Source organism: Pedobacter sp. Hv1, from assembly GCF_001412215.1.
In the GTDB taxonomy this organism is placed as follows: domain Bacteria; phylum Bacteroidota; class Bacteroidia; order Sphingobacteriales; family Sphingobacteriaceae; genus Pedobacter.
Window position 1 is genome coordinate 230,687 of sequence record NZ_LLWP01000005.1, and the last position, 115,343, is coordinate 346,029.

At 37.2% G+C, this 115,343-nt stretch carries 89 protein-coding genes, 1 tRNA gene and 1 riboswitch (2 of these 91 running past the window's edge); of the genes, 46 read left to right on the forward strand and 44 right to left on the reverse strand.

The window, feature by feature from the left end; all coding sequences use genetic code 11:
- Together AQF98_RS12625 and AQF98_RS12630 are read left to right on the forward strand one after the other, a co-directional pair.
- Positions 1-235, forward strand: the 3' end of a protein-coding gene (locus AQF98_RS12625; protein WP_055132316.1) for a cell wall metabolism sensor histidine kinase WalK. It extends 1,268 nt beyond the left edge of the window; 235 of the gene's 1,503 nt are visible here — the last part of the coding sequence; its start codon lies off the left edge, out of view; its stop codon occupies positions 233-235.
- Complete coding sequence (locus tag AQF98_RS12630) at positions 232-924, forward strand: response regulator transcription factor (protein WP_055132317.1); 693 nt, start codon at positions 232-234, stop codon at positions 922-924. Before AQF98_RS12625 ends, AQF98_RS12630 begins: the two co-directional genes overlap by 4 nt.
- A 91-nt stretch (positions 925-1,015) precedes the next feature.
- Here the strand turns inward: AQF98_RS12630 and AQF98_RS12635 are convergent, their stop codons facing one another.
- Positions 1,016-3,235 carry an NADP-dependent isocitrate dehydrogenase gene (locus AQF98_RS12635; RefSeq protein WP_055132318.1) on the reverse strand — a complete coding sequence of 740 codons (2,220 nt, stop codon included), beginning with the start codon at positions 3,233-3,235 and terminating at the stop codon, positions 1,016-1,018.
- Positions 3,236-3,525: 290 nt separating this feature from the next.
- On the opposite strand from AQF98_RS12635, the gene AQF98_RS12640 reads away from it, so the two are divergent.
- The 6 genes from AQF98_RS12640 to AQF98_RS12665 all read left to right on the forward strand — a co-directional run bounded on the left by AQF98_RS12640 (position 3,526) and on the right by AQF98_RS12665 (position 11,447).
- Positions 3,526-5,286 carry a S41 family peptidase gene (locus AQF98_RS12640; RefSeq protein ID WP_055132319.1) on the forward strand — a complete coding sequence of 587 codons (1,761 nt, stop codon included), beginning with the start codon at positions 3,526-3,528 and terminating at the stop codon, positions 5,284-5,286.
- Between the two features lie 7 nt (positions 5,287-5,293).
- Complete coding sequence (gene map, locus AQF98_RS12645) at positions 5,294-6,058, forward strand: type I methionyl aminopeptidase (protein WP_055132320.1); 765 nt, start codon at positions 5,294-5,296, stop codon at positions 6,056-6,058.
- A gap of 9 nt (positions 6,059-6,067) precedes the next feature.
- On the forward strand, positions 6,068-6,574 hold the full coding sequence (locus tag AQF98_RS12650; RefSeq protein ID WP_055132321.1) for a GNAT family N-acetyltransferase: 507 nt from the start codon (positions 6,068-6,070) through the stop codon (positions 6,572-6,574).
- Between the two features lie 281 nt (positions 6,575-6,855).
- On the forward strand, positions 6,856-7,719 hold the full coding sequence (locus AQF98_RS12655) for a DUF5829 family protein (protein ID WP_055132322.1): 864 nt from the start codon (positions 6,856-6,858) through the stop codon (positions 7,717-7,719).
- Between the two features lie 359 nt (positions 7,720-8,078).
- Positions 8,079-9,386, forward strand: coding sequence for a sorbosone dehydrogenase family protein (locus tag AQF98_RS12660; RefSeq protein WP_055132323.1), 1,308 nt, complete (start codon positions 8,079-8,081; stop codon positions 9,384-9,386).
- A 15-nt stretch (positions 9,387-9,401) separates the two neighbouring features.
- On the forward strand, positions 9,402-11,447 hold the full coding sequence (locus AQF98_RS12665) for a TonB-dependent receptor (RefSeq protein WP_055132324.1): 2,046 nt from the start codon (positions 9,402-9,404) through the stop codon (positions 11,445-11,447).
- Between the two features lie 363 nt (positions 11,448-11,810).
- Here the strand turns inward: AQF98_RS12665 and AQF98_RS12670 are convergent, their stop codons facing one another.
- A complete protein-coding gene (locus tag AQF98_RS12670; RefSeq protein WP_055132325.1) occupies positions 11,811-12,155 on the reverse strand; it encodes a single-stranded DNA-binding protein in 345 nt (114 codons plus the stop codon).
- A gap of 235 nt (positions 12,156-12,390) precedes the next feature.
- On the opposite strand from AQF98_RS12670, the gene AQF98_RS12675 reads away from it, so the two are divergent.
- The 9 genes from AQF98_RS12675 to AQF98_RS12715 all read left to right on the forward strand — a co-directional run bounded on the left by AQF98_RS12675 (position 12,391) and on the right by AQF98_RS12715 (position 18,321).
- Positions 12,391-12,744, forward strand: a complete 354-nt coding sequence (locus AQF98_RS12675; RefSeq protein ID WP_055132326.1) for a hypothetical protein — start codon at positions 12,391-12,393, stop codon at positions 12,742-12,744.
- Between the two features lie 187 nt (positions 12,745-12,931).
- On the forward strand, positions 12,932-13,438 hold the full coding sequence (locus tag AQF98_RS12680; protein WP_200911875.1) for a hypothetical protein: 507 nt from the start codon (positions 12,932-12,934) through the stop codon (positions 13,436-13,438).
- Positions 13,439-13,510: 72 nt separating this feature from the next.
- On the forward strand, positions 13,511-13,963 hold the full coding sequence (locus AQF98_RS12685) for a GNAT family N-acetyltransferase (RefSeq protein ID WP_055132328.1): 453 nt from the start codon (positions 13,511-13,513) through the stop codon (positions 13,961-13,963).
- A 27-nt stretch (positions 13,964-13,990) separates the two neighbouring features.
- Complete coding sequence (locus AQF98_RS12690) at positions 13,991-14,746, forward strand: HEAT repeat domain-containing protein (RefSeq protein ID WP_055132329.1); 756 nt, start codon at positions 13,991-13,993, stop codon at positions 14,744-14,746.
- A 1-nt stretch (position 14,747) separates the two neighbouring features.
- Positions 14,748-15,485, forward strand: coding sequence for an SDR family NAD(P)-dependent oxidoreductase (locus AQF98_RS12695; RefSeq protein ID WP_055132330.1), 738 nt, complete (start codon positions 14,748-14,750; stop codon positions 15,483-15,485).
- Between the two features lie 4 nt (positions 15,486-15,489).
- Entirely contained in the window at positions 15,490-16,311 is an 822-nt protein-coding gene (locus AQF98_RS12700) for a helix-turn-helix domain-containing protein (protein WP_055132331.1), read from the forward strand.
- A 531-nt stretch (positions 16,312-16,842) separates the two neighbouring features.
- Positions 16,843-17,298, forward strand: coding sequence for a VOC family protein (locus AQF98_RS12705; RefSeq protein WP_055132332.1), 456 nt, complete (start codon positions 16,843-16,845; stop codon positions 17,296-17,298).
- Between the two features lie 10 nt (positions 17,299-17,308).
- Positions 17,309-17,677 (forward strand): nuclear transport factor 2 family protein, encoded by a 369-nt coding sequence (locus AQF98_RS12710; protein ID WP_055132333.1) that lies wholly within the window; start codon positions 17,309-17,311, stop codon positions 17,675-17,677.
- 89 nt (positions 17,678-17,766) lie between these two features.
- Complete coding sequence (locus AQF98_RS12715) at positions 17,767-18,321, forward strand: dihydrofolate reductase family protein (RefSeq protein ID WP_055132334.1); 555 nt, start codon at positions 17,767-17,769, stop codon at positions 18,319-18,321.
- A 32-nt stretch (positions 18,322-18,353) separates the two neighbouring features.
- On the opposite strand, the gene AQF98_RS12720 is transcribed toward AQF98_RS12715, so the two are convergent.
- Positions 18,354-19,244: an FkbM family methyltransferase gene (locus AQF98_RS12720; protein ID WP_082435039.1), complete on the reverse strand. Its 891-nt coding sequence runs from the start codon at positions 19,242-19,244 to the stop codon at positions 18,354-18,356.
- A gap of 147 nt (positions 19,245-19,391) precedes the next feature.
- Here AQF98_RS12720 and AQF98_RS12725 point away from each other — a divergent pair, with 147 nt between their 5' ends.
- The 3 genes from AQF98_RS12725 (at position 19,392) to AQF98_RS12735 (ending at position 20,939) form a co-directional block, all read left to right on the forward strand.
- Positions 19,392-19,919: a DUF1572 domain-containing protein gene (locus AQF98_RS12725; protein WP_055132336.1), complete on the forward strand. Its 528-nt coding sequence runs from the start codon at positions 19,392-19,394 to the stop codon at positions 19,917-19,919.
- 260 nt (positions 19,920-20,179) lie between these two features.
- Positions 20,180-20,512 (forward strand): cupin domain-containing protein, encoded by a 333-nt coding sequence (locus AQF98_RS12730; protein ID WP_055132337.1) that lies wholly within the window; start codon positions 20,180-20,182, stop codon positions 20,510-20,512.
- Between the two features lie 4 nt (positions 20,513-20,516).
- Positions 20,517-20,939 carry a secondary thiamine-phosphate synthase enzyme YjbQ gene (locus AQF98_RS12735; protein ID WP_055132338.1) on the forward strand — a complete coding sequence of 141 codons (423 nt, stop codon included), beginning with the start codon at positions 20,517-20,519 and terminating at the stop codon, positions 20,937-20,939.
- A gap of 251 nt (positions 20,940-21,190) precedes the next feature.
- On the opposite strand, the gene ispG is transcribed toward AQF98_RS12735, so the two are convergent.
- From ispG to AQF98_RS12760, 5 genes are all read right to left on the reverse strand, one after another.
- On the reverse strand, positions 21,191-23,173 hold the full coding sequence (ispG, locus tag AQF98_RS12740) for a (E)-4-hydroxy-3-methylbut-2-enyl-diphosphate synthase (protein WP_055132339.1): 1,983 nt from the start codon (positions 23,171-23,173) through the stop codon (positions 21,191-21,193).
- Positions 23,174-23,253: 80 nt separating this feature from the next.
- Positions 23,254-23,856, reverse strand: coding sequence for an RDD family protein (locus AQF98_RS12745; RefSeq protein ID WP_055132340.1), 603 nt, complete (start codon positions 23,854-23,856; stop codon positions 23,254-23,256).
- 106 nt (positions 23,857-23,962) lie between these two features.
- A complete protein-coding gene (locus AQF98_RS12750; protein WP_055132341.1) occupies positions 23,963-24,925 on the reverse strand; it encodes a LiaI-LiaF-like domain-containing protein in 963 nt (320 codons plus the stop codon).
- A 93-nt stretch (positions 24,926-25,018) separates the two neighbouring features.
- Positions 25,019-25,684 (reverse strand): PspC domain-containing protein, encoded by a 666-nt coding sequence (locus AQF98_RS12755; protein ID WP_055132342.1) that lies wholly within the window; start codon positions 25,682-25,684, stop codon positions 25,019-25,021.
- Between the two features lie 18 nt (positions 25,685-25,702).
- A complete protein-coding gene (locus tag AQF98_RS12760) occupies positions 25,703-26,398 on the reverse strand; it encodes an SDR family oxidoreductase (RefSeq protein WP_055132343.1) in 696 nt (231 codons plus the stop codon).
- A gap of 143 nt (positions 26,399-26,541) precedes the next feature.
- Between AQF98_RS12760 and AQF98_RS12765 the strand changes: the two genes are divergently transcribed.
- The 3 genes from AQF98_RS12765 to AQF98_RS12775 all read left to right on the forward strand — a co-directional run bounded on the left by AQF98_RS12765 (position 26,542) and on the right by AQF98_RS12775 (position 29,006).
- Positions 26,542-27,276 (forward strand): ABC transporter permease, encoded by a 735-nt coding sequence (locus AQF98_RS12765; protein ID WP_055132344.1) that lies wholly within the window; start codon positions 26,542-26,544, stop codon positions 27,274-27,276.
- Positions 27,273-28,025, forward strand: coding sequence for an ABC transporter ATP-binding protein (locus tag AQF98_RS12770; protein WP_055132345.1), 753 nt, complete (start codon positions 27,273-27,275; stop codon positions 28,023-28,025). The genes AQF98_RS12765 and AQF98_RS12770 overlap by 4 nt, the downstream gene beginning before the upstream one ends.
- A 96-nt stretch (positions 28,026-28,121) precedes the next feature.
- Positions 28,122-29,006: a class I SAM-dependent methyltransferase gene (locus tag AQF98_RS12775; protein ID WP_055132346.1), complete on the forward strand. Its 885-nt coding sequence runs from the start codon at positions 28,122-28,124 to the stop codon at positions 29,004-29,006.
- A gap of 444 nt (positions 29,007-29,450) precedes the next feature.
- Here the strand turns inward: AQF98_RS12775 and AQF98_RS12780 are convergent, their stop codons facing one another.
- Positions 29,451-30,548, reverse strand: a complete 1,098-nt coding sequence (locus tag AQF98_RS12780; protein WP_055132347.1) for an HmuY family protein — start codon at positions 30,546-30,548, stop codon at positions 29,451-29,453.
- A gap of 28 nt (positions 30,549-30,576) precedes the next feature.
- Complete coding sequence (locus AQF98_RS12785; RefSeq protein ID WP_082435041.1) at positions 30,577-32,880, reverse strand: TonB-dependent receptor; 2,304 nt, start codon at positions 32,878-32,880, stop codon at positions 30,577-30,579.
- Between the two features lie 322 nt (positions 32,881-33,202).
- Between AQF98_RS12785 and AQF98_RS12790 the strand changes: the two genes are divergently transcribed.
- Positions 33,203-34,207, forward strand: coding sequence for a hypothetical protein (locus tag AQF98_RS12790; RefSeq protein ID WP_055132554.1), 1,005 nt, complete (start codon positions 33,203-33,205; stop codon positions 34,205-34,207).
- Positions 34,208-34,282: 75 nt separating this feature from the next.
- Here AQF98_RS12790 and AQF98_RS12795 read toward each other — a convergent pair whose 3' ends face one another.
- Together AQF98_RS12795 and pnuC are read right to left on the reverse strand one after the other, a co-directional pair.
- Positions 34,283-35,371 carry an acyl-CoA dehydrogenase family protein gene (locus AQF98_RS12795; protein WP_055132348.1) on the reverse strand — a complete coding sequence of 363 codons (1,089 nt, stop codon included), beginning with the start codon at positions 35,369-35,371 and terminating at the stop codon, positions 34,283-34,285.
- 2 nt (positions 35,372-35,373) lie between these two features.
- Positions 35,374-35,997, reverse strand: coding sequence for a nicotinamide riboside transporter PnuC (pnuC, locus tag AQF98_RS12800; RefSeq protein ID WP_055132349.1), 624 nt, complete (start codon positions 35,995-35,997; stop codon positions 35,374-35,376).
- A 65-nt stretch (positions 35,998-36,062) separates the two neighbouring features.
- A riboswitch (TPP riboswitch) is annotated at positions 36,063-36,268 on the reverse strand.
- A gap of 130 nt (positions 36,269-36,398) precedes the next feature.
- Here pnuC and AQF98_RS12805 point away from each other — a divergent pair.
- A complete protein-coding gene (locus tag AQF98_RS12805) occupies positions 36,399-37,799 on the forward strand; it encodes a hypothetical protein (RefSeq protein ID WP_055132350.1) in 1,401 nt (466 codons plus the stop codon).
- A 65-nt stretch (positions 37,800-37,864) separates the two neighbouring features.
- Here the strand turns inward: AQF98_RS12805 and AQF98_RS12810 are convergent, their stop codons facing one another.
- Positions 37,865-40,822, reverse strand: coding sequence for a DNA gyrase/topoisomerase IV subunit A (locus AQF98_RS12810; protein WP_055132351.1), 2,958 nt, complete (start codon positions 40,820-40,822; stop codon positions 37,865-37,867).
- 292 nt (positions 40,823-41,114) lie between these two features.
- Here AQF98_RS12810 and AQF98_RS12815 point away from each other — a divergent pair, with 292 nt between their 5' ends.
- The 3 genes from AQF98_RS12815 to AQF98_RS12825 all read left to right on the forward strand — a co-directional run bounded on the left by AQF98_RS12815 (position 41,115) and on the right by AQF98_RS12825 (position 44,124).
- A complete protein-coding gene (locus AQF98_RS12815) occupies positions 41,115-42,089 on the forward strand; it encodes a WD40 repeat domain-containing protein (RefSeq protein ID WP_082435043.1) in 975 nt (324 codons plus the stop codon).
- A gap of 3 nt (positions 42,090-42,092) precedes the next feature.
- Entirely contained in the window at positions 42,093-42,593 is a 501-nt protein-coding gene (locus AQF98_RS12820) for a 2'-5' RNA ligase family protein (protein WP_055132353.1), read from the forward strand.
- Between the two features lie 499 nt (positions 42,594-43,092).
- Entirely contained in the window at positions 43,093-44,124 is a 1,032-nt protein-coding gene (locus AQF98_RS12825; protein ID WP_055132354.1) for an Atu2307/SP_0267 family LLM class monooxygenase, read from the forward strand.
- 377 nt (positions 44,125-44,501) lie between these two features.
- On the opposite strand, the gene AQF98_RS12830 is transcribed toward AQF98_RS12825, so the two are convergent.
- Positions 44,502-44,990 carry a cytidine deaminase gene (locus AQF98_RS12830; protein WP_055132355.1) on the reverse strand — a complete coding sequence of 163 codons (489 nt, stop codon included), beginning with the start codon at positions 44,988-44,990 and terminating at the stop codon, positions 44,502-44,504.
- Between the two features lie 154 nt (positions 44,991-45,144).
- On the opposite strand from AQF98_RS12830, the gene AQF98_RS12835 reads away from it, so the two are divergent.
- From AQF98_RS12835 to AQF98_RS12845, 3 genes are read left to right on the forward strand one after another with little or no spacing between them, the layout of a single operon-like run.
- Entirely contained in the window at positions 45,145-50,136 is a 4,992-nt protein-coding gene (locus tag AQF98_RS12835) for a translocation/assembly module TamB domain-containing protein (protein WP_055132555.1), read from the forward strand.
- Positions 50,120-52,438 carry a BamA/TamA family outer membrane protein gene (locus AQF98_RS12840; RefSeq protein ID WP_055132356.1) on the forward strand — a complete coding sequence of 773 codons (2,319 nt, stop codon included), beginning with the start codon at positions 50,120-50,122 and terminating at the stop codon, positions 52,436-52,438. The genes AQF98_RS12835 and AQF98_RS12840 overlap by 17 nt, the downstream gene beginning before the upstream one ends.
- Before the next feature lie 3 nt (positions 52,439-52,441).
- Positions 52,442-53,431 carry a YihY/virulence factor BrkB family protein gene (locus AQF98_RS12845; RefSeq protein ID WP_235524227.1) on the forward strand — a complete coding sequence of 330 codons (990 nt, stop codon included), beginning with the start codon at positions 52,442-52,444 and terminating at the stop codon, positions 53,429-53,431.
- On the opposite strand, the gene AQF98_RS12850 is transcribed toward AQF98_RS12845, so the two are convergent.
- Together AQF98_RS12850 and AQF98_RS12855 are read right to left on the reverse strand one after the other, a co-directional pair.
- Entirely contained in the window at positions 53,428-55,587 is a 2,160-nt protein-coding gene (locus AQF98_RS12850; protein WP_055132358.1) for an ATP-binding protein, read from the reverse strand. The genes AQF98_RS12845 and AQF98_RS12850 overlap by 4 nt on opposite strands.
- Positions 55,588-55,740: 153 nt before the next feature.
- Positions 55,741-57,630 carry a DNA topoisomerase IV subunit B gene (locus AQF98_RS12855; RefSeq protein ID WP_055132359.1) on the reverse strand — a complete coding sequence of 630 codons (1,890 nt, stop codon included), beginning with the start codon at positions 57,628-57,630 and terminating at the stop codon, positions 55,741-55,743.
- Positions 57,631-57,874: 244 nt separating this feature from the next.
- Here AQF98_RS12855 and AQF98_RS12860 point away from each other — a divergent pair, with 244 nt between their 5' ends.
- The 4 genes from AQF98_RS12860 (at position 57,875) to AQF98_RS12875 (ending at position 63,671) form a co-directional block, all read left to right on the forward strand.
- Positions 57,875-59,230 carry an APC family permease gene (locus AQF98_RS12860; RefSeq protein ID WP_055132360.1) on the forward strand — a complete coding sequence of 452 codons (1,356 nt, stop codon included), beginning with the start codon at positions 57,875-57,877 and terminating at the stop codon, positions 59,228-59,230.
- On the forward strand, positions 59,230-60,390 hold the full coding sequence (locus AQF98_RS12865; RefSeq protein ID WP_055132361.1) for a PLP-dependent aspartate aminotransferase family protein: 1,161 nt from the start codon (positions 59,230-59,232) through the stop codon (positions 60,388-60,390). The genes AQF98_RS12860 and AQF98_RS12865 overlap by 1 nt, the downstream gene beginning before the upstream one ends.
- Complete coding sequence (locus AQF98_RS12870) at positions 60,391-61,728, forward strand: MFS transporter (protein ID WP_055132362.1); 1,338 nt, start codon at positions 60,391-60,393, stop codon at positions 61,726-61,728.
- 587 nt (positions 61,729-62,315) lie between these two features.
- A complete protein-coding gene (locus AQF98_RS12875) occupies positions 62,316-63,671 on the forward strand; it encodes a DEAD/DEAH box helicase (protein WP_055132363.1) in 1,356 nt (451 codons plus the stop codon).
- A gap of 299 nt (positions 63,672-63,970) precedes the next feature.
- Here AQF98_RS12875 and AQF98_RS12880 read toward each other — a convergent pair whose 3' ends face one another.
- The 11 genes from AQF98_RS12880 to AQF98_RS12930 form a co-directional block, all read right to left on the reverse strand.
- Positions 63,971-64,798, reverse strand: coding sequence for a class I SAM-dependent methyltransferase (locus AQF98_RS12880; RefSeq protein ID WP_369816921.1), 828 nt, complete (start codon positions 64,796-64,798; stop codon positions 63,971-63,973).
- Between the two features lie 419 nt (positions 64,799-65,217).
- Entirely contained in the window at positions 65,218-66,024 is an 807-nt protein-coding gene (locus AQF98_RS12885; protein ID WP_055132365.1) for a DUF1365 domain-containing protein, read from the reverse strand.
- A 95-nt stretch (positions 66,025-66,119) separates the two neighbouring features.
- Positions 66,120-67,376, reverse strand: a complete 1,257-nt coding sequence (locus tag AQF98_RS12890) for an NAD(P)/FAD-dependent oxidoreductase (protein ID WP_055132366.1) — start codon at positions 67,374-67,376, stop codon at positions 66,120-66,122.
- 105 nt (positions 67,377-67,481) lie between these two features.
- Positions 67,482-68,516, reverse strand: coding sequence for a class I SAM-dependent methyltransferase (locus AQF98_RS12895; protein WP_055132367.1), 1,035 nt, complete (start codon positions 68,514-68,516; stop codon positions 67,482-67,484).
- Positions 68,517-68,629: 113 nt separating this feature from the next.
- A complete protein-coding gene (locus AQF98_RS12900) occupies positions 68,630-69,427 on the reverse strand; it encodes a DUF1295 domain-containing protein (protein ID WP_082435045.1) in 798 nt (265 codons plus the stop codon).
- Positions 69,428-69,496: 69 nt separating this feature from the next.
- On the reverse strand, positions 69,497-69,826 hold the full coding sequence (locus AQF98_RS12905) for a DUF1475 family protein (protein WP_055132369.1): 330 nt from the start codon (positions 69,824-69,826) through the stop codon (positions 69,497-69,499).
- 11 nt (positions 69,827-69,837) lie between these two features.
- Positions 69,838-70,566, reverse strand: a complete 729-nt coding sequence (locus tag AQF98_RS12910; RefSeq protein ID WP_055132370.1) for an acyl-CoA desaturase — start codon at positions 70,564-70,566, stop codon at positions 69,838-69,840.
- A gap of 52 nt (positions 70,567-70,618) precedes the next feature.
- A complete protein-coding gene (locus tag AQF98_RS12915; RefSeq protein WP_055132371.1) occupies positions 70,619-71,386 on the reverse strand; it encodes a DUF3667 domain-containing protein in 768 nt (255 codons plus the stop codon).
- Positions 71,387-71,410: 24 nt separating this feature from the next.
- Positions 71,411-71,908 (reverse strand): phosphoheptose isomerase, encoded by a 498-nt coding sequence (locus tag AQF98_RS12920; protein ID WP_055132372.1) that lies wholly within the window; start codon positions 71,906-71,908, stop codon positions 71,411-71,413.
- Between the two features lie 158 nt (positions 71,909-72,066).
- A complete protein-coding gene (locus AQF98_RS12925; protein WP_152969705.1) occupies positions 72,067-72,375 on the reverse strand; it encodes a hypothetical protein in 309 nt (102 codons plus the stop codon).
- Between the two features lie 166 nt (positions 72,376-72,541).
- Positions 72,542-73,429, reverse strand: a complete 888-nt coding sequence (locus tag AQF98_RS12930; protein WP_055132556.1) for a S9 family peptidase — start codon at positions 73,427-73,429, stop codon at positions 72,542-72,544.
- A gap of 283 nt (positions 73,430-73,712) precedes the next feature.
- Between AQF98_RS12930 and AQF98_RS12935 the strand changes: the two genes are divergently transcribed.
- Positions 73,713-74,057 (forward strand): hypothetical protein, encoded by a 345-nt coding sequence (locus AQF98_RS12935; protein WP_152969707.1) that lies wholly within the window; start codon positions 73,713-73,715, stop codon positions 74,055-74,057.
- A 100-nt stretch (positions 74,058-74,157) separates the two neighbouring features.
- On the opposite strand, the gene AQF98_RS12940 is transcribed toward AQF98_RS12935, so the two are convergent.
- The 4 genes from AQF98_RS12940 to AQF98_RS12950 form a co-directional block, all read right to left on the reverse strand.
- Positions 74,158-74,568, reverse strand: a complete 411-nt coding sequence (locus AQF98_RS12940; RefSeq protein WP_055132375.1) for a hypothetical protein — start codon at positions 74,566-74,568, stop codon at positions 74,158-74,160.
- The gene (locus AQF98_RS12945) at positions 74,555-75,124 is read right to left on the reverse strand and encodes an RNA polymerase sigma factor (RefSeq protein WP_055132376.1); all 570 of its coding nucleotides are present in this window, start codon (positions 75,122-75,124) and stop codon (positions 74,555-74,557) included. Before AQF98_RS12945 ends, AQF98_RS12940 begins: the two co-directional genes overlap by 14 nt.
- A gap of 153 nt (positions 75,125-75,277) precedes the next feature.
- Entirely contained in the window at positions 75,278-75,445 is a 168-nt protein-coding gene (locus AQF98_RS22165) for a hypothetical protein (RefSeq protein ID WP_161805870.1), read from the reverse strand.
- A 358-nt stretch (positions 75,446-75,803) separates the two neighbouring features.
- Positions 75,804-80,150: a caspase family protein gene (locus tag AQF98_RS12950; RefSeq protein WP_055132377.1), complete on the reverse strand. Its 4,347-nt coding sequence runs from the start codon at positions 80,148-80,150 to the stop codon at positions 75,804-75,806.
- A 138-nt stretch (positions 80,151-80,288) separates the two neighbouring features.
- Between AQF98_RS12950 and AQF98_RS12955 the strand changes: the two genes are divergently transcribed.
- From AQF98_RS12955 to AQF98_RS12980, 6 genes are all read left to right on the forward strand, one after another.
- Complete coding sequence (locus tag AQF98_RS12955) at positions 80,289-80,633, forward strand: hypothetical protein (RefSeq protein ID WP_055132378.1); 345 nt, start codon at positions 80,289-80,291, stop codon at positions 80,631-80,633.
- Between the two features lie 2 nt (positions 80,634-80,635).
- Positions 80,636-81,547 (forward strand): hypothetical protein, encoded by a 912-nt coding sequence (locus AQF98_RS12960; protein WP_055132379.1) that lies wholly within the window; start codon positions 80,636-80,638, stop codon positions 81,545-81,547.
- Between the two features lies 1 nt (position 81,548).
- On the forward strand, positions 81,549-82,316 hold the full coding sequence (locus AQF98_RS12965) for a hypothetical protein (RefSeq protein ID WP_055132380.1): 768 nt from the start codon (positions 81,549-81,551) through the stop codon (positions 82,314-82,316).
- A 50-nt stretch (positions 82,317-82,366) separates the two neighbouring features.
- Positions 82,367-83,554 (forward strand): hypothetical protein, encoded by a 1,188-nt coding sequence (locus tag AQF98_RS12970; protein ID WP_055132381.1) that lies wholly within the window; start codon positions 82,367-82,369, stop codon positions 83,552-83,554.
- A gap of 86 nt (positions 83,555-83,640) precedes the next feature.
- Positions 83,641-84,324: a hypothetical protein gene (locus AQF98_RS12975; protein ID WP_055132382.1), complete on the forward strand. Its 684-nt coding sequence runs from the start codon at positions 83,641-83,643 to the stop codon at positions 84,322-84,324.
- A gap of 12 nt (positions 84,325-84,336) precedes the next feature.
- Entirely contained in the window at positions 84,337-85,350 is a 1,014-nt protein-coding gene (locus tag AQF98_RS12980; RefSeq protein WP_055132383.1) for a hypothetical protein, read from the forward strand.
- A gap of 663 nt (positions 85,351-86,013) precedes the next feature.
- Here the strand turns inward: AQF98_RS12980 and AQF98_RS12990 are convergent.
- Positions 86,014-86,087: transfer RNA gene (locus AQF98_RS12990), tRNA-Ala, on the reverse strand.
- A 181-nt stretch (positions 86,088-86,268) separates the two neighbouring features.
- Here AQF98_RS12990 and AQF98_RS12995 point away from each other — a divergent pair.
- Entirely contained in the window at positions 86,269-88,071 is a 1,803-nt protein-coding gene (locus tag AQF98_RS12995; RefSeq protein ID WP_055132385.1) for an ATP-binding protein, read from the forward strand.
- A 57-nt stretch (positions 88,072-88,128) separates the two neighbouring features.
- Here AQF98_RS12995 and AQF98_RS13000 read toward each other — a convergent pair whose 3' ends face one another.
- The 11 genes from AQF98_RS13000 to surE all read right to left on the reverse strand — a co-directional run bounded on the left by AQF98_RS13000 (position 88,129) and on the right by surE (position 106,622).
- A complete protein-coding gene (locus AQF98_RS13000) occupies positions 88,129-90,423 on the reverse strand; it encodes a GH92 family glycosyl hydrolase (RefSeq protein WP_055132386.1) in 2,295 nt (764 codons plus the stop codon).
- 58 nt (positions 90,424-90,481) lie between these two features.
- The gene (locus AQF98_RS13005; protein ID WP_055132387.1) at positions 90,482-91,897 is read right to left on the reverse strand and encodes a glycoside hydrolase family 125 protein; all 1,416 of its coding nucleotides are present in this window, start codon (positions 91,895-91,897) and stop codon (positions 90,482-90,484) included.
- Positions 91,898-91,904: 7 nt separating this feature from the next.
- Positions 91,905-92,807, reverse strand: coding sequence for an ROK family protein (locus tag AQF98_RS13010; protein ID WP_055132388.1), 903 nt, complete (start codon positions 92,805-92,807; stop codon positions 91,905-91,907).
- Between the two features lie 227 nt (positions 92,808-93,034).
- A complete protein-coding gene (locus AQF98_RS13015) occupies positions 93,035-95,668 on the reverse strand; it encodes a glycoside hydrolase family 2 TIM barrel-domain containing protein (protein WP_235524228.1) in 2,634 nt (877 codons plus the stop codon).
- A gap of 17 nt (positions 95,669-95,685) precedes the next feature.
- Entirely contained in the window at positions 95,686-97,983 is a 2,298-nt protein-coding gene (locus tag AQF98_RS13020) for a GH92 family glycosyl hydrolase (RefSeq protein WP_055132558.1), read from the reverse strand.
- 176 nt (positions 97,984-98,159) lie between these two features.
- The gene (locus AQF98_RS13025; protein WP_055132559.1) at positions 98,160-99,794 is read right to left on the reverse strand and encodes a SusD/RagB family nutrient-binding outer membrane lipoprotein; all 1,635 of its coding nucleotides are present in this window, start codon (positions 99,792-99,794) and stop codon (positions 98,160-98,162) included.
- A 13-nt stretch (positions 99,795-99,807) separates the two neighbouring features.
- Complete coding sequence (locus AQF98_RS13030; RefSeq protein ID WP_152969708.1) at positions 99,808-102,891, reverse strand: SusC/RagA family TonB-linked outer membrane protein; 3,084 nt, start codon at positions 102,889-102,891, stop codon at positions 99,808-99,810.
- Between the two features lie 396 nt (positions 102,892-103,287).
- A complete protein-coding gene (locus AQF98_RS13035) occupies positions 103,288-104,292 on the reverse strand; it encodes a LacI family DNA-binding transcriptional regulator (RefSeq protein WP_055132389.1) in 1,005 nt (334 codons plus the stop codon).
- 2 nt (positions 104,293-104,294) lie between these two features.
- Positions 104,295-105,410, reverse strand: coding sequence for a lipid-A-disaccharide synthase (gene lpxB, locus AQF98_RS13040; protein ID WP_055132390.1), 1,116 nt, complete (start codon positions 105,408-105,410; stop codon positions 104,295-104,297).
- A gap of 107 nt (positions 105,411-105,517) precedes the next feature.
- Positions 105,518-105,790, reverse strand: coding sequence for a hypothetical protein (locus AQF98_RS13045; protein WP_055132391.1), 273 nt, complete (start codon positions 105,788-105,790; stop codon positions 105,518-105,520).
- Between the two features lies 1 nt (position 105,791).
- Complete coding sequence (gene surE, locus AQF98_RS13050) at positions 105,792-106,622, reverse strand: 5'/3'-nucleotidase SurE (RefSeq protein WP_055132392.1); 831 nt, start codon at positions 106,620-106,622, stop codon at positions 105,792-105,794.
- Positions 106,623-106,792: 170 nt separating this feature from the next.
- Between surE and AQF98_RS13055 the strand changes: the two genes are divergently transcribed.
- From AQF98_RS13055 to AQF98_RS13065, 3 genes are all read left to right on the forward strand, one after another.
- A complete protein-coding gene (locus tag AQF98_RS13055; protein ID WP_055132393.1) occupies positions 106,793-109,726 on the forward strand; it encodes a pitrilysin family protein in 2,934 nt (977 codons plus the stop codon).
- Positions 109,727-109,918: 192 nt separating this feature from the next.
- Complete coding sequence (locus tag AQF98_RS13060; RefSeq protein ID WP_055132394.1) at positions 109,919-112,294, forward strand: hypothetical protein; 2,376 nt, start codon at positions 109,919-109,921, stop codon at positions 112,292-112,294.
- A 95-nt stretch (positions 112,295-112,389) separates the two neighbouring features.
- On the forward strand, positions 112,390-114,771 hold the full coding sequence (locus tag AQF98_RS13065; protein ID WP_152969709.1) for a hypothetical protein: 2,382 nt from the start codon (positions 112,390-112,392) through the stop codon (positions 114,769-114,771).
- A gap of 64 nt (positions 114,772-114,835) precedes the next feature.
- Here the strand turns inward: AQF98_RS13065 and AQF98_RS13070 are convergent, their stop codons facing one another.
- Positions 114,836-115,343, reverse strand: partial view of a hypothetical protein gene (locus tag AQF98_RS13070; protein ID WP_082435049.1) — the final stretch only. Its footprint extends 1,214 nt past the window's final position; 508 of the gene's 1,722 nt are visible here — the last part of the coding sequence; the start codon falls outside the window, past its right edge; the stop codon is at positions 114,836-114,838.

The following is a 115,343-nucleotide window of genomic DNA, read 5'->3' on the forward strand; positions in this document are numbered from 1 at the left end:
AGACACTAGCTATCTAGTTGTTGTGATCAAAGATAATGGCCCAGGTATAGCTAAATCAGAAATACCTTTTGTTTTTGAAAAGTTCTATAGAGCCAAACAACAGCACGGCAGACCAGTTAAAGGGTATGGATTGGGATTAAACTATGTTAAACATATCATGCATCAACATAAGGGTTGGTATAGCATAACTAGTAATCAAAATGGAACTGAATTAAAATTAGGCTGGCCGATATGAGTGATTTAAAAATTCTCTTTGTTGAGGATGAACCCGCACTTGCTGAAATTGTTAAAGAAAGCCTAGAAAGTAAAGGCTTCATTGTATTCCATGTAACTACAATAGCAGAAGGCTTACATACACATGTATCAAATAAGTTCGACATGCTAATTTTGGATGTAATGCTACCAGATGGCGATGGATTTTCACTATTAAAAAAGATAAGGCTGAAAGATTTGACTACCCCTGCTCTATTTTTAACTTCAAAATCACTTGCTGCAGATGTTGTGATGGGATTTGAAAGTGGCGCCAACGATTATCTAAAAAAACCTTTCAGTATGGAGGAATTAATCATTAGGATAAGATCACTACTTGGAATTGTAAGTACTCGGCCTATTAATGATTTAAAAAAAACAGGGTTATTCGCTATTGGAGAATATGTATTTCATTATCCTGAAGGCATTTTAGTTTACAAAGGAGCAAAAAAACAGCTTACTTTTCGTGAAGCAGAAATATTATACATGTTGCAAATCCGTCATGAACAAATGGTCTTACGACAAGAGTTACTACACGCACATTGGGGAAATGATGATTATTTTTCAGGAAGAAGTTTAGACGTATTTATCACAAAACTTAGAAAATATCTCAAACAAGACCCTTCAATTGCCATTTTAAATTTTAGAGGGCAGGGTTATAAATTGATTTTTTGATAGAAACAAAAAAGTCGTAGCGAAATGCTACGACTAGTATGATGTGATAAAGGATTTGCAGCTACTTAACCAACTTCATGGTTGGTTATTATTACAAATTCCCTAATGTAGTATTTAACGTTTCGCTAGGGCGCATGGCTTTAAATGCCAATTCATCATTCGGATGGTAATAACCACCAATATTTTGCGGTTTGCCTTGGGCACCAATCAACTCGCCAGCAATTTTCGCTTCATTTTCGCTTAATGCTTTTGCCAATGGGATAAATCGAGCTTGCAAATCGGCATCTTTGGTTTGTTTAGCCAATTCTTGTGCCCAATATAAAGCCAAATAGAAGTGAGAGCCGCGGTTATCTATGGTTCCTAATTTTCTGCCTGGCGATTTATCGTTTGCCAAGAATAGTGCATTTGCCTCGTCAAGTGCATCTGCCAAAACCTGAGCTTTAGGGTTATTTTGTGTTTGTGCCAAATGCTCTAAAGAAGCTTGTAAGGCTAAAAATTCACCTAATGAATCCCAACGTAAGTAACCTTCTTCAATAAACTGTTCAATGTGTTTAGGAGCTGAACCCCCAGCACCAGTCTCGAACAATCCACCACCATTCATTAAAGGCACAATTGACAACATCTTGGCAGAAGTTCCCAGTTCTAAAATCGGGAATAAATCTGTTAGGTAATCTCTCAATACGTTACCAGTTACCGAAATGGTATCTAATCCCTTGCGAATTCTTTCTAATGTGTATTGTGTAGCTTCAACTGGAGCAAGAATTTGGATATCTAATCCATTGGTATCATGATCAGCTAAGTATTTTTTCACTTTCGCGATAATTTCTCTATCGTGTGCTCTATTTTCATCTAACCAGAAAACTGCTGGCGTAGCCGATAAACGAGCTCTATTTACCGCCAATTTAACCCAATCTTGAATAGGGGCATCTTTAGTTTGGCACATGCGGAAGATATCGCCTTTAGCTACTTTCTGGTCAAAAAACAATTGACCATTAGCATCAGTTACACGGATAGTTCCTTCTGCTTTTGCTTGGAAAGTTTTATCGTGAGAACCGTATTCTTCTGCTTTTTGCGCCATTAGACCAACATTCGGTACAGACCCCATGGTAGTTACATCAAAAGCACCGTGTTTTTTACAATCGTCTATGGTAGCAGTATATACGCCAGCATAACAACGATCTGGGATCAAGGCCAAGGTGTCTTGTGCTTTTCCATCCTTATTCCACATTTGGCCAGAAGTACGGATCATTGCTGGCATCGAAGCATCAACAATCACATCAGAAGGCACGTGTAAGTTGGTAATTCCTTTATCAGAATTAACCATGGCCAAAGCCGGTCCGTTGGCAATTGCTGCGGCCAAGGCTGCTTCTACCTCTGCTTGTTGTGGTTGTCCAGCTATCTTGGCATAAACATCACCCAAACCATTACTGGTGTCTACGTTTAATGACGCAAATAGTTCAGCATATTTGGCAAATACATCTGCAAAATAAACCTCTACAATGGCTCCAAAAATGATCGGGTCAGAAACCTTCATCATGGTTGCTTTTAAGTGCGCTGATAATAAAATGCCCTCTGCTTTAGCTACTGCAATTTCTTTAGCTACAAATGCTTTTAAAGCAGCAAGGCTCATCGCCGAGCTATCAATTACTTCGCCTGCTTTTAATGCTGCCAATCCTTTGAGTTCGGTAACTGTACCATCTTCGGCAACAAACTCAATTTTAAACTGAGTAGCTTCAGCCACTGTGGTAGATTTCTCAGAACCGTAAAAATCACCTTCGCTCATGCTGGCCACATGGGTTTTAGAATCTGCAGACCAAGCACCCATTGAGTGCGGGTTAACTTTAGCATAGTTCTTTACTGCTTTTGGCGCTCTTCTATCAGAGTTCCCTTCGCGTAACACTGGGTTTACTGCCGAGCCTAGAACTTTACCATATTTAGCTTTGATGCTTTTCTCTTCATCAGTTTGTGCATTCTCTGGATAATTTGGAATGGCATAACCTTGTGCCTGTAATTCGGCAATTGCACCAGTTAACTGAGGAATTGAAGCCGAAATATTTGGCAATTTGATAATATTTGCTGCTGGTGTTGTTGCCAATTGACCCAATTCTGTCAAGGCATCACCAATTTTTTGATCGTCTTTTAAATATTCTGGGAAGTTTGCTAAAATTCTTCCTGCCAATGAAATATCTCTGGTTTCTACATCAATACCTGCCGAAGCGGTAAAAGCTTGCACAATAGGTAATAATGAATAAGTAGCCAACATTGGCGCTTCATCTGTTTTGGTATAGATAATCTTCGATGTATTTGACATATTTTTTGGTATTTATTAATGTTGATTGGGCGATGAACCTGCCCTCCGTTTTAAAATCGCCTAAAGATAAAATAAACGAATGAATTTATAGCCATCAGATTGTTAATTATAGGTTTAAGATAGATCGGTCATAACAGTCCTTGTTTGGGTTTCGTTTCAATTATTTTTATTTCCAATAAGTAAAAACTAAATTCGTCGTTATATTAATTGACTTTTATCATTTGTTTGAATAGTGCAACCATTTAGTCCGATCAACCGTCAATCTATTAAATACATCCATTTTATTGCATATGAAAACAAAATTCCTAGCCCTACTTTTATTATGTATTGCTTTAAAGGTTAATGCGCAATCGACCAAAGAACCAGAAAAAGAAAAATCCAAAGCTACACTAGACCAAGAGTTTGTAACTGGTTCTAAAATAGAACTGAACAGTTTAACCCCTATGCAGACCGATAACTTGGCACTGCTAGGTAAGGTTTGGGGCTTTTTAAAATACCACCATCCGGCAATTGCCAAAGGCAACTACAACTGGGATTTTGAACTTTTTAGGATTACCCCTAAACTATTGGTTGTTAAAACAGTTGTTGAAAGAAACGAACTGTTGACCAAATGGATTACCGATTTAGGCACTTTTAAAACCGCAGCGCCTCAGGTAATTGCTCCAGCACAGGTCAAATACAAACCTAACTTCGATTGGTTCAATACTTCTGGACTAAGCAAAGCCTTGGTTAGCCAATTAAATCTAATCAAAATTGCAGATAGAACGGAAGACCACTATTATGTAAAGTTATACGACGCTGAAACCCCAATTGCCATTTTTAGAAACGAAGCCGCTTATGCCAATTTTAAATACCCAGATGCAGGTTACCGTTTGTTGGCTTTATTCAAATTCTGGAGCATTTTCGAATATTTTGCACCCTACAAAAACCTAACTGATAAACCTTGGGGCAATGTAATAAAAGAGTACGTACCCAAATTTATTGCTGCCAAAGACGAATTGAGCTACAAATTGACTGTTGCTGCATTGGTGGCCGAAATCAAAGATTCTCATGCTGATATTTCTCCTTACGACAATGCTTTCAGGAATTTTTATGGTACCTATAAACCAAATATCGAAATCGTTTTTGTAGATCAAGCGCCAGTGGTAAGCTACAGTAATGACCAAGTTATAGGCCTTAATTCCCTTAAAAAAGGTGATGTGATCCAAAGTATCAACAATGTTCCGGTAGCACAGCTGATGAAAGAGAAACTACCTTACATTACCGCCTCAAACTACCCTACCCAATTGAGAAAATTGGCACTTCAACTTTTGCGTACACCTGATACCTTGATGCGAGTAAGTTACCTGCGCAACAGCAAAGTTGAGCAAACAACCTTAAAATGTTTCCCTTACAATAGGCGCAATTACACCAAAACACAACCAGCAGACACTGGCTTTAAAATCATCGACACTGACGTGGCTTATATCCATCCGGGCAGGTTAAATTTGAAATCGCTTAAAGCAGTAATGGAAATGGCTATGAAAACCAAGGCCATGGTGATTGATATGCGTACCTATCCTAAACAATCAAACTTTGTTTGGGAAATTGGTAAATACCTGTTTACCCAGCCAATGGATATTGCCAAATATACCGCAGGCAGCACTACAACACCCGGCCTTTTCACCTACATGCCAGACGATTACATGAAAGTGATTAGAATTGGAGAAACCAGAACAGACAACTACAAGGGCAAACTGATGGTATTGATTAATGAAGAAACGCAAAGCTTGGCAGAGCTATCTGTAATGGCTTTAAGTACCAGACCAAATACCGTAATTGTAGGCAGCCAAACTGCTGGTGCCGATGGAACAGTAGGCATGCCGGTTACATTTCCAGGTGGTATAGCGAGTGGTTTTACCCAAATTGGTGTATATTACCCCAACGGAAAAGAAACACAACGCATTGGTATTGTGCCCAACGTAGTAGTAAAACCAACTGCAAAGGGAATAGCAGCAGATAAAGATGAAGTTTTAGAAAAAGCAATAGCCCTGATTAACAACAAAAAATAATAAAAGAATGTCAATTACCAACCCAACCGACCTGGCCGGAATGCAGAAAATAAGTGATGCCGTTGCAAGCACACTGAAAGAAATGAGGAATTATGTAAAGCCAGGAATGACCTCTAAACAGTTGGATGATTTTGGTGGCCAGTTACTGAACGATCTCGGCGCAAAATCTGCTCCAAGGTTAACTTATGGTTTTCCGGGCTGGACCTGCATAAGCATTAACAATGAAATTGCACATGGCATCCCTAACGATAAAAAGATTTTTAAGGAAGGTGATCTGGTTAACATTGATGTTTCTGCAGAATTGGATGGTTATTGGTCTGACAATGGAGGATCTTTTGTACTTGGCGAAGATGTACACCAGTACCAGAAATTAGTAGACGCTTCTAAGCATATTCTTAAAAAGGCCATTCACCAAATTAAAGGTGGGGTACGCATTGCCGAAATTGGCCGACTGATAGAATTAGAAGCCAAAAAATCGGGCTATACGGTAATTAAAAACTTAACTGGTCATGGTGTGGGCAGAAGCCTTCATGAAGAGCCGCATGAGATTGCCAACTTTTACGATCGTTATAACTTTGATCGTTTTAGAAAAAACACCACTGTTGCGGTAGAGACTTTTATCTCTACAAAATCTACTATAGCCAATACCGAAAAAGATGGCTGGACCTTAACTGGTAACAGAGGTGGTTTTGTGGCGCAACACGAACACACCATTATGGTTACCGATGGTATACCTGTAATTTTAACAGCTAAAAACGAAATCTGGAATTAGTAGAACTGTATGATTTCTAGTCGACGTCTCATTTTACAACCGCTTACGCACGATCAACTGATCAAGTACATTAAAAACGATGATTCATTAGAAGCTGAACTACAGTTAAAGCCAACTAAAAAAATCATTACTCCAGAATTGAGAGAAGCATTAGAAGAAACCATTTTGCCAAATGTAGCAGATACAGGCAAAAACCATCTTTTTTCTACCTTGTGGACTATTATTTTAAAAGATGAACGCCAAATGGTAGGCGATTTGTGTTTTGTAGGCGAACCAGATGAAGAAGGAGAAATAGAGATTGGTTATGGCACTTACCAAGATTTTAGAGGAAATGGCTACATGACCGAGGCCGTAGCCTGTGTATTGGAATGGGCCAAGAAGCAACCAGATGTAAAATCTATCTTTGCCGAAACTGCTAAAGATAATCCTGCATCATTTGCCATATTGATTAAAAATCACTTTAAAAAAATAGGAGAAACCAAACATCTCTTCTATTGGAAACTCGTCTTTAATTAAACGTTGTAATCCATAAAAGTTATACCTACCACATAGGTACATCGTAACACACAGGCTTCAATTCCTTTAATCATCTAAACCCAAAATGAATTATGAAAAAACTTCATATTTCTTAATGCCTTAAAGTTTTAAAAACCTTTCTATCGCTTTACAAACCACACGCTGGCAAGCATACCAATCGCTCATTAGTTTACTACTAAGTAATTACTTAAATAATTGTATTTTAGTCTAATCCCTTTTAAATAGAGAGATTTGGATTTTAAAATTAACGACTTTTATTTATGAAACTAAAATTGATACTACTGGCTTTGTCATTTCCCTTGATTGCAAATGCCCAAAAACCAAAAGTAGATCTCAATACAATTTTTGTTTGTATAGATTCGACCACCTATGCCCAGCTTTTCAAAAATGCATTTGTAAAAGACACCCTATTCTTTTGCAAAGAACAACAGACACAAACTAATTTAGATAGCTACAACGGGAAATATGCCATTGGCCAAGCAGCTACATTAGATTTTTTTAGACCAGTTCATTCTAAAACACTAGGTGATAAATTTGGCGATCTTGGTATTGAATTTAAGACCAGAAAATTAAAAGACCTTCAGACTTTTATTAACCTTGCCAAACTTAACAAAGCCACTTATCATATCGATACCACTAAGTTTGAGCAAGAAAAGCAAGCTATCAACTGGTATAAGGAATTTACCTTAAACACCAATCCGGCTAAAGAAAATTTCGAGATCAGCATTTTGGAATATCAACCAGCCTATTTAAAGTTATTGGGTTTTACACCAAAAGAGATTGCTCAGAGCATGTCCTATCAAACCTATAATGCTAAATTGGCTAAAGGCAGAAAATATCCGCGACAATTTCAAAACATCAATTACATTAATCTTACCATTAATGCCAAGGAATTAGCTTATGTTAAAAAAATGGCCAATCTATTAGGGCTTGTAGAAAAAGGGACTTCTTTTGTAAGCGCAGACCTCACGATAGTTTACCACATAAAAAGCGATATCAGTTTTAGGGTAAACAAAATTGGCATTAACCTTATTGATAATTTTGCTGCCAGATCAATTTCAGTTAGCGATCATATGAAAATTGACATTATTGGTCACAAAGCTACTTTAGCGTTCGACTATTAAAAAGTTAATTTTAACATTAAGAAGTTAAGATTATTCAAACAAAAAACCAATCCCTCTTAATGCCTTAATGTTTAAAAAACATTGTCAACCTAAGCTTATTGAAGCGTCCTTACAACTAAGTATACAATTTTAACATTAAGAAGTTAAGGCTATTCAAACAAAAAACCTAATTCTTCTTAATGCCTTAATGTTTAAAAAACACTATTAAACTGAGTTCTCTTTGTTTATTTATATCTTCAATTCAACATCGCATTGCCACTATAAAATTACACAAAAGCAATTGTGCAGGTTGTAAATTTACCCAAACAACTTTAACACCTTGCTGTTAATGATAGCGCTCATTCCTTAAATTTTGCAACATGAAAAATCACTTACTTGCTCCAACCCTCTTGGCAGCCCTTACTTTGTTCAACTATAGTTCAAGTGCACAAACTACTCCAAAAGCAACCGTAAAAACTGGCGCAGGCAATACCATAGAATTACCTGAGGCAGACACCAAAGCAAGTAAAACCAATTTTAGCAAAGTAGTACCATGGCCAGAAGGCAAAACCCCAACAGCCCCAGATGGTTTTGTAGTTACCCGATTTGCCGATGGCATGAAAAGTCCACGTAATATTGTAATTGCTCCAAATGGTGATGTAATTGCCGTACTCTCTAACTCGCAACGCACTAGGGTAGAACAGGCAGCCAACGAAATTTCGGGCAAAGCCAAAACAGAAGTAGCAGGCAAAAGTGTAAATACGATCATGTTGTTTAGAGATGCGGATAAAGATGGCAAGCCAGAACTGATCAGTACTTTTTTAACAGGCCTTAACCAGCCTTATGGCGCAGCATTTATAGGCAATTCATTTTATGTGGCCAATACAGATGGTGTGTATGTATATCCCTACAAAACTGGCGATACTGAAATTAAAGGTCCGGGCAAAAAGATTTTAGAATTACCTGCTGGTGGCTACAATAACCATTGGACCAGAAACCTGATCGTTAATGCTGCCAAAACCAAAATCTATGTTTCGGTGGGTTCGGGCAGTAATGTTGCAGAGCGTGGTTTAGACAACGAAATTAGAAGAGCCAATATTATAGAGATTAACCCAGACGGTACTGGCGAAAAAATTTATGGCAGTGGCCTACGCAACCCAGTAGGTATGGCTTGGGCACCGGGCACCAATGCCTTATGGACAGCTGTTAACGAACGCGATGGATTGGGCGATGACTTGGTGCCAGATTACATTACGAGTGTAAAAGAAGGCGCTTTTTATGGCTGGCCATTCTCTTATTTTGGTCAGAACGAAGACCCACGCTTAAAAGGCCAAAACCCAGCTTTAGTTGCGAAGGCATTAGTTCCAGATATTCCTGTAGGTTCTCATACGGCATCATTAGGCTTGGCGTTTTATACCGCCAAAAAGTTCCCTACCAAATACCAAGGTGGTGTATTTATTGGCCAACATGGTTCTTGGAACCGTTCAGAACTGGTAGGCTACAAAGTGGCTTTTATCCCTTTTAAACAAGGCAAACCCACTGGTAAGCTAGAAGATTTTTTAACAGGTTTTGTGAAAGACAATAAAGAAGTATACGGCAAACCTGTGGGTGTGGCTGTAGCACAAGATGGTGCCTTATTGGTAGCCGACGATGTAAGTGGAATTATTTGGAGAGTTGCCGCAAAATAGGTACTTGCTTCTATAATGAGAATTAAACTATTGCTCTATCTGATATTGCTTGCTGGTTTTGCCCAAGCACAAACAGATACCATTAAAAAGCTGAACGAGGTAGTAGTTAAAGGCTATTACAATCCACAGCCCTTATTGCGAGCAGTAGGCTCTGTAACAGTACTCGATAGTAGCCAAGCCAAAAACCATGCAACAAGTTCGTTGGTGACGTTGGTGAATACTGCACCGGGTGTACGGATGGAAGAACGTTCGCCCGGTAGTTACCGTTTGTCTTTACGAGGCAGTTTATTGCGCTCACCCTTTGGCATCCGCAATATTAAAATTTACATGGATGATTTCCCCTTAACAGATGCTGGAGGTAACACTTACCTTAACCTTTTAGACGCTGCTACCTTAGGCAGTATAGAAATTTACAAAGGTCCGGAAGCTAGTATTTTTGGGGCCAGTACAGGTGGGGCTGTATTAATTGGTTCAAGTTTGGGCAGCACTAACCAATTAAAGGCCAGTGTGGGCATGGGTAGTTATGGCTTGTTACACCAAACTGCCAGTTTAGATCAGGTTTATAAAAATTACAGGTTTAGTATTAATCAAGGTTACCAAAAAAGCAATGGTTATAGAGAAAATAGTGCATTGAATAGAAAATACATCCAAACCACACAACAATGGGCTTATAACCAGAAAGGACAACTCAAGGCTGTTTTATGGTATAGCAATCTGCATTATCAAACGCCAGGTGGTTTAACACCTGATGAAATGGCGGCTAACCCTAGGGCTGCCCGTCCTGCTACGCCAACCTTGGCCAGTGCAGTACAACAACAGGCTGGTATTTATAACCAAACTTTTTTTGGAGGTTTGGCACATCAGTATCATTTTAATGCACATATTAAACACGTGGTAGCATTTTTCACCAGCTTTACCGACTTTAAAAATCCCTTTATCCTCAATTACGAAAAACGCAAAGAGCAGACCATCGGCTTTCGTACTTTTATAGATTACAGCAATGCCACTCGTAATATCAAGTATCAGATACAAGGTGGTTTTGAGGGTGCCAGTACCACTAGTGACATTAAGAATTATGGGAACAACAGAGGTACGCCCGACGCACTACAGGTATCAGACCATTTGGTGGCCAACCAGAGTTTTGCCTTTTTACGCTTCAATGTTGATGTCAATGAACAACTGCTCATTGAACTAGGCACAAGCTTTAACCTTTTCAACTACAACTACCAAAGTTATTTTCCGCAGGTAGTGGCCAAAAAGGAGCGACATTTTAAAAACAGTTTAATGCCTAAGCTGGCTTTTTCTTATCTGTTAACTTCAAATTCTACGCTAAGAGCATCGGCAAGTAAGGGCTATTCTCCACCAACATTGGCAGAAGTTCGCTCATCAGATAACATCATTAACAACAACCTACAGGCAGAAGGCGGATGGAACTACGAAGCAGGTCTCCGCTATGCTAGCAACAACCGTAGGTTTGATCTAGATGCCACCGTATTTTATTTTCAATTAAAAAATGCCATTGTTAGACGTCTGAACAATAACAGTGTTGAATACTTTATCAATGCAGGTGGCACCAAACAATTAGGCGCAGAAATACAAAGCGCTTGGTGGCTGCTCAAATTAAGTCCTACTCATTTTTTAAATGGACTACAATGGCGCAATAGTTATACTTATAGCCATTTTAGGTTTGATGAATTTAAAAATGCACAACAAGACTACACCAACAACAGGCTAACAGGCGTACCTAACCATACTTGGGTAAGCAGTTTGGAGTTGAACCTTAAAAAGGGTTTTTACACTTTTGTACAACACAATTATACCACGAGCATCCCCTTAAATGATGCCAATACGATATTTACCAAAAAGTACCAACTGATAGATGTTAGGGCTGGACTTAGAAACATTACCTTAGGCAAAACCTCTCTTGCAATTTCTTTCGGCATCAACAACTTGCTCAACCAAACCTACAGCTTGGGCAACGATCTCAATGCGGCGAATAATAGATATTTTAACCCTGCCCCCGGGATCAACTATGATGCTGGTATTTCAATCAAACTTTAACCTTCGTTTTTAACATTAAGAAATTAAGTATCATTAAGAAAACTACATAGATATATTGCACTTGTACATTCTCTCTTCTAAACTCTGCGTAAAATTTACCTTCACCGAGCTTGTCTAAATCTTCATTTTTTAACATTAAGAAATTAAGTACCATTAAGAAAACCATATAGATATCGCATTTGTACATTCCCTCATCTAAGCCCTACCTAACATCTACATCGTTGAGCTTGTTGAAGTACCCTTTTTAAAACTTAATAAAAATCTTAATGCCTTAATGTTTGTATCTAATTAAAAACAGAGGCACGGCACCAATGATTCAACAACCATTGGCACCAAGCACCTCTAAACTTCTTTAAAACAATATTAATTTACAACTTCGGTTTCTTTAACTGCTACCTCTGTTACCACTACCTCTGTAGTATAACGTTTACTACCATCTTTGGTTTCGTAACTACCTGTTTGCAACCTGCCTTCAATGGTAATGTGCGATCCTTTTTTAATCTGTAGTTCGGCAAGGTCAGCCTTTACATTCCAGAACAACAAGCTAAACCATTGTGTTTTTTTAATGTCCTCGCCAGCGGCTGTTTTATAATACTCGTTTACGGCTAAGTTTACACGGGCTATTTTTTGATTACCTGCTAACATTTTTACTTCAGCATCGCTACCAGCGAAACCACTCAATACTACTTTGTTTACTACGTTTTTCATAATCTTAAAAATTAAGTGACTAAATATTTAACGAACAGTAGTTACCACAACTACCGACAACACAAAGGTGCAAACAGCTTCGAAAATTAGTCGGATGTTAAACGTATATATCCGTTTATATACGGTTACAAACGTTTAATCTATCTTCCCTGCTCAAAAAGAAGGCTTTTTAATCATTACCAATTATTTATTTTTTTGTAGCTTTAATGGTCATCCCTGATAAAAACAAAACCTTATGGAACGTTTATGTCTCGACTGCAATACCCTTGTTAAGGGCAGGGCTGATAAAAAATTTTGCGATGACCAATGTCGCAGCAATTACAACAATCGCTTACAGGTTGAAAACCGCAGTTTTTTAAAACAGGTTAACCATATCCTGAAAAAGAACCGTGAAATTTTAAAGGCCAAAACCCCCACTGGCAAGGCTAAAATAAAAACGGTACAGCTAGCGCAAAAGGGATTCGACTTTAATTTCCATACGCATACCTATACCACACAAAAAGGCCAAACCTATGTGTTTTGCTATGAGTATGGCTACCTTACTTTAGATAATGATGAGTTGCTCTTGGTGAAGAGAGAAGAAAGATAAAAAAGTACGACAAGCCACTTTAACTAAAAGGCAAAAAAGCTAAATTGCATTTAGATAAGCAATCGTACCGCAGCAGATGACTATTAAAAAATTACACTATTACTCTGGCCTTGTCCTTAGCATTTTTATTGCGCTCCACCTATTCAATCATTTTTACAGCATTTTCGGCACTCAAAAACATATCGAAATGATGGATTCGCTACGCCCATGGTATCGTAATATATTTGCAGAAACGGTTTTATTAATTGCCGTTGGGGTGCAGATTGTTTCGGGCATTCGACTTTTTAAGATCAACCGCAAGCAGGCCACTAGTAGTTTTGAAAAACTGCACATCTACACTGGGCTATACCTCGCCTTATTTTTGGTGATCCATTTAAGTGCCGTTTTTATAGGTAGGCTTGTGCTCCACCTCGATACCAATTTCTATTTTGGTGTGGCAGGCATTAACGCATTTCCCTTTAACCTGTTCTTCATCCCCTATTATGCGCTGGCTATATTGTCTTTCTTTGGACATATTGCAGTCATCCACCAAAAGAAAATGAGACTTACATTTTTTGGCATCAACCCAAAAACCCAGGCAAGAACAATCCTACTTGCTGGAGCATTGTTAACAATTGTGATCTTTTATGGACTAACCAACAGCTTTCAGGGCGTACAAATTCCTGAAGCCTACAGAGTGTTAATTGGCAAATAGGTCAAAAACATTAACTGGTTTTCTGTTAACTTTGTTTATCGCAATCGCTACACCTTATTTAAGAAACCCTAAATGATCAAGCTCGTTAGAACCAATTCAGACCATGTAGATTTTAGAGCACTTGTTAAACAACTAGATGCTTATTTGGCCGTAATAGATGGCGAGGAGCATGCCTTTTACGATCAGTTTAATAAAATTGACAAAATTAAACATGCCGTAGTAGCCTATTTTAATGAAGAGCCAATGGCTTGCGGAGCTATTAAAGCATATACGCCAACTGCCACAGAGGTTAAACGCATGTTTACCTCAACACAAAGCCGCGGAAAAGGCATGGCCACACAGGTTTTGGCTGAGCTAGAAAAATGGGCTAAAGAATTAGGCTATGAGCGATGCGTACTCGAAACCGGAAAAAGACAGGAAGATGCCATTGCCCTTTATCAAAAGAATGGCTACCAGCTTATTCCTAATTATGGGCAATATGAAGGCATAGCCAACAGTGTCTGTTTTGAGAAAAGCTTAACCTAGTTAGCGTTTACTTTAAAAATAACGACCATGGCGTTTTATGATCTAACAAAAGAACAAAGGTTGACTGTTGTAGACAACATCTATAACCATTTGCTGGCCGATCTTAAAAAATCACAGCTCACACATACGCTCGATTATTTTAAAGATGAAGATACCTATGTCCGCAAATCGGCTTATCTGGCCTTAGGGAAAATGTATTTTGCAGAAACAAGCTTACAGGCCTCAATAATTAAAATGCTCGATGCACTATTGCTCCAACCAGATTTTAAGATCAGGCAAACAGTAATCAATGCTGCAGGCGAAATTGGTAAAAAAGATTTCGGTATCGTTCAGCATTTTTTCGATCAAAGCTTGTTCGACACCCATCATTCACCACGCAATGCAGTAATTGGCTCCATCAAAAAAATGGGCGAGGTAAATCCAAAACCAGTGCTCTCTTGGGCAAAACAGTACCTGCATCATACAGACAAAGAAATTAGAAGAGAAATTTGCCATGGCATTGAGCTAAGGGGACGTAAATATCCGCAAGATATTTTACCCCTTTTGCAAGAATTACAGCACGATAAAACCGCAAGGGTTAGCAATACATTGGTACATGTAATAGGACAAATTGCTTATAAAAAGGGATGTTTATCCATTGTAATTGAACACCTTAAAACCTGGCAAAATAAAGAGCTGGTTATTGCAGCCCTGGCAGAGATTATTGATGTACACAGCCGTTATAAAGATTTTGCTGCATTAACTCAAGAGCAGGCCAAACAATACATTAAAGAAAACTATTAAAATGGACAAGATCTTAATCATTACTGGAGGTAGTAAAGGCATTGGCAATGGTATCGTTGAAGCTTACCAGCACCATCAATATCAAATATTTTCAATTGCAAGAACAACTCATAAAAGCTATACCAATATCACCCAAATAGAATTTGATTTGAGCAATAGTAATGGGCTAACACAGGTATTGGATTCAATTTTTGCTTCGTTAAACCCTAATCAGATCAAACAGATTACCCTTTTAAACAATGCAGGTACCTTGGGCCAAATTGGGCAACTGGCAGATCTACCTGATCATGATATCGCAAAAACAGTACAACTTAATGCCACCGCGCCACTTATTTTAACCGCACATTTTTTAAAGCTCACTCAAAATTGGGTAGCTCATAAACAGGTCATCAACATTTCTTCTGGTGCTGCCGCAAAACCTTATTTTGGCTGGACAGTATATTGTGCTACCAAGGCTGCTTTAGATATGATGACCAAAACCGTTGCTCTAGAACAAAGCAGTTTAACCAATGGTGCGCAGTTGATGGCCATTTACCCGGGTGTAGTAGATACAGCCATGCAGGCACAGATCCGTAGCAGCGATAAAACAGCTTTTGTAGATATCGATCGATTTTTAGAACTCAAAACCTCTGGTGCATTGGCCAACCAACAAACTGTAGGCAAAGCGATATTTGAGCTGGCACACGATCAAACCCTAACCAATGGTGCCATTATAAGGATAGAAGATTCTAGAACCTAAACCGATGAGTTTGAAACCTGCCATTCAAGTCAGAGATCTCTACATACCTATACAACCTACCATTAAACAGGCTGATGAGGGTGTAACCTATCAGGAGTTTTTGCCCGATGTTAGGCTACAAAGCTATATCTATTGTTATTGGCAGTTGCAAACCACACAGCCATTAGCTAAACAATTCAATTACCGGGTAGTGGCCGATGGCTGTATTGACATCTTTTTTGAGCTGAATAATCCGGAAGAAAATTTTGTGATGGGCTTTTGCAAAAAATACACCGAATTCCCCTTGCCCAATTCCTTCAACTATGTTGGGGTGCGCTTTCTACCCACCATGTTTCCACAATTGTTTAATATCAATGCAGCAGAGTTGAGCAACCGTTTTGAACATTTACATGCAGTAGTACCACATGTGGCAACTTTTATTAAGCACAACTTTAATCCTAGCCTACATATCCAAGCTATACAAACCAAGTTCGACTCGTACTTTTTACAACTGTTAGCTAACAACAGCTTTAATGCCGATGTCAGGTTGTATGAGGCTATCCATATTATTCTTAAGAATTTTGGTATTGTCGATGTAGAAAAAGACCTCGATACAGGCATTAGCTCGAGACAGTTGCGCAGGTTATTTGAGTTTTACATTGGCGATACCCCAAAAACCTTCAGCAAAGTAGTCCGTTTTCAGCACATTCTTAGGGCGAAACCCTCTGTACAAAGCTTAAAACAAAACAAATTGTTTTTTGATACGGGTTATTATGATCAAGCCCATTTTATCAAAGAGTTTAAAACCTTTTATGGTGTAACCCCAAGCATTGCATTTAAAAGATAAAAGGTATTACTTTAACACTACCTAAGCACTATTTTTTAACATTAAGAAATTAAGGCATAAAGCATAGCATTTACACCATCTTAGTAACCTTAGTTAACCTAAGCAATAATCAGATTAGTCAAAGTATATAATTACTAAATAGTCTTCGACAGATTCAGACTGACAAAATAGGATTTAATACTAAGCTGTTCTTAGCTGTCTAAGGTGGTAAAAAACCACCTCAGTAATCTTAGTTTACCTAAGCAGTTACTTCGCTTAACTAGTAGAAATCTCTCAACAATCGTCTTCGACAGGCTCAGACTGACAGTTATTTTATGTATTTATTAATTGTCACGTTGAGTTTAGTTTCTACTCCGTTTAACAAAGTATCGAAGCGCCATTTTTCAACATTAAGATAAACAAAAACCTTCATCATTCTTAATGCCTTAATGTTTCAAACCATCTAGCTAGAATGGTAAAAAACATGTCCGATTTTTACAATACCCCTTCATCCAATCTTTGCAATTTTGTAGGGTTAATAAATTATATCCCATGAAAAAACTAATTTTAGTGCTCACTATTTTCTGTTGGGCATCCCTAACCTATTCGCAAACCCAAACACCAAACAAAATGAAACTGAACGCAGGCATCATCACTTCAAAACTTAAAGAAACCAAAGCTTTTTACACCAACATTTTGGGCTTTGGCGTAACATTCGAAAACGAGTTCTATCTTTTATTGCACACCCCAAATAAAGATGCAGAGCTTAGTTTTCTGCTGCCCAACCATCCATCACAACAACCATTGTTCCACAAGCCTTTCAATGGTCAGGGCATGTACCTTACCCTAGAGGTTAACGATGTAGACCAAACCTATATGGCTCTTAAAAAGAAAGGAGTTAAAATTAATATCGATATTCGCAATGAGCCATGGGGTGATAGACACTTTGCCATCCAAGACCCTAACGGCATCGGGATCGACATTGTTAAATATACTCCGCAACCTTAAATTTAAAATCATGAACATTACAGATCAGATAGTAGCTAGTGAAAAGACACTCCTAAAGGCCATTAAAGACAGAGATATAGCGAGTTTGGACAATTTATTACACGATGATTTATTGTTTAACCTGCCCAGCGGACAAACGATAACCAAAGCAGCAGATCTAGATACGCACCGTTCTGGTCTGATAACCATTTTCACTATCGAAGCAAAAGAGCAACAGATAAATATGATTGGCGATACTGCTGTAGTTGCTGTAACCATCAACCTTAAAGGTAAATACATAGATCACTCAATAGATGGCACATTTAGCTATCTAAGGGTTTGGAAAAACTTTAACAACCAATGGAAAGTAATTGCAGGCAGTTGTATTGAGCTCAATTAGGCTGTCTCAAATGGCACTATAAAAATACGCCAATCCCCCTTTTGCAAACCACTGCTTCAACTAACTTTGTTTACATCAACACCATTAAAATGAGAAAGTTAAGCATCTATAATTTCCTATCGCTAAATGGCTTTTATAAAAATGAGCAGGGCGATATCAGTTGGCATACCCATGGGCAAGAAGAAGGAGAATATTCTGCAGAGATGCTGCAAGAAGACCATATCCTTTTATTCGGCCGAATTACCTATCAGATGATGGAGAGCTATTGGCCAACATCATTTGCATTAAGCAACGATCCGATAGTGGCCAATGGAATGAACGAGGCAGAGAAAATTGTTTTTTCTACCACCTTAAGCCATGCCAACTGGAACAATACCACCATTGTAAAAGACAATATAATTGACGAGATTAAAAAGTTAAAAAACACTCCGGGTAAAAACCTCACCTTATTAGGAAGTGGTCAGGTACTTACCCAGTTTGCTGCACATGGGTTAATAGACGAATATCAGTTAATGATCGATCCAATTGCTATAGGTAAGGGTACACCTATATTTAATGGCCTTGAACAACAGTTAGCGTTAAAATTAACCGATACTAAAGTTTTTAAAAGCGGTACTGTTCTATTAACTTATCAGCCACTATAGTATGCAATTACACATTGGCTCAATGCCTAAACTTATATTTTTTCATTAAAAATGACAAATGGTTTAGCGCTAGAAAGCCGTGCTGAAACAAAATCAATATCCCTTACATAAATGGTATTAAAACCATTAAAATGATTTTTTGGATTTAACTTTCGTTGGAAGGGATCATACAGATATGGAAGAAAACCTAAAGACAACAACTGTTGATGAATATCGGCATCATCATAGCCATATCGATCGCCACTCCCATTTAATTCAATCACAATTGCTTTTAGATTTGTTGATGCCAAAATATTTGACGCCCCTTTGATTACTTCTGTTTCAAATCCTTCCACATCTATTTTAAGTAAAATGGGGCATAATTCGGGATAATAATGATCTAGATGGATTGCCTGTACTGTTGTGGTATTTGCACTGGCATTTTCTACACAATGATTGGTTGTATCTTCATCGTTGGTAAAAAAAAGAACCTCCTTTTTGCTTCCCACCGCCATTTGTTCGCACTTTACCATTTGTTGAAGTTTATTGAGTTCGATGTTTGCTAACAAAATTTCAAAAGCATTTTGAACTGGTTCGAAAGCGATCGTTTTAGCCTCTTTTAAACCACTGGCTAAAATGGTGTAAGAACCCACATTGGCACCTACGTCAAAAAATACATCATCTTTTTGTAAAAGGTGTATCACAAAAGCCATGTCTTCAAATTCATGAAGACCTGTATAAATATTGCCAGTAACACCCGTTAATTTCTTTTTTGCCCAAAACTTGGTATGCTCAACAAATGGGACGGCAGTAAGCCCAGTTGACATGGAAGAGCTGAGTTGCCAACTGACAAATCTATAAAAAGAGCGATATTTATGCCTTTTGGCTAAGGGATGTTTAATAATGAAGTTAAAAGTTCTTTTGATGGCGGAGAGCATGGTCATTTTTGACTACAAGATAAGGTTTAGTTCTTTTATTTCAAGATTCAATAAAATTGGCCAATAACAACCCTTTAAAAGTGCGCTAGTTTATCAAGTTATAGGCTTATATAATGTATAATTGTGCCTATCTTTACGTAAACCACATTCCCCATGCAAAACGATTATCTAAAAAGTGCCAAAACACAATTTGAATATTACAAAACGCTAGGCGATAAAACCATTGCTCAACTGGACGAGGCCCAACTATTTTGGCAATACAATGAAGAAAGCAATAGCATAGCTATGATTGTTAACCACCTTAGTGGCAACATGCTATCGAGATGGACGGATTTTTTAACCAGCGATGGCGAAAAGGAATGGCGCAACAGAGACGAAGAATTTGAAGCCACCAAAGGCACCAAAGAAGAATTGTTAAACAAATGGAACAAGGGTTGGGCTTGCCTATTCGATGGCATTAATGCTTTAACCACAGCCGATCTTACCAAGGAAGTATTTATCCGTAACCAAGGCCATACCGTTACCGAAGCCATTAACAGACAATTGGCCCATTACCCTTACCACATAGGGCAGATCGTTTTTCTTGGTAAAATGTGCATCAATCAAAACTGGCAATCGTTGTCTATCCCCAAAGGCAATTCAGATAGCTTCAATGCAGAGATGTTTGCCAAACACAAATAAGAACACCCAACCAATCTATATTTAACATTAAGAAATGAAGTAGGAAAGTAATTGTATTTTCTTCCAACAAACCTTCAATTTCTTAATGCCTTAATGTTTCAGAGCAAAGAAGAACTGAAGGGCTTTGTAATTGAATCTTCTTCAAACAAGCCTTCACTTTTCTTCATGTCTTCATGTTTCAAATCAAATGGAACGTAAAATATTTAACATTTCTTGTCCCATACCCACCTTAAATATTAACTTTATGGAAATATTTGATCATGCAAGAAGCAATTTTCCGTCAGTTTGCCGATATCGAAATTAAGGAGATGACTCCCGGATTTTTTTCTAAACTGATCCATACAGAAAATAATACCATCAACTTTATCGAGATCAAAGCAGGTAGCGATTCTCCTATCCATAGCCACCCCCACCATCAATGTGCCTTTGTGTTAAAAGGTCAGTTTGAGATGACTGTTGGTGCTGAAACCCAGATTTTAGATACAGGTAAATTTGTACTTATTCCGGGTGGTATACCACATGGTGGTAGAGCGGTTACCGACTGTACTTTACTGGATATCTTTAGTCCAGGTAGAGAAGATTTTAAATACTAAGGCCATGCAATTCTTTCAAAAAAAATTGAGTTTAAAAGCTAAACGTAGAGGTTTCCATCTCATTACCGACGAAATTATACATGCGATACCAGAATTGAGTATCTTAAGAACAGGCTTATTGCAAGTGTTTATTCAACATACTTCTGCCTCATTGACCATTAACGAAAATGCCGACCCAACGGTACGCATGGATTTTGAAACTTGGTTTAATAAAGCGGTGCAAGAGAACGATCCAGATTACACACACGATTACGAAGGGGCCGATGATATGCCTGCACACCTTAAGTCTGCATTGCTAGATACCTCATTACTTATCCCTATAAACGACGGTCAACTGGCCTTAGGTACATGGCAGGGCATTTACCTTTGCGAGCATCGCAATTATGGTGGCAACCGAAATGTAATGCTTACTGCTTGGGGCATTTAATTAACTAATAGTTAATATTGCAAGATGCCAATCTTTAACATTAAGAAATGAAGGTATTTAAGTAAAATATTTATAATGAGTTCATTGGCTCATTAGTTCATTAGTCATTGGTTCAATAGTCAATAGGAAAATTTAGCAGATCTATACCAATTTTGTGAATATTTTCAATAAACTTCACATTTTGTGAACACCCATCTATTTTCTATTCCCTATTTACTACTTCCTATTTTCTATTTACTATTCACCATTTCCTAGTTCAAAACCGTTTCAATCCAATTTCCATCTTCTTTGATAATCTCTATCAGCTCATCTAGCGCTGAAGGCGTGTTTACATTTTTCTTTACCACTTCTTTACCGCGGTACAAAGTAATTTTACCAGGGCCAGTGCCTACATACCCATAATCGGCATCGGCCATTTCGCCTGGGCCATTAACAATGCAGCCCATAATGGCAATCTTTATTCCCTTTAAATGGTCGGTTTTAGAGCGAATGTACTGTGTAGTTTCTTGCAAATCGAACAAGGTACGGCCACAGCTTGGGCAAGAGATATATTCTGTTTTAGAGATTCGTGTACGTGTGGCCTGTAAAATACCAAAACTGGTGGTGTTTACTAGGGCCAAACCAATACTTGCAGGGGCATTGATCCAAACCCCATCGCCAAAGCCATCAGTTAATAAGGCACCCAGATCACTGGCCGCAGCTAACATCAATTGATCTGCATCTACATTTTGGTACGTTCTTTTAACAATTACCGGCACTTGGATATTTTGCTGCTGCAAGGCTACAAAAAAAGCTCGCTGTTGTTGCATACCCATATCTTGGCTCGTGGTAAGGATAACCACGGTTGTAGGGTTTGCTAATTGCGAAACTTCCAAATCTGTTGTACTCCACTCATCGGCATTAATGCCTACAAAGTTTAACGTGGCATCTTTAATGTCAACCGTTGCGTACTCGGCTAAGCTAAACAACGGATAACAATTGTGTTTATCTTTGAGTTGAAGCCAAGTTTGATAATTATAAACTTGTTTTAAATTACCCGGAAAAGAAAAAGAAGGCAGTTCATCACCCAAATAAACCAAATCACAGGCTTGGTCTGATAGATTGTATTTATCTAAACCAGCACTATAATTGTAACCCAATGGGCTTAAAAAATACGGGTCTTTTAAATTTTGTGTCGTTACATCAACCATTACAACCGGCGGGTAATGACCTCCTATCTGTTGTACGGGGCTGGTAATGCGACGTGCATATTGATACGGGTTATAAGTGGTATTGTTTACTACCTCCTGAGAACCAGAAGCTGCCAATTGAGAACTGTCGAACTTTCTTTCATAACGATCGGCTAAGGCCCTAGCAACTGGAGCTTCAAATTCGGGATCTTCAGTTAAAGAAACCCTAATCGTGTCACCCAAACCATCGGCCAACAACGTACCAATACCTACTGCCGATTTGATACGGCCATCTTCGCCATCGCCGGCTTCGGTAACCCCCAAGTGCAAAGGATAATTCATCCCTTCTTTTGCCATGGTTTCTACCAATAAACGATAGGCCTGCACCATTACCTGCGTATTGCTGGCTTTCATAGAAATACACAGGTTGTAATAGTTTTGGTCTTCGCACATGCGGATAAACTCCATAGCCGATTCTACCATTCCTCTGGGGGTATCGCCATAATGGCTCATGATCCGGTCTGACAGTGAACCATGGTTGGTACCAATACGCATGGCCGTACCATATTCTTTACAGATTTTAACCAGTGGCGTAAATTTTTTATAGATGCGATCTAACTCTGCCTGATATGCTGCTGTGGTATATTCTAGATTTTCGAAACGTTTTTTGTCTGCATAGTTACCCGGATTAACACGAACCTTTTCTACAATTCTGGCTGCAGATTCTGCGGCATTTGGGGTAAAATGGATATCGGCAATCAATGGAACATCGTAGCCTCTTAAACGCAGTTCTTTTTTAATATTGGCCAAATTTTCGGCCTCTTTAATGCTTGGAGCTGTAATTCTTACATACTCACAACCAGACTCTACCATGCGTATGGTCTGTGCTACAGTACCCATGGTATCCATCGTATCTGTAGTGGTCATCGATTGGATACGGATCGGATTTAAACCACCCATAGGGATGTTACCGATCTGAACTTCGCGGGTTAAAAACCTCGAATATTGGGTTACACTGTTACAATAACCGCCTTCCAATTTGTAGAATCTATCCACTTTTTCCATGCACTACAAAGATAATCTAAAAGTTTAAATATTTAAGGTTAATCATCGATCAACCGAGGGTCAAATTCGTAGCTTATAGGCTAAACCAAGCGTTGTTTGATCACTAAAGTACCCACAATTACATCGTGTAGGCATTGTTGTTTCTTGTTTAAAAAGCTATACAAGTAACCTATAAATAGGGGCAATACAGAAAATACCTTGGCAATGTTACGGCCAAAAGAAACTGATAGGGCAATTCTGTTGCCAATCATATCGGTTACCTTAATGTCCATTAAACGTTTGCCTATGGTAGCCTGTTTTACTGAGGCCTCTGCAAAACTGCTATAAATCAGTTTGGCTAAGGGCACCAATGCCAAAAGGCTTAGAGCGGTACCAATTCTGAAAATTTGGTTATTGATAAAAATGTAGAGAATGAGCACTACAAAAACATAGATGATCATTAATAAGAAATAATCAATGGCCGATGCCATTAAGCGCTGATCAAACGAGGCGAAATATTGAGGGGCAGTTTGTTGGTATCTGAAACCCAAAAGCTCACGCAGTTCTGCAAACTCATGAGCTTCTTTGTAATCGTCCATTCCCGGTTTTCTAATAAAAGTACCAGGTTTAATCGCTAGGCCTTTTAGTTCATCTAAACGATATGGCCCTTCGGGTTTACCATTAACAACTACCGTATATTCCATTAAGTTATTTGTTTTCAGTTTTACGTTACAAGCAGATACTTTATCTAAATCTACTACAATTTAACCATACAAACTTATAACGTAAAACCGATAACTTGATTTTTATTTAGTATCTATTTACTTCAAAGCTGCTTAAGCCTCCATCTAGGTTGATGAAGATCTTTTTTGCTGAAGATTGATAGTTAGGTGTTTCATACAACCCTTCGTCAATTTTGGTAAAACCTGAAAAATCTTTTGTAGACAATCCTGTTTTGGTTTTGATGCGACAACCAGAGTCTTTAGGTACGCGGATTTTTACATCGGCCACACCTGTTTTAATATTCACATCTGTAATAGGCAATAAGCTTCCCAATTTGATGTCAACCTCTGCAGCACCACCGTCAAAATTAAGGGTTCTTACTTTATAGTCTTTTAAATCGAAGTCTATTTGTCCAGCGCCCAGTTTTAAATTCATTTCCCAAACTGGAGCGGTATTTAAACGAAGGTCAACATCATTGCCACCATCATTAAAAGACCAACTGTTTCTTTTGTTTTTATCTTGTAGTTTAAAGGTTAACGTATTTACGCTATCGCTAGATTCTTTGGTTAAAATGAAATTGCTGAATCTCTTTCTTACATTGGCAATAAACAAACTATCTGTTGCACCTTTTAAATCGAAAGAAGTACCACCTCCAGAAACATTCAGGATATTTTTCTTCGCGCTATCTCCAGCTAATAAAGGCTCAGTAAATGTAGCTTTGGTGTAGTTACCATCGTTATCCTCATCGTCCATATTCATTTCAATATGGTTTCCTTTACCATTGCCCCACCAGTATCTAGACGAAGGTCTTTCTTGGCCTTTTACAAAGAGAAAAGATAAAGCAATAACCAAAATGGCCAATGAAATGATATTTCCTGTTTGCGAGTTGTTTCTATTGAACAAGATATTGACCCCTAAAATGATCAAAAATATTGGCCAAAAACTCCATACGTTACGCCAGTAAAACTCTATAATGTTAAAGTTATCTAACAATAGCACACCACCAATAAACAAAAGCAGTACGCCCCAAATTACTCTATCTAGTTTCATTTCGTTAAATTTTATGCTGTAACGGATGCTTAGTTTGCATGAGAACTCTACAACCGCAATTTAATTATTTATCATGCTTGTTTGGTTTAAATACTAAGGATTTGGTGTTGCCGAATCTTTAGGTTCTTCTGTAATTATAGCCTCCTCAACAGGTTGTTCAGCTGTACTTTTTTGTGTTTCTTCAGTTGTTTTTTTAAAATTATCCCACTCATTTTTTCTCTGGTTTCTAAAGATCAGACTGATACCTACCGCTACAATTGCCAGTGGCCATAATTTATAGATCTTAAAGATATTGAACCATTGCGGCATCACATCAAACTGTCTCAACAAGAAATAAATACCCAAGATCAATATAACTAAACCACCTATGGTACGACCAGTATCGTTATTTTTTTTGAATTGAGCTGGATCTACCGGTTGGTTAAAATCTGGACCTGCATTGGGTGTGTTCCATTTGGTCTGCGCACCAGAGTTTGCAGGATTATTAAAGGCATTTGGTGAGTTGAACATGGCTGAGTCCTCTTGGTTTTTTTTAAAATATTCGTTAAACTTATTATATCTTGCTATTGGGTCGTTATTTACCGGCACTACAATCCACATTACAATATAGACCAATAATCCGCCACCAGCTAAAAAGATGGTTGCCAATACAAAAAGCAGCCTGATAATAGTTACATCTACCTGCATATAATCTGCCAGGCCAGATGCAACTCCTGCTATGGCCTTACTGTGCTCGTTTCTAAATAATCTCTTTTCCATAACGCTATCTCCTCCTATTTATAAGTTAAAATTCAAAGGCTTCAAGATCAGTTCATCAACGTTAACACCACTACTTAAATTTAAAATGGAGTATAGAGAATTGGCAATATCTTCTGGTTGTACAAACTGTTCTGGGGGTAAATGTGTGCCTTCCCATGATGCTGTTAATGTAGAACCTGGCAAAATTGCCGTTACCTTAACGTTGTATTGAGCTAACTCTTTCCGCAATACATTATTAAGACTATACATGGCCGCCTTTGTTACACTATAACTGCCAGCATTATCAATTGTTTGCACACTGGCTATAGAGCAGATGTTAAAAATATGCCCAGACCTTAACTCACGCATCATTTTTCCGAAGTGTTTTGAAAAATAATAGGCCGAATATACATTTAACCGCTGTTGTTTTTCAAAGGCTTCATCAGGCTCATCTAATAGGCTGCCAGGTAAAAATACACCTGCATTGTTTACCAATACATCAACCTGATCAAAAGACGAACTTGCGAACTTACAAAAGGCCAAAACCGCTGTCTTGTTGCTACAGTCGGCCACCATGGTAAAAACTTTTACATTGGCATGAGCCAATTCTTCTTTTAAAACTTCCAGATCTTTTTCAGTTCTTGCACATAAGGCCAAATTGTAGCCGTGGCTTGCCAATTTAAGTGCTATTGCTCTCCCTATTCCTTTTGTTGCCCCTGTAATTACAGCATTCATATATCGAAAATATTGTTTGTTTAGCACAAAAAAGGGTATTAATATCTAAAAACAATAATATTTTTTAATAAATACACAAAGCCAGAACATTTTTTGTTGTTTCTTTGTATAATATTGTGTTTACTACAGTTAATCTTTATTAAATGAACTTTACCAATTTTGGCAAGTATATTCTACTTTTAAAAGCCGTTTTTAGAAGACCTGAAAAATTAAAAATATATATCAAAGCCATTTTTCAACAAATGGATTTTATTGGTGTAGGCTCATTAGGTTTAATTAGTATCATTTCCACTTTTATTGGAGCGGTAATGACTTTACAGATTGCTTTCCAGTTGGTAAGTGATTTTATTCCGAAAACAATTATTGGTTCGGTTAACCGCGACTCGAGTATCCTTGAGTTGAGCCCTACCATTAGTGCAATTGTATTGGCCGGAAAAATTGGTTCTGCCATTTCATCAGAAATTGGTACCATGAGGGTAACCGAACAAATTGACGCTTTAGAGATTATGGGCATCAATGCACCAGGTTATTTAATTTTACCAAAAATTATTGCCGGTATTACCATGGTTCCAATGTTGGTAATCATTTCAATGGTTTTAAGTATTACAGGTGGTTATTTAGGTGGTACCTTATCTGGTGCTGTTTCTGCTGCAGAATATGTACAAGGTATTACTACAGATTTTAATCCATATACCATTACAGTAGCATTGGTAAAAGCATTCGTTTTTGGCTTTATCATTACATCGGTACCTGCATACGAAGGTTTTTATGTAAAAGGTGGTGCATTAGAAGTAGCACAGGCCAGTACAAAAGCTGTTGTAGTAAGTTGTATCAGTATTTTAGCATGTGATTATATCGTAACCCAATTATTATTATGATCGAGATTAAAGATATCCATAAATCGTTTGGTGATAATGAGGTACTAAAAGGGATTTCTGGTAAATTTGAACCTGGGGTTACCAATTTAATTATTGGTGGTTCTGGTTCTGGAAAAACCACTTTGCTCAAATGTATGATTGGTTTGCACCAGCCTGAACAGGGAAGTGTATTGTACGATGGTCGTGAGTTTACGCAATTGAACTTCGAAGAACGTATCGAAATCAGAAAAGAGATTGGAATGCTTTTTCAAGGTTCTGCTTTATTTGATTCAATGACAGTTGAAGAGAATATCATGTTTCCATTGAACATGTTTACCGATCAGCCTTATAAAGAAAAACTAGAACGTGTTAATTTCTGTTTGGCACGTGTAAACCTGGAAGGGAAAAACAAACTGTTTCCGGCTGAGCTTTCTGGAGGAATGAAAAAACGTGTGGGTATTGCCCGTGCCATTGCCATGAACCCGAAATACCTGTTTTGCGATGAGCCCAACTCTGGTTTAGATCCTAAAACATCAATCGTAATTGATGAGCTGATTAAAGAATTAACTGAAGAATACAATACCACCACCATTGTAGTTACCCACGATATGAATTCTGTTATGGGCATTGGTGATTATATCATCTTCTTACACGAAGGGAAAAAATTCTGGGAAGGTTCTAACAAAGAAATCGCCAAAACAGATATTGAAGAGCTGAACGATTTTGTATTTGCCAGCCGTTTTATGAAAGCTGCCAAAGGCAAACTATAAACCTTACAAAGGTTTCTTTTTCAAGCTTATTCATTTAAATCTCACAACATTAATTGATATATTTAAAACTATATTAGTTCAAACTATTTTATACCAATGATACACTTACTTACACCAACCCACTGGAAAGACTATGAATTATTAGATTGCGGAGATTTCGAAAAACTCGAACGCTTTGGCAATTTGGTACTAGCTCGTCCGGAGCCACAAGCTGTTTGGAAAAAAGTATGGTCGCCACAAGAGTGGAAAAAGCAGACCCATATTCAATTTAAGGGCCGTTCTGCTACCAGTGGCGATTGGATTAAAGTAGCTAAAAACACCCCAGACCGTTGGAATGTAAATTATAAAAATAACGAGATCAATATTAACCTGCGTTTAGGATTGACCTCTTTTAAGCATGTTGGTGTTTTTCCGGAGCAGGCGGTAAACTGGGATTATATTTCTTCTTCAGTTAAGAAATTCAAAACACCAGTGCCGAAGGTACTGAACCTATTTGCCTATACTGGTGCTGCTTCTCTAGTAGCCAAGGCTGCTGGTGCCGATACTACACACGTAGACTCGATTAAACAAGTGGTAAACTGGGCCAACGAAAACCAAGAGTTATCTAATTTAAAAGACGTACGCTGGGTGGTAGAAGATGCCTTAAAGTTTGTAAAACGAGAATTGAAACGTGGCAAAAAATACAATGGCATTATTTTAGACCCACCTGCTTTTGGTCATGGCCCCAATGGGGAGAAATGGAAATTAGAAGACCACATTCAGGAAATGATGCAAGATGTGGTGCAGTTATTAGATGAGGAAGAACACTTTTTGATCTTGAATACCTATTCTTTGGGCTTCTCTTCGGTTATTGTAGAAAACTTGATCAAAACTTCTTTTCCGCAAGTAAGCAATTTAGAAACTGGCGAACTTTATTTACAAGCTACTTCTGGCATTAAACTGCCTTTAGGTGTATTTGGTAAATTCAACAAGTTTAAATAGCAACAAGATAAGGAGCTTTACTTCCGATAGCAGATATTAAAGCTCTTTTTGTCTATCATCTGTTGGCGAGGACGCCAACCTCAGCATAAGATAAACAAGCTATGTGACCTATCTTTCTATGTGGTCAATTTGTTGATCAAATTTTCCATAGCGAAGATATGTTAACCACATAGTAACATAGTTCCACATAGACATAAAGCAAATAGAGAATTTTTTATGGCACCTTGGCGAGCACGCCAACATCAGCATAAAAACCTATGTGACCTATCTTTCTATGTGGTTCAATTATTGATCATAACTTAAATGTGCCTTCAAAATGAATTTTAAGATACACTGGCCATATAGCAGCACACTCGTTGAAGACACCAACAAAAACAAGAGAGGCTTCCGAATCCTCAGAAGCCTTACTCTTAAACAAAACAAATAAACTATAAACTTAGAACGTTAAGAACCTTTCTTAACTAATTTATATTCAATTACTGGTTTACCTCTGGTACCACCATCTGCAGAGTGGAAACTCACAAATTTCAATTTGTAAACATTTCCATTAGCATCTTTGATCAGATAAAACAAATCTGTTTTTACGCCAACAGTACCTGTAGTATTGCGCCAGTTAGAGCCAATAATGTCTCTTGTAGCAGAAAATACCACTTTAGGACTTGAGATATTAGCTTCTGTAAAAGCAGCATACGTAAAATCAGCTGTAGCAACTTGTGCAGCAGTTACACCTGCTAAACTATTAATGAAAACGAGGTCAGAGAAAGCATAAGGGATAAGACCAGAAAAAGGAATTGTGGTATCAGCAAATTGTGTTCTATAAAGAGACCAGCCCCAAACCAAATCCCAATCAGCTTTTGCAGGCTCAACAACTACTGCACTTCCTTTTACCAACGAAGCGAATTGAAAATTAGCTTCTGTGTTTTTAGCAATATCTAATGTTTTGAAGGTCGTTTCATTCACTTTTGCATATTGCAAGGTGTATCCGGTTCCTTTTCTCAAAACTCTAATTTTATACAGATCAGTTGTTGCCAAAACAGTATTTGAGCCTCCTTTTCTATTCAAGATGTAAACTTTATTATCTGCATCTGTAGCAGAAATTTGTGCAATAGCTGTTTTGGTTAAAATATTTGCTTCACGTTGATCATCCGTGTTATTAAAATATAGATTGCTTCCCTGACCAGTTTTTAATGTATTAGGATCAAAGTCGGCAGCGGTTACAGCATTAATGTCAGTTTTAGTAGTTGTGGTTAAAATAGCTGATGCACCATTTGTTGCATTCAAGATTACCTTAAAGTCGGTTCCAGAATAAAAACCTAAATCCCAGCTATCTCTATCAACAGCAGTCTGTTTATCTTTACTAAAATCTACATATACGCTATTTCCAGCAGCGGTTCCAGATTCTGCACCAATCAATCCATTTAAAGTTAGGGTACTTCCATCAGATGGCGGTACAACAATAATTGGATTTTCATTGTCTTTTTTACAGGCTGTAAACGTGATTGCCAAACCAGCAATGGCCAAGATTGAGTTAAATTTATTCATGTTTCTATTTTTAAATTATATAATTCAATTAATTTTTATTCCAGTTAAAAGAAAGGCCCAATACATAAGAGCGTCCATAGCTATAAGGCACACTTGCACCTCCAGTGCTGTGTGCACCGCCACTTGCAGTAGAAGTATTGGTCAATTGGGTGATGTCGAAAAGGTTTTTAATGCCTGCATTAATGGTAATGTATTTGAGTACATTTTTGTTCAACATCAAATCTGCCCAGCTAAAACTACCAACCTTAACCAGTTTGGCAGTTTGTACACCACTTACAGTGCTCAATTGATAACTTGGTCTTGAACCTGCATATTTATAAAAGACACTAATGCTTCCGTTAATTTTAGGAAAAGTATAGGTTAAGCTACTTGCTACTTCTGGCGACCATAAAAACTCTGGGATTTCTACTGACACAGCATCTTCTACCAAGCGGTTATATCTTCCGATATAAGACAATGCCACATTGGCCTGTAGATTTTTGTAGATCAAGGTATTGTCTAATGATCCACCTGTAGTTTTATATTTGGACACATTGATATAGGTAGTAACTGATGGATTAGCTGCATCTATACCAAAATCAATCCTATTCTTAAATAAATTATAGAAACCTGCTAAAGTACTGCGGAATTGAAGGTCTTTTTGTTGAATTCCTGCCCAAGCTACTGACCCATTGAAACTATTGGATTCTTCGGCCTTTAAGTTTTCGTTCCCCATTATCGAATGGCTGGCATCAAAGAAATCATAATACAATTCTCTTAATGCAGGCGCTCTGAAACCACGGGCATAAGCCAATCGCAGATCTAAATCCTTACTCACTGTAAACTTTGTATTTAACGAGGGGATTACTGTAGGTGCGTCGTAAACAGAATTTTTAATGAACCTTAAACCCGGACGGATGTTGATGCTTTTATTCGGCTTCAATTCTGAAGAGATAAAAAAGGCATAATCATTAATTACAGGTGTACCTTTTATCCTTTGACCGCTGGCCGCATCTCTATTAAATTCGAAACCCGGTTGTACAGAAATAGATTTAGAGGCCGTATATTGTGCAGTAGCTCTAAAAATTGCGGCATTAAATTTCGCAATATCTTGTTCTCCAGCTTCTGTGGTTAGTGTTTCCGTATTGCTTGTAAAATCATGTTGTACTGTTCTGGTAGCTCTTTTCAAATCTGTATATCCACCAACAGTAGTTAACTGAAGTTGATCAGATAGCTTCCATTCGGTTTGTAGTTGTTGTGTATAACGGTTGGTAGTATAAGTCTGGAACTTTGCTCTATAGTTGTTTGGGTTCATCCCTCCTCGGCTATCAATGGTTTCTTCTAAGCCATCTAACCGATACCAAATATTAAAATGATTGTTTCGGTAACCTATTTTGGCATTCCCCATGTACTGTTCTTTCGGTTTCCATCTATTTTCTGCGGCCACTTGTTCTGGCGATGCAGTTTTAGGAGCCAAGTTCCAACCCCCAAATTCGGTATGGGTAAAGCCTGCCAAAGCACTCCAGCCCTTGTTCTGCCAACTGGCACCCACATTTTGGATATGGTTACCAGCACCCTTTAAAGCATTATATTCTTTACCTGCTGTTTCATCTTGTACCCTAGCCGAAATATTCAATACAGATTTACCAGCGTTTTTGGTAATGATATTGATCACCCCTGCAAGGGCATCGGTACCATATACTACAGACACAGGTCCTTCTACAATTTCTATCCTTTCAATGGTATTTACATCAATCTGATTGAGGCTTTCCCTGCTATCAGAGCGATCAACCATGGGTACTCCATCTAACAAAATCTTGATATTTCTACCACTCATTCCCATCAACTCAACATCTGTTGTACCTAATGTTAAATCGTTGCTAAAACGAAATCCAAACTCTGTATTTAATATTTGTTGTACATTGGTGGCACCCCGCAACCTAATTTTTTCGGCATTAATGGTTCTAATATTGTAGACCGAGTTTCTTAACGATTGTGGACCAAATTGAGCGGTGACCACCACTTCGTTTAACTCAGTTAATTTTTCTTTAAGCTGAATAGTTGGTAACGCTACATTTGAATTGGCATTAACCTGCACACTTTGTTCGAAAGTGTTTAAGCTTGATTTAATGGTCAGCTCATTTTTACCAATTGGTGCAGCAATTTTAAAAGAACCATCATTTTGGGTATAGGCAATTCGCTTTACACCTTTAATCAATACCAATAAACCAGCAGCAGGTTGACCATCGGCCGTGATTACTTTACCATTGATATAAACGGTTTGATTTTGCTGTTGCGCAGCAAGCTTAGTAGCCGAAAAAAGAAGAATTATAGAGAGTAAATATATTTTCATGTATATTATTTAGAATGATTTCAAATAATAGCGCAATATTAAAGCTTATTTAGACTAAATACAAATAATAATGAAATATAATCTCTAAACACTTCAAAAAGAGGATTTTTATTATTGATAAAGAATAGTATAATTGCAGAAGATTAAGGTGGCACAAATTCTATCTCCATTACTAGTGCTTTTAAACAGAATGTTAATCTGTTGATAAGTATAAAGCAAGGCTGTGGGGAAATGATGTATTTTTGGATTGATCTGAAAACTAAATTATTAAAACTAATACGATCTACTTATGAGATTTACTAAAATTGCAGGTGCTTTATTAATGGGAGTTGTTACCATAAGCACTTTTGCTTACTGCACTTCTGATGGCAAAAAAGCAGCCGCCAAAACTGCAGGCACTAAAGATTCGACAAAAGTTGAAGAAGAAAATGTACGCACACCTGTTGATACAGCAAAATATAACGAGTTAGTAAAAAAATTGGCCAATGGCGATACTACCGGAAAATGGCCAGTAAAAAATCAGCCTTATCCACTTGCTGGAGCAATTTTACCTTTCAAACGTATTGTGGTTTATTATGGCAATTTGCATTCTAAAAAAATGGGCGCATTGGGCGAGTATGCACCAAAAGAAATGTGGCAACGTTTAAACGCTGAAGTTAAACACTGGGAAAAAGTAGATCCGGCTACACCGGTACAAGTTGGCTTACACTATATTGCTGCAGTAGCTAGTGGCACCCCAGGTAAAGATGGCAAATACATTAATAGAATGGCTAACAGCCAAATCGACTCTGTATTGGCTATTGCCAAAATGCATCCGAATACCATTGTATTTTTAGATCTTCAGGTTGCTTTAAGCTCTATTAAAGCAGAATTACCTCATATTGAAAAATACCTACAAATGCCAAATGTACATTTAGGTATCGACCCTGAATTTTCAATGAAAGATGGCTCATTGCCTGGTAAAAAAATTGGAACTTACGATGCAGCAGATCTTAACTATGTATCTGGCTATTTGGCAGACATGGTAAAAAAATATAATCTTCCACCAAAGGTTTTTGTTGTACATAGATTTACCAAAAAAATGGTAACCAACTACCAAAACATCAAGTTAAGACCTGAGGTACAAACTGTAATGCATATGGATGGTTGGGGTGAGCCTGATTTAAAAATAGGTACATATCGCCACTTTATTTTTAGCGAGCCAGTACAGTTTACAGGTTTTAAATTGTTCTATAAAAACGATTTGAAAAAAGCACCAAACCGTTTAATGACTCCAGAAGAATTAATGAAACTTAAACCAGCTCCTATTTACATCCAATATCAGTAATTAGACTGAACTACCAAAAAGGGCTGACATTTTAATTAATGTCAGCCCTTTTTATGTTTTGGAGTTTTGTGGTCTTTAACTTTCAAAAGTAAGCAATGCATGTTGACTTGCCGTATGGATATCTCTCCATACCCTATTAATGGTCGTTTCTTTTTTTGCAGCTTCCAAACCACAATAAGGGAATAAGGTATCAGAAGTTTTTCGAGCACAGTGTGCCAATTGCCTGCTCAACAAACTTACTTTGGCTAACGATTCTTCGTCAATTTTTTGGTATTTCAACAATTGTTCCCACGATAAATCGAAAGCAGTATAAAATTGTTCTCTAAACTCATTTAGCTCTTTTTTGCAGCGTTGTAGCTCCTGATCAAAGTAAGCCGTTTGAGTTTCATTGTATCTTTTTAGTCCAGATCTGGCATAAAATGTTTCTTCAACAAGCGCTACAAAATGTTTGGCCATGCCTAAGCTATTCACTGCTAAAGTGGTTTCGGCCAACTGTAAAAAGGGATAATCAAATCCTTCATCGGCAACGTTGATTGTTTTATTGATTTCAAAGCTTCTATCAGCAGATACTGTTAGGTTTTCTATTTCGAAAGCATGGCTACCTGTAGCTACCAAACCAAAATAAGACCAACCAGCCAGAATACTTACTTCGTTTCTTTTGAATATAAATGACTTTACTGCAGGTTTACCTTCTGTGGTAAGCACATCGGTACCATCTTCGTTTTTCAATAAACAATTGGCGGTAAATACGGTAGCATGTAGCGCACCACTAGCATATTTCCAAGTTCCATTAACCAGATAGCCATCGGGTGTTGTTATGGCAGTTCCACCAATGGCACCACTGCCTGCAAAACATACTTTCCTATCGGCAAATAATTGTTCGGCTTGTGCTACATTTAAAAATCCCGCAAACCATGCTGCGCCACTGCAAAGTGTAACTGTCCAAGCCAAACTTCCATCGGCCTCTGCTAATGCTTCTTCCAACCTTAAAATTTCAGGCAGCTTTTTACCAGGGCCACCGTATTGCTCGGGCACAAATAATTTAAACCATTGTTGTTGGTAAGCCAACTCTAATACTTCAGGATGTAGTTCTCCAAGTTCTTCTGCAGCGCCTGCATATTGTCTGATTTTTGCTTGGTCTGCTTTGCTTAAAATTTGTTCCATGGCTATGCTGCTAAAGCTACTTTTTTCTGGTTATAGATCTTTCTCCACTCTATAAAACCAAAAATGGCTACGATAAATAGAATAGTAGTTAATACGGCAAACATGGCCAGCTTTTTATGGATCAATAAGGGAATAGCAAAAATGTTAGAGATATTTAAGAAAATCCAGTTCTCTATTTTACGTTTGGCCAACAGCCACATGCCTGCCCATGCGGTTGATGATACAAAGGCATCCCAAACAGGCACATCAGAATCTGTAAAATGTTTTAAAACAAGATACAAGATCAAAAAGCCAATAGTAGAAATCAATATGGCAACAGTAAGCTCTCTATTGGTGCACCACGCCACCTGAATTTGTGCGGCTTCTTTACGTTTTTTCCATAAAACCCAACCATACACACTCATCACCAAATAGTACATACTTAGCAAGGTTTCTGCATACAATTTTACTTGAAGCAGCAAAAACATAGACAATAAAATAGAGATAATTCCAGTTGGGTAAAGCCAAATGTTATTCCGTTTGGCCAACAGTACTTCCGATACACCAAAACCTACGGCAATCCATTCGATGATCGAGGTATGTATAAACTGTTGTTGAAAAAGCGAAAGCCATTCTTGAAGATTCATCATTTACAATGCAATTTGTCTGTTAAACAGTAAAAATTAAAGGCTGCCCAGGGGCGAAACAGCATTGTAAAACTCAACCTCTTCCCTACGCTGGCATTATCCAGATCAGGTACATTTAAGGTTTAGGGTTTTGAGATTGAGGGCTTAAGGTTTGCAAATGCATTACCTTTTACCTTCCGTCTTTTACCTTTCACCTTAAAATGGGTATAATCTCAGCTCATTCAAACCTGTAATAGAAAACAGTATTTAAGGAGCACCCCTTGAGTGGGGCAAATATAATTTTTAATTTGGAATAACACAGGACTATCATGTAAATACAATTTGATAAGTATGTTAAACTAAAACATATTTAATATTTTTTGAACTGGTATTTTATATATTTAGAAAAAATAAATCTACAAATGAAAATCTATCTAAAACTAACACTTCTCCTACTGTTACCTTTTTTCTCTTTCGCACAAAATTTAAGTGATGCAAAATCTTATAAGCAAGCATTACAATTGGCAACGAAAAAAGAAAAACCCCTCCTGCTTATTATTGGTGCAAATTTTCCGCCAGAGATGGCAAATAAGATCCCCGCAAATAAAGCGATACAAGAAGAAGATGTGGTAAAAAAAATTAAGGACAATTTTATTGTTTATGAAACAAATGGAGGAGATTCTACCATTCGTTCTATTATTTCAACCTACAGAATCAACAGCTTTCCAACTTTTCTCTTCATGCATGCCAACCAAGATGTTTTCCATCGGGATTTTGGTTTTTCGCCAACAACGCATAAGTATTTGGCAATGCTTGATCTTGCTTTGACAAAGAGCAAAGAAAAATCTATCAGTACCATAGAAAAAGAGTATCTAGCAAACAAATCTGATTATACGCTCTTAAAAAGGCTAATTGAACTAAAGAAAAAAAATGGCATTACCAATAATGCAGAACTCATTGAGCAATATGTAAGGGGCTTACGAATTGATGATTTTAACGATTACCAGACCGTACTATTTATTCTTGAGGCTGGTCCATATGTAGATGGAGAGGCCTTTAAATTAGCCTATACAAATAGAAAAATTGTGGATAGTATTTTTAAAAAAGAACCTAGCCAAACTAGGTTAAATATGAATAATTACATGATTAACAATACCATGTTAAATGCTGTAAAAAATAAAAATGTTAGGCAAGCTCAAGCAGGCGCCAATTTTGCGAGAAATAGTTGGAGTAGAGATTATCTTAAAGGGAATAAGAGTTACGGTAGCCAAATGCTCTATTACTACAGTGCCATAAAAGACACTACGAACTATTTAAGAAGCGCAGTTCAGCATTATGACACCTATTATATGAATATCAGTGCGGATTCAATAAAAAAAGCAGAAGAAAAGGAAAAACAGGTGATGTTAGAAAGAAATAAACCTGTTTTTACAACAATGCCTCCTATTTCAAAAGAAAAAAGAGATAGTATCCTTAAGTCAAATCCTCAAATGGTTAGGAGAACTGAATCTCTTATTACTTCAGTTTCTTCAACTAGTTATGCAACCGAACTAAATAATATTGCTTATAGATTTTATGCCACAGGCACTAAAAATATCAATTATTTAACCAAAGCCATGATTTGGAGTAAACGTGCTATAGAATTGAGCCCAACTTGGGGATTTTATGACACGCTAGCTCATCTCTATTATGCTATGGGAATTTATAATGAAGCATTGGCTACGCAAAAAATTGCAAGTGATATGGCTAAAGCAGGAAACCAAGCCGAAGGTTTTCTACGTTCTCAGCAAGCATATGAAAAAATGAAAAATAGAACTTTGTAAGTTTTATTTCAAACAAAAAGGCCACCGATCGGTGGCCTTTTTGTTTTTTATCTATTTCCTCTTTGTTAGAAAAACCCTAACTGTCCTTTGTCATCAATTTTAATATCGTCTGGATTGGTAATTTCCAGATCGATCTTTTTAATCGGTTTTGCTTGTTCAGGCTTAGCTTCTTCCTTTGTTTTTTCAACCTTAGGTTCTGCTACTTTTTCTTCTTTTGGTTCTTCCTTAACTACAGTACGCTCTTTAGGCTCAGGTTTTGCTATCGGTTCTACCTTAAATACTGGTTTCTTTTTAGGCGTTTCCTCAATAGGTTTTACTGGTTCTTCGGTTTTCACCTCAGGCAGTTCAACATCTTCTACAACCTCAGGCACTACTTCATCAATGGCCATTTCTTCTACCATCTCTACAACGCCTTCTTCTTGCTCAGCTCCTCCAATTTCTTCATTCTCCTCACCATCTTCTGTGCTAGGCTTAGTTTTTTCTATCAATACAGTTCCTATTTCAGATTCTGGATTAACCAAGGCCACTTGTTTCACTTCGTGTTGCGAGAGTCGGTTACCATTTGCTTTTAATCCTTTCACATCAATCAGTCCTGCCAAGTCTACCATTAAGGTCTCTGGCGTTTTCGATTTTCCTTTTTCTACATCGATCTGCACTTGTGCCTCAGCTTTACCTGTAATAAAAATCATTTTAGAACCTGGTTCTTCGCTAATAATGGTCACTTCTTTGCCTGCTGGCTGCATTTCGAAGGTAAAACGCTTTACAAAATAGTTTTTCGCCTTAGTATCATAATGTACCAAGCCATATACCTGTTCTGGATCGAACTTTTGCATCAATACAATTCCAGCATCAAAATGGTTGCTCAAATCAAAAGAAGTCAGTTCGTACCAACCTGCAGCATTCACTTGCACAATTTTATCATCACCATCAAATTCGCCCAGGTATTTGCCCCTACCATCAACATTTAAACGTTTCAGTAATTCATCATACCAAATTTTTAATCCCGATAAAGTCGAAACGCCTTTGCTCTTCAACAATACCTTTTTAATTGGGTACTTAGACACAATATTTCCCTGAGAAGCACGCCCTTTAATGGTTACTTCTGCAAAATCGATATCAAATTGTAGCTTCTTTAATTTAGAATGTGGTTTAAGCTGTACCGTTATAATTTCGGCTTCGCCATTAGGGTTGGCGGTAAAATACAATACTTTTGAACCCTTACTGCCTTTGGTTAAATCGTACTCCTTATCTCGGGTTACCCCTAATACAGAAAAACGTTTAATGTAATTTGTTCCGTTGGCACCATCTCGGTAAATGAGGTTGTAAACTGTACGTTCATCTCCCTTTTTAAATACCTGTGCATGAATAATGCCCTTGCCCACAAAAGTTTTGTCGGCCACTTTGGTTACGATGCATTTTCCATCCTCACGGAAAACAATAATCTCGTCAATATCAGAGCAATCGGCCACAAACTCGTCTTTACGCAAACCTGTACCAATAAAACCATCTTCACGATTCAGGTACAATTTAACGTTGGCCAAAGCTACTTTACTGGCTTCTACCTTATCGAACAAACGGATTTCGGTTTTGCGTTCTCGGCCCTTACCATATTTATCCTTTAGTTTTTGAAACCAAGCAATGGCATAATCGGTTAAATGACGCAAATGACCTTTCACTACCTTAATATCGTCTTCCAAAGCTTTCATCTGCTCATCAGCCTTTTTCACATCAAAGCGGGTAATGCTACTCATCGGTTTATCGATCAGCTTTTTAAAATCTTCTGGTAAAATCTCTCTATATAACGAAGGCTTAAACGGATCGAACAAGATGTTCAATACCGTTACCACTGCTTCAAAATCGCTGGCATTTTCGTACTCGGCATTTTTGTACATCCCTTCTTGAATAAAGATCTTTAAGAGCGAACTAAAGAAGATCTTTTCCTGCAGTTCGTGCAAACGGATTTCCAGTTCTCGTTTCAACAAGAATTTGGTATGCGCTGTATTTTGCGCTAAAATATCGTTTACCGAAAGAAATTGAGGTTTATCATCCTTAATGATACAGGTATTTGGAGAGATGGAAACTTCACAGGCTGTAAAAGCATACAAAGCATCAATGGTTACATCGGGCGAAATGCCTGGTGCCAGTTGCACTACAATTTCTACATTGGCGGCAGTATTGTCTTCAATTTTTTTAATCTTGATCTTGCCTTTATCATTGGCAGCCAAAATACTATCAATCACCGAACCTGTAGTAGTGCTATATGGAACTTCGGTAATGACCAAAGTCTTTTTATCTTTTTCTGTAATTTTTGCTCTTACCCTAATCTTTCCACCACGCATCCCTTCGTTGTAGTTAGAAAAATCGGCCATACCGCCTGTAAAGAAATCGGGTAAGATGTTGGGTTTATTTCCCCTTAAAATCTCAATAGAAGCATCCAATAGCTCCACAAAATTATGTGGCATTACTTTGGTGGCCAAACCCACCGCAATACCTTCGGCTCCCTGTGCCAATAACAAGGGGAATTTAACAGGTAAGGTAACAGGCTCACTATTTCTACCATCATAGCTCAATTGCCAAATGGTGGTATCTGCATTAAATACAACGTCGTTGGCAAATTTCGATAAGCGTGCTTCAATGTAACGCGGAGCTGCAGCACTATCGCCAGTAATCGGGTCGCCCCAGTTTCCTTGGCAATCAATTAACAAATCCTTCTGTCCAATCTGCACCATTGCATCGCCAATAGAAGCATCACCATGTGGGTGGTATTTCATCGTATTCCCAATTACGTTGGCGGCTTTATTGAAACGTCCATCGTCCATTTCCTTTAAAGAGTGCATAATACGACGCTGTACGGGCTTTAAACCATCGTGTATGTGCGGTACTGCTCTATCTAGAATTACATAAGAAGCATAATCGAGAAACCAGTTTTCATAAAGGCCATTAATCGGGGTAACTGTATGTTTAATTTCCGTATTATCCGGCAAATTGGTTTCGTTTAAGTTATTGTCTAATTCTTCACTCATTCGCTATAAAAGTATTTGGGATGCGTAAATATAAGGCTTGCAATCAGAATTTTTAAGAGAAGTTTTAAACAGGTGTGAATTTTACAGCATCTGGAAACTCTAATAATTAAGGCTAGCCAATTGAATAGAAAAGCCAGTGTAGCAACATTGAGTAACGTTAGTCCCGCTGTCCATTTTACTCGCTTCGCTCCTGTTCATTACCATCGGGTTTAGGGCACAACGGCTTATGCAAGTATCAAAGCCTGTAAATCATTTCCTTATATTCGAGTTAATGCCTTAATCGTAAAATTAGATGCCCAAACTTTTAAGTTATCGTTTATTGTGCTTTGTGTTGCTACTCCCGCTGATGTATGGGCTAAGCCCAGCAAAAAGTGAGGTACCAAATGTTCGCAAAAAACAAACCCTACTTTGGACAGTAAGCTGGAGCCCTAACGATAAATGGATTGCCGTAGGTGGAGATGATAGTTTGCTCAAAATATATAATGGCAAAAGCCTTCAACTGGTTAAAACTTTTCCGTTAAAAAGCATGATCAGGCAGGTCAATTGGCACCCCAATAAAAACATCATTGCCATTGCCACCCACAACGATAGTTTAAGTATCTTAAACCTAGACACCAGAAAAATGATTAGGCTGCGTGGTGTAAAATATGGGGCTAGAGGAATTGGATGGAATTTTAATGGCGAACTACTAGCCACTGCCGATAACGAAGGTTTGGTAAAAATTTGGAAGGCAAATGGAAAACTGCTAAAGACCATTAAAAAAGGCGACGACAATAGTTATTTCTCTTTACACTGGCACCCTCATCAAAATACAATTGTAGTTAGTGGCGATGACATCAGGCTCTTAGATACAACCGGTCGTACCCTAAAAATCATTAAACACCGTACCGATCAAACTGGTGTATTGGCTGTTAGGTGGCATCCATCTGGCAACTTTTTTGCATCGGCCGATTATGGTCACGATCAGATCCAATCTTTACTTCAATTTTGGAAAGCAAATGGCACATTACTCAAAACGATGCATGGCAGCAAAGCCGAATACCGTAATATCCAATGGAATAAAACAGGAACCCTATTGGCAACTGCTAGTGATGCACTTCGCATTTGGAACAATAAGGGCGCACTCGTTTTTACTGCCCAGTCTGAAGATTTATTGTGGGGTGTTGATTGGAACAGCAAGTCAGATCGAATTGTGACCACCAGTATCAACGGAAAAATTAAACTTTGGACCGCTCAAGGCCAATTCATCAAACAAGCTACCGAATAACAAATGAACTACTCGAGAAGACAGCTTACCTTATTTCTTCGTGATCAAAACGATATAATCGAAAAGATAAGAGCCGAATTTAATCCTATACAACAGCAGCTAATTGCGGCACATGTAACCTTATGTAGAGAAGATGAGATTGAACCAATTGCGCTTGTACTTCAAAATATTAAGGCCATTATTCTTAACCAAGCGCTTTCAATTGAATTTAATTCTGTTGCAAGGTTCGATAATGGAAAAGGAGTATTACTTCCTGCTAGCGTAAACAATAACGATTTTCATGAATTGCGAAAAAAAGTGTTGAAAGGCTTAAATGACAGTCCTAGAATCCATTCGCCCCATCTTACACTAATGCACCCCAGAAATTCGACCTGTACCGATGAGATTTTTGAAAAAATTAAACAACATGAATTTCCAACAATGCTCTATTTTGATCAGATCAGTTTAATTGAGCAAAAGAGCAACGAAAAATGGATCGTGATTGATCAGTTTCCCTTCACCTAAATACTTTAAATATATACCTTAACATTAAAAACTTAACCACCTAAGCGATCTAAGGGAACCTAAGTCTTAGGTGTAACTCAGGTGCCTTAGATGGTAAAAACTATGAGACTTAAATAAAAATACAACATTAAGGAATGAAGAATAGGAATACATTCTTAGCTAATTTAATTGTTTAAACAAATAAATTCACCGCCCAAGACACATAAGGCACTTAAAAAAAGCATTACGAAATAACCAATATCACTATGTGTCCTACTGTTCCTATGTGGTCAAGCTTATTAATCATGCCACCACCTCAGCATGCTAAGTGTATCTTAGGTGTCTTAGATGGTAAAACTCACCTATTTTAATAAGAGCCCATAACGAGAAAAATAGAAATCCCCTTTTAATGAATTTAATTTCTTAATGTTTAAAAAAACAATTCTCCATTTCTTACCATACATCAAATATTTTCAAATCTGTACGCCCTACCTTTGTTCAAAATCAAAAATATAAGATAATGGAATTAGGTATCGGCATGTTCGGCGATTTGCAGATCAATGCAAAAGGCGAAATACAGCCAGCACAACAAAGGTTACAAGAGATTTTAGCAGAAGTAAAGCTGATGGATGAGGTTGGCTTGGATTTTTTTGGAATTGGGGAGCATCACCGTCCCGATTATGCAGTGTCAAGTCCCGAAATTATTTTGGCTGCGGCCGCAAGTATCACCAAGAACATTAAATTAAGCAGTGCCGTTTCGGTATTAAGTTCTGCAGATCCTGTAAAATTGTACCAAAGCTTTGCTACGGTAGATTTAATTGCCAATGGCAGGGCCGAACTAATGGCTGGTCGTGGCAGTTTCATCGAATCATTTCCATTGTATGGCTATGACCTACAAGATTACGACGAACTTTATGAGGAGAAACTAGAACTGCTCTTAAAAATCAATAAAGAACAAAAGATCAGTTGGAAAGGTAAATTCAGACCTGAATTGGTGAACCAAGAAATATTGCCTAGAGCAATAGATAACAACCTAAAAATATGGGTAGCCGTTGGTGGCACACCTGAGTCTGTTTTAAGAGCAGGTAAATTTGGGCTACCAGTAATGTTTGCCATTATTGGTGGTTCGCCAGCACAATTTAAACCACTGTTTGATTATTATAAAAAAGTATATGAAGGTTATCAGCATGAACCCTCTAAATTTGAGGTTGGCGTGCACATGCATTCCTTTTTTGGGGAAAATAGCAAACAGGTAGCAGATTACTACTACCCGCTTTATTCTGCACAGATGGATCGGGTTGGACGTTCTCGTGGATGGCCACCCTACCAACAACATCAATTTGATTTCGGACGCAGTAAAGATGGCGCATTGCTTATCAGCGATGCCAATGAAGCCATCGATAAAATTTTAGCTATGGAAGAAATGTTTGGCTTAACCCGTTTTTCAGCCCATATGGATGTTGGAGGATCTTCTCACTTAGAAATGATGAAATCTATTGAGATTTTCGGAACTCAAATTGCACCAAAAGTTAGAGCAGCCTTAAAGAAATAGTAATTCTTTAAAACATAAAGGTCGTTAGTACATTAAGATCAACCACATAGGCACATAGAAAACGTAGTTAAGATATATAAAAGACTATGTGCCCTATGTTTCTATGTGATAAAAACATCTTATATTTTAAAACATTAAGACACTTAATACATAATGTCAATCACATAGGTACATAGAAAACATAGTTAGGCTATCTAAAAGGCTATGTGCACTATGTTTCTATGTGGTAAAAATCTTATACTTGAAAACATTGAGGCAGTAAGCGCATTAAAATCAACCATATAGGTACATTGAAAATATAGTTAAGCTATCTAAAAGGCTATGTGTCCTATGTTTCTATATGGTAAAACAGCTATACTAAGTAGTTAAAACTATTTTTATCCGCCCAACCTATCTTCTACAAAAACAAAGGGCAACAAGCTTTTAATGCCTTTCACTTTCATAATTTGCCCATCAATGCAGTAAAATAATACATCAATGGGTTGGTTTTGTCTTTTTTCATATTCGGCCATTACCTGTAAGCAGGCACCACAAGAAGTTACTGGATTTTCGATTTTAAAATTTTCGGTTTGCGCCGTAATTGCCATCGACTGAATTACCGCATCTGGATAATTGGCACCAATAGTAAATAAGGCCACCCTTTCTGCACAAAGGCCTGACGGATAGGCTACATTTTCTTGGTTGCTACCTAAAACTACTTGACCATCGCCCAACAAAATAGCCGTTCCTACTTTAAATTTAGAATATGGAGAGTGCGATGAAGCTAAGGCAGCCTTCGCTTTATTGCATAACATTTGATCTGTTTCGGAAAGTTCATCTATATCAGCATAAGTCTCATAACTGATGTTAAAATTAAGTGTGTTCATAAATTAAACTTACATATTATTTGTGGTAATATAAACGCAGTACATTTTGCTTTAGTTTTATATGAACTTTTTTATGCCTAATTTGTTTACAAAGGGTCATCTCGGTGGCATGATTTTAGTGAATAGATTAATTTACCATCCTAATCCGTCTCGTTTGAAGAAGTATTTACGTAAAAGTCTCAAAATTATCCTTTGGATTATAGCTAGCTTAATTCTCCTAGTGGTATTGATTGCACTTTCCTTAAATATTCCTGCAGTACAGAATTTTGTTAAAGACAAGGCCATCACCTACCTCAAAAACAAAACTAAAACCGAAGTAAGACTAGAAAGCATTAAAATAGCGCTACCTAAAGATGTTGTTTTAAACAAGTTTTATATCGAAGACCGTAAGGGTGATACTTTACTCTATGCCGAAAAATTACAGGTAGACATTAGCCTTTTTAAACTGTTAAAGAATACGGTTGAAATTAACAACATTGAGCTAAAAAACATACGTGCAAACGTAAAAAGGGTTCATCCAGATACAAGTTTTAATTTTTCTTTCCTGGTTGATGCCTTTATGTCTGAAGAGAAAAAACCAGAGGTTGTAAATAAAGACAGTACTTCAACACTTAAATTTAGAATAGATAAGGTATTATTTGAGGATATCGGAATAACCTATCGGGATGATGTTGCTGGCAATGATGTAAAATTATACTTGGGCGAATTTAGAACCAAAATAAAGGATTTCGATTTGGCCAATCAACATTATGTGATTAAAACATTAAGCCTAAAAAACACTTCCTTAAGTTATTTACAGCAAAAACCCCTCACACAGTTGGTACAGCATTTAACCAATAGTGTAGATAGTGCGCAAAAACAGCTAGGCAAACTCCCTTTAATTGAAGTGCAAGATTTTTCATTTAGCAATGTAAAGGTCAATTACGACGATCAATTATCGACCACTAAAGCCATAGCAGATTTGAACGATTTAGGTCTTGTTAACTTAAAGGTAGATTTAACCAATAGCAAATACTTGGTTGATGAAGCAAGGCTTAATAAATCAAAAATTCTGTTTGCATTTAAACCTGCACCAAGTAACGACCTTAAAAAGGTAAAAGATACCGTTGTTGCAACAAAGTCTCCATTGGGTCTCATCATCAAGAATGTAGATTTTAATGAAAATACCGTACAATTTGACAACCTTGGTGCAAAACCATCCAAAGGGCTCGACTTTAACCACCTAAATATTGTGGGATTGAATTTAGGCGCTACAAATGTAAGTTATGATGCTACCGGAATTAGGGCTAATGTAAAAAATGGTTCGTTAAAAGATAAAAGTGGTTTTATTTTGAATGAGTTAAAGGGCGATGCCATTTATACAGACCAGCAGATCAAACTTTCTAATTTTGTACTAAGAACCCCCCATACCAGTATCAATAACAATACAGCATTAAATTTCTCTTCAATAGACGACTTAACCAAACATCCTGAAAAAGTACGCTTAAGCCTAAATTTCAAGAACACTACAATTGGCCTAAAGGACGCTGTCTTTTTTAGCAATGCCATACCAGCAAATTATCAAAATGAAAAGATCAAGCTCAACGCCAATATCAATGGTTATCTAAACAATTTAAATATCCCCCAATTACAGATCAGTGGGTTAAGAAGTACACAAATAGACATTAGCGGCAAGGCGAAAGGCCTACCAGATATCAATAAAGCTTACCTCGATTTAAACATCAAAAAACTTTACCTCACCAAAAGCGATTTGTTAGTGGCTATCCCTAAAAAATCATTACCCCCAAGTATCGAATTGCCCAATACCATTAATGCAAAAGGCAACTTTAAAGGTTCAATGGGTGATTTTAACACCAACCTAACTATCCAAACTGATATGGGTACGGCACTCATTGTAGCAGGAATGAAGGGAGCCAAAGGAAAAGAAAGCTACAAAGCCAACGTTAGCCTAACTAATTTTAACGTGGGCAAATTATTGAAACAGCAAGCAACTTTAGGTCGCATTACGGCTAAAGCTGATGTTGTTGGAACAGGCTTAGATCCTAAAAAAATAAATGCAAAATTCAATGCACAACTAATCGATGCTACTTATAACAAATACAATTACCGCAACCTGAGCTTAAACGGAACTTATGCCAATCAGCTGGTTCGTGTAAAAAGTAACATGCCCGATAGCAATCTTAACTTCAACCTCGATGCTGAGGTTAACTTGGCCGGAAAATATCCGGCAGTTAAAGGCACTGTTAACTTAAAACAGGTTGATTTGCAAAAACTCAATTTCAGTACCACAGAATTTAAGGTAGCGGGCAATATAAAGGCAGCTATCCAAACTGCCGATGTAGATTATTTAAATGGGGATGTTTTTGCTACTGGCCTACAACTGGTAAAAGAAGGTCGAAAATTCAATGTAGACACCATCCAGATCAATGCCGTTTCTACAGCAACAGCAAACAAACTTTCGTTAAAATCTGAGCTGTTAACTGCAAAAATTGATGGTAAATATCAGTTGAGTAAAATGGGCAGTGCAGTGATCAATCAAATCAATAAATATTACCAATTTGGCGAGGTAACCCCTATTCCAGATCAGCGATTTAGATTTGCGATTAAAATCTATAACCCTAAATTTTTAGCTGATTTTGTACCTCAGCTCACCACTTTTGTCCCATCAATCATTAATGGCCTTATTGATACACAAAAAGATAGCTTGCTCTTAAATGCTGCTTTTCCAAAATTGGTATATGGCGATTACAATGTAGACAGTACCCGTTTGGCAATCGATAATAAAGGTCAAAAATTGAATTACAGTTTATTGGTTAAAAGTATCCAAAGCCCTTCTATTGTTTTATTCAACACAGAATTTTCAGGCACAGCGGCAAACAACCAGCTGGATGTCAACATTTTCCTTCGCGATAGACAAAGGAAAAACAAATATGTATTGGGCGGAATATTTAAATCCATAGATAAAGATTTCAGGTTCAGTTTAGACCCTAACAAGCTATTACTAGATTATGAAAAATGGGCCATCTCGCCCGAGAATTTTATCCAATTTGGACAATCGGGTATCTTAGCCAACCAGTTTAACCTAAGTAAAGGGCAACAATTACTAAGTATCAACAGCATTAACAATACGCCAAATTCGCCATTGCGGGCAGAGTTTAAGAATTTCCAGATCGAAACCTTAACCAAATTTGCAGAAACCGACACCACCTTGGTTGGTGGAGTAATTAACGGAATGGTTGATGTAAAAGACTTGGCTTCAAACCCCAAATTCGAAGCTAATTTAACAATTGGCAAATTACGTTATCAGAAAGATGAACTGGGCGATTTAAGTGTATTGGTAAACAACAATACCGAAAATGCATTTCAGGTTGATGCCAAGTTAAAAGGCATACACGAGCTGAGTGCCAAAGGTTATTATTACACCACTCCACAAAGTGCATTAGATCTAACCGTAAACATTGATAAAATTGACCTTAGAGAAATAGAAAGTGTAAGCATGCGTCAAATTAGACAAGGCAAAGGCACTATAAGTGGCCAGTTTACGGTAAAAGGAGAACCCACAGCCCCTAAAATTCTTGGAGCGTTGAAATTCAATGATGCAGGTTTCAGAATTGCTTACATCAATTCTTACTTTACCATGCCAAATCAGGAGGTTGGTTTTACCAATGAAGGGATTAAGTTCAACAACTTTACATTGGTCGATTCGCTTGGTAAAAAGGCCGTGGTAGATGGTATGGTGTATACTACCGATTTTAAAAACGTAAGGTTTGGGCTAAACATTAATACAGACAATTTTAGGGCCTTAAATTCTACCGCAGCAGATAACGACATGATCTATGGTACTGTTTATTTAACCAGTAACATTAAAGTAGGTGGAGATTTAAACCAGCCTGATGTGAACATGAGCATCAAAGTGAACAAAGGAACCAAATTCTTTTACTCATTGCCAGTTGACGACCCATCGGTAATTGACCAAGAAGGAATTGTAGAGTTTATTGATGCAGATGCCCCACCATATAATGGGAAAAAAGCTTTAAAGGCGGATAGTGTTAGCAAATCGCCAATTAAAGGTCTCAACCTAGTTGCAGATGTAACGATAGATCCCGAGGCTGAGTTAAATGTTGTTGTTGATCCTTCTAATGGTGATGCCTTAAAAGTTAGGGGCGATGCCAATTTAAATGCGAGCATTGATGCCAGCGGCAAGGTAAGCTTAACAGGCAGGTATGAAATCACTGATGGTTCTTACAATTTATCCGTTGGTCCTTTAGGTAAAAAAGAATTTAAATTGGTAAAGGGTAGCACCATTATTTGGACTGGTGAGCCAACTGCTGCCACTGTAAACCTAACTGCCTTATACGAAGTAAATGCTGCACCTATCGATTTATTAAACGACCCAAGTAATATCCAAGCTAAAACCAAGCTCCCTTTTCAGGTTTACCTGTACATGAAAGATGAGTTGTTGAAACCAACCATCTCCTTTAAGTTAGATCTGCCCGAGAATGAGCGTGGCACCGAAGTAGGTAGCTTAGCTTACACCCGATTACAAAATGTAAACAGAGATGAAAGTGAGCTCAACAAACAAGTTTTTGCCCTACTGGCTTTAAATAGGTTCATTGCCAATAATCCTTTCCAAAGTTTAGCTGGTGGTGGTGGAGGCGTATCTACATTGGCACGTTCTAGTGTAAGTAGGTTATTAACCGAGCAGCTTAATAATTTGGCTTCAGATTTAATACAAGGGGTAGATATTAATTTTGGATTAAACTCTTCTGAAGATTATTCGACTGGAGCTTTAGAGCAAAAAACGAACTTGGAGGTAGGCTTATCCAAAAAGTTGTTAAACGATAGATTAACCGTAACAGTGGGGAGCTCTTTTGCACTAGAAGGGCCACAAACCGCCAACGGAAATTCTGCCAATATTGCGGGCAATGTAAATATAGAATATGCTCTCTCTGCCGATGGAAGATATCGCCTAAGAGCCTATAGACGCAATCAAAATGAAAGTGTAATTGAGGGAGAAATTGTAGAAACAGGACTGGGTTTTACCTTGGTGGTAGATTACAATAAATTTAGAGAGATCTTCCAAAAAAGAGCAAAAAGAAACGGAACAAATACTGAACAGAAACCTAAAGATGGAACGAAGAATTAAATCTTACTTATTTTTATTGACCTGTTTGGTATGGGCTAGCTGTAGCAATACCAAATACTTAAAACCTGGGCAGAACTTGTATGTGGGTGCTTCAGTAACCATCAATCCAGATTCTTCGACCAGAATTAGTGATCAAAAAGCTGTAAAAAAAGCCTTAGAAGCAAAAACCAGACCTGTACCTAACAAATCACTATTGGGTTTAAAATGGAAATTATACGTTTACAATCTTGCTGGCGAACCAAAAAAGCCTAAAGGTATCCGCAATTGGCTCAGAAATAAAGTTGGCGAAGCACCCGTATTGTTAAGTAGCCTTAAGCTTAAATACAACAATGATGTTTTAAAAAGTTACTTGATTAGCCAGGGGTATTTACAGGCAGAGGTTAAAGGCGACACTGTAATTAAAAAAAGAAGAGCTAAGGCAATTTATACAGTAAACACAGGTATTAGATACAAAATTAACCAGATTACTTTCCCAAAAGATACGGGCACACTTACCAACAACATCAACGCCAATAAAGATAAAAGCTTACTTAAAAATGGCAATTTTTACGACTTGGACACCTATAAAAATGAGCGGATTAGAATTGATAACGACCTCAAAGAAAGTGGCTATTTCTATTTTAATCCAGATTACCTGATCTTACAAGTAGACAGTACCATTGGTAAAAACATGGTAAATGTAAACGTGGCTGTAAAAAGAACAACACCAGAGGCTGGATTAAAACCTTACACCATTAGGAACATTAACATTTATCCTAGCTATAGCTTAAGACGAGATAGCGTATTGAGAAAACTGAAACCCCAACAATACAACGATTTTAACATTTACGATAACCGAAATACGTTTAAGCCACGCATTTTTGACCGTTTGGTTTTCTTTAAAAAAGGCCAAAACTATAACCGCAAAGACCATAACCAATCGTTAAATAGAATGGTGAATATTGGTGCTTTTCAAGATGTAAGGGCAGAGTTTTTACCAATTGATAGTTTCAGAAACAATCAACTTGATTTGAATATTTATTTAACCCCATTAAAGAAAAATTCACTAACATTTTCGGTGGTTGGAACTAGTAAATCAAACAATTTTGTGGGTTCTGAGATTAAACTTACCCAAACTACACGTAACTTATTTAGAGGGGCCGAACGTTTAGATGTGAGTGTAAGCGGAGGTTTTGAAACGCAATATAGTGGACAATCAATCGGCTTAGATTCATATTCCTTTACCGCCGAAGGTAAATTAACTTTCCCGCAATTTATTGTACCTTTTTACAAACCAAAAAGTACCACTGCCTTTACCCCTAAAACCATTGCTTCGCTCTCTTACCAATTACTAAGCCGGGGTTCTTATTATCAATTGAATTCCTTTAAAGGAGAACTTGGCTACAATTGGAAAGAAAATCAATACAAAGAACATAACTTCAACCCTATCTCTATCAATTTGGTAAGGCCAAGAGAGAAAGACAAAGTCAAATTGGAGACGTTATTTGCACAAACACCTGGTTTAGAGAACACTTTACAAGAGCAATTTATTATTGGAAGTAATTACAACTTTACCTATACCAACCAAATGGAGCAGCAACGTAGAAACAACGTTTACTTTTATGGTGGGTTAGAAACAGGAGGTAATTTATGGGGTGCATTTATTTCTAAAGATGGTCAAGGTCAAAAGAATTTGTTCAATATTCCTTTAACCCAATTTATAAGAGTAGAGACCGATATCAGGAATTACTATAAAATAAACAGAGGTGTAATTTGGGCCAATCGGTTAAATTTAGGCTATGGGTATGCCTATGGGAATAGTACTTCATTACCCTTTGTTAGGCAGTTTTTTGCTGGCGGAAGTAATGACATTAGGGCATTTAGGGCCCGCTCTTTAGGCCCAGGAACTTATCAGGTAGACCCCAACCAACAATTTGCCGATCAGTCTGGCGATATCAAAATTATGCTCAATACAGAGTTGAGATTTAAAATTGTAAGTGTGTTACACGGTGCTTTGTTTGTTGATGCAGGTAACATCTGGCTAAGAAAAGAGGATACTGGAGTGCCCGGAACATCAAATACCGGTAGACCAGGTTCGGGCTTTAAATTAAACAATGCCCTTAGCGAACTCGCCGTAGGCACTGGTGCAGGTTTAAGAATAGATGCCACTATTTTTGTAATCAGGTTAGATGGTGCATTTCCTATCAGAAAACCTTACCTTCCCAGTGGGCAACGTTGGGTGTTGAACCAAGTTGATTTTGGCAGCAAAGCTTGGCGAAAAGAGAATTTCATTTTAAATATTGGCATCGGCTATCCTTTTTAATACATGATGAGATTAACAAAGAAAATCAAATACTTTTTAGTAAGTACGGGGCATCTATTTTTAGCTGCAGGAAAAGGTTTTGTAGAAGATCGGGTAACCAAATTAAGTGCGGCCCTGGCTTATTATACCATCTTTTCGCTTTCGCCTTTAATTATCATTATTATCTCTTCGGCTAGTTTAATCTATAGCCAAGATGCCATTGAAAACAAGCTTTTCTCTCAGATCAATAATCTTGTAGGGCATGATGCCGCTGTTCAGATCCAGAGTTTTGTAGCCAATGCCAGCCTATCTGGTAAAAGCTCTTTTGCACTGGTTATTGGCATTATTGTTTTAATTATTGGTGCTACAGCCGTTTTTACCGAAATACAAGACAGCATCAATCTCATTTGGAAAGTGAAAGCTGTACCTAAAAAGGGCTGGAAGAAACTCATCACCAATCGCTTGCTTTCCTTTTCGCTAATTGTGTCTCTTGGCTTTCTCTTGCTGGTTTCATTGGTAGTGAACAGCTTAGTACTGAGCTTAGGGAATAAACTTTCTAAATTTATTCCAGAAATTACCGACACTACTGCAATCATTATATTGATATTAAACAACGTATTGACCTTTGCAGTGGTAACAGGTGTATTCGCGGTTATTTTTAAAGTATTACCTGATGTAATTTTGAAATGGAAATCGGCCTTAGTTGGTGCTGCCTTTACCGCATTGTTATTTGGATTGGGCAAATACCTGATTGGATTGTACCTTGAGAAATCGAACCCAGGTTTGGTTTTTGGTTCTGCAGGATCCATCATCATCATTTTGGTATGGATCTATTATACCTCTATTATTCTCTACTTTGGCGCTGAGTTTACGCAGGTTTATGCCGAAAAATATGATAAAGGCATTGCACCTACAAAGTATGCAGTTCACCTTAAAACAGTAGTAGTAGAAAAGAAAGTTGAAGTATTGCCTCCGCAACATCCAGAAGATACGGTTGATCTACCTCAAACTTAATCTCTCTTAATATACTCGGCTATTTTATCAATCAGTTCTTTCTCTGAGAAAGGTTTTAAAACCAGATTGTTAATTCCAGATTCGATATATTTTTTACGGTCTTCTTGTAAAACATTAGCGGTAACACCCAAAATAGGAATATTAGCTTTAGCTGGTTTAGCATAAGACCTGATCATTCTAGTCAGTTCAATCCCTCCCATTTCTGGCATTTGAATGTCTGTTAAAACCAGGTCGTATTCATTCTTTTCGAAAAGTGCAAATGCCTGTTTACCATCGTAGGCCACATCTGTAACGAGCTTATATTTTTTAAGTACCGTTTGCGCCAACAAAATATTCATTTTGTTATCATCGGCCAATAAGATTCGTTTCCCTTCTAACCATTCGGCATTGGTGGTATTTACATTTTTGTTTTCTAAAACACTGCTTTGTGGACAGATATCATAAGGAATTTCAAAACTAAAGGTAGAACCCTGTCCTAATTGACTAGCTACGCCAATCTGCCCCCCTTGAAACTCTACTATCTTTTTACAGATGGCAAGTCCTAAGCCAGTTCCCTTTTGTTTAATTTTGGTAGAAGAATAATAAACCTGTGCAAATTCATCAAAAATCATATCCAAATCTTCAGGTCCAATTCCAATACCGGTATCAATAATCTGAACTTTTAAAACACCTTGTTTCTTAGAGTTTAAAGCAATATCTGCTTTTAAGGTTACCGAGCCTACCTCTGTAAATTTAATAGCGTTACTAAGCAAATTCATGATCACTTGCTTTAAACGAAGTGAGTCGCCAGAAAAACAGTAATTTTTCTTAAACACAATCTCATTCTTTAGTTTAACGCCCTTATTGGTAGCCTGAATAGCAATGCTATTGAAAACCTCGGTTATCGCATCGTACGGAATGAAAGAAATTTTATCAAAACTTACCTTCCCCGTTTCATATTTAGAAAAATCAAGAATATCATTTACAACATCTAACAACATAACAGAAGAACTCCGAATGGCACCTACTTGTTCAATTTGTTGCTCATTGAGCTGACCTTGACTAAGTTGTTCAGAAAAACCGATAACCGAATTTAAAGGCGTCCGAATCTCGTGGCTCATATTGGCCAAGAATCTACTTTTTGAGATCGCATATTGCGAAGCTTTCTGACTATAGTTGATCAGCTCACTTTCATTTTTATAGATTCTCCAAAGATTGTATAAAATAGCCGATACCAGAATAAACAGCAGTGCCATGCTATAGCTAAAAATTCTATCGATACTATTGAAAGAGCCATCTATATGATGCCTAAGTTCTTCTTTATTGCGGGCAATAAACTCCTTTTCTTTACTTTTATAATCTTGTAAAAGAGAAAGTATTTCTGTGATGATTTTATTATTCAGCTGCAGAATTCCAACCTCGTTCTTTTTGAGCATGTTATTAGCCGCATACAGATTGCGGAAATAATTGTTCATATTTTGGAGCTGTAATTTATTGAAGTTTCTGCTTTGTAAAGAAGTGTCTAATTTAGTTTCGGTTCTTACCAGCTTAGCTGTTGTATCTGCACCTTTTGCTTTACTTTTCTTTTTAGAAAATGCTTCAGCTAGCCTACCTAGTAAATTTTTATCGGGTTTTGCGGCAACTGCTTTACGGATCGTATCTACACTTACCATGGTTTTAAATTGCTTGTAAGTCAATTCCTTCCCATTATTTGATTTAAAACCGTAATGTGTGGTATCTATTTCCGAAGAAACATTAATAAGACTATCAGTTAATTGCCTTAACTTTAAGTATAATTCTGTTCTTATTTTTTTCTGATCTACCAGTCCCTTTATATTTTTTGGCGCTAACTTCTCCAGTTCTTGGGCTCTGTTGTTTATCCTATCTAAAGTTTGAGAAACAAAGTTAATGTTACCCAGAAACTGTTTGATGTACATTTTTTCTCCTGTTACAGCATATAGCCTACAATTATTATCCGCATTGTATAATACTACAATACAGGTATCAATTTGACTATAATCTTCTCTTAACTGCGCAAGTTGGTTAACATCATGCCTTAATTCTTGCGATTTATTATTTCTAATGTAAAAGAAAATGGCACACAAAAATAATGTCAATATTAAAAAGACAATAAGTCCGTAACGTGTTGAAGGATTTTGTTTAGAAGAAAATGGCATAAATGCTCGTTATTTAAAAAATATAAATACCCCAAACAAACATTTAGGGTAAGATTTCAATAACAATAGGGATCGCAAATATAAGTTAAAATATTAATTGCTTGTAAGTTAAACCTAAAAAACTTCTATATTAACCAATAGTTAACATATAAGTTACGCTACATCTAAAGTTTCGGTATTTGCTTCGTTTTTGTCTCTTTCCTCTTCTTTAACCTCGTCTTTTTCTATTCGTAAATTTCTAATAATATGTTGTTGTCTGTCTGGCGTATTTTTACCCATGTAATATTCTAGTAGACTTTTAATAGTTTGGTCTTTTAAAATTACAGGGTCTAAGCGGATATCTTTTCCAATAAATAAACCAAATTCATCTGGCGAAATTTCTCCAAGTCCTTTAAATCGGGTAATTTCTGGTTTGCCTCCTAGTTTTTCAATTGCATCACGACGTTCGTCTTCGCTATAGCAATAAATGGTCTCTTTTTTATTACGTACCCTAAACAATGGCGTTTGCAAAATGTATACATGCCCAGCTTTTACTAAATCTGGAAAAAATTGCAAAAAGAATGTCATCATTAATAAACGGATGTGCATACCATCTACGTCAGCATCGGTTGCAATTACAATATTGTTATAATGTAATCCATCTAAACCATCCTCAATATTTAAGGCATGTTGCAAAAGATTAAATTCTTCATTTTCATAAACTACCTTTTTGGTCAGTTCGTAACAGTTTAAGGGTTTTCCTTTTAAACTAAATACAGCTTGACAATCTACATCTCTCGATTTGGTAATAGACCCAGAAGCAGAATCGCCCTCGGTAATAAACAAAGTAGTTTCGTATCTTTTATCGTGGTTACTGTTAAAGTGAACTTTACAGTCTCTCAGTTTTTTATTATGTAAAGATGCTTTTTTAGCTCTATCATTTGCCAGTTTTTTAATCCCTGCAATATCTTTACGCTCTCTTTCAGATTGAATGATCCTTTTTAAAATGGCATCTGCCACCTCTGCATGTTTATGCAAATAATCATCCAGTTCTTTCTTCACAAAATCATTAATGAAAGTACGAACAGAAGGCCCCTCTGGCCCCATGTTTTGCGAACCTAATTTAGTTTTGGTCTGAGATTCGAATACTGGTTCTTGTACCCTTACAGATACCGCAGCAATAATAGAGGCTCTAACATCACTGGCATCAAATTCTTTTTTATAGAACTCACGAATCGTTTTAACCACTGCCTCTCTAAACGCTGCCTGATGGGTTCCACCTTGTGTGGTATGCTGTCCGTTTACAAAAGAATGGTAATCTTCACCATATTGCTGTCCATGGCTCATGGCAATTTCTATGTCGTTTCCTTTTAAATGAATAATTGGATAACGCAGCTCTTCTGGCTTGTTCTGTTTCGACAATAGATCATACAGACCACGCTCAGATAAATATTTTTCGTTGTTAAAATTGATCGTCAATCCGGTATTTAAAAACACATAATTCCAGATCATGCTTTCTACAAAATCAGGAATGTAATGATAGTTTCTAAAGATGGTCTCATCCGGATAAAAAGTAATGGCCGTACCATTTCTTTGTGTAGTATCAATGATTGGGTTGTCGGTAACTATCTCTCCTTTGCTAAACTCTACCTTTTTGGTTTTGCCATCGCGGTAAGATTGCACCATAAAATTGGTAGACAATGCATTCACGGCCTTTGTACCCACTCCATTTAAACCAACCGATTTTTGGAAAGCATTGCTATCATACTTACCACCAGTATTAATTTTCGAAACGCAATCTATTACTTTGCCCAGTGGGATACCACGACCATAATCTCTAATATTTACCTTTTGATCTGAAACCGTAATTTCTATCGTTTTACCAGAGCCCATTACAAACTCATCAATAGAATTATCTACAATCTCCTTTAACAAAACATAAATTCCATCATCTTGGGCAGAGCCATCGCCAAGTTTACCAATGTACATCCCCGGACGCAAACGAATATGTTCTTTCCAGTCAAGTGAGCGTATACTATCGTCGTTATAGATTGGTTCTGCCATAATTTTAGTTATAATGAGATTAGAAAATGTCTTTGCAGCCAGAGCAGCGATCTTTCAAGTAAAACGGATGATTTCGTCGTTTCACTTCTCGCAATCACGTTCAAAAACAATTCAGCATTACAAATTTAAGCTAATCTAGCTGCAAATCAACCACAAAGTTTCCACAAATACACATTTTCGTCTTAAGCTATAAACTTTTAACTCCAAACTAAAATTCCTATCTTCCAAGCTCAAATTTAGATACATGCAAACTAAAAAACAGCTCTCTCTTTTCGACCTCGCTATGATTGTGGTCAGCCTAGTTATTGGTATGGGAATTTTCAGAACCCCTGTAAATGTGGCCTCAAAGGCACAGATACCAGAGCTGTTCTTTTTAGCTTGGGCAGTTGGCGGTTTTGTAGCCTTATGTGGAGCTCTAACTTATGCAGAAATTGGCTCAAGATATCCAGTTACTGGTGGTTATTACAAAATTTTTTCAGTTTGTTATCATCCATCCATTGCCTTTGCCATTAACTGCATTATTGTGGTTTCTAATGCGGCATCCGTTGCTGGTGTTTCATTAATTGGTGCCGAATACCTGAGCAAAGTGATTTTAGCTCCAGAAATGCAAACTGGCGAATATCGGATTATCATTGCTGTAATTAGCATCATGATCTTTTATGCCGTTAATCTGTTAGGCTTAAAAACTAGCTCCAGAACCCAGAACATTTTAACGGTAATTAAAATTGTAATGGTATTGACTCTGATCTGTGCTGTGTTTTTTGGTGAACAAACCACAAGCATTACTCCTATTTTTAATACCCCATCTGGCAATTTACCTACTTGGAGCGATTACGGAAAAGCTTTAGGACTATGTTTAATTGCTGTTTCTTTCAGCTTTGGTGGTTACCAACAAACCATCAATTTTGGTGGCGAGGCTAAAGACGCAAAAAGGGTTATTCCACGTTCTATTATTATTGGATTAGGGATTATCATTACCCTATACATGGCCATTAATTATGCATATGTAAAAGTAATTGGCTTTGAACAACTGAAATCTGCCGAAAGTATTGCAGCCATATTAGCGGGTAAAATTTTTGGTCCGGCTGGTTTTTCGTTACTCTCTGTACTAATCTATTTTTCTGTTTTGGGCTATGTGAATGTTAACTTATTGAGCAACCCAAGAGCCATGTATGCCATGGGCGAAGAAAAAGCTTTGCCTAGTATTTTTACCAAAAAAACAAAAAAGAACGAAGTAATGATTGTTAGCCTAACGGTTTTCACCATCATTGCCATCTTCACTATATTTTATGCACAGACCTTTGATAAAATTTTAAACTACACCATCTTTTTAGACAGTATTGGAATGGCATTTTCTGCGGCCGCTATTTTCTTCTTGCGCAAAACTACCGCACATTTAGATAAGAGTACCATTTACACCATGAAACTCTATCCGCTTTTGCCTATCATTTTCATTGGGGCTTATCTCTTTGTAGCCTTTAGCATTTACAGCGACGACCCAAATGCGGCATTAAATGGCTTGTATATCTTTTTAGGTTTTGTGGTCATCTATTTTGTAACCAAGTTCTTTAACCGCAAAAAAGAAAATACCCAAAGCTAATGGATCTATCGTATATATTAAATGAACTTGGAGAAGATAGGGAGCAATATTTCAATGCCATTGCACCTCCAATTGTACAAACCAGCAATTTTAAATTCAATACGGTTGAAGATTTTAGAGCTGCATTAGCAGACGAGTATAAAGGCAATTTATATTCTCGGGGCTTTAATCCAACTATTGATATTTTAAGAAAAAAACTGGCTGCTTTAGATGGCGCAGAAGATGCATTGGTATTTAGTAGCGGAATTGCTGCCATTACGGTACCTGTTCTAGCCTTATTGAAACAGGGTGATGAAGTAGTTTGTGTAGAAAACCCATACAGTTGGACCATTAAACTTTTTAAAGACTTTTTACCAAAATTTGGCATCTCTACCACTTTTATTGACGGCACAGATTTGGATCAGTTTAAAAAGGCCATTACCAATAAAACCAAATTGATCTACCTCGAATCGCCAAATACTTTCAGCTTCGATGTTCAAGACCTAGCAGCTGTTGCTGCATTGGCAAAGGCCAAGGGCATACTCACCATGATTGACAACAGTTATTGTTCGCCGCTTTATCAACAACCCATTGCTTACGGAATTGATTTAGTAGCTCAGTCGGCCACTAAATACCTTGCTGGCCATAGTGATGTAGTTGCGGGTGTGGTAACAGGAAAAAAAGAATTGTTGGAGAAAATTTTCAACAAAGAATACCTAAATATTGGAGCAGCTTTGGCTCCACAAAATGCGTGGTTATTGTTGCGGGGGCTCCGTACTTTGGAGATCAGGTTAGAGCGAATTAGTGAAACTGCAGATCAGGTGATTGCTTATTTGAGCAAGCACCCAAAAATTGAGCAAGTTTTACACCCTTTTAATGCAAACAACAAGGATTTGGCACTGGCACGTAAACAGATGAAAAAATGTGGCGGCCTGTTCAGTATCACCTTAAAGAATTCGACACTAGAAAAAATAGAATTATTCTGCAACAGTTTAAATCATATCTTAATGGCTGTTTCTTGGGGTGGACATGAAAGTTTGGTGATCCCGGCTTGTGCGGGAATTAGCAAAGCCGATTTTGATCCACAACATAAACGACATGTGTTGATAAGAATTTACGTAGGTTTAGAAAATGCTGATTACCTTATTGCTGATTTGGAACAAGCATTAGGTAAATTATAAATGTCCATCAAAAAACTACCTTTTAAAAAACAATTGGCTTACGCAGCAGGAATGATGGGTTGGAGTATCATGACCAATCTGATTATTGTGATGTTGCCTTATTTTTACCTTCCACCAAACAATTCTGGCCTATCTCCTTTAATACCACAACTCTTGGTATTTGGTGCTTTTAATATTCTATCATTAATTGCTGCATCGGGCAGGTTATTTGATGCCGCCTACGATCCTTTTATTGCTTCGGTAAGCGATAGCAGCAGCAACCCCAAAGGCAGGCGTTTTCCTATTATGAAATGGGCCATTTTACCAGCTATTGTTTGTTGCAGTTTGGTATTTTATCCCTTGGTAAAAGGAGAAAGCTTACAAAATGCCTGGTGGCTAACAGTGGTATTGGCTGGTTTTTTTATTTCTGTTACCACCTATATTATTCCATATAATGCATTACTGGCAGAACTGACCCAAACTGCAGAAGAGAAAGTAAAACTCTCTACCTTACAGCAGGTTGGTTTTGTATTGGGTATGATTTTAGGTGCACTTTGCAATAACTTTGCCGACCTTATTCAAACTGTTTTCCATGTAACTGAACGTTTCCATGCTTTGCAGTATACCATTTGGGGCTTAAGTATTTTCTCTGGTATTGTAATGGTTTTGCCTATTATTTTTATCAAAGAAAAAGAGTACGTACAAAGCAAGCCAACACATATTCCCTTATTACCAGCCATTAAAAGCACCTTTAGAAACTCTAATTTTAAATACTACCTCATTTCAGACTTTACCTATTACACCGCTTTGAGTTTAATGAGTAGTGGCTTGTTATATTTCGTAACCGTGCTGCTTGGGCTGCCCGATTCTGATGGCGGAAAATTCATGGGCCTAATGGTTATCCTTTCCTTGCTTTTTTATCCATTTATCAATTACGGTTCAAAAAAATTTGGCAAAAAAGTATTGGTATTGTTTGCCTTTGGTGTATTGAGCTTAATTTTTGTCACGATTTTCTTTTTAGGAAAACTCCCTTTTACGCCAACAAACCAAATGTATATTTTGGTCATCTTCGCCTCTTTTCCTTTGGCTGCTTTGGGCATTTTACCCAATGCCATTTTAGCTGATATTGCCCAAAAAGACACCTTAGAAACTGGCGAAAACCACGAAGGGATGTTCTTTGCCGTAAAATATCTCTTTGTTAAACTAGGGCAGACCATTGGCATTGCCATATTTGCCATGTTAACGGTTTATGGTAAAGATCCGGGCGACGATTATGGCTTGCGTTTAAATGGCGTAGTGGGTTTTGCACTCTGTATATTAGCGCTACTATTTTTTACAAGGTTTAAGGAGAGGAAGTAGTTAGTAGTTAGATTTGCTGCGAACTAATAATGTTACTCATTTATCAATCTTTCTGACACCAGACCTCGAATACTTAATTTTTCAGCCTCAGTACTTTGGACTGTTTACATCTTATATCCTCCATAATCTTCTTACTTTGTTCGATAAACCTGATGGTAGTGTGCACGAAGCGTAGCGGAGTAAAACGGACAGCAGGGCTACAATTGCCGAAAAGCACTAACAAACATTTTCAAATTCCAGCCTCAAGACTTTTACCTCCGAACTGTTTACATCTTATACTCCCAAAAACTTTCTTCCTTTGTTCGATAAACCTGATGGTAGTGTACACGAAGCGAAGTGGAGTAAAACGGACAGCAGGGCTACAATTGCCGAAAAGCAGTGACAAACATTTTCAGATTTGAATTTTCAGGTTATCTTAAAACAAGATTGCTTCGTCGTGTCTCCTCGCAAAAATGAAGTATTTAAATAATTTACGTATCTTTGTAGCGAAGCAGAATTTCTTTATCATTTAAAGCAACTCGCAAGTTAGTCCTTCCAGCAATGATTGTTCTAGCTTCTTCGCAATTTTACATTTAAAAATTTATACTTTGTTATTTTCAGAATTAAACCTCATAGCACCTATTTTAAAGGCGCTTGAAACCGAAGGTTATACACAACCTACACCCATACAAGAGCAATCTATCCCTTCTATTTTACAAAAACGCGACTTATTGGGTTGTGCACAAACAGGCACGGGTAAAACTGCAGCATTTGCCATTCCGATGTTGCAATTGTTAAACCAACCACATAGCAACACCAAAGGCCCGAAGGCAATTAAAGCCCTTATTTTAACACCAACAAGAGAGTTGGCTATTCAGATTGAAGAAAGTTTTAAGGCTTATGGCCGCAACTTACCTTTGAAACACTTGGTAATTTTTGGTGGTGTTGGACAAAAAGCACAAACTGATGCCTTGCATAGAGGTGTTGATATTTTGGTAGCTACCCCTGGTCGTTTATTAGACCTCATGAACCAAGGTTTTGTAAACCTACGTGATATTGAGATTTTTGTATTGGATGAGGCAGATCGCATGTTAGACATGGGCTTTATCCACGATGTGAAAAAAGTGATTGCCAAATTACCGGCTAAAAGACAGACTTTGTTTTTCTCGGCTACCATGCCAACTGAAATCCAAAAACTATCTGATACCATTTTAACCAACCCTGTAAAAGTTGAGGTTACTCCGGTTTCTTCTACTGCCGAGAAAATTACACAAGCAGTTTACTTTGTAGAAAAACAAGACAAAAGAGGCTTATTGGCTCATTTGTTAAAAGACAAAACCATTGAAACTGTATTGGTATTTACCCGTACTAAACATGGTGCTGATAAGGTGGTTAAAGACTTGATGAAAATTAATGTGAAAGCCGAAGCTATTCACGGAAATAAATCGCAAAATGCCCGTCAGAGAGCGTTGACTAATTTTAAAGCAAGAACAACCCGTGTTTTGGTGGCTACAGATATTGCTGCTCGTGGTATTGATGTGGATGAATTGGCGCACGTAATTAACTATGAGTTGCCAAACATACCAGAAACTTATGTACATAGAATTGGTAGAACCGGAAGAGCAGGCCTAAGTGGCATTGCCTATTCGTTCTGCGATGGCGAAGAGAAAGAATTTTTAGATGATATTGAGAAATTGATTGGTCTAAAAATTCCGGTAAACGAAGACCATCCTTATGCCATGAGCTGGCAAAGCCTAATGTCGGCCGCTGCAGCAGCAAAAGGCAAAGGGAAGAAAAAAAGCAACCAACGTGAGCCTCGCGAACGCGAAGCAAACTTGAGTGGTGCAAAAAAGAAACCACACCATGGTGGTGGAAAACCAAACCACACAGGTAGTACTGGTAGTGCTAATGCTGGTGGTGGTAACCGCAGGTTTAGTGGTGGTGGCAACAGAAGAAGAGATTAGATTCAACTATTACATTGAGCTTGTCGAAATGATTTGGTTAAAAGTCCTTCGACAGGCTCAGGATGACGTTCATTAAAGAAAATGGTTCGTAGCAATATGGACCATTTTTGTTTTGTAATCTTCTAATTTTATCTTTGATAGTATCAAATGATAGTATCAAATGATAGTATCAATAAAACCTCCTTATGAGCTTACTTCTTTAATTTTAAAACTGGTAATTGGTAAAAAACAAAGAAGCCATAACCAGACTTTATATGTTTTGGCTAGATAAATAACTTGTCATTTTAAGAGAATGCAAATTATCGTTCTGTGTTATTCGGTCTGGTATAAACCATTTGCATAACATTGATGTTGCGCATGGCAAAAGCAGCTTCGCAATAGTTCAAATAATAATTCCATTTGCGAATAAAACGTTCATCGAAACCTAAAGTTTTTACTTCGTTGAGTTTATGGTTAAATTCTACAAACCATAATTTTAAAGTACGGGCATAATCTAAGCCTAAATCTTTTAAGTCGACCATGGTGAGTTCGCCAGTATTGTTAATCGCCTTGTTCAGTTGAGCAACAGATGGCAATAAAGATCCAGGGAAGATATGTTTTTGTATCCAATCTACTCCATTGCGTAAACTATTGTACCTACTATCTGGGCTGGTAATGACCTGAAAAGCCAAAATTCCATTGGGTTTTAGCACCTCGCTACATTTTGCAAAATATGTTTCCAGGTAATCGTGCCCAACAGCTTCCAACATTTCTACCGATACAATTTTATCAAAAGTTCCTTCAATGGCTCTATAATCTTTAATCACAATCTCTACTTTATCAGCTAATCCTGCTGCTGCAACTCTTTGCTGTGCTAATTTTTGCTGCTCTTTTGAGATGGTAACTGAAGTTACTTTACAACCATAGTTTTTAGCCATAAAAATGGCATTTGCTCCCCAACCACTTCCTATTTCTAAAACATGATCACTTGCTTTTAAATGCAATTGTTCACAAAGTCGACGGTATTTTTCATCCTGTGCTGCTGCCAAAGAAAGGTCTGGCGTTTTAAAATAGGCAGCAGAATACGTCATAGAAGGATCTAAGAACGTAGCAAAAAAATCATTATTTAAATCGTAATGTTCGGCAATATTTTTTTGAGAACCGGTAATGCTATTTGCTCGGTTGTTATGGTAAATTCTGTTGAACCACTTGAACAGATTTAGACCTAAGGTTTTCACTTTACTTCCAGAAACAGAAGGTGCGTTTTCTAAGTTCAAGATAATCCATTTAATCACATTGGTAATGTTATCTGTTTCCCACAATCCATCTACATAAGCTTCGCCAAAGCCAATATCCCCATATAAAACAACGCGTTTAAAGAAAGCAATATCTGTAACTCTTAAATTAGCTTTAATCCCAGAACCTGGGTTTCCAATTTCGAGACTTTCTCCATTTGGCAAGTCTAATTGCAAAAAGCCCTTGGTCATTTTACAAAGTGCGGAAACAACCGTATTTTGATAAAATCCGCTTTTTTGTTTAGTGATGGAGAGTGATGACATTTTTAATCTTAGTTTGGTTTATAAGGTTTATATACGTCTTTTTGTAGTTCTTGGTTTGCAGCTTTTGGATGATAATTTATTTTTTTTAGCCAAAGTTTAAATGCCTGCCAATGGATCAATCCCATTACGCTTAAAGGAATGAGTGGAATAGAGAAGAAATAACGCAACATATTGCCATTGGTTAAGGGCTTTCTCTCTCCCTTAAGCGTACTTAGAAAAAATCGTTGCCCTTCTTTATCATAATCATCAATCTTAATATCCAATTTTTCTGTCGGAATTACAAGGTTAAAATCAAAAAAGGTATCTAGATCGATAAATGGCGATACATAAAAAAGCTTTTCTACTTTTTGTTTGAATCGATCTTCGGTCAGTTCTTCTTTACCAAAAAAGAACATTTTCATTTCGTGATAGGTATTGCTGATTTCTGCAACAGCACATAAAGGCTTATTACCTTCATCAAAACAGAAATAAAAAGATACTGGATTAAAATTATAGCCCAATACGCATAAATTGGTCAACAGCATGATCCTTCCATTGCCAATTTCTACATTATTTGCACTTAAATAAGCAGTGAGCTGTTGCTTCACATTTTTACTTCGATCTGGGGTTTCTTTTGGCAACTGCAAATGATCGTTGTCTCTAAAATTAAAGAGGTTAAAACGGTTATAGCTGAACCAGAGCAATCTTTTGTGCAGCACTGGCAACTCATCTAAATCAATATAAAACAGGTAAATATTGTACCAAAAGCTGTGCTTTTTAGGAGCAAGCCGATGGTGCATTACTTTTGCTGAATAGATCGATGAATTTAACTGCATTATGTCTTATGTAAGATGGAATTCAAGTTGGTCAGGAAATGCTTTCCTGACTGATCACATTGTGGATTTTAAATCCACTTCAAAGTTGGTCGGGATTACAAATCTCGACCAACTTTTTCACACAGCTCTACCGCACTTTTATAAGCATCTTCATGGAAACCATATTTAAAATAACTACCACAATAATAAATTGGACCGCTTTGGTTTAATAAATATAGTTCATTTTGCGCTTGCATGGCTGGCACATCAAATAAAGGATGTTCATAGGCAATTTCCTTAATCACTTTACTCTGGTCTAGCGTAGCTGAAGGGTTAATCGATACAAAATAATCTACCTTATCTGATACTCCTTGTAACTTATTCATCCAATAAATTGTACTGGGCATTAAAACATCACCTCGTTTTTCTACCCTATAATTCCAACTGCTCCATGCCAGTTTTTTCTTTGGCATTTGGTTGCGGTCGGTATGTAAAACAGCCATGTTGGGTTGATATTTAAACTTCGACAACAATCTTTCTTCATCATTGGTTTTATTTTTAACCATTTGATAGCTCTGATCTGCATGACTTGCCATTACTACCTTATCAAATTCCAATTGTTCTCCTTTTGCTGTGCTTACCAATACTTTGCCATTTGCCAGTCGTTCTACAGCGATTACTTTACTGTTTATTTTAATCTTGTCTTTAAATGGTGCAATTAGTTTTTCTCTATACGCTTGACTGCCCTGATGCAAAGTATACCATTGATGTTGGGTATCTAATCCTAAAAATCCATGGTTTTTAAAAAAGCGAATTAGCGACACCGCTGGAAAGTCTAAAATCTGTTCCATTGGGGTAGACCATACTGCAGAGCTCATCGGGATCAAATATTTCCACAACATATCTTGGCTATACCCAAACTCTTTGATGTATTGCCCAAGCGAATAATCTACATATTTTGGATCATCTAAAATGGCTACACTTTCTTTGTTAAAGCGATTGATCTGCAGCAACATTTTAAGGAAAGATGGATTAAAGACATTTCGTTTTTGGGCAAATAAATGGTTGATACTTGAGCCACAGTATTCTAAGTTGCTTGGCAAATACTGCACACTAAAAGACATGTCTGTTTTTTTTACTGGCGCATCAATCTCTTTAAACAACTCGCACAAATGCGGATAGGTTTGGTAATTGAAAACCATAAAGCCAGTGTCGATATAAACAGGTTTACCATCTTCTTCTACAGTAACCGTATTGGTATGCCCACCCACATAATCTAATTCTTCAAAGAGTGTAAGTTCGTATTTTTGATGCAGGAAGTGTGCACAGCCCATTCCTGCTATTCCTGTCCCTATTATTGCTAGTTTCTGCATGTATTTTTAAGGTAAAATGGCAAATGTAAAATGGAAGATGTATTCGTTAATCTAAAATAGTCCTTGTAAGCAGTCCATTTTACATCTTACCTCTTACATTTCCCATCAATTCTTATTCTTCTCAAACAAATAATGACAAACCATCCATTCGTTTCCTTTATTGTAGTTGAATAACTCGGCACAGGCCATGTAAAACAGTCGCCAATACACCCACCATTTTACTGCATCAGCCTGACCATAAGTGTTAGCTAATATTGGCATGATCTCTTTTTTATGTCGGTCCATATTGCTGAGCCAAGCTTCTGATGTTTTACCATAATTTGTTCCATTAACTACCCAATGTTCACTAATTTTCAGATCGTCGTTAAAGTAAAAGAACAAATGGTTCGAAGGCATAATACCACCGGTAAAAAAGTATTTGCTCATCCAATCACTTTCATCTACCACTTCATATTTATAGGCTAAAGTTTTGTGCGTAAAAATATGCACGAACAGTTTCCCGCCAGGTTTTAAAAATGAAGCTACTTTGGCCAACAATAATTTATAGTTGCGCATGTGTTCGAACATTTCTACCGAAACCACCCGATCAAAAGTATCGGCTATGGTAAAAGTATTCATATCGGCAGTAAGTACAGTAAGGTTTTGGATCCCTCTTTGTTTAGCCGTTTCATCGATGAAAACTTTCTGTGTAGCAGAGTTAGAAACCACTGTAAAGGTACTCTCTGGAAACTTTGCCGACATATACAAAGACAATGATCCCCATCCGCAGCCTAACTCCAATACATTTTGCCCATTTTGCAGCTCAGCCCTTTTACAGGTCAGCGCCAACATATCGTCTTCAGCAGTATCGAGATCCTTCACGCCAGGGTTCCAATAGCCACTGCTATACTTTAGGTTTTTACCCAAACAGTATTGAAAAAACGCTGTTGGCAACTCGTAATGTTGTTCGTTGGCATCGGCAGTGTTTACCGCAATTGGCGAAGATTTTAATTCATTTACTAAATTCATGAATTTTCGCTGTTGCAGTTCTTCATCGCCAATGGTTTCATCAGTTAGCCGCTGTTTAAGCAGTTTTTTAATCCCAGCTCTTAAAACTGGATCTGGCAATTGGTCGTTTTCTAAAAATTTATCGTACCACATGTAAGTTATAAGTTGTGTGTTTCGGGTTGTGAGTTAGGTATAATTGCAAATATGAAATTGTTAATGGTTTATGGTTTGGGTGCTTTGGCTATGGTCTAAATAACCATCACCCATTAGCTTTTTTTAACCCAAGGAAAAAATGCGTTTGTTGTTTGTTGGTATTTTTGATAAGCCACTGGCTTGCTCCGTAAATTTTGTTCTTCATTATTAGGTACTCCGGTAACTTTTAACAATAGATACAAGATAATGGCAGGACTAATGATGGCTAAAATGCCCCATGGAGAGGCCAATGCGAAAATAAAATAGGCCATCCACGTTAACCATTCAAAAAAATAATTCGGATGTCGGCTATAATACCAGAGTCCACGCTCGCAAACTTTCCCTTTGTTATTAAGGTCTCTTTTAAAGTTGGCCAACTGCTGATCTGCAATCATTTCGCCAAAAAAAGCGATGACCCAAATCACTACACCTATATATTCTAAAACATGTAATTGATTAGAAGTATTAGCAGTAATAATGAAAAAGGGAAGTGCTAAAATTACATTGGAGATGGCCTGAAATTGGAAGAAAAAGAAAAAATTTCGATCGGCTTTTTCTCCCCATTCTTTTCGCAACTGCTGATACCTTCCCTCCTCTTCACTTAAATGGCCAATAACCCTTTGCCAAAGATGAATGGCTAATCTTATTTCTGCAAACAAGAATATGGTACAGATTAAGAACTTCCTTGTTTCAGATCCATCAGACAAAAAAAAGGTGATGATGGTAATGACAGGAAAATTCAATGCCCAGAACACATCTACAATGCCTGCATTTTTAATTTTCTTAGCCCACAACCATACCAAAAACATAATGGTACAACAGGCAATTAAGCAGATAAGGGAGAGGAAGAGTAGATTGTTAATTTGCGGCATAAGGTTTAAGGTAAAAGCATCAATAACTATGTACTATTGAGCAAAACCTTCAACCCTTAATCCTTCGCCTTATGTATTACTCAATAGTTCTTTAACACCTTCGCCTGTTTTTAGTTTGAAAAGTTTAATCAAAACATAAGAACAGGTGGCAATGCTACCTAAACATACGAATAAAATTAACCAAAGGATTTGAAGAAAAATAGATTTTTCTTTATAAAACATCCACAAAGTGATGATAAAGATATTGGCATAAAAATCCCATAAGGTAGCTCTCATCCAGGGGATTGACCCCAAAAAGTCCCATTCCTTAAATAAAGAGCTCTCTAAGCTGGTGCTGATCACTACATAAGTTACCCAAACTAACAGGGCCGAAAAGATAATTTTTAATGTAGTGATCATAGGCTTATTTTTTAGACTTTTCTAATTTTAATAATACGCATCCAATGTAATACCTTCATTACTGGATAAGTTGGATCGAACTCCCACCAACGTGTGGCAAAGTTCGGGCTGTTTGGTTTTTTGTGGTGGTTATTCTGAAACAATTCGCCCATCAATAAAAAATCCCAAGGAAGAGAGTTTTTGCTATGGTCATCATTATCGTGGTTTGAATAGCCATATTTATGACCACACCAGTTTACAATAGCACCATGTAATGGTCCCATTAAAAAGTGGATCGGCAACAACAAGAACATCCACCAATAGTTTGCATAAACGATATAAAAGCCAATATAAAATAAACCGCATCCAATTCTCCAGATCCATGAATCTCCAATTCTATCTACCAATGGCCATTCTGGATAATTGCCTCTAAAAGCTGGCTCTGGTTCTATTTTAAAATGCAGATAATTCATGTACATGTTCTTTGTAGCAATCATCATCCCAAACACATCCTTAAAAAAATGTGGCGAATGTGGGTCTTTCTCGGTATCGCTATAAGCATGGTGCATGCGGTGTAAAATGGCATAGGCTCTCGGATTTAAAAACGAAGAACCTTGTGAAATCAATAAAATTAAGTAGAAAAACTTCTCCCAAAATGGCTCCATCTTAAACATCTTGTGTGAAGAGTAACGATGCAGGAAAAATGTTTGGCTAAACAACGATAAGAACCAGTGGGCTAAAAAGAATATTAAGATAATCATGTAAGGAGTGTGTATGGGTATAAACGGATTTCGGTTAAGTTTAGTTTTTAGTTTATTTTAAACCGCCAAAAATCAATTGGTATAGGATTACTAGTGCAAAAATTACTAAAGAAGCTATTATCATGCTCAATATATAGCTCAGTATCGTTAATAAAAAGGCTTTTACAATTGATATTTTATTAAAGAATTGAACATAAGTCCAAACCATTACTAAAAGACCTAAAGCGCTGATCAAACCTGTTACCATTATCGCAATTGCAGTTCCTTGATAGTAATAAGTTAATGGAAAGCACAACAATTGTAGAACCAACAGCTGCCCTGTCATAAACGAATTGAGCACAAAATGTTCAACAAAGTTATATTGCTGTTTTTTAAAGACCAGAAAAGAACCAATAGATAAAAAAGGCAATATCATTAGTGTATAAGCGGTATAATGGGCATTGGCCCAATCATTCACTTTATTTAAAGCCATTAGTGAATGGTCATCTTGAGCTGTCAATACCATGGCATCATTTGCACTAGCATTAAAATAAAGTGCCAAAAAGCCATAAATGGTAGCCAATAAGATAATCATGGAAACAGGCTTATAATGTTTTACCCTTTTCCCATTAATGTATGCCCTGATGGTATTACCCGGTCTGGTATATAATTCTTTAATGGTATAAAAAATACCATTATCAAAATGGAGTAAGCCGTGCTGAATGTCGTGCCACAAAAAATGAAAATTCATTCGGTGTGTATCGGTAGCCTGTCCGCAATTGTTGCAGAAGTTACCACTAGCTTCCTGTTCGCAGTTTTTACAAACGATAGTTTTGTGCATAGATTTGAAGACTATAAAAAGGGATTATCTTCCAAAATCGTCTTGAACACGAACAATATCACTTTCGTCTGATGGATTTTCAGCATCGGTATGTTGCCAGATTTCTGCAACTACGCCCCAATCGTTCAATCCAATTAAACGGTGACGTTCACCTTGTTGTAACTTGATCTGATCTGTAGGATGATATTCTTTTACTTCTCCCTCTTCGTCTGTTGGGCTAGTTTTAATTCCAACGGTACCTGTAACCACTTGCCAAATTTCGGCTCTGCGGTGGTGGTATTGCCAAGAAAGACGTGTATTTGGGGCAACAATTAAAATTTTGGGACTCAATTTACCACCGATTTTAAGGCTATCTACATCTAAACCATCAAAATAAGTATCTGCAAACTGTTGTGCTTGTGCTTCATCAATTACAAAAAAACCACCCCAAGGACGAGTCTCATCGCGGTTTACGATATTAAAACCTTCTAATTGCAAGCGTTGGGCAACGGTATCGAATATATCTGTTTTTTGAGTTTCCATATTGCCGTAAAAATACGGCTTACAAATTAAAAAGCCCTTGTAGGTCTTATCTTTTTTTCAAAAAAATAGATTTGTTCTTCTTCTCTATCAGGAAAGTATCGGATTTCGAAACCCTTGTTCGCAGTGATCTCCCCTAAACTATCAAAGGTATGCTATGGTTAGGTTGTACTGTCTTTACCAATAACCAAGTCAATTTGTGATTGAGTTAGCCTATTATTTTCCTCAATTGAATTATAAATACTTTTTAATAATTGAATTTGTTCATCTTGTTTTTTGATCACAACTTCAACTTTCCAATACCAAAGAAATAATTGCCTTAATACAAGAAAGACGGCAATACAGATTCCTAAACCGAATAGAAATAGTACAATATCGCCTGCACGTAAGGTATTCGGTTCTGCGTAGGCTTGTCCAAAAGCCAATAGCGGCAAAAGCGCAAGTAGCGTTAAATTGGTTTTTTTCATCATGCGTTTAATTAAAAATTAATTCCCCAGTTAGGGATTTGAAATGCAAAAGACGTTTTTATTTACTTGTCTGTTGTACGGGAAACCGTAAAGAAGGTATGCTAACTTTAGGCTAGTTTGCTTACATATAAAAATTGCCTTTGATGAATTTTCAAAGGCAATTTTATTTTTATCGTTTTCCACTACTTTTAAATGTCTTGATCCAACTAATTGCTGCATTAATTGGCTCTGGCGATTTCACAGAAGCAGTATTGTGCCCCAGTTCTGGAAACAACTGGTAGGTAAAGGGCTTTCCTTTCGCTTGGAGTACATTGAGGTTTTCTATGCATAAATTTGCCGGAATTTGTATATCCTTCCCTCCAAAAAGCCAAAGCCCCGGGATTGAAAGTTTGACCAGAGATTTCTTCGGATCAGTAGCAGCAAACTGATAACGATCGGCATCGGTACGGATATGTTCACGAGCCTCAGCGTCGGTATGCGTATCCCAAAATTTAGTATTTCCATTGGTATAGAACTGAAAACGCAACTGCTCAAGTGTGGAAATTACAGGCCCACTGAACAGTACCATGAAGCCTACTTTACTGTTTTTCGTAGCCGCAATTGGGATTACCCATCCTGCCTGGCTAAAGCCCATCAAGCCTAGCGCCCCATGTTTAGCAGGTAGATGTGCCAACAGTTCTTTTACGGCATTGCTTGCATCTAAAGCCAAAAGATCGAGGTTAGCCGAGTCAATGTTATTGGTGCCAACTTCGGGCCCAACATAAACCCCTCCAGATTTGCCTGCACCACGTTTGTCATAGGTCAATACAGCAATTCCGTTCTTGGCCAAAAGTGTAGCCATATTCACCATTCTTTTTTCCTGACCAGAGCCATGTACCAAAACTAAGGCTCCATATATTTCTTTAGGTTTAAAGATTGTTCCCTCAAGTGTAATTTCGCCACTATTGAACTTAACCTCTTCGGTAGTGAAATTCGGTCGATCAGTAGAATCAGCAGCAGTCTGTGCAAATATCCTCATGCTATAGCAGCAGAGTAAAATAACTAAATAGTGTTTCATTGTGGTAATTTTAAGCATAATGTAATGGTTTTTGTCTAAGTAGACAATTGCCTCATTATTCGGGTTGCACTAAATTGTAAAAAATTACGAGATCAAGAACGCTTGGTCAATTTGCTACTCTAAAAGGTTCGTTTAATAAAAAAAGAGTAGATTAGTATACTTGGCTATTCGCAGTAAAATCTGTTTGCTACAAATTTTCATTTTTTCTGCAACCTTTACCAAAGTACTGTTGTCTACTTAGAAAAATCTTGAAATTATGTTATATCAAATTGCCCCTTTTATAATGATTATTGCAACCACGTGGATTACCGCTATGGTGCTGGTTCAATTATTAAGATACCGGATTAAAAGAAAAATCATCGAAGCTGGAATGGTTGACCCAACACTTATCAAAGCAATTTTAACGGATAGCCACGACCATAGGGAAAGACAATACAGATTGCTGAAATGGATTTTTATTAGTGCATTTGGTGGTATTGGTCTAATAGTTCAGGAATTTTTACCCTATAAAATGGAAGATTCGGCACTGCCCTATGGCGTAATCATCGTTTTCTTGTCTATTGGCTTACTGTTGAACTTTATCTTAAACGAACTACTTTCAAAAAGACAGCACACTCCTGAAAAATAGTTTATTACGGCCTTCGGTTCTTCAAAAAACTTTGGATAGTAACCAGTAATACTGGATATTGTTATTGGACATTTTTTCTAGCTTACTGGTGATCTTATTTTCAGTGATTTCTGATCAACTTCTTTTCTACCCTGTAGAAGACAAATACAGCAGCCAATCCAATCAGGATAAAACCTTTGAAACGATCTAAAACAGTTAATACTGGTGCAAAAGCATCTCTAAAAACAAAGAAGATCGCCACCATGATCAAGATCCCGATTAAAGAAACCAATGCCAACAACCAATAGAACATCCTGTCGCTGGCTTTTTTATTTTCTAGCTTTACCCTTCTCAGCACATTAGCCTTAAAGGAAATGGAAAGATGCGCCTCGGGCTCCTTAGCCAGTTGGTCATAAATTAATTCATAAGCCTTGAAGTCTTCCATTTCTGTCATTTCAGGGGAGAGATCTTCATTCCCAATTTTTCTCCAATCAAGAATTTCCTGTATCCTCAAATCCTCATCGTTCTTCATAATCCTCTTTTAAATAATGTTTAACCTTATCTTTTAACAGCTTACGTGCCCGAAATAAATAGTTTTTTATCGTTCCTTCTGGCATACCCGTTGTTTCATTTATTTCCTCAATGGAGAATTCTTCTAAATGATACAGTGTCAATACCACACGGTAATTTTCTGGCAATTGAGCAATGAGCTTGTTAATATATGCTGTTGTACTTTTTTTAACTAATAGTTCTTCCGGATCGTCTTGATCTGTTCGAATATTCAGTAGATCTTCTGTGAAATCTTCATTCTGGTATCTCTTGTTCTTCTTTAAATGGTTGAGGGCCGTAAAATAGGCGATGCTGGCAATCCAAGTTGATAGTTTTGACTGGTATTTAAAGGTTCCGATATTTTTGTGAATTTTGACGAATACTTCCTGACAAACATCTTCGGCATCTGCTTGTTCTGGAATGATCTTTTTGGTAACGTGAAAAACCAAATTTTGATAGCGATCTACCAACACTGAGAATGCCTTGGCATCCCCCATGATTAAGCGCATCACAATTTTACGATCTTCGTCTATTGACATAACCAAGTAGACAATTACTAAGTGGATAAGGTTACAATAAAAGTAAAAATATTTGATTTATTTTTTTGGGCAATACAAATTACACAATACACCGTTTTTCATTAAGATTAACTGTGATATTAACAGGGTATTGGCCAACTTGAAACGTTCCATTTAGCTTAGAATATAGCCAAAGCACTGTTCTTGGAAGGACTTAAAAGAAAAAACCTCACCAGTTTGATCTGATGAGGTTTTGGTGGAGAATATCGGACTGGATATCGCCTCAATTGCTTCATTCAAACGGCGTTTTTGATGCTCTAAAAGCGTTTTTTTATTTGTCATTTTGGGTAATTTGGCAGAGTTTTGGCAGAGTTTTTAATCGAACTTTAAGATAAAGATAAACAAAAAACTCTATTTAAATCACTTTAAAGACATATTTTAAATCTATTTTGTGGCAATCGAATTATCAACAAATAATTCATTTATGACTCACTGGGGAACTCGCTAGCTTAATGCCCAATTTCCATCGTAACGCACTTCGATGGCATCCCTTACCGCCTTTTTAATATCCAAATAGCCATAAGGACAGAATTGCGTCTTGAAATCATTTCATCTATGTATACGGATGGCGGGAATTGGAAGATGAAAAGGTAATGGTTGTCAATAATCCAAAACAGATATAAATTTAATTTTAACCTTATTACAATTGATTATATTCTTCAATAGCTGATTTAATAGTAGAAGTAGGTGAATATTTCAGTTTTAGATTCTCTTCGATTTTCAATATCGTATAATATAAGAAGTTCAGATTAGGCAATACGTTCTTGTTTTTTTCAATAAACTCTTCTAAAACTTTTTTTACAACTATAAAATTTTCTGACGACCTTACCCCTATAGAATATATTCCAGCTAAGCACCTTTCCTCCAGATCATTAAAATCATCATTCTTAAATTCAGGACGCTTACCGATAATTAAGAGGCGCATCAGGATATTCAGTGCATTAATATCACTGATCATCGATATGTTTCCAAGCGAAATTCTAAAATCGAATTTTGGATCAGGATCTTCAATTATAATTTGGGATATGTACTCAAGTCCGTAAATATCATTAAGTTTCATAAGGTGATTGGCAGCATATTTTTTGTTTTCGCCAGTTTCTTCTGGGCTTTCTATAATTTCTTTGAGGACCACACAAAGGAACTCAGTTTCTTTTCCTTCCTTTTCAAGAAGATTGATAGCCCTCCACTTTAGTCCGTCAGAGGTTACTTCTAAGATGAGTTTTTTAATACTTTCAATATTTTTAACTTTTGTGAACCAGAAATCCAATAAATCCCTGAATTTATATTCATCATTTTGGTCTTTTGATAATCTATTCAGGATAACTGCATATGTTTCAGACATGCTTTTTCTTAGTGCGTAGGCTGCATTATTGGTCCATTCCAATGGCCCAAGCTCTGGATTATTCAGATTTTCTGCAACTCTTTCTTTTATCTTCTCGACCGAAATAAAATTTTCCAGTTCATCAATACTTCCAGGATTGGACATCTTGAAATCATAGTTAAAACTAACTCTTTCTGTAAAATCAAGTAGTACGTTTTCCGGCAAAATGATTTCGAACCTATTGATAAAATCCCATAAGATCCTTTTATCATTCCCTTTCGTAATACTCCAGTTTCTTATCAAATCTATCTGTTTCTCACTTATCTGGAGGGTTTTTTTGCTTGTAAGTTCTGAATAGATATGGTTGATACGAAAGTCAGAATAGCTTAAATTTTGAACTATCCATGATTTTGCTGTTTCAAAATCGATTTTTTTATCCTGTTGTGTTAATTTGTTCAATATTGCCGTAGCTGAATTAGGAAATCTGTCTTCTATAGTTATTTGGGTTGACCGCTTATAATCAAATAGGTCATTTCTACCTAATAATTTGCCGCCGATTTCTGTATAGATTCTCTTAATGACCTTAATCATTGCCTGGTCATCAAACCAAAGATCGAAACTCTGCTGGTTTCTTTTTTCAAGAATCATTGTCCAGTCCTTCATTTTCGGTTGTTCAAGAGCGATATCATATTGTACTGCACTTTTCTCCATGGTCTTTAAAGTTTCGGAAACCGAATCAACTGAATATTGATGCCAGACCAAAAGATTGTAGAATTTTAACACAAATTCCTTTTTATGACCATAAACTTTTAGGAAAGCGTCCACAACTTTGTTATCCACTAGAAGGACAATTGCAGTTCCCTTAGAATAATCATCAAGTTTTTCGCTACTCCATATTTCTTCAACAGCAGTCCAAGCTGTATCGGTTTGTTTAAAAAATTCGATTAGTGCATTTAATATCTTAGACCTATGGTGCAGAGATTCATTTAGCAATAGATTTAGTATGTTATTATATATCGAAGGTTCAGCTTTAAAGGCTAGAATGGATGAAAGGATTAATGATTCCATAATATCCTGATATTCCGAAAGAAATACTTCTCTTCTATTTTCTGAAGAAGAAAGTTTCCCCAAAACCTGCTTTATGGATTTTGGCTTTGAAACCATTTCAAAACCAAGCTTCAAATAGTCAGATTCGGACATAAGATTCACTTTTTCCCTATCAGAAATCGGTGATGTAAGGTCCACTAGGTCTATTCCATCAATAAAGATATCTACATATTCATCTACAAGTTCAGCCTTTACCAAAATTTTATAAAGCCCGGCACGCACATATTGGTTTCTCCTTTGTCCATATTTTTCGATAAGGTAATCTATTAAATGCTTATTTGCAATTTTGAGATCGGCAATTGTTCCCATTACGGAATAGGTGTCACTACCCGTTATTTCGCTATTATCAAGCAATTTTATTACAGCGATTTTAATCCGTTTGATATAGTTTCCAAAAAACTTAAGGTTAAAATATCTTAAAACATTAAGACAGTTTAGCTTCGCTATCTTCACTATATCTTCAGATTCGATAATTTCAAGTAGATATTTGAGCGCTGCTTCGGTTTCACAGAACCTTGCCAGTTCCTTATCGGAGAAATTATTTGAATAGATCCAAATTTCTTTGCTATTATAAAATTCAATGATCTGCCTGAACAATAAAAGCCTTCTGCCGGCATTTATCCTATCGGGCTCGAATTTCACAATAACTTCAATATCGTTTTCAACTATCCAGTTTATTAGGCCATGAACAATTTCATCACCACTGATGCTGATAAAAAAGGATAGTGTATTTACCCATGAAGGTTTGATTCTATCTTTACCTCCTGCTTGAACAGCAATGACTTTTATTATTTCATCTAGAGATTTCCTGCTGAGAACCCGAGAGGCTATATATTCTTGGATATTGTTGTGTTCGAAAAGCCATTTATCCTGTTCAGCACTTTTACTGAAAGCTGGAAGATATTTAACATGGTTGAGTTCAACTGTATCTGGAAAAAGTTCTTCCAACTCGTCATCGGTCAAGAAATTTTTTCCCAGAAGTTCAAGTACGAAAGCGATTTTTTCCAGGTATTTAAGCGATTGGTTCCGAGTGAGTATAGGAATGGTCGTCTTAAAATGTTCCTTATCATTATTATAGTACGTGAACAGAGCCTCCTCCATGATCTGGGACCTCCCAGAAGCAAGATTGCCATGGTCTATGTAATGCTTGATAAGAATGTTAAGGAAAAAAGGTTTTTGCACCAGATCTAAGAATCCATTTTCATATACCTGTTCAATAAAACCCTGTCCATCGATATTGAATTTATCTATAGCATAAGCCTTAATTTCTGGCAACGAAATATTGTTTAGGTTATAAACCAGAAATCCTTCAAGTGTGCCCGAGAAGTTATCGTAAGGCGCTTCATAAAAATTGTTCCGGCACGAAATAACTATCCGCACCAGTGGATTTTCATCTGAAAAAGCTATGATTTTTCTTATCGCTGTTTGAAAGTATTGTGGCTGGATCTCATCCAGTCCATCGAGCATCACCAAAAGATTTCCAGGATCAGAATTTTTCCAATCTTCTGGCAGATAGTCACCAATATTTTCATTGGTATATGTATTAAACCTTTTATAAATTGGATTTAACACATTATTTTCAGCTTGAAAACGATGCGCAAGGCTCAGCAGTTCAATAGATTTGCCTGACCCTGCTGCACCCAATATCACTAACCTTTTCTGGGAGGCTACTAGCTCATTTAGGTAGATCTTTTCAACATCGGGCTGGAAAAACCAGATTTTGGCTACCTGTTGATGCTCATGATAGGTAAGCTGCCTTGGAATATAATATTCCACCTTGGGCTCAGGAAGTGGGAACGGAATAACTGGGAATGGCACCCTATCATCTTCACCACCTATATTGTTTAACCTAAAAACCATTTGCCCATCATCATGTGAAGGACATGGCAGATATTCAGCTTGTGGCTGTTGGTCATGTTTGTTGGCAACCATTCTGATTACAGCATCAAATAGCTGAGCTGCTGTTAGAACGGGCGAAGTATTTTCTTCAAGAAATTGACATAGTGCTATTCCAAATGGACTGCCTTCTCCAGCAATCCCATCACTTACAGCTGTTTCTTCACCTGAGACAAACAACCATCTCGAATTTCTTTTTTCCAGTTCTTCAGGTGTTAAGATAATACCTAAACCTCGGCGCCTGGTGATAAATGTCCCTGAAAAACAGGAATCAGAAATTAGCATAATGTGCCTGGCTGGTATTGCTTCAATATAATCAAGGACAGTAGAATTAAAGATAAAAGTTCTTTGTCCATCTTCTCCATCATATGGAATCCAGCAACCCTTTTTTGAGGTTGGATGCTGTAGCCCATGTCCAGCGAAGTATATAATTACACTATCATCCTTATGGCAAGATATCGATAAGTCTATCAGTGCTTCGGTTATATTTTGGTTTGTTGCATCGGAATCATATAATGGTTTCTGTGCTGGTATAAAGCCATATTTTTCTTCAAGAACCTTTGAAAAACGCTCGACATCTCTCTTTGCGTTAGACAAAGAGCGATACATACCACCTTGGTACTCATCAATTCCAATAATCAATAAACGTTTTTCTGCAGCCATATGTCTCTACTTATACAATGCTACTAAATTTATCAGGAATATTCTAAACCAGGTTTCAGTCTAACCCATAATTCTGGATTTAGATTACCTGAGTTTTTTTAATATATTTGTTAAGACATCAAATTGCTAACACTCTCAATGAAACCATTTATATTCCAGTTTAAAGAACAGCCAACAGTGGAAAGTGCTGACTATTCGCAACTACAGTACGATAAAATATTGAATCTCAGTATCGACAAGCAAACTGGAATGCCTGCAATATGCGCATTGGATCTTTCAACCGAAACGTTTACAAAAACACAGGGCGAAGATTCCGATACCGAACAGACCTATGTCTCTAGATTGATGGGTACAGAATCTATAACTTTGGTAGACCTAGAAGCCTCAGATGCCGATCCTGATAGGTTTTCGATGAGTATGCTGATGGGCACTGAAACAGAAACCCGCCAGTATGTAGAGGGCGCCGATAGCGACCCGCAATAAGCATGATCCTCATCATTACACATAAACTTGATTTTACCGCAGATTTCCTCATCAATAAGCTGAATGATAGAAAGATAGAGTACCGACGGCTGAACTGTGAAGATATTCTAAGTACGAACTATTCGTTCGAATACCATCCGGATATGACCTTTTCGATAATGGGCGTACCAAAGTACACATCAGTCTGGTTCAGAAGAACGTTGTTGCCTGACCTGGACATTGAACTTCCGCAGGAAAGAAAATATATTTTGGGGGAAGTGGAAGCATTTATGAAGAATATTTTCTCTATTCTCGATGCCAAATGGGTTAGCCCACCTCGAGAGGTCTATCACGCCGAAAACAAATTATATCAACTTAAGCTCGCAAAAAAACTGGGGTTTAAGATTCCAGAAACGTTGGTTACTTCCGATAAAGAAGAACTTAAAAACTTTTTTGGCAAGCATGACCACATCATTGTGAAGCCCATCTTTCAAACCAGGATTAGCAGTCCAGAGAATGCTGAGTTTATATTTACAAACAGGGTAACCAAAGAACAGATTGACAGCTTGAATTCTTTCGACCTAAGCCCTTGCATTTTTCAAAGGGAAATCGAAAAAACAGTCGAACTGAGAATTACTGTAGTGAATGGCCAGACTTTTGCAGCCCAGGTTAAATCTCAGGAAGATGAAGAAACCAAAACTGACTGGAGAAAGAAAAAACTGGCCTTCACAATATTTGAACTACCATCACACATCCATCAGCTTTGTATCGATTTAGTCCGTGAGATGGGTCTAGTATTTGGTGCAATTGACATGATCCTTTCACCGGATGGCACCTATACATTTTTGGAAATTAATCCAAATGGCCAGTGGGTTTGGATAGAGACCGAGACTGGACTAAAGATTTCGGACGCCATTATCAAGGAACTTTTGTAAGATGGGAAAACTCAGCAAAAAAATCAAAAACCGCCTGAACGATATAGGCTTGTTTTATAAGGAAGAAACTGATTTTCGTCGAATCGATTATGCCTCTTATCAAGTTAGCGAACCGGATACAAAGCTTCGTGAGCATCGGGATTTTTTGGTTAGACTTCAGGAAAACGAAGACAAGCGACTGGAATCCATTGATTCCAAGACTTCGCAACTGATTTCCCAAACTGGAATCATATTTTCATTGCTTGGCCTTTTTTTACCAGTGATGATGGACAAGGCTTCAGACCTAGGAATATTAGTTAAGTCTATTTTAATCTTGTTGCTTGTTCTTGCAGCATGTTTTTATTTGTTGACCATACACAATGCGCTTAGAAATTATCGCATAAGCCAATTTAAATATGGAAGGGTTGGAGCTAACAATGTACTGCAGTTCAAGGACAAATCCACTGAAGAGTTCATTGCAGAGGAAATCAGGGATATTCTCAGTTGCATTAACCAAAACATTAACAACAACAATCGGAAGGGCACCAATCTACTCCATTCCTATGCAGCATTTAAAATAGCAAACCTTTTAAGCGGAGCTCTAGTGGTACTTACTGCAGTATTTATCCTATTCTACAACCCACCAAAGCAAGTTATGGATGTAAATGGAAGTATTGAAATTAGGAATCTTAAATTGTTGGGGGAGCAGATCAGGAAAACCAAGGCTAAAAATGATACAGTTATCATTAATATTCCCGACACCATATATTCTGTTCCGCTCAACAAATAATTGCTAATTACATTTTAACCAAATGATTTACGCATGTAGATAAAAAGATTATGGAAAGAAAAGAGGTAAATTTTCTGAAGCTCAAAAACAACATTGAAATCAACGATGGCTCTGAACTAAAGCAATTATTAAAAAAAAGAAAAAACCATCACTTTTATTCCTCCAAGGTAAAAAGGACAAGTCACACCGATTTTGATTTCACCGGAGCAATCTTTAGTTGGTCCCAAGATTATATTAGTACCCCATTGACCAATGTTGATGGTTTTCAATATGATGAAATTATAGTAGACTTGGCAGTCCAGGTCATATTGGTAGAAAATAGCTTTGACTATAGCAAAACATTCAGGAAACCAATCATACTCGAAATTTCTCTGCACGCCTTTGTTTTCATCGAAAGCAACCTGCACGGAGATATAAATCTACTGAATCAGGAACAGAAGTCATTGTTGATCTTTCACAAAACCTATGAAAGGGAATTAGAAAGATCTGGAATAAAAATGCTCCATGAAAATACATATCAAGGCCAGGAGGCATTTAGCTTCTTTACCAGAATTTGGAAAAACGTAGATATTGAGGATTCCGCTATGGTAACGGGTTCTAGTCATGACTATTTTACCGAATTGAATGAATGTCATCGGAAGATTATGTACAGTGTAGGTTGTTCAAACATTTGGGGCAGATACATTACACATTTCCAAGACAATTCCTACAATTTCCAAGGTTCAAAGGTCTACCCAGTAAAACAGAATTATTTTGATGTGAGATACGTGTCCTATCTGGAAAATGCAATAGAGGAATTATATACATTTTATGAAAGGCTTGCCTATCTGATCTACCTTTTCTTAAAGCCAACCAGTTTTTTACAATTTTCGCTTTCGTACAACAAGCTTTTCGAAAGAAGAACAAAGCGAGAAGTAATTGAAAGATATGCGCATCTGACAACAGATGCAAATTATGCCTACTTCTTTAGGCGAATTAATAACGAACATAAAAAATTATCGACCTACCGCCATCCATTGGTACACTATCAGAGTACCAATGAGACAATAAAAGGTTCCTACAATGCATCATTCACCACAAAATGGCTTCACCATGCCACAAGTGATGAAAGTAAACTGTTAAAAATCCAAAACGAAATAGAAGATATTCGGATTTTTGTGAACAAGGAGCTAAATAATTGTAAGGTTTCCTTTGAGCATGCAGTATTATTGATCGAAGGACTTAACAGCAACATATAGCAAAAAGATATAGCGTACAGCCCGCAAAAACGCCCAAAGAAATCACCTAGTCGCAATAATCATAGAAAAAACATAGCATCTTCAATATGGCTAAAGACCTGAAAAACTATTTTGCCGAACAAGAAAAAATTATGACTGAGCGGCGTACAAAGCTCAAAAATGGCCCTAATGTAATCCATCTTTCCTATTTGAGCCAGCATATTTCTCCTTTACAGTTACTTGAAATGGAAGCAGAGACCGAACGGCTTGGCTTTCAGCTCAGCTCTATGGATCGAAGCGGTACCATACAAGCATCTATTTCGAGCCTTTCGGCAGATCTTGTACTTATGCTTACCGAACCTGGGATTATAGGTGTACTAATGTCTGGATTATTGACCAATGGAATCTATGACGGGCTGAAGATGCTGATAATCAGTTGCTGGAAAAAGGTATATAATAAGAAAACTATTTCCATAATTTCAAATACAGTATTGGAGCATCCAGCAAAATTCCACCTTGTCATCAAGCTTGATGTAGACTGCTCCATTGAGTTGGAGACCGAAAATCTGGATGCTGAACAATTTGGAGTAGCAATAGATAAGATTTCAGATATTGCTAAAGACTTGAACAGCAAAAAAAGGAGCCTGATGCTGTTCGATCCGTTAGAATTAAAATGGAACCCCATCAAAGTAGATATCGATTTCCTAAAACAGGGCCAAAAATTGACAAGGGAGATTCCGCTAGAGGAATATCTTGAAGAATTAAGAAAAAAAGAAAATCCTGAAGATTAAAAAAATTAACAAATGGAAATCTGCAAATGCTGTGGGAAAAATCCTGCCGATAAGAAAAATACACACTATCTTACTGACGGTATTATCAGAAGTGCATTAAATGAGGGCGGGCTGAACATAAGGGGAAAGGGGGCTATGTACGATATTTCGAGCCATAAAAACTCTGTAGAATTTAAATTTCAGCAAAAAACTTCTCAAGAAGCCATCATTGAAGGATTGGGCCATGCGCCCGGTGAAAAGGAAATTGAAGAGGCAAAAAAGAATGATTTTTCAGTGGACAATGTTTTCTGTTCATCTTGCGAAAAGATATTTACGGAGATTGAGACCGAATTCATAGATAAGATTTTGCCGAAGCTCAGAGGGAAGGATTTCACTGGAGAGAGAGAAGTCAGTTTTACTGAATATTTATTGATACGGAAATTCTTTCTGCTTCAGGTACTAAGAACTTCGATTTGTGATCAGGGGTATAAAATTAGTGCAGTGCTTCAGGACAAATTAAGAGAAATCGTTCTGAACAAAAATGCCGACATAGCAATGATAAAATCGGTTCCTTTGAATGTAACTTATCTTAGTACTTTGGGCGGCAACTTCGAATACACTTATAATGATGTTGGAATCGGATCAGAGCAGGGCAACCATGTTATAATCTTCAATGATTTTATCATACAGGTATTCGAGAAAATTTCAGAGGTCAAATATGTCGACTTTTTTGGAGTGAATGAGAAACAGACTTTGATGTATTTCACAAACCAAAATGAAGAAAATTTTAAATTTAAGGTATTCGACAATGACGGCCGAAAAAAAATCATGGCGACCTTCGGTGCATTCAAGGTAAGGAACCAATTGGCTTTTTATGTACAGGATCTTCAGAACGAATTTTTGAAGCGAAAAGGATTTCTACCACCTAGGCATGTCATCAATATATTTGTCCACCAGATCATCAATGCAAATAGTTTCGATGACCTGCAACGGTATTCAAGCGCACGTTATGAAAAGATAAAGGAGTTTTTATTTCAGATTTTGTGAAAAAACAAAGATTTGATCCTAGCCCCATTAATGAGTTGGTTCGGGGTGAAACCACAGTATCTTTCAATACCTTTGATTGTTAAAATTTCTTTCAAATTAAGATATATTCATATCATATTGATATATTGTTTGTGTTGAATAAAGTATTCTCCACAATTACTTTCTAAGAAAAAGTTTACAAGCACTATTTACACATTAATTTTCTACATTTCCTATATTAACATAACCTGTCCCATATGGATAAATTATTATAAATTAATCTTGTAGATAAAGACCTTAATGCAACAACCCATAGAAGAATGCAAACAATCCAAAAACACTAATGAACTACATATCAATTCCTTACATAAAACATTAGTCGCTCTAATAGAAAAAGTAGACAAGCTAAGTAATAGGCTAGAGCAATTTTCAGACCTACCGAGAAAGATTACAGAAATACATAAACTACACTTTCCAGAGTTTGTTCAAAAAGAAGAAGATTTAACAAAAAGATTCCTCGCAGAGATCATACTTGGTATCCCAAGAAAACGTAAGAAACGTAAAGTAATTTAGAAAGAATGCAAATCCAGTTAAACAAAAAACACCTTTAGATATATTCAAAAGGTGTTTTTCGATTGAGATAATAAAATTTTGAACTTTTCTTCCCCCTATGGGAAATTTAGGTGGAGAATATCGGATTCGAACCGATCACCTCTTCACTGCCAGCGAAGCGCTCTAGCCAAATGAGCTAATCCCCCAGGTTTGGGAAGCAAAAGTAATTAAAAGTTTAACGCCTGCAAATTTTTATTTCTATTCTCTGAAGTAATCTTAAATTAAGTGTCTAATTCGTTAAAAAAGAGGCTTAAAAATCACATTCCTCATTTATTTAACTAGAATTTAAGGTGTATATTGCATTTCAATCCCTCTACTTAAGTTAACATGATTAGAATAAAATATATAGATCAAAATATTGCAAAAATTTTAGTGAATGATCCTGATCCATTAAATATGGTAAGGGCCCGATTTTTAGCACAAGGGCTCTCTTCGAGCTTAATTGTACTCTTACTTACTTTGCCTTCTTTTTATATTCATGCCCAACACCTATTGTTCTTCCGCTCAGTGCTGATTATTGTTGCCCAGGTTGGATTGATCTGGGTTTTGTTAAAAACCCCAAAATGGAAATTGGTGGCTCATTTAACCTGTATAATTATTGCCGTATTAATCTGGTCTAACTTGTTCATTTTCTTACAGGGCATCAAAATCATTTCCCTCCAGTTTATGTTATTGTTGGTGGTGTTGAGCTATTATCTTTTAGGCATTAAATGGGGCGTATTCTATTCGCTGCTCAGCATACTTTTTATGGGTATCAACTTTGCCTTATATGGTCAGGCAGCAATGTTAACCATCCACAACCAAATAGAGGTAGACAACTACAGCTTTTTAATTGTATTTATCTTTAATTTTTTATTGATCATCTATATTCAGCACCATTTTTTTTATGCCTTTAATGAAACCATTAAACAACTAAAAATTAAACAGGAAGAAGAAAAGAAGCTGAATGAAAAACTCCAAGAAACCATTACCATTTCGGAACAACTTTCTAAAGCAAAGACCAATTTTCTTTCTACCATTTCGCACGAATTAAGGACCCCGCTAAATGGCGTAATTGGCATGAGCGATTTGCTACTTTTAGACAACCCTAGAAAAGAGCAAGAAGAAAATTTAAATATCCTAAAATTCTCTGCCAATAACCTGCTCAACCTCATCAATGATGTGTTGGATATTAACAAAATTGAGTCTGGAAAAGTAGACATTGAAAAAATCCCTTTCAGCATACATGAACTGATCAATAGTATTTTTGCAGGTTTCAAAAATAGGGCAACCGCAAAAGGTTTAGTTTTTACGCTAGATTGTAGTAATGAGCTAAATGAGCTTGGTGTGATTGGTGATCCCACTAGGCTGACACAAATTTTAAACAATCTGATAGAAAATGCTTTAAAATTTACGAAGGATGGAAAAGTAAATCTCACCATTAAAGTGATAGAAAAAAACAGCAAAAATATTAGGCTCTATTTTTGCGTTAGTGATACAGGTATTGGGATCCCAGTGGAAAAGCAAGAATTGGTATTCGAATCTTTTTCGCAGGCCTCTACAAGTACTACACGTAACTACGGTGGCAGTGGGCTAGGTCTTGCTATTGTGAAGAACCTGCTGGAGTTACATCAAAGTAATATTAGCATACAAAGTGAAGTGAATGTTGGCACATCATTCAGCTTTGAAATTAATTATACCTTATTTGATCTTAATCAAAACATACCTATAGAACCAAATAACAAAAGCATTGAAAACATGGACATTAGCGGTTTAAAAATTCTGATAGCCGAAGACAATCAGATGAATACTTTATTGATGCGAAAACTATTGGCCAAATGGAACATTACCCCCGACTTTGCTAGTAATGGCGCTGATGCTGTTGAAGCCTTTAAAACCAATGATTACGATTTGATATTAATGGATATCCACATGCCAATTATGGATGGTTATGAAGCTTCCAGAACCATTAGAAACTATGGCGACACCGTAAAATCTGCAGTGCACATTATTGCGCTAACTGCTTCTGTGGCCTTAGATGTAAGAAACAAAATAACTGAAGCGGGCATTAACGACTATGTATCTAAACCTTTCAATCCTGAAGAGCTAAGAGGAAAAATAGAAGAAATAGCTTCGCATAAAAGTGTTTAAATTAAAAAAGGAAAGCAGTTTGCTTTCCTTGGCATTGGTTGTTTTTAGTTTTTAGTTTTATTTTTTAGCCGTAGAAAATGAATACGGAAATGCCGTTTCATTTACTCCTCTTTTTTGATTTGGTGTAGCAGACATGCCAAAATCCAATACTGCTCCTTTTTGTAGGTCTGAATGGCTTAACCAGTTTTTATCATAAGTTGCGCCATTTACTTTTAAGGTTTCAACATATCGGTTATCAGCACTGTTAGCAGGCGCATTGATCACTATTGTTTTGCCATTTTCCAAGTTCAAGGTTACTTTCTTAAACAATGGTGCACCAATTACATATTGGTCAACCGCAGGTGTAACTGGATAAAAACCCATGGCAGAAAATACATACCAGGCCGATGTTTGTCCATTATCTTCATCACCACAATAACCATCTGGAGTTGCTTTATACATTCTGTCCATTGTTTCGCGAACCCAGTATTGAGTTTTCCAAGGTGCACCGCCATAATTGTACAAATAGATCATGTGCTGAATAGGCTGATTACCATGTGCATATTGGCCCATATTGGCAATCTGCATTTCACGGATTTCGTGGATCACGCCACCGTAATAAGTATCATCAAATATTGGCGGAAGGATAAATACTGAATCGAGCTTGTTTACAAATTTTTCGTTGCCACCCATTAGTTTAGCTAATCCGGCCACATCTTGAAATACCGACCAAGAGTAATGCCAGCTATTGCCTTCTGTAAAAGCATCGCCCCACTTAAATGGACTAAATGGCGATTGAAAACTACCATCTTTGTTTTTACCTCTCATTAAACCTGTTGAAGGGTCAAAAAGATGTTTATAATTCATTGCCCGCTTGGCATATATGCCAATTTCACTTTCGGGTTTACCTAAGGCCTTACCCAATTGATAGATGGCAAAATCATCGTATGCATATTCTAAAGTACGAGCAGCATTTTCATTAATTTTTACGTCGTAGGGCACATAACCTAATTCGTTATAATATTTTACACCCTTACGGCCCACAGCGGTCATTGGCCCTTCATTATCTGCCCCATGCTTAACTGCCTGCCATAAAGTTTCAATATCGTAGCCACGCAGGCCTTTAATGTAAGCATCTGCCACTACCGAGGCAGAGTTATTGCCAATCATAATGTCTGCAAAACCTGGACTGCTCCATTCGGGTAAAAAGCCTCCTTCTTTATAATCATTGATCAAGCCTTCTTGCATTTCTTTATTAATCTCAGGATAAACCAGATTTAAGAAAGGATATAAGGCTCTAAAAGTGTCCCAGAAACCTGTACCTGCAAACATGTAGCCTGGCAATATTTTTCCGTTATAAGGGCTCCAATGCACAATTTTATTGTTGGCATCAATCTCATATAATTTGTTAGGGAAAAACAAGGTACGGTAGAGCGAAGAATAAAAGGTTCTGGTCTGATCAACCGTACCACCTTCTACTGCAACTCTGCTCAGGGTTTTATTCCAGATCGCTTTTGCTTTATTTTTGGTGGCATCAAAACCATCGTTGGCCAATTCTCTTTTTAAACTGATCTCGGCCTGTTCGAAACTGATAAATGAGGAAGCCACTTTAGTATGTACTTTTTCACCTTTGGTTGTTTTAAAACCAATTACTGCTCCGGTATGGTCGCTTTGAAGTTCTAAATCGGTATTGTTCAGTTTATTGCCAGACCATGTTTTTGAAATTGTAAAATCCTTATCAAAATAGATTACAAAGTAGTTTTTAAAATTGCTAGGCAGAGGCCCACGAGCATATTTTGAAGTGTAGCCAATAATTTTTCGTTCTGATGGAATAATTTTGATGTACGATCCTTTGTTCAAAGCATCAACCACAACAAAGGCACTGTCTGTTTGAGGAAAAGTGAAACGAAATTGGGCTGCCCTTTCTGTTGGGGTAATTTCGGTGGTTACATTTGCATCTGCCAAGTATACACTGTAATAATAAGGTTTTGCAATTTCGGCTTTGTGCGTAAACCAACTTGCTCTATCATCTTCGGTAAATTTCAATTTTCCGGTAACCGGCATAATGGCAAACTGTCCGTAATCATTCATCCATGGCGATGGTTGATGCGTTTGTTTAAAACCACGGATTTTATCAGCATCGTATTGGTAGGCCCAGCCATTGCCCATCTTGCCAGTTTGGGGCGTCCAAAAATTCATGCCCCATGGCAAAGCGATGGTAGGGTAAGTATTCCCGTTTGATAGGTCGGGTTTAGATTGCGTACCCATTAACGGATTGATCCATTCTACCGGATCGCTAATTTTACCTACAGTTTGTGCAGCTAAACCTAGGCTTGTAAAAATTAAGCCGAACGAAAGTAATTTCTTGATCATTATATCATGTATTGGGATGAAAGCATATAGCCAAGCTTTTAATTAAGCGCAAAGCAGATTATTTTAGCAAATGAGGTTTTTCTTTGTATACTTTCCAAAGAAATTCTCCAAATAAGGTATTTGCCCAAGCAAACCAACTACGTGTAAAATTCTTCGGGTCGTCTTTATGGAAACTCTCATGCATAAAACCTTTACCCGCATGTGTACGTTTCAACATTGCAATACAGTTTTTAATCTCAGCATCACTTACAGAAGTCATACCTTGCATGGTGATGGCCATAGGCCAAATCATATCCGGACCAATATGTGGACCGCCTACGCCCTCTGCAAATGTTCCTTTAAAGAAGTAAGGATTATCACTTGAAAGAATAAACCTTCTTGTATTTTTATAAATCGGATCGTCTACTTTAATGGCACCCAAATAAGGCATTGACAATAAACTCGGCACATTGCTATCGTCCATCATATAGGCACTACCAAAACCATCTACCTCAAAAGCAAACATTTTTCCATAGATAGGATGATCTTTTACCGCAAACTTCTTCAAGGCAGCATCAACCTCTGTAGCCAATGCGGTTAACTTGTCTGCCAAAATCTTATCATTTTGCAATGCATTTACCATTTCTGCCGCTTGTTTTAAACTGCTTACTGCAAAAAAGTTAGACGGAATTAGAAAAGGATAAATGGTAGCATCGTCACTAGGACGGAAAGATGAGCAGATTAAACCTACTGGCTTAACTGGAAAACCATACCCATTCATAGAAAGTGTATCTGTTGGATATAAACTTTCGCGTTGAAAGCGATAAGGTCCTTTACTGGTTTTACGTTGCTGCTCTATAAATGTTTTTAAAGTAGCCTCAATCGCTTTTTTCCATTCTCCATCAAAAGGAGTTTTGTCTCCTGTTTTTTTCCAATAGTTATAAGCCAAACGGATAGGATAACACAACGAATCTATTTCCCATTTGCGCTCGTGCACACCCGGTTTCATGGCTGTTTTATCATTTTTCCATTCGCCTATTTTAGTGGCATCATTATAAAAAGCATTGGCATACGGATCTTTTAAAATGTATTGTGTTTGACGATTGATCACCCCTGCAATTAAATCTTTTATTTTCTTTTCTTCGTTGGCAAACTGCAAATAGGGCCAAACTTGCGCAGAGCTGTCACGCATCCACATGGCATCAATATCTCCAGTAATCACATAAGTATCTGGCTTGCCATTTTGTAGGCTGTAGGTTACCGTGGTATCTAAGGTATTGGGGAAACAGTTTTCAAATAACCAGCCCAATTCTTTATCTGCTACATTAGCTTGAAAAGTTTTAATGGCATTGTCTACTGCAACACTGGTAAAATGACGTTTTTCTGCCGCCACTCTTACTACTGGAAAATCTGGGGCGGCTGCAAATGAGAATTTAGAAGCCAGTACACCGGCACCTAATAAGCTTGTATTCTGTATAAATGTTCTTCTTTTCATATCAAATTTAATGCTCGTTTGTGATATTTTCTGTTTTATGAGCAACTAAATTCCAGTTGCTGGCAGCACCAATTAATGATGCATGTTCATTTAATTCGGATAGTTTAAATGGAATGGTTAATTGATTAACCTGCAGTTCTTCGCTTAAGCTTTGGCAAAAATGTTCAATAGCCTGAGCAATGTTACCTCCCAAAATAACTACTTCAACTTTATTTTTATGAATAATAGGTATTAAAAATTGCGCCAAGCTCACCCCAAATTCTTCAAAAACCTGTTTGGCATAATCATCGGTTTCAACAATTGCTGCCAACTCTTTAACACCATCAAGTGTTAAACCACTTAGCTCTTGATAGCGACCAACAAACCATCTTGTTGAAAGGTAATCTTCGGCAATCCCATTCTTAAAGCTCGAATTCCAAAGTTCGGCATCCGATGCTTGTCCGTTAATGGAGAGTGCAGAACCTAAGCCTGTACCCAAGGTTAAACCCAATACGTTATTGTAACCTTTTGCAGCTCCACTAAACACCTCTCCTTGCATAAAAGCTGCTGCATCATTCACAAAATTGATATCAGTTAAGTGAATACCCAATCTGTTGGCCAGTTCTTCTTTGATGTTCACCAAGTACAAAGCATTAAACTTATCTTGTTCTTTGATCAAAGAAATTCCATTTTCATAATCAAACGGCCCGGGCATGGCAATGCCGATATGTTTTTCTTGCTGTGCAGATGTTTCAAAAACACTGTTGATTACATCGCACCATGCATCTAAAATAGTTGCTTTATCTTTTTTTGAATCTACAGCACTACGTTTAATCGAGCCTTCAATTAAGGCTCCATTTTCTAAATTTACCAATGCGGCCGTAATGTGCGAGCCGCCAATATCTACCCCTAATACAACAGGTCTACTCATGTTATCTTCTAATTCTATGTCTAGTTATCCTTAAACCAAAAGTATTAATTATTAAGCAAAACGGGTTTCTCATTCCATTCGAGTTTTAGTGCATAACCAATTACCTAAACCGTTTAAGTAAACATTGGTATTGTTTCAATTTTATCCAACCATTTGATCATGGTCCTCGTATTTAATCCGTTTTAACGTTTAAAAACACATTAAATACATTTTGTTCGTCTTTTATCTTATTGGATACTTGTACTTACCTTCTCTACATTCCAGCCATACACCTCTACCCTACAGTTTTTCAAATCAACATTGTTACAATCAATAGCTATTGTTTTTGAAGTTCCAGGCAGTACACTGATGTAGTTATCAGAGTAAAATGCTGGCAATATCCTCTTCCCTGTTTGTTGATCTATTAACGCAATTCTGGTAAAAAACGCTACAGGCTGGTTTGAAGGTGCCGTCAACTTAACTGATAACTTGTTTTTACCCATCATTGTTGGCTGCACCGACAGCTTGGTCTTGTTCATTTTTTGTAGGCCAGCATAGTTGCCGTTTTCATCTTCGAGCCAATAAAAGTTTTCGCTCAATACCTTTTGATTTTCGTCTAATAAAGCCAACTGGATAAACAATCCATCTTTTTGATGCAATTTTTCGATGGCATTTTTAATAGAGAAACATTTCTTCACCGTAGTTGGATCAATCTCATAAAAAATCTGGTCCAGAAAATAAGCCTTGCCAGCCATATCATAAGCTGTAGCTTTCACCATTAGGTTACGTTTGGCTACAAAATGATTGTTCACCACGGTTATGATGCTATCTGCCGGGTTCAACATAATGTGCAAAGGTTCGCTTCCAGTTCTCAAACCATATAAAGACGCATTTACATCTAAATAATAATCGTACATCTGGCCACGCAGGGCTGTCCACGGGTTTTGGGTTTTCCAGATAATTGAACCTGTATACCAATCCCACATGTGTGCAGAAAAACCCTCCATTAATGCCCTGTACTGATTATAATTAACCAATTGGGCCTTTTGAGCAAAATCTTCAGCATTTTTAGCTTCGTTATAAGGTTTAATGTGTTGATCGTAACCAATGTACTTATGGTATTCCCAAACCGAGTCTACTTTATTTGGGTGTTGTGGGGCAATTAAGTTGGCCTCAGGGATAAATCTTTTTAAAGATTCATAATCGCCGGTACCTACCGAACCAATTTCTGAGTTAAAAGGAAAAGTTCTGTTGGTCCAGAATGACCTGGGATTTTGGATATTGTAAGGTCCGTCTCCATTGCCTCCAAACGTATTCACCGACATGGCATCGCTGTTAGAGAAATCAATGAATGTACGAGTGCCATCTAATTTTGGTAAAATTTCATCTCTCAATGGAATCAAGATATCATCTGGAGGTGTAATTTCATTACCACCACACCAATAAGCCAATGAGGCATGGTTTCTGATCATTTTAATCTGATCGGCTGCTGCCGTTAACACCAATTGGTGATCGTTAGGGTATTTTCTTCTGGCCCATTGGTCTTCCTTTTTAAGTGGATCGTACCATCGACCATTGCAATCGCCACTAAACCAAAAATCTTGAAACACCAATAAACCATATTTATCGCAAGCTTCATAAAATTCTGGACGTTCGGTAATCGCACCTCCCCAAATCCTGATCAGGTTAAGGTTCATTTCTTTGTGGAAACGTATTTCTGCATCGTACCTTTGTGGCGAGAATCTTAGCATGGCATCAGAAATGATCCAATTGCCTCCTTTAATAAATATCTTCTGCCCGTTAATGGTGGTTTGCATACTCTGGGTATGTGTGTTAAACGCAGTTTCAATCTGTCGCACACCTACATTCAGGTTGTCTTCATCAGACACCCCTTTTGAGGTAATGAACTGCAACCGAACAGGGTAAAGATTTTGCTCTCCATAACCATTTGGCCACCACAATTTTGGATTCTGTAAAATCAATTGAGGCAGTTGCACTTCTGTATTTCGATTGGCAGCTAAGGTTACTTTGGTTTGGGTGGTTTTACCAGCCATAGTTAGCACTAATGTTCCTTCAACTGGCTTGGCACTTGTATTGATCAATTCGGCAGAAGCCTTGATCATTGCAGGCTGCTGAACCCCATCTACCGAGCGTTTACCAGGCACTAAGGTTACCACATGTGGGTTTTGCAGATTTACCGCTTTTGTTTTTTCGATAGTTACCTTGTCCCAAATCCCTGTATTGCGATCTCTAATTGGTTGGATCCAATCCCAACCAGCGGTATACTGGGTAGTTAATCCTTTGGCAATTGTTCCATCGCCACCTTGGCCCCCATTCGGATCGCCAGGAAAATCTGGTGGGTACACCAATACGGCCAAACGGTTACGGCCATCGGCAGCCAATAATGAAGTAATGTTGTACTGTTGGCGCAGGTGCATCCCTTCATGTATTTGCGCATTTACCTTTTTACCATTTAAAAAAATCTCGGTCTTATAGTTTACGCCTCTAAATTGCAGCCAAATTTGTTCGTCGGCTTTTGCTACCTGATTAAATGATTTTACAAACCAATACGTATAATAAGCATTACCTGTGTGGTAAATATCCTTAATCAATTTATTGTTCATCCCATAAAAAGGATCGGGAACTTTTTTGTTGTCTAACAGTGTGGTCAATACCGTACCGGGTACGGTAGCTTTCATCCACTGATCTACCGGAAAATCTGATTTAGACAGTTGTGCGCCTCCTACCTTAATATCGTTGATGTTGGCACAAACCCAACCCGAATTGAGCTCATATTTTTGTTGTGCAGTAACATCGAATGTCAAAAGGCAAAAAGCCAGTGCGCCTATCAAAAATAAATAAGTTGTTTTTATCATCTTCATAATCTATTGATAGGTCATTAATTCATATTAGAAATTGGTCTGTCTTTTACGGCCACACCAAATGTAGCTGAAGGCTTATTGCCCATGTAAATTTGTAGGTTGCCACCATTTACAATGCTCTTGTGCAAGAGATAAGATTTAGTGTAAGGCTTGCCGTTGAGCACAATTTTTTGGATATATTTATTCTCGTCACTATTGTTGATGACTTTAATGGTAAACTTTTTATTACCCGGCAATGAAATTGTTGCTGCATTTAATAAAGGTGATCCAAAAACATAGGCGCCGTTTGCAGGGTTAACCGGATAAAAACCTAAGGCCGAAAAGATATACCATGCAGACATCTGGCCTACATCTTCATTGCCACATAAACCATCTGGTTTTGAAGTAAAAAATTCTTTGTCAATTTTTCTAACCAGATCTGCAGTTTTCCATGGCTGACCCACATAAGGATACAAATATGGAATATGGTGCCCCGGTTCATTGCCCTGTGCATAGTTACCAATTAGCCCAGAAATATCTGGAGAGCTTTCTTTGCCGAATTGAAATGGAACTGTAAATAACGAATCCAATTTGGTTACAAATGATTTTTCGCTACCAAATAGTTTAACCAATCCTTCTACATCTTGCGGAACCAGCCAAATGTATTGCCATGCATTACCTTCAGTATAATCATCTTCGCGGTGTTTAGAAGCAAAAGGACTAAAAGGTGTACGCCAAGTGCCATCAGCTAGTTTTCCACGCATAAACTGCGTTTGAGGGTCGAAATAAAGTTCGTAAAGCTTGGCTCTTTTGGTAAAATATGCATAGTCGGCTGTTTTACCTAAGGCTTTGGCCATTCTGGCAATGCAATAATCATCAATGGCATACTCTAAAGCTTTAGCCACAGATTCGTTCACTTTTTCGGCAGGGATAAATTTCAATTGTTGGATATACTCGATACCATCTGTTTTTTGCATGGCCGATTGTTTGATGGCCTCATAAGCCAATTTCACATCAAAACCTCTGTATCCTTTTAAGTAGGCATCTACAATAACTGGAACAGCGTGGTAACCGATCATGGTGTTGGTTTCGCTTCCCATTAAATGCCAAACTGGTAATTTACCTTGTTGTTTATAGATGGCCAACATAGAGTTGACTACATCGCTTACTTTATCTTGATGAAGAATAGTATACAGCGGCTGAGCTGCACGGTAGGTATCCCAAAGTGAAAACGTAGTAAGGTTATTAAAAGCAGCTTTTTTGTAAACCTTTTTATCGGTACCCAAATAATCGCCATTTACATCATTAAATAATGAAGGCGCCACCATGGTGTGGTACAATGCGGTATAAAAAATCTTCTTTGAGTTGATAGAGGCATCTATCTTTACTTTTTGCAATTCTTTTTCCCACTTTAGATCTGCTTTTTTAACGGTGCCTTTAAAGTCCCAACCGGGTAATTCTGTTTGAAGGTTAAGTATGGCATTTTCAATACTTACAGGAGATATGGCTACTTTAATTTGCAGAACATCTTTCTGAATGGCCTGAAAATTAACAACAGCTTTTAATTGTTTTCCTGTAACATTGGTCCCATTTTTTAGCAATGGCCCATCGTACATTTCGATGTTCTTTACAGGTTGAGATAATTTGATCACAAAGAACAACCTTTGATCTGTAGACCATCCTTTTGAATTTCTATAACCTACAATGGTTTGCGGATCAACTAATTTAAGTTGTGATAGCACTGCTGCATCCCAACCAATCCCTTCCACCAAATCCAGCATCAAATGTGGATTTTCTGCACCTTTTTTAAAGGTATATTGATGAAAACCTACCCTTTCTGTTGCAGTCAATTCTGCTTTGATCTCATATTTATCTAACCAAACACTGTAATAGCCAGCTTTGGCCACTTCCTTTTCATGAGTGAAGGTAGAAACATAACCGTTGGCCAAATTATCTTTCTGGCCTTTGTCTAAAATCAGTTTTCCAGTAGTAGGCATAATAGAAAGATCTCCAAGATCTCCTATTCCTGTTCCACTGAGGTGTGTATGTGCAAAACCGGTAATGGTATTGCTTCCGTAATTGTAGCCACTGCACCAATCCCATCCTTCAAAAATATTGTTCGGACCAAGTTGAACTGCACCATAAGGAACATTTGCCCCTACAAAAACATGTCCGTGTTTGGCCGAACCTATTATCGGATCTACATATTTGGTTAAACTATTGTTGGCACTTTGCTGAGCGTTTGAAAATTGGGCAAGGGCTGTAAGTAAGACAATGGCAACCGTCATTTTTACATTCTGGTACAATGGTCTTATTGTGATTGATTTGAATAGCATAAATTTTAATTTGAGCAATATTAGGTTCATGTATCACATCTGGTGTGACCATGGCAATGACAACAGTTTCTAAATATAGGCAACAAATGCCAGAGAGGTAGGCTACATTTTTTATAGCCTAAGTTATTAGAATCGACTGGATCAAGTAAGTTTGATCCAGTCGATAGCTATAAGTGTTATGGTTTTTTATCCCACCAAAGTTTAGTTCCTCCATTATCAGGGCCGCCAAGTGTGGCTACCGCTCTTTGGTAACCACCTGGGTTACTATTGATAAATTTGGTACAGAATGGTAACCTGCGGATAAATGCAGTTGTAGAAATGGTACCTCCACTCGCATTGTTAATTACAGGGAAAAGTTTAGGATAACCTGTTCTTCTAAATTCAGACCAAGCTTCTTGTCCATCAGGATAAATGGCAATCCATTTTTGAGTAATGATACGTTCTAACTTTTTCTCATCAGTAGCTGCTACATCCCATTTAATGGTAATATTGCTTAAGTATGGGCTACCTGTTAAAACATCATTCTGACCAGCCACTACCGCTTTAGGGTCTATGTATGGTTTAGCTGTACTGGTGTTATCTGCTAAATATGCTGTAGCAGCACCACTTACACCCCACTCATCAAAAGAAACTTTAACGCCACTTTCGTAATTGGTTTGGATATCTCCAGCGTTGGTCCAGCCCAATAATGCTGCCTCAGCTTTTAAGAACCAGGTTTCTGCAGCACAAGCCAATCTTGCTTTTCCGTTAGATCCACTGAAATAATCGCCATTGGCCGAAAGTGCTGCTGGTTTTGAATAACTTCTATACCTGTCGTTATCTACCAAGGTAATGCCATTACGAATACCAATGTACTGACCACTCACAGCCGCATCTGCTGCTGGTGTCATGTACTTAGGTAAACGAGGGTCATTGTAACCACCTAAAATTGCACCTAGTGGAGCTCCAGATCTACAATCGCCCCAAGAATTGATGATATCATTGATCGGGTGACCAGCACCATAATTAATGAAAGCATTTTCATCGTTCTTTTCAATTAAACCACCATTTGCTGGGTTCAATGCTTTTTCTCCTTGGGTTTTAGCGGTAGCAGCATCTGCATATCTAATGCGGATAGCCATTCTTAACTTCAAGGTGTTGGCCAATTTGATCCATTTGCTTACATCGCCACTGTATACCATATCTCCAGCTTTCATGGCAGTAACATCACCAGAATTAGCCGCCATTTTCAATTTTGCAATGGCATTATCTAAACTGGTAAAAAAGTTATTATAGGCTGCTTGTTGGCTATCATAATCTACAGATAGATCGGCATTTGGTTTACCAAATTTACTATAGATCACTGGTCCGTGCTGATCTGAAACTTTCTGGGCTTCTATCACCGTTAAGATATTCAGCATCGCTGAGCTATAGTTAAAAGTTGTTGAAGGATACACTTTGGTACCATCTTCAAAACTCTTCGCTTTCTGCATCACATCATCCAGTTGGTTGATCATGATTCGATCATTCCAACCATCTTTCATAAAGTAATTGGTATTGTTATCGCCACCATAAGTGGTTGGGCTCATAAAATAACCACTGTAAACATCAGCATTTAAGTTCTGTTGCAACTGATAGATCCAGTTGGTCTGGTTAATCAAGTTGCGCTGCACCTCTCTCATCGGACCAATTACTTTTGTATAATCGGCATTTAACTGCGCATCGGTAAGCCCTGATAAACCTGTATTAAATTGTTCAAAGTTCTTTTTGCAACTGGCAAACACTGCCATTGCCGCCATTGTAAGGCTCAAAATTTTTATCTTATTTTTCATGATCATTCAATCTTTAAAAACCACATTTTAAACTAAAGCCAAAGCTTCTATAAGTTGGCAATCCAAATACATCAACGCCAACACCACCTGCATATACACCAGAAACCTGTTCAGGATCAAATGGTGCATCCTTTTTAATAAAGAATAGATTGGTTCCAATGGCACTTAAAGTAAGGTTGCTTATTCCCTTAACTTTTACCGGAACACGGTATGATAATGATAATTCTCTTAAACGAATTGCAGTAGCACTGTACATGTAGGCTTCGTCAATTTCGTTTCTTCCACCTATTTTATTGTAATAATCTTGAGCTTTAGTTTTGCCTGTCCAAGCTTTGCCATCGGCAGTTGCTGCGTTTGGTATGGTTACACCACCTGCATCTCTAGCATCGGCACTACGCTGACTTACCCCAAATGAATCGTAAAATGGTTCAGATAAACTCAATACTTTACCACCAAATTTACCATCAACCAATACGCTTAAGGTTAGATTTTTATAAGTGAAATTATTGCTCCAACCTACAATTGCTCTAGGGTTAGGATTACCTAAATAAGATTTAGCTTCATTACGACTTGGTACGCCCTGTGCATCAACTAAAATACGTCCTTGTGCATCGCATTGGAAAGTTGTTCCATAAATATCGCCAAATGAACCTCCTTGTTTTAAGTAGTTATTACCACCTCCAACAAGGGTAAGTAAACTGTTAGGATCTACACCAAGCGCTGCTGGGAACAATTCAACAATTTTATTTTTATTGGTACTTATGTTCAATGTTGTGCTCCATTTAAAAGCTCCTTCGTTTAACAATTTGTAACCTATAATAGCTTCGATACCAGAGTTCTGGATGTTACCGCCAGAAATATCTCCTTTTGTACCTGCAGCCACACCCGGAGGCAAGGTTACATCTTTTAAGAATTGACCTTTGATGTTAGATTTATACCATGTAAAATCTAAGGTTAAGCGGCTTTTGAAAAATCTCCACTCTGTACCCAACTCTATCGTGTTGTTCATTTCTGGTCTCAAATAATATCTCGGATCTTGAACTGGAGATCCATCTGGACTTACATAAGAACCTGCATCGATATTTGGCTGAGGGTTAGTTCTGTTATCTTCAATACCGTTACCTACTGTTGCATAAGATCCTCTGATCTTACCAAAGCTAATTGCTTCTGGCATTTTAAATAATTCTGAAACCACTGCATTAGCACCAATTGAGTAATAGTTATAAGATTGTTTTGGTGTAAATGCCAAGGTTGAAGACCATTCTTGTCTATCGGTTAGGTCTAAGAACAATTTGTCTTTGTAACCCAATTGTGCACTTGCAAAAATAGACTGTGTTTGGATATGGTGATTTTCGATTCTATAATGACGGCCATTATCGTTTGTACCATTAAAAATCAAGTTAGAAAGGGTAAACAAGTTCGGATAAGATAAGTTGGCATTTTCAATAGTGGTATTGATTTTCTTGATATCTGTAACCGATGTACCTGCAGTATATTCTAATTTAAAATCATCGTTCAAACTGTTTTTACCCATAAAGATCAAATCGCCATAATAGGTTTTCGATTCAAAGCCATTGTGATAAACTTTACCATTTACCCCACTAATGGTAGCTTGGGTAGTGGCATAAACATCTCTTTGTGCTTCAGAATTGTAGTAGTTATAGTTACCACGAGCCTGAACGTTTAACCAGTCTGTTAATTTATAGTTTAACGAAGCTGAGGTATAGATGTTCTTGTTATTGGTTTTAACTTTGTTTCTATTTAATACCCAATACGGATTTTGTTGATCATCACCACCTGTGAAACCCTTATCCATATTGATATTCCACCAGTTTTGCGCATTTAAGTAACGCGATGGCGAAAAATACTCGTAATTGTTTTTGTAATTGTCAAAATCCAATCCTCTTGGAAATAAGTATAGACCAAGTAATGGACTAAAGTACATACCAGGATTAACCCTATTTTCAACTTTTTGGATAGAAGCCATTACACTCGCGTCTAAGGTTAACCTGTCATCTAAAAATTTACTCGAATTTCTATAGTTCAAGTTGTTCTGATCAAATTTGCTGGTAGGGATGATTCCTTTGTTGGTTGTATTAGAGTAAGAAAAGAAATTGGTAGATCTTTCGTTACCTGATGAGAAATTTAAACTGTTGATCCAAGTAGAACCTTGATTAAAGAAATCATCAACATGGTTTTTTGAAGTACCTTTTGCACCCCAACTTTCCTTGCTTCCGGCATCAGTTGCTGTAGGTGCCGAAGTTTGTAGGTAGCTGTTTTGTAGATCTGGTGTTCCAAAAACATTGTCGAAGGTAACACTGCTAGAGAAATCAATTTTGCCTACTCCTTGTTTTCCTTTTTTAGTGGTGATTAAAATTACACCATTACTACCCGCACTACCATATAAAGCAGTAGCGGCTGCACCTTTTAAAAAGTTGATACTCTCAATATCTTCTGAGTTTACTGTACTCAAAATGTCACCATTATCAGGCATTGAGCTGTAGATATCTACTTTTGCACCTTCTGTTGGGTTGGTAATTGGCATACCATCAATTACATACAAAGGCTGAGAGTTACGTGTTGATTTATCACCACGGATAGTGATACGTGCGGCACCACCCACACCACCAGAGGTACGGTTAATCTGTACACCAGCTACCTTACCATTAAGGCTATTGATAACGTTAGGTGTTTTTACCGCATTTAATTCATCACTTTTAATGGTTTGTGTTGAATAGGTTAATGTTTTTGCTTGTCTGGTAATACCCAAGGCAGTTACCACCACTTCATTTAAATTACCCGATTCTGATAACAGTGTAATGTTAATGTTTTTGGTATCTGCATTAACTTGGATTGTTTTTGGTTGATAGCCCAGATAATTTACCTCTAAGGTAACTGCACCAGTTACATTTAAGGAGAAATTTCCTTTTGCATCTACCGAGGTTCCATTTGCGGTACCCTGTACTTTAACTGTTGCGCCAACTAGAGGAGTTTTATCTTCCTGATCGACAACAGTTCCGGTTAAGACCCTAGTTTGGGCCATTACATTCATAAAGCTAATTAGTGCTATGACTAATAATAGTAGCCGTTTTTTCATAAAATTTAAATTACAATAGGTTTTTTCTTTGGTTAGTTTGTGGTAGTGTGCATACACTAGAATTGGATATTAAAATCCCTGTCTTTTTTCAAGTCATATATTATATTTGGTTAGTTACACTTTAAATAAACACCTGATTATGAGCGCTATTTTAAATACTAAAACGTTTTACTAATTGCCCAAAACACGAGTGTTTTTTTTATGACCAAACAAATAACTCACATTTTAACCTGTTGACTGTTAAAAACAGCACTCAATTGACCGTGTTAAGGAGTTTAAGTAAAACGTTTTAGTAAATCAATATTAATTATTAGTCTTGAAAAAAACACAACTCAAAATGTAACTTTTATGTTACATTCAGATAAATCGCCTGTAATCGCTATTTTTTGCCAGTTATTATTTTCTCAGAATCAGTTTTGCTGGAATAATAATCTGTTCGTCTGGAAGTTTTGTTTTGGCCGATAATCTTGTTAGGATCAATTGGATAATTGTTTCTGCAATTTCTTCTAGTGGCTGTTGTATGGTAGAAATGCTTGGTGTGTGCAGTTCAAAGGCTTCATGATCATCGTAACCAATAATGGCAAAATTTTCATCTACCATTTTATTGAGCTGTTTAAGTGCTTTGAGGCCACTAATGGCTAAATAGTTGGTTGCAAATAAAACGGCATCCACTTCTTTATTTTTAAAAAGCTGCTTGATTTCTTTAATAGTCTCTTCTTCTGGTTGATGAAAAGGAATGCGCAATACCAATTCTTCTTTAAAGCCCAGGTTATGCGCTAAGAGTGCTCTTTTATATCCTTCAAAACGTTCTTCAATCTGCTCTACATCAATGTTAATAGTTACCAACGCAATATTCTTTTTACCTGTATGGATAAAACTCTCTGTAGCTTGATAAGAAGCTTCTAAGTGGTTTGCGCCTACATAATTGGTATTCAGCTCTGGTAAATTTCTATCGAAAAGGATGACTGGTTTATGGTCATTTAGCAACAGCTGAATATCTTCTTGTATCCCTTTAATTGGCGAAATGATATAGGCATCTACTTTTCTAGATTTGAACATATTAATCAGTTCCTTGGCCTTCTCTACACTGTTTTCGGTGCTTGAATAAATGATCTTGTACCCTTTTTTATAAGCCTTATCTTCAATTAGCCTGGCTATTTTAGAAAAGAAGGAGTTGGAAATGTCTTCTATAATTAAACCGATAATATTGGAATTACCTGTTCTTAAACTTCTTGCAATCTGATTGGGCTTGTAACCACTCTCTTTAATAATCTGCTGTACTTTTTTGATCACAGCATCGCTAATGGCCTTTTCTTTGGCTTTACCATTAATGATAAAGGAAACTGTAGTAATAGACAAATTGGCCTTTAAGGCAATATCTTTAATAGAGAGGGCTTTCATATTTATGTATTCGCTAAAGTTAGGAAATTAACAACCAATTTTGCTGTTCGTTCTGATGCGCCTGCAGTTCCCATCTTGGTGCCCAGTTCATTGTAATCATCTAACATGGTTTGACGCTCTTTCCCATCTAAAATCGTGCTCAACACACGGGCAATTTCTTTGCTGTTGCAATCTTCTTGAATCAACTCTGTAACTACCTTTTTATTCATAATTAGGTTAACCAACGATATGAATTTGATTTTAATCACCATTCGAGCAATACCAACAGAAATAGCACCACCACGATACAGCACCACTTGTGGCACTTTAAAAAGTGCTGTTTCTAATGTGGCCGTTCCAGAGGCCACCAAGGCTGCATGTGCCTGATGCAACAGGTTATAGGTTTGTGCAAAAACCAATTTTACATTTTTATCTCCGATGTATTGTTGATAATAGGCTGCCGTAAATGTAGGTGCTGCCGCAATTACAAATTGGTAGGCTGGAAATTGTGCCGTAATGCTCAGCATGTCTGGCAATAAACGTTCAATCTCTTGTTTTCTACTACCGGGTAATAAGGCAATTATTTTTTGTTCGCTTAAATCGTGCTTTTCTCTAAATGCCGCATCTGGGCTAAACTGTGCAATTTCATCTAATAAAGGATTGCCCACATAGTGGACATCCATCCCCCACTCCTTATAAAAATCTACTTCAAATGGTAAGATACAGAATAGTTGATCGACCACTTTTTTAATCTTCAATACCCGCTTTTGGTTCCATGCCCAAACCTTTGGCGAAATGTAATAACATACTTTTATGCCTTGTGCTTTTGCAAACTCGGCAATTTTAAGATTAAAGCCCGGAAAGTCTATCAAGATCAAAACATCTGGTTGATAGGCCAAGAGATCTGCTTTGCATGATTTCATGTTTTTTAAGATGGTTCGCAAATTGAGCAAAACCTCAGTAAAACCCATAAAGGCCATATCTGCATAGTGTTTTACCAACTCGCCACCTTCTGCCTGCATTTTATCGCCACCAAAATACCTGAAGTCTGCCTGTGCATCTTCCAGTTTCAAGGCTTTCATTAAATTAGCCCCATGCAAATCTCCAGAAGCTTCTCCGGCAACGAGGTAATATTTCATATCATAGAGGTAAAATGGAAAAGGTAAAATGGAAGAGGCATAAATTGGTCAATTGAATGATGTTGTTCACAACCATATGCCATTTTACAGCTTACATTTTCCATAATTTATAGAACTTTATAAAAGAAAAAAGCAAAAGCCCACAAAAAGGTGATGCTCAATATGCCTCTCCCGATATTTTCTTTATTTAATTTAAAAAAGTAGTTCATTAAAAAAGCGTTAATGGCAATACAGCCTATCAACAACAGATCTGCATGGTGCAGGGCCTTTACATTTTGCATTAAAAACCACATGCCTATACCAGGAACAATAGGTACGATGAAACCAATGCCCACGCCATTCCAAACCGTATTTTTTATTGCTGCAATTTTTTGCTTCATGTTAACCTAAGTTGACACCATCTGGTGCAGCAGTTTGAGGTGTTGAACTACTCGATTCCATAAATTCCCAAGTATTTAAAATCGGAATAACATGGTGCGCAGTTAAATCAAATTGTACGGGTACCACAGAGACATAACCATGGTCTAAAGCCCAAACGTCGGTATCTTCACCTTTATCATAGTTCTCGAAAACTCCGGTTAACCAGTAATAAGGTCTTTTGTATGGATCTGTTCTTTCATCAAAGTCTTCGGCCCATTTGGCATTGGCCTGTCTGCAGATTTTAATTCCTTTTAGGTCTGCTCCTTTAGGGAAGTTTACATTTAACAAAGTAGCTTCTGGCAATCCGTGAGAAAGTACTTGTAGGGCTATTGTTTTTACAAACTTTTTGCAATGGCTAAAATCTGCATCTTGCGCAAAATCATCTAAAGAAAATCCGATAGAAGGAATTTTTTCAATTGCACCTTCTACAGCTGCAGACATTGTTCCAGAATAAATTACGTTGATTGAATTGTTTAGTCCGTGGTTAATTCCAGACACACATAAATCTGGTTTTTTACCTTTAAAAACTTTATTTACGGCTAGTTTAACACAGTCTACAGGTGTACCAGAGCACTTATACATCTCTACACCCGGATATAAATCTACCTTATCAAAACGAAGTGGTTTGCCTATGGTAATGGCGTGCCCCATTCCAGACTGAGGTCCATCGGGTGCAACCACTACAACATGACCGATTTCTTGCATCACTTCAATTAAACTTTTGATACCTGGTGCAGTTATTCCATCATCATTAACCACTAAAATGGTGGGTTTCTTAGTGTCTTTGTTCATAATGGTAAAAATACGAGAAATTATGGTAGCACCAGAAATCAGGGCAATATAATTTTCGTCTAATTTTTAGGAAATGTGTGAATCTTCCACTTATATTTGACTCATAACTTATTACAGATGAAACGCCTATCTTTCTATAAGCTTCATCTCCATTAAAACCATATAAACCAATGAAAAACAAATTACTATTGTTTGTCTGTTTATTAATTTCAGGCTCAAATTTATTTGCTCAATCTGCTTATCAGTGGAAAACAGCAACCGCTGGGGGTTACACCTACAAATACGTAACCAACGACCCTTCTAAAACCCGTTTTTACACCTTAAAAAATGGCTTAACTGTTATTTTATCGCCAAATACAAAGGAACCAAATATCGAGTTCCGAATGAGTGTTAGAGCAGGGAGTAATACCGACCCTAAAAATGCTACTGGTTTAGCGCATTATTTAGAGCATCTTTTGTTTAAGGGAACCGATAAGTTTGGTACCGCCAATTGGGCAAAAGAAAAACCTTATTTAGATAAAATTGATGCACTTTACGAAAAGTACAATAAAACTACTGATCCGGCACAGCGCAAAGAAATTTACAAAGAGATTGACAAAACTTCTGGAGAGGCTTCTAATTTCTCTATTGCCAATGAATACGATAAAATGATTGCTGGTATTGGCGGTAGTTCATCTAATGCACATACTTGGTACGAGGAAACAGTATACAATGAAGATTTCCCTTCAAATTCTGTAGATAAATTTTTGGCCATCCAAGGTGAGCGTTTCCGTAAACCAATTTTCCGTATTTTCCATACAGAACTTGAGGCGGTTTATGAAGAAAAAAATCGTGGCTTAGATGATGATCGCAATAAATTAGATGAGGCGATGATGGAATTAGTTTTCCCAACACATAACTATGGTCAGCAGACTACCATTGGTACTATTGAGCACTTGAAAAACCCATCGTTAATTGAGATCAGAAAATACTACAACAAATACTACGTACCTAATAACATGGCTGCGATTTTCACTGGTGATTTTAATCCAGATGAGATGATCAAAAAAATTGATAAAACCTTCAGTTATATGGTAGCTAAACCGGTTACACTTTATAACCCAGCTCCAGAAAAACCATTAACTAAAATTCAACAAGTTGATATTTATGGCCCAAGTGCAGAAATGGTAGACATCTACTACCGTGGTTACGCAGAAAACTCTCAACAAAGTTTAATGTTGGGCTTGATCCGCAGCATTTTAACCAATGGTAAAGCTGGTTTAATAGACATTAACTTAAACAAGCAACAAAAAACATTGAGAGCTAGCGCCAGCTACCAACAAATGAAAGATTATGGTGTATTTAACCTAACTGCACAACCTAAACAGGGACAAACTTTAGAGCAAGCATCAAAATTATTATTAGAGCAAATTGAGCTGTTAAAACAAGGTAGTTTTGATGATGATTTGTTAAAAGCAATTGTGGCCAACCAAAAATTAGGTTTCTTACAGGCTTTTGACAGCAATGGTAACAGAGCAGAAAATCTATCAACTGAGTTTGTTTTAAACAGAGGTACCAAATGGGACAAAAACCTTGGCGAAATTGAAGCTACTGCTAAAATTACCAAAGCACAGGTAGTGGCATTTGCTAAAGAGTTCTTCAAAAACAATTATGTAATTGGTTTTAAACATAAAGGCGAAGACAAAAATGTAATTAAGGTAGAAAAACCAACCATTACACCAATCAATGCAAATGCAAACTTAACCTCTCCATTTGTAAAAAGTGTGATTGACGCACCAGTAAAACCAATTGCACCTAAGTTTTTAGACTATCAAAAAGACATTGCATTTGGTAAAGTTGGTATTGCTGAGGTATTAACTACTAAAAATAACGACAACAGTATTTTTAGAATGAGCTATAGATTTAACCTTGGTGCTAACAATTACAAATTATTGCCATACGCTTCTTCTTATTTACCTTATTTAAGTACTGATAAATATAGTGCAGAAGAGATTAGTAAAGCGTTTTATAACATTGCCTGTAGCTATAGCCTAAGTGTAGGCGCAGAAATTGTAACTATTAATATTAGTGGCCTACAAGAGAATTTTGATAAGGCAGTAAGTTTAGTAGAGCATATTTTTGCCAATGTTAAACCGAACGAAAAAGCTTTAACCGAGTTAAAAAGCAACATTTTAAAATCTCGTGAAAACAATAAGTTGAACAAAGGCCAGATTATGAATGCCCTTACTTCTTATGCACAATATGGCAACTTAAATCCTTTCAATAATGTATTGACCAATGAGGAGGTGAAAAACATTAAAGCTGAAGATTTGATTTATATTTTGCACAACTTAAATAACTACGAACATGTGGTTACTTATTATGGTCCAAAAGATCAAGCTAGCTTTAGTGCCGATCTTAAAAAACAACATTTATTACCAAAAGAATTTACGCCGGCAGCACCTGCAAAAGTTTATACCTACACTACACAAGATGCAAACAAGGTATACTTTGCAAATTACGACATGGTACAATCAGAAATTCGTTGGTTAAGGAATACAGGTGTTTACAATAAAGCAGATGCAGCAGAAATTCAGGTTTTCAATAGCTATTTTGGTGGAGGTATGGGTTCTATCGTTTTCCAAACCATTAGAGAATCTAAAGCGTTAGCTTATTCTACTTTTGCAACTTACCAATCTCCAGATAGAGCAGACAAACAATACAGCATGGTGGCTTATGTAGGTAGCCAAGCTGATAAAATGACTGATGCGGTAACCGGAATGAATGAATTGTTAAATGTATTGCCACAAAGCAACAAATCTTTTGACGGAGCGAAAGCCAATGTATTGAATGGTTTAGAAACTACCCGTATTACAAAAGATGGTGTACTTTATGCTTATTTTGCAGATAAAAAATTAGGCTTCGACCACGATTCAAGAATTGATCTGTACAAAGAATTGAAACCGATCAATTTTGGTAGCATCAAATCTTTCCACGAACAAAAAATTGCCAACAAACCTTATACCTATTTAATTGTAGCTTCTGATAAAAAAGTGAAATTAGAAGATATGCAAAAATTTGGCGCAGTAACTACTTTAAGTTTAGAGCAATTATTTGGCTACTAAACTAGAGCGACGATTTAGTTAAAAAAATCATCAAAAAAGCGAATTCGGAAACGGATTCGCTTTTTTTGTGAATGTGGTTTTTATATCAATAACATTACTGGGCAAGTTTATGTTGACATTTGAATTTAAAAATCAATCAGTTATCTTTAACAGATGCGCTTATTTCTTTTTTGCCTCTTATTAGTTTGTAAAATGCAGCAAGCCTTTGCTCAAGATCCCTTAGCTGAGAAAATGAGCTGGTACAACCTTTCTAAACCTCATAATAATCTGTTTGTACATTTCGACAAGAATGTATATTCAAATAATGAAATGATATGGTTTACGGGCTATCTGCTCAAATCGAATTTAAAAGAAGCTGATGCGCATCAGATCATGTCGGTAGCTTTGATCAGGGCCATAGACAGTACCGTTGTACTGCAAAAAAGATACCTAATGGATAAGGGCATAGCTATGGGTAGCCTGCAAATCCCAGATTTCGTACTAACAGGAGATTATTATCTGACAGCCTTTACCAATATGACTATTGGGGGCAAACCTGCCGCCATGTTTGTTCAGCCTATTACCCTAAAAACCAATATTGATCCTCCATTTAAGGCCAATATCAAATTGACAGATACCACAACCAAAGGGAATGACCCACATCAGGTACTGATCTCTGTAACCACAAAAGATGGCTTGTTTTTACCAAAACCTACTAGCATTAGCTACAGGTATGGGGCGCTTTATAAAAATACCAAAACAGATGCCTCTGGTCAATTACTGATTAGCCTGCCACAACAGAACCAATTAAGCGACCCTAATATTTATGTGAAATTACAGTACGAAAAAGACAGTACTTTTATCAACATGCCATTACCACAACCAAAGGCTAAGGCGAGTGTCAAATTCTATCCAGAGGGGGGCAATATGGTTGCTGGCCTACCTGCAAAAATAGGTTGGGAGGTAAAAGACCAGCAAAACCGACCAATACCTTTAAAAGCCCTGTTATTTAAAGATAACAAGGTGGTTGATACCCTTGAGACCAGCAGTTATGGCATTGGCAAATTTCAAATGGTACCAGAAAGCAATCATACTTATACTGTTAAACTTGTGCATTCTGGTCTGGCCGACAGTGTGTATACTTTGCCGAGTGCCATTGCCGAAGGATTGGTAATGGATATGGCAAATGCAGTGGTACAGGATACGCTGAAACTTACCCTAGGCAGTAATGCTACACGTAAGTTCATTATTCGAGTGCATAATTTTAGGGAGAGTTTTTTATATATCCCATTTGATATGGGATACAGCAAAAGGGTAATTAAAATACCCCTAACGGAAGTACCCAAAGGGCTTGCGGTAGTAACCATTTCTGACAGCTTAAATCGACCGCTGGCAGAAAGGATGTTCTTTGCCCATTATGATCGGACTGAAAGGATTAAACTTACCACAGATCAACCAAGTTACAAACAAAGAGAAAAGGTAACCCTGAAACTTAACCTAAAAAACGTAGAAGAACAAGCTATCGTTTCCGTTGCCTGCGTACAAGACAATAGGCTTGAGCTTAAAAAGATGACCGATATAGAAAGTTACACCTATCTCAATCAAGAGCTAGGTACTTTGCCCCTCCATGTAAATGGAAATGGATTTACAGACAGAGAATATATGGAACAAGTGCTACTGGTAAAAGGATGGAGAAAATACACCTGGCAGGAGCTACAACAAACCTTGGCCAAAGATACCGTTCAACACTTAGAGAACCTTAAAATTAGTGGGCAGGTAACCAGGTATAAAAAAGAGCTGGGCAAAGCTAAGGTGCTCGGTACTATTGGCGGCGATCAAATGGCCATGATCAATACCGAAGAAAAGGGTATTTTCTATTTTCAAAATGATCAACTCCTTACCTCTTCAGAAAATAAGATGTTCATATTTGTAAATGACAAGGACAAGTACCCTTATGATATCAAAATTAATGACCCCTATATCAACCTAAATAAACAAGTAGCAAAAAGGCTATCCAATGAAATTGTTATCTCTCCTACTAATTTGCTCAACAATTCAGGATTGGTCATCAATGGCAATGAGAAGGCAATTCGTTTGCAACAAATCACCATCACCTCTAAAAAAGATAAAAGTTTTAATAATTTGAACCCTCAAGAAAAAAAATTACCCGGGTCAAATGCTTGTGGAGATTATGTTTGTGTGTACAATATTTTAAATTGCCGTAACCATGTTAATGACTTTGCCAATACACAACCCATTCCTGGAACAAAATATACAACTTCTAATAAATCGGTAGTAACTTACCGCGAGTGTACAATCGCTTCGCCAGAAGAAAAACAATTTCTTTATCCTATTACTGGAATCTATTTACATAAAGAGTTTTATCATGATGAATATAAGGAACCCCAAGAGCCGGCTTTTTTTTCTACTATTTATTGGAATTACCTTACCCCATTAAAAGCTGGCAAAGAAACCGAACTGAGCTTTTATACTAGCGACATTAAGGGAAAGTTCAGGATTGTAGTGCAAGGCACAACCAATAAAGGTGTAGTTTATGCTGAACAATTTTTTGAGGTAAAAGCCAATTGACATCGATTTGGCAAAAAACAGGTAAAGTGTCGAACATTAAGTATCGAGTTTGTATTGACATTTGAATTTCAAAATCAATCAGTTATCTTTAACAGATGCGCTTATTTCTCTTTTTTGTATTGTTATGCTGTAAGTTGACATCTGTTTTTGGCCAAGACCATTTGGAAGCCAAAATGAAGAGTTATGACCTCTCTAAACCTTATGCTAATCTATTTGTGCATTTTGATAAAAATGTTTACTCAAATAATGAAACCATCTGGTTTACAGGATACCTGTTAAAATCGAATTTACAAAGCGGTTATACGCCTCATGTCATGTCGGTAGCTTTGATCAGGGCAATTGATAGCAGTGTGGTGATGCAAAAAAAGTATATCATGGATAAAGGAATTGCTTTGGGCAGTATGTTACTCCCAGATTCTATTCAAACAGGCAATTATTACTTGGCCGCCTCTACAGATATCATTACCAATGGCAAACCCATTACCTTATTTGTGCAACCAGTTACATTAAAAACCAATATTGACCCAAAGTTTAAGGCCAATATGAAATTGATGGATGTTTCTAAGAAAGAAACCAATGTGCATCAAATATTAATTGCCGTTACCAGTAAAGAAGGGCTGTTTTTACCCAAACCTACCAGCATTAGTTACAGGTATGGCAATAGCTATAAGAATGCCAAAACAGATGTATCTGGCCAGTTATTAATCAGCATTCCGAAGCAAGATCAGCTCGTTGATCCGAATATCTATGTGAAGCTGAAATACGAAAAAGACAGTACATTTATCAATATGCCCTTACCACAGCCCAAAGCCAAGGCTAGCGTCAAATTCTATCCGGAGGGAGGCAACATGATTGTTGGGCTACCCACAAAAATAGCTTGGGAGGTAAAAGACCAACAAAATAGGCCAATGGCTTTAAAAGCCTTTCTGCTTAAAGGTAATGAAGTAATAGATACCATTGAAACCAGCAGCTATGGAATTGGCAAATTTCAAATGGTAGCAGAAAATAATCATGCCTATACTGTTAAACTTGTTCATTCTGATCTGGCCGACAGTGTATATGTTTTACCAAAAGCCATTGACAAAGGATTAGCAATGAATATGGCCAATGCAGTGGTACAGGATACACTGAAATTAACCTTAACTAGTAATGCCACACGTAAGTTCGCTATTCGAATACATAATTTTAGAGAGAGTTTTTTATACATCCCATTTGACATGGAGTATAACAAAAGGGCGATTAAAATACCGCTAACCGAAGTTCCAAAGGGGCTTGTTACCTTAACCATTTCTGATAGTTTAGATCGGCCAATGGCAGAGAGAATGTTCTTTGCCCATTATGATCCAAGTGAAAAGATTGGAATTACAACTGATCAAACCACTTACAAACAAAGAGAAAAAGTAACCTTAAAACTTGACCTAAAGGATATAGAAGAACAAGCCATTGTTTCTATTGCCTGTGTACAAGACAATAGGCTTGAGCTTAAAAAGATGACCGACATAGAAAGTTACAGTTATCTTAGTCAAGAATTGGGTACTTTACCGCTGCATAGAAATGGATATGGATTTGCTGATCAAGAATACTTAGAGCAAGTTTTATTGATAAAGGGCTGGAGAAAATATACTTGGCAAGATTTACAAGCCGCCAACCCAAAAGATACGGTTCAACAACACTTAAGTCTCCTTAAAATTAGTGGACGTGTACTCAAAAATAAAAAAGAGCTCAATACAGTAACAACCATTGGTATGTTCGGGAACAATACCACCAACTTAGTCAATACGAATATAAAAGGGCATTTTGACCTTAACACTAGTGATCTATTGACAGAGAGCGAAAAGAAGTTATATTTATTTGCTAACGAGAAAAATAAACTTCCTTATACTATTCTGGTAAATGATGAGTTTATCAGTACTAACGAAAAAATAGCTCAAAACTTGGCTCATGAGAACACGGTCATTCCTTCTGGCTTGATCAATACCACAGAGCTGTTGCTCAAAAACAATGAAAAAGCGACCCGTTTAAAAGAAATCTTGGTTACTGCGAAAAATGATGATCGCTTTAATTATGGTGTTGGCCCTAATCCATGTGGCGATTATGTGTGCAGTTACAATATTTTAAATTGCCCTAATCATTCTGGAGACCCCCGTAATACGAGACCTGTTAAAGGCTTTTCTTATTTAACAGCCGGGGTGAAACTGGTATACCCTGGTTGTGATGAACCATCTTCCACATTTTTCAACATCAACCCGCTCTATTTACATAAGGAATTTTACATCAACGATTATAAAGAACCCCAAGAGCCTGCCTTTTTTTCTACGCTGTATTGGAATTATGCCACCCTATTAAAAGCAAGTACACCAACCGAACTTAATTTTTACACCAGTGATATTACAGGAAAGTTTAGGATTGTTGTACAGGGCGTTAGCGATAAAGGTGTTATTTACTCGCAAAAAATCTTTGAGGTAAAAGGTAATTGAGCATTATCGAATCAAAAAATGCACCGCCTAAGCAATGCATTTAATCAAAATATTTAAAGTAACGTTATTTGACTTGGTTGTAATCGATTACAATTCCATTTGCCAATAATCCATTTTTACCTTTACTAAGTTTACTACCAGCAACCGTTTCTACAATCAAAACCGATCCATTTTTAGGAATGGCAATATTTCTCTTTTCTGTTACATTTTTGGCTATAAATTTTTGAGCGATGGCATCGTATAGGTCAACTGGTTTTTTGCCTTTAATTTTATAATTAATTACTTTATTTTCTTGGTAAGGGTTATAGATTAAATAAGTTGGATAGGCTTTGTTTTTGTAAAAGTCTGTGGCCAATACATCTAGTTTTAAAATCCCTTCTACATTTGTTTTTGCCACAATACTTCCAAAAATACCTACATGCCCACTACCATATACACTAAACTGGCTAACTGCCGGATTTTTACCAGGCACCCATTTTGGCCCATCGCCTTGTGCTACTGGGGCTTTCAGGTTTTTATATAAGGTATCAAATGTTGAGCTTTTTGCAATGCCCTCGTAAGCAATTACCCCT

Bases quoted from the DNA above. Each gene is read 5' to 3' on its own strand.
- AQF98_RS12950 (WP_055132377.1), bottom strand. From the start codon at position 80,150: ATGGCTGCAGAAAAACGTTTATTGATTATTGGAATTGATGAGTACCAA.
- AQF98_RS12755 (WP_055132342.1), bottom strand. From the start codon at position 25,684: ATGGAAAAGAGATTATTTAGAAACGAGCACAGTAAGGCCATAGCAGGA.
- AQF98_RS12905 (WP_055132369.1), bottom strand. From the start codon at position 69,826: ATGATCACTACATTAAAAATTATCTTTTCGGCCCTGTTAGTTTGGGTA.
- AQF98_RS13065 (WP_152969709.1), top strand. From the start codon at position 112,390: ATGCGCTTATTTCTCTTTTTTGTATTGTTATGCTGTAAGTTGACATCT.
- AQF98_RS12705 (WP_055132332.1), top strand. From the start codon at position 16,843: ATGAAAAAACTAATTTTAGTGCTCACTATTTTCTGTTGGGCATCCCTA.
- AQF98_RS12890 (WP_055132366.1), bottom strand. From the start codon at position 67,376: ATGCAGAAACTAGCAATAATAGGGACAGGAATAGCAGGAATGGGCTGT.
- pnuC (WP_055132349.1), bottom strand. From the start codon at position 35,997: ATGAATCTTCAAGAATGGCTTTCGCTTTTTCAACAACAGTTTATACAT.
- AQF98_RS12710 (WP_055132333.1), top strand. From the start codon at position 17,309: ATGAACATTACAGATCAGATAGTAGCTAGTGAAAAGACACTCCTAAAG.
- AQF98_RS12770 (WP_055132345.1), top strand. From the start codon at position 27,273: ATGATCGAGATTAAAGATATCCATAAATCGTTTGGTGATAATGAGGTA.
- AQF98_RS13010 (WP_055132388.1), bottom strand. From the start codon at position 92,807: ATGAGTAGACCTGTTGTATTAGGGGTAGATATTGGCGGCTCGCACATT.
- AQF98_RS12810 (WP_055132351.1), bottom strand. From the start codon at position 40,822: ATGAGTGAAGAATTAGACAATAACTTAAACGAAACCAATTTGCCGGAT.
- AQF98_RS12920 (WP_055132372.1), bottom strand. From the start codon at position 71,908: ATGGAAACTCAAAAAACAGATATATTCGATACCGTTGCCCAACGCTTG.
- AQF98_RS12860 (WP_055132360.1), top strand. From the start codon at position 57,875: ATGCAAACTAAAAAACAGCTCTCTCTTTTCGACCTCGCTATGATTGTG.
- surE (WP_055132392.1), bottom strand. From the start codon at position 106,622: ATGAACAAAGACACTAAGAAACCCACCATTTTAGTGGTTAATGATGAT.
- AQF98_RS12775 (WP_055132346.1), top strand. From the start codon at position 28,122: ATGATACACTTACTTACACCAACCCACTGGAAAGACTATGAATTATTA.
- AQF98_RS12695 (WP_055132330.1), top strand. From the start codon at position 14,748: ATGGACAAGATCTTAATCATTACTGGAGGTAGTAAAGGCATTGGCAAT.
- AQF98_RS12825 (WP_055132354.1), top strand. From the start codon at position 43,093: ATGGAATTAGGTATCGGCATGTTCGGCGATTTGCAGATCAATGCAAAA.
- AQF98_RS12850 (WP_055132358.1), bottom strand. From the start codon at position 55,587: ATGCCATTTTCTTCTAAACAAAATCCTTCAACACGTTACGGACTTATT.
- AQF98_RS12760 (WP_055132343.1), bottom strand. From the start codon at position 26,398: ATGAATGCTGTAATTACAGGGGCAACAAAAGGAATAGGGAGAGCAATA.
- AQF98_RS12735 (WP_055132338.1), top strand. From the start codon at position 20,517: ATGCAATTCTTTCAAAAAAAATTGAGTTTAAAAGCTAAACGTAGAGGT.
- AQF98_RS12700 (WP_055132331.1), top strand. From the start codon at position 15,490: ATGAGTTTGAAACCTGCCATTCAAGTCAGAGATCTCTACATACCTATA.
- AQF98_RS12930 (WP_055132556.1), bottom strand. From the start codon at position 73,429: ATGAAACACTATTTAGTTATTTTACTCTGCTGCTATAGCATGAGGATA.
- AQF98_RS12885 (WP_055132365.1), bottom strand. From the start codon at position 66,024: ATGCAGTTAAATTCATCGATCTATTCAGCAAAAGTAATGCACCATCGG.
- AQF98_RS13030 (WP_152969708.1), bottom strand. From the start codon at position 102,891: ATGAAAAAACGGCTACTATTATTAGTCATAGCACTAATTAGCTTTATG.
- AQF98_RS12690 (WP_055132329.1), top strand. From the start codon at position 13,991: ATGGCGTTTTATGATCTAACAAAAGAACAAAGGTTGACTGTTGTAGAC.
- AQF98_RS12680 (WP_200911875.1), top strand. From the start codon at position 12,932: ATGATGGATTCGCTACGCCCATGGTATCGTAATATATTTGCAGAAACG.
- AQF98_RS12840 (WP_055132356.1), top strand. From the start codon at position 50,120: ATGGAACGAAGAATTAAATCTTACTTATTTTTATTGACCTGTTTGGTA.
- AQF98_RS12915 (WP_055132371.1), bottom strand. From the start codon at position 71,386: ATGCACAAAACTATCGTTTGTAAAAACTGCGAACAGGAAGCTAGTGGT.
- AQF98_RS12765 (WP_055132344.1), top strand. From the start codon at position 26,542: ATGAACTTTACCAATTTTGGCAAGTATATTCTACTTTTAAAAGCCGTT.
- AQF98_RS13025 (WP_055132559.1), bottom strand. From the start codon at position 99,794: ATGAAAAATAAGATAAAAATTTTGAGCCTTACAATGGCGGCAATGGCA.
- AQF98_RS12785 (WP_082435041.1), bottom strand. From the start codon at position 32,880: ATGAAAATATATTTACTCTCTATAATTCTTCTTTTTTCGGCTACTAAG.
- AQF98_RS12715 (WP_055132334.1), top strand. From the start codon at position 17,767: ATGAGAAAGTTAAGCATCTATAATTTCCTATCGCTAAATGGCTTTTAT.
- AQF98_RS13045 (WP_055132391.1), bottom strand. From the start codon at position 105,790: ATGAAGCAAAAAATTGCAGCAATAAAAAATACGGTTTGGAATGGCGTG.
- AQF98_RS13060 (WP_055132394.1), top strand. From the start codon at position 109,919: ATGCAGCAAGCCTTTGCTCAAGATCCCTTAGCTGAGAAAATGAGCTGG.
- AQF98_RS12745 (WP_055132340.1), bottom strand. From the start codon at position 23,856: ATGGAATATACGGTAGTTGTTAATGGTAAACCCGAAGGGCCATATCGT.
- AQF98_RS12830 (WP_055132355.1), bottom strand. From the start codon at position 44,990: ATGAACACACTTAATTTTAACATCAGTTATGAGACTTATGCTGATATA.
- AQF98_RS12780 (WP_055132347.1), bottom strand. From the start codon at position 30,548: ATGAATAAATTTAACTCAATCTTGGCCATTGCTGGTTTGGCAATCACG.
- AQF98_RS12660 (WP_055132323.1), top strand. From the start codon at position 8,079: ATGAAAAATCACTTACTTGCTCCAACCCTCTTGGCAGCCCTTACTTTG.
- lpxB (WP_055132390.1), bottom strand. From the start codon at position 105,410: ATGAAATATTACCTCGTTGCCGGAGAAGCTTCTGGAGATTTGCATGGG.
- AQF98_RS12670 (WP_055132325.1), bottom strand. From the start codon at position 12,155: ATGAAAAACGTAGTAAACAAAGTAGTATTGAGTGGTTTCGCTGGTAGC.
- AQF98_RS12855 (WP_055132359.1), bottom strand. From the start codon at position 57,630: ATGGCAGAACCAATCTATAACGACGATAGTATACGCTCACTTGACTGG.
- AQF98_RS12650 (WP_055132321.1), top strand. From the start codon at position 6,068: ATGATTTCTAGTCGACGTCTCATTTTACAACCGCTTACGCACGATCAA.
- AQF98_RS12815 (WP_082435043.1), top strand. From the start codon at position 41,115: ATGCCCAAACTTTTAAGTTATCGTTTATTGTGCTTTGTGTTGCTACTC.
- AQF98_RS12820 (WP_055132353.1), top strand. From the start codon at position 42,093: ATGAACTACTCGAGAAGACAGCTTACCTTATTTCTTCGTGATCAAAAC.
- AQF98_RS12895 (WP_055132367.1), bottom strand. From the start codon at position 68,516: ATGTGGTACGATAAATTTTTAGAAAACGACCAATTGCCAGATCCAGTT.
- AQF98_RS12685 (WP_055132328.1), top strand. From the start codon at position 13,511: ATGATCAAGCTCGTTAGAACCAATTCAGACCATGTAGATTTTAGAGCA.
- AQF98_RS13055 (WP_055132393.1), top strand. From the start codon at position 106,793: ATGAAAAACAAATTACTATTGTTTGTCTGTTTATTAATTTCAGGCTCA.
- AQF98_RS12995 (WP_055132385.1), top strand. From the start codon at position 86,269: ATGATTAGAATAAAATATATAGATCAAAATATTGCAAAAATTTTAGTG.
- AQF98_RS12965 (WP_055132380.1), top strand. From the start codon at position 81,549: ATGGGAAAACTCAGCAAAAAAATCAAAAACCGCCTGAACGATATAGGC.
- AQF98_RS12910 (WP_055132370.1), bottom strand. From the start codon at position 70,566: ATGATTATCTTAATATTCTTTTTAGCCCACTGGTTCTTATCGTTGTTT.
- AQF98_RS12945 (WP_055132376.1), bottom strand. From the start codon at position 75,124: ATGTCAATAGACGAAGATCGTAAAATTGTGATGCGCTTAATCATGGGG.
- AQF98_RS12940 (WP_055132375.1), bottom strand. From the start codon at position 74,568: ATGAAGAACGATGAGGATTTGAGGATACAGGAAATTCTTGATTGGAGA.
- AQF98_RS22165 (WP_161805870.1), bottom strand. From the start codon at position 75,445: ATGACAAATAAAAAAACGCTTTTAGAGCATCAAAAACGCCGTTTGAAT.
- AQF98_RS12955 (WP_055132378.1), top strand. From the start codon at position 80,289: ATGAAACCATTTATATTCCAGTTTAAAGAACAGCCAACAGTGGAAAGT.
- map (WP_055132320.1), top strand. From the start codon at position 5,294: ATGTCAATTACCAACCCAACCGACCTGGCCGGAATGCAGAAAATAAGT.
- AQF98_RS12795 (WP_055132348.1), bottom strand. From the start codon at position 35,371: ATGGAACAAATTTTAAGCAAAGCAGACCAAGCAAAAATCAGACAATAT.
- AQF98_RS12635 (WP_055132318.1), bottom strand. From the start codon at position 3,235: ATGTCAAATACATCGAAGATTATCTATACCAAAACAGATGAAGCGCCA.
- AQF98_RS12640 (WP_055132319.1), top strand. From the start codon at position 3,526: ATGAAAACAAAATTCCTAGCCCTACTTTTATTATGTATTGCTTTAAAG.
- AQF98_RS12675 (WP_055132326.1), top strand. From the start codon at position 12,391: ATGGAACGTTTATGTCTCGACTGCAATACCCTTGTTAAGGGCAGGGCT.
- ispG (WP_055132339.1), bottom strand. From the start codon at position 23,173: ATGGAAAAAGTGGATAGATTCTACAAATTGGAAGGCGGTTATTGTAAC.
- AQF98_RS13015 (WP_235524228.1), bottom strand. From the start codon at position 95,668: ATGAAGATGATAAAAACAACTTATTTATTTTTGATAGGCGCACTGGCT.
- AQF98_RS12665 (WP_055132324.1), top strand. From the start codon at position 9,402: ATGAGAATTAAACTATTGCTCTATCTGATATTGCTTGCTGGTTTTGCC.
- AQF98_RS12865 (WP_055132361.1), top strand. From the start codon at position 59,230: ATGGATCTATCGTATATATTAAATGAACTTGGAGAAGATAGGGAGCAA.
- AQF98_RS13005 (WP_055132387.1), bottom strand. From the start codon at position 91,897: ATGAAAAGAAGAACATTTATACAGAATACAAGCTTATTAGGTGCCGGT.
- AQF98_RS12655 (WP_055132322.1), top strand. From the start codon at position 6,856: ATGAAACTAAAATTGATACTACTGGCTTTGTCATTTCCCTTGATTGCA.
- AQF98_RS12900 (WP_082435045.1), bottom strand. From the start codon at position 69,427: ATGCCGCAAATTAACAATCTACTCTTCCTCTCCCTTATCTGCTTAATT.
- AQF98_RS12730 (WP_055132337.1), top strand. From the start codon at position 20,180: ATGCAAGAAGCAATTTTCCGTCAGTTTGCCGATATCGAAATTAAGGAG.
- AQF98_RS12980 (WP_055132383.1), top strand. From the start codon at position 84,337: ATGGAAATCTGCAAATGCTGTGGGAAAAATCCTGCCGATAAGAAAAAT.
- AQF98_RS13035 (WP_055132389.1), bottom strand. From the start codon at position 104,292: ATGAAAGCCCTCTCTATTAAAGATATTGCCTTAAAGGCCAATTTGTCT.
- AQF98_RS12845 (WP_235524227.1), top strand. From the start codon at position 52,442: ATGATGAGATTAACAAAGAAAATCAAATACTTTTTAGTAAGTACGGGG.
- AQF98_RS12935 (WP_152969707.1), top strand. From the start codon at position 73,713: ATGATTATTGCAACCACGTGGATTACCGCTATGGTGCTGGTTCAATTA.
- AQF98_RS12790 (WP_055132554.1), top strand. From the start codon at position 33,203: ATGGGAGTTGTTACCATAAGCACTTTTGCTTACTGCACTTCTGATGGC.
- AQF98_RS12925 (WP_152969705.1), bottom strand. From the start codon at position 72,375: ATGATGAAAAAAACCAATTTAACGCTACTTGCGCTTTTGCCGCTATTG.
- AQF98_RS12750 (WP_055132341.1), bottom strand. From the start codon at position 24,925: ATGAAACTAGATAGAGTAATTTGGGGCGTACTGCTTTTGTTTATTGGT.
- AQF98_RS12960 (WP_055132379.1), top strand. From the start codon at position 80,636: ATGATCCTCATCATTACACATAAACTTGATTTTACCGCAGATTTCCTC.
- AQF98_RS12970 (WP_055132381.1), top strand. From the start codon at position 82,367: ATGGAAAGAAAAGAGGTAAATTTTCTGAAGCTCAAAAACAACATTGAA.
- AQF98_RS12725 (WP_055132336.1), top strand. From the start codon at position 19,392: ATGCAAAACGATTATCTAAAAAGTGCCAAAACACAATTTGAATATTAC.
- AQF98_RS12720 (WP_082435039.1), bottom strand. From the start codon at position 19,244: ATGACCATGCTCTCCGCCATCAAAAGAACTTTTAACTTCATTATTAAA.
- AQF98_RS13020 (WP_055132558.1), bottom strand. From the start codon at position 97,983: ATGCTATTCAAATCAATCACAATAAGACCATTGTACCAGAATGTAAAA.
- AQF98_RS12805 (WP_055132350.1), top strand. From the start codon at position 36,399: ATGAAAATCTATCTAAAACTAACACTTCTCCTACTGTTACCTTTTTTC.
- AQF98_RS13000 (WP_055132386.1), bottom strand. From the start codon at position 90,423: ATGATCAAGAAATTACTTTCGTTCGGCTTAATTTTTACAAGCCTAGGT.
- AQF98_RS12975 (WP_055132382.1), top strand. From the start codon at position 83,641: ATGGCTAAAGACCTGAAAAACTATTTTGCCGAACAAGAAAAAATTATG.
- AQF98_RS12870 (WP_055132362.1), top strand. From the start codon at position 60,391: ATGTCCATCAAAAAACTACCTTTTAAAAAACAATTGGCTTACGCAGCA.
- AQF98_RS12630 (WP_055132317.1), top strand. From the start codon at position 232: ATGAGTGATTTAAAAATTCTCTTTGTTGAGGATGAACCCGCACTTGCT.